Here is a 114516-nt window from a genome sequence, read left to right on the forward strand (position 1 = left end):
GGCTATCGACGGTGCGCGCGCTCGACCGGCTGATCGTGCTGGACAGGGGCCGGATTGTGGAGCAGGGCAAGCACCACGAGTTGATCCGGCGCGACGGCGGCGTCTACCGCAAGCTGTTCGAGCGGCAGGCGCTCGGACTCGCCAAGGGACTCGTTGGCCCCTCGGGGTAGCAGTTGATGCACCGTCGTCTTTGCGGTTCTGTCGCGATAACGAAGTTACGCCGAAGCGAAGCCAAGGGAGCGTTGGTTTTTACGCGGCCAATGCATAGAATTTCTCAGCAGGGGATGCACGGCGTCCCTTGGGGGGCAAGCATCTGCCCTTGCGAAGCATGTGCACGGCCTTGATGCCCCCCAGGACGATGCGGGCGCGGACGTAGGTGTCGGCGCACGTGCTCACGGCGATTCTCCGGGAATGGTTCGGATGCCTATGGTGTGGTCGCAATGTAACTGCAATTCAAGTCGCCCCAACTTCGCTTCACCCGCGAACCCGTTAACCGGGAAAATACACCAATCACATCCCGCAAGCGCCGCTTCTCCAGCAGGGCCTGCCGGAATCTCGGATGCGCGGAGGTCCTGCAATGTCACGTTCGCTGGAAGGTTGCTGTTTTACGTCAATATATATATGTATATATATAGAAAAGCCGCAAGAGCTATAACGCTGAGTGAGACGGACCTGCCTGCGAACCCTTGTCCGGGTCGGATAGCACCGACGATTCCATAACGTCGCAAGATAATTGCGGCACCTCGAAAGACAAAGAAAGGCCGATTTTTGTCTTTCGCTCGCTCGTCCTATGTTGCACGAAAGACAAATTTTCACGAAGGAATGTCCTACGAAAAACCGGATCTTCCGAAGCTTTCGTTTTCGCATTTCGCCCGCAGCGAATCGGCTTCTATGCGGCCAGTCGATGTTCGTAGTAGGGCCGCTCCCTGTCGTCAAGAATGGCCAATTGCGCCTCCAACTCGCTGGGCATGGGGTTGAGCCACGCGTCGACGTGCTCGGGCTTGATCGGAATAATGCAGCGATCGTGGTCCGTCGCGCAAACCTCGGGCGGCCGCGCGTCGGTGATGGCGGCAAACGAGAGCAGATCCGGTTGGCCAGCGCCCGTCCAGTGCGACCACCGGCATACCACCAGCATGCGGCCCCCGTGTTCGGTCGAAATTCGAGCACCACATTTTCGTCTTCCTCATCCGGCGCCAACGCCCGATGCTCCATGCGTGCCCGGCTCACCTTCTCGTAAAACGCGTCGACGATCATCACGCCATGCGTGAGCCCGAACTGGGCCTTCCAGAAGCCCTGGGAATTATCCCGTCTCGCGTTGTAGCTTTCCGGGAACCGGGTGTCGTAGTTGGCAGGCTTGCCGGCCGGTCGGCACTGATAGCGCATGGGCTTCATTACGCGACGGCCGTGCTTCATCACCATAACGGGCGCATAGCCACCGGGGAAGATGCGTGAATCGCGGTCTTTGAGCGCTGTGCGGCGCAGATTGTCAAGGCGACGCAACGTCAACGCGATCTTTGCCAATGCGATGCGCTGGCTCTCCAGGGCGGCCTTCGTGACTTTGCTGGGCAAGGTCCGTTCGGCGTCCGCCAGGCGAGTGCGCTGCCTGAACAATTCCTGCTCCAGAACCGCCCCTTGTGTGATCTCAAAGCTGCGAGTCGACTCGCGGAGTTCAGCGAACGCGGAATCCTCCGCCGCGCGCGCGAACGCCGCGTCGACGGTTTTGGGCACCCTGAGCTTTGCGTCGGTCGCACGGTGGGCGTATAGGTCGAAAAACGCGGGCAGGTCGTCTTGTGCCCCGAACGTTCGTTCGTACTGGCGAAAACTGGCCTCAATCTGGGCCGAATAACACATCGAACCCTCCTCATTGACCCTTCATGGCGCCCTCATGGCCCGGCAGCACCCTCGCTGCCGGCTACCTCGAGGCACCGGTTGTGAACCTCGTGGTTGCATGCCTATAATACTGCACAAATAAACAGTATTTTGCGCCATGCTTGTCGACGTGTTCAGGCTTCGCCGCGCCGGCGAAAAGCTCTCCGAGGCGGACTTCCTTGTCAGCCCGCCCGTGCGCGGCTACCTGTGCAGCTGGTCCTTCGCCGGCGGCTATCGCGCCGGTACGCCCCTACGCGTGCAGGCAGTGACGCTCACGGCGTGTGGACGGGCTTCGGGCGCAGCGCTGTTACCCCCACTGCACAACTTCCGTGTGGTTCGGTTCAACGGCGGTGGGCTGATTCTTGCCGGCGACGAAGAAGTAGAGGTCCGCCGGCGGCATAGCGAAGTCTACCGTCAGGCGTGGTTTTGCAGACCAGTCTCCCCGCGTGAATCCGGATGATCGAGGGTCCTGATTCCCGCTTTGCGGCACAGGTGGGCGCGGGCACCCGTGGAGCGGTAGCCCTATTTCAACGATGCATTATTTACCTACGGGAAGGAGAGTGCATGGATCTGCTGTTTGCCGCTGTTGCGGCCGTGAAGGAAACGGTACCGGCGGTCGTGTCGCGTCGCCGCACGGCCGGAGTATTGACCTGGGCGCTGCTGCGTCAGATCGAGTCGGAACTCCTCGCAGAGGTCGCGGCGAGCGGAGCACATCGTCCCAGGATCCTCGGTATGTTGCGTGCGCCAGCAGTACTCGGCTATCCGAAAGACGATCGGCCCGTGTCGTTTGACGGGCATGAATTTGTGCCACCGGTTCTCGGCGCCATTGTTGATGCCTGGCGACGCGTCAACTGACATCGCGGTGTACCGCTTCACGCGCGCGGGTGCGGCCGCCGCAGCCTGACAGGTGAGAATCCCGCGCGGAATCCCAAGCATCTTCCCTACGAGGTACGAGAGCCGGACCCCAGCCGGCTCTGGGGTAGCCCTGGGGCGCGACTCCGTTCTATGATAGGAACCGGTTCAGGGCGGCGCAGGCTGCGCGCCGTTTTTCCAACATCGGTGAATAGCGGCGTCGTGCGGATCGCCACCATGAGAGGACAGGCCGCCGACATGAAGTCCGCGCAAAGTGACGACTATGGCTTCGGTTCTGACTTTTCCCTACAAGGGCTTTCGGGTTTTGTGCACGGCTACGCCGACAACGCACGGCGGGTTTCGCGGGGCAGCGAAAATCCTGTGGCCCGCCCCGGGTTTATTCCAGGAGCAGCAGATAGGCCACGCGGGCGATACGATCCAACAGAAGGAGCAGGTGGCGCTTGAGTCGGCGGCGTCGCTGGCGCGCGATTGGATCGACCAACATCAGGTCGCGCTTCGGTAAATCACCATCGCACTCGGCCCGTCGTGCCCTCGAACCGTTACGCCGGCAGACGAAAGCCGCGTCGGCCTAACGTGGCGTGCGACTGAGGCTCGACTGCGCGACGGCCGGCCATCACAGCGAAGCGCCGGTACGAGTGAGCCAGCGGGACATTCGGAGGAACGATGACGGAACGCTCGAGTTTGGGCGGAAAGGCTCGGGCGAAGGCGCTTCGCCCGGAACAGCGCGCACAGATCTCCCGTGCGGGGGGCCTCGCGAGAATGGCGGGCATGTCGGCAGCAGAGCGCAGCGCCCTGGCTCGCCGGGCAGCCCAAAAACGGTGGGCCAAGCAGGGCTAGCCGTACCGCAAGCCCTAGGCCGGTTGCACACTGCCCTGCACCGCATGCTTGATGAAGCGAGGCACGAAAAAGGACGACGGCGAGCCAACGTCGCGGCCACCTCGACTCGTTCGGCACGCGCTTGCCCGGTGCTGCGAGCCAGATATGGCAACGCACCCCCTGGCGCGTCATCGGTCTTTAATTCTGGTGCCCATCGACCCACATTCTGGCCAGAGAAGAGGCCCCCTCGATCGCCGACGAAGCCTCACGGTACAGGCCACCGTGCACAGTGATTGCCTGATCTTCGTGCGAAACGCCGGCGGTGAGAGACGATACCCGCGCCGTGGCGCGAAAACCGCCCCCGGTGTCCGGAAGTGCCGTACACAAAACCCGAAATCCCCGGTAGGCGAAAGCGAAAACGACAGCCATTTGTAATTGCTCCCCCTCACTCGGCGAACGCGCCCCGACGAGCGGCATCATGTCTTCCGGCTGCAATTCACATGCCAACCATCGCACGGGTGCGTGGTGCGCGTCGCGTGGAAGCGGGTTACGCCGAAGACTCGAAGTTCCAAGGCGCTGCGCAAGCGACGTGTTGTACCGTTGGGGAGGTCGCTTGAAACAGATGTGGACGCCACGGTCGGTTGTTACGGTTCTCGCGAACGGCGATCAACGCGAGTGCTCCGTAATGACGCTCGACGAAGTCCCGGACGTCTCGCTACGGCGGCACGGTTGAAGGTCGGACCATCAAGGCGCGCTGAACGCGGCGCCCTCCCGCCAGCACGGCTTCCCTCACGGGGAAGTAGGCCGATGTGCGCCCTCTAAGTGAGCGTTCGAGACGTCGGCTCGGTGCCGATAACGCCTGAGTGGGCGAGATTCATCGAAACCCGAGACGCTGGCCTCGACGACACGCCATTCAGCTCTGAGCTTCTGATAACGCCCTTGCGGCTCAAACATCCCTTTCGGCATCGGTTGTGCGCCGACCTGAATGGATCGTCGCATCTCGGCTCGAGACACGTCCTTATCGTCCCTCACTCTGTTCGGCTGATCTGACGCCTACGGCCCGGATGCTTCCCTCCGGGCCTGCGCGCGTCGCTTGCACACGGTCGGCATACAGCACAGCCCTTTACCGTTAAGCCCTCTTTCCTGACTTCATTCCCTTGTCCGCGACTGTAGCGCACAGCCCGACGCCCTCAAGGCGCGCAGGGCCGTGTCCTCGGCTGCGCCTGCGGGCCGCACTCACCCTGCGCTGGTTTCCTTGACGGCCCCGGGCCGCGCACTCCTGACCGTCACGGGCGATGAACTCAGGAAAGACGGCGGCAACAGGCCATCCGGGCTCCTCGTGCCGACCGCACCGAAACCCCAAAAAGCGGGCTCCGAATCTTGGAATCCGGTAGCGGTGAATCCCACCCCTTTTTGATGGAGGCCGATATGCCATCGCGCTCACTGCATCACTGGATTGTGGTCCTGGGTTGCGCGTACATGGAATACACGTTCACGCCTTGGGATGGCCGCTACCACTACCGCCGCACCGTCGATTTTGGTCTCGTCGTGTGGTGCCGATCGGCAGCGCTCGACGTGCCGACCAAGCTCCGCATCTGCCCCACCGGCCATGCGCACCGTGCAGGGGATCGACAACGATTGCCTTAATCGTGCCTTGTGGGTGCTGCCTGATGGCCTGCGCCGGTTGAAGCCCTGATCGAAAGCCGGATTCGCTGTCTTCTTCAGGTGGCAGGGGTACCGCTTCTCTCGGTGCTGCCCTCGAAACCTCGAAACAGCTAGGAAATATCACCATGAACGCGCCCCCTGACCCAACACGACGCCGAAGCGCTCGCCATCGACGCCGCCGCACCGCTCGAAGCGGCGGATCCAACCCAGCACTTGATGCTGGTTCCGCTGCCCGAGTTGACGACGTTAGTGAGCAATACGAAGCCGTCGCGGGCGATCGCCGCTTGAGCGCCTTAAAACTGCTGGCGAAGAGAAAGCGCGTCCCCGTCGATCACGACGTGCCGTGCCTGCTCGTCGCCGATGCGTCCGTGAGTCTTGCTGAAAACGTACAACGCGCGTCGATGCCCCCGGCCGCTCAATTCCTCGCCTTTCCCCTGAGCGCTGGCGCGGGGAGGACGTTTCGCTCCGAATGGGGAATGGGCGCGTGCCGCCATGCCGATAGCCTTATGGTGACAGCACGCGCTTCTACTCGACGGCGCGCAATGCGCGCACGCCCATCGGCCGCCCAGCCAGCATCCGCCTACAGGAATGTCAGCCGATGCCCTCTAGCCAGTCTTTTTCCCGGTCCATAAAGTCTCTGCCACGCATGAGATTTACCTCTCGCTCAACCTTACTCATCCATAAGCTTCTAAACGAGGGAGTTCCCGTGAATCCATCGACCAAGCCCGCGCGTCACACCGTTGCAGCGCTGCGCACGCACATGCAACACCACTATCGGCCTGGCCGCACCTACGAAACCTTACAAACGCTCATCGACGAAGGCTTCGACGCGGTGCCTTACCCTGGCGCGGGCGCGACGTGCGCGCGGTGGCAAATGCTCGCTGAGGTTGCCGCCTTCGACCTTTGCCTCGCCAAGCTTTACGAGAGCCACATCGACGCACTTGCTATTCTGCATGAACTGAGGGGTCTCTCTGGCCCGCCGCAGGCCGGCATGCGCGCCGTGTGGTGTTCGGAGTCGGCCCAAGCGCGCGTCACGCTCACGCCACGTGGTGGCAACGATCGCGAAGTCATCCTGCACGGCACCAAAGCGTGGTGCTCGGGGGCTCACCACGTGCGTTCGGCGCTCGTGAGTGCGTGGGACGGCGACACGCCGTGTCTCGTGGAGGTCGAGCTGGCGCAGGCGGAAATTGACGTGTGCCCCGCTGACTGGCACGCCGTAGGCATGGCGGACACACATAGCTTCACGGTGAGCTATCGTGGGGCGCGCGCCCGGCGCGTCGGTGCACCGCGTGCCTATCTCTCGCGCGCCGGCTTCCACCATGGCGCGGCGGGCGTCGCGGCGTGCTGGTACGGGGCGGCGACCGGCATTGCCGAAGTGGTGCGCGAAACCTTGCTCCACAGACCCGGGGATCCACACGCTCTGGCGCACCTAGGCGCCATCGACGTCGCGCTGGCGCAAGCGGCGAGCGTACTGCGCGCCACGGCGCAGGCCATCGATGCGCACCCGGCGCGGCCGTGTCTGGAGGCAATGCGTCGCGCGAGACTGGCGGTCGAGGCGGTGGTGGAGAAGATACTATGGCATGCGCCGCGCGCAGTCGGCCCGAGCCCGATGTGCCGTAACGCCCGTTTCGCACGCCTGCTCGCGGACCTTCCCGTTTTCATTCGCCAGAGCCACGCGGAGCGCGATCTTGCCGCGCACGGCCGTGCCCTCCTCGAGCGTGACGGAGACGGCCTATGGGCGCTCTAAGCGCACGCCTGATTACCGGAGAAGGCACGGCCGAAGCGACATGGCAGCGGTGGTTCCGCGCGCACCCGTTGCCGCAGGTCACGGCACGCGAGCTCATCGCGCGAAGCGCGAGGTTGCACGTCGTGGCGCCGCACCCCGACGATGAGATTCTGGGGTGTGGGGGCACGCTGCGACAACTCGCACGGGCCGGCGTGGAGATCCATATCTGGGCCGTCACGGACGGTGAAGCCAGTCATCCGGGATCGTCACATTGGACACCGGCGCGGTTAGCCGAAGCACGGGTCAGTGAAAGCCTATGGGCGCAACAGCGCTTATCGATGCACTGCCGACGCCATCGTCTAGGCGTGCCGGATGGCCATGTCGTGCGGCATGAATCGCGGCTCTTCGACCTGTTGTGCCCGGCGCTCGCGCGCGGCGACACCGTCATAGCACCGTGGCAATTCGACGGCCATCCCGATCACGAAGCCGTTGCGCGCGCCTGCCGTCGCGCGGCGCAAGCGAGGGGCGCGCGTGGGATCGAGGTGCCGATTTGGGGTTGGCACTGGGCCGATCCGAGCGGCAATGAGCTGCCCTTTGAGCGTGCCGTGCGCGTGCACCTGTCATGCAGCGATCGGGCGGCGAAGATGCACGCCATTGACGCGTTCCGAAGCCAGCTCAGCCCCGATCCGAGCACTAGCGCGCCTCCTGTGTTGCCGGCGTACGCGCTTGCGCGATGGCAACGTTCTTTCGAAGTGTTCCTCCTATGACGGACTTCGACGCGATTTACCGCGCAAGCAAGGATCCATGGTCGGTCCACACGGCGTGGTACGAACAGCGCAAGCGCGACCTCGTACTCGCGTCGCTCGCGCAGCCGCGCTACACGGCCGCGCTTGAGCTGGGCTGCGGCATCGGACAGATCACCGCACCGTTGGCCTCGCGTTGCCATGTGGTGCACGCCGTGGACATGTCGCCGACGGCCATTCAGCGCTGCCGGGAGCGGCTGCACGCGCAAAGTATTGCCAATGTGGCGCTGCAAGTGATGACCGTGCCGCAGGCGTGGCCACTGCACCCGGGCGAATCGGTAGATCTCGTGATCGTCTCGGAGCTTGCTTACTATCTCCCGCCCGAGCCTTTTGAGCAGCTGCTCCAACAGTGCTTCCATTCGCTCAGTGCGGGCGGCCAGTGGGTGATGTGCCACTACACGCCCGACTTCGACGACCGACAGCAAGCAACGCTTGCGCTGCATGAGGCCGTGCACCGTCTCGACGGACTGGTGCGATGCGTAGCCCATGAAGACCGCCAGTTCCGTCTGGACGTCTGGCACAAGTCGAAGGAGCCTCGCTCATGATTGGTGTTTGCATCCCGGCGCATAATGAGGAGGATCACATTGATCGCTGTCTAGCAACGGTGTTGCGCGCAGCGCGACACGCGGGTCTCGCCGGCGAGCCCGTCAGGGTGGTGGTAGTGCTCGATGCGTGCACTGACGCCACCGCCGAGCAAGTGAAGGCATGGCCGGTAACGGCGCTGTCGGTGGATGCGCGAAACGTCGGCAAGGCGCGGGCGAGCGGCGCGCGCCATTTGATCGCCGCAGGCGCGCGCTGGCTGGCGTTTACCGATGCCGATACCATCGTTTCGCCCGCGTGGCTCGTCGATCAGCTCTCGCTGGGCGCTCAAGTGGTCTGCGGCACTGTGGGCGTGATGCACTGGCACGAGCATGGGGTGCACGCGCCGCATGCGCGCGCCGCTTTTCTCGCAAAATATCAGGATCGCGATGGCCACCGTCATGTGCATGGCGCGAACCTCGGCATCGATGCGTCGGTGTACGAACGCGTGGGCGGGTTTGATCCCTTGGCCTGCAGCGAGGACCGGGAGTTGGTGGAAAAGTCCGAGAAGGCCGGGGTAAGCATCGCGTGGAGCGCGCTGCCGCGCGTCACCACCTCGGCACGCCCCTTCTCGCGCGTGAGCGCGGGCTTCGCCGACACGCTGCGCCAAGCCTGGGAGGCGCTTGAATAGCCGTCGGCCAGGAATGGCCGTTAAAAACGGTGTTATCGCGACAACACTTGGCCCGTCATCAACTAAACGACCGAACAGCACGAGCGACGCACCGCTCTCACCGGTCGCGTATGCGCCCCCCAATGGTGGCCGAAAAGCTTGCCACAAACGCACCACTCAGTAGCGCCACAAACGCCCAGATCGAGAAAAGCGCCAAGCCTTTTCGCGCCTCGTCGGCAGCGTCCTTTGCCTTTTGCTCTGCCTGCGCAACTGCCTGACTGAACTGTGTCTGGATTTGCGTGAGCCGTTGCTGCGCGCTGGCCTCATCGACGCCAGCGCGCTGGGCGATGAGCTTGACCAGATAAGCGCGATCGGCGTCCAACACCTGCCCGTTAATCATACTGCGCGCCAATATCCTTGACACCTCCGGTCGCGCATCGCGCTGAGCCGGTGTGGTGGCGGGATCGGTCGGCCGCAGTAGCGCATCAGTGAAATAGTCGAGCAGCCCGCCCCGGCTCCCTGCCTGCACGCCTTGAGAGACGACGGCGGTTGCCGAGCCGGCGAGCGAGGCTCCCGCCCGGGCGCCTCCCGAGACCAAAGAAGTTGTCGTCGCACCGATGAGCACCAGACCGATGATCACGCTCACGGCCCACATCACAAAGCCATGCGCAGTATCGCGAAAATAGACTTCATCGGGGAGCGCATCGCTCCATTTGGTTCGCAGCCGGCCGGTGATAAACCCGCCAACGCCGTACGCGATGATCTGACTGACCAGCAACCAAACGATCGATCCTATGGCGAGTGCCGCGACTGGCGGCGCCGCGTTGCTCCATGGAGACATCGACAAAAAGCCCAGACCGCTGCCACCAGTGAGCAGCATGGCGGAGACGGCCGCTGCGATGACCGCCCCCGCGAAGACGGCACCCCATGAGACGGCCGAGCCGGGGGACTCAGTATGGGCAGGGGGAATAGGATTTTTGGCAACCAATTGCACATCCTGCATAACGGTTCCTTCTCCAGATTAACACCGGTTGTGGGCAAGCATCAATGGGCAAACAACGCGATCAAAATGACGATGGGGATCGGCACACCCAACAACAGTAAGAGAATGGATCGCACGGCATCTCCTTGTTGACACCCGTTACCTTAGCGAGCGCAAGGGCGCAAACATGCGGACGCCCCGAGTCATTTTCAGAATAGACCGCCGGATTCGGGCGACGGCACTATTAGATGCACTCTCGCGTTATCTCGCCGAGGGGCTGGCGCCGGCAGATAATAATTAGAGAAAAAAGAGCCGCGGAGAGCGCACATCTTTCTCACCGCAGGCGCGGCCATTCGGTCTGGCTTACCAGAGATTGTGCCGCTCGTTCCACGTATCGACTTCACGCTCGACGTCGGCCTTGGACCTCGCCTCGCCGTAACGCTCCTGAATCAAGCCGACGAACTTGTCACGATTACCTTCGACCTTGAGCAGGTCGTCGTCGGTTAGATCTCCCCACTGCTTCTTTACTTCGCCTTTGAGCTGATTCCACTTCCCCTTGATCGTATCTGAGTTCATGACGCCTATATGAACGCGTCCCGTTTGCAACAGTTTTCGCGTGTTTTGATAGACAGGATGGGCTGCAGCTCTATATCCGGCCTCGATGCAGTCGGTACAGTCGCTGCGGGCCCCTATGAAATTCGCTGACTCGCACCTCATTCTCCCGGCGAGCTCAAAGCTCGAGGCATCATTCAGGTTTAGCGAGTCCCGGTCCTACCTGGCTTGTCATCACACTCGATTGCTGCGCAACCTTTCGACGTTCACCCTGTGTTTAAACGTTAATCCTCTACGCAAGCGCTGCCCGTTTAGACGGGTTTCACGCTCACGTATCCCTTCTGGTACTGCCGGTCATGGGCAAGAACTGCCCAGATCGTTCGCGCCATCTTGTTGGCTAACGCGACGATTACGACATTTTTTGGCCGCCGCTTCTGGATTTGTTCGACCCACTCACCGGGCTCTTTCGCATGCGTCAGCACAGATCGTGCACCGTGAATCAGCAGGGTGCGCAGATATGTGTCGCCGCGCTTTGATATGCCATGCAAGTTCACCTTGCCGCCCGAACCCGTCTGCTTCGGCACGATCCCAACCCACGCGGCAAACTCTCGTCCCGAACTGAACGCTTTCGCATCTCCCATCATCGCGACAGCTGCTGTTGCCGTCAGTAATCCAACACCGGGAATCTCGCTGATGGCCTTGACCGCCTTATCCTCTTTCTTCCACTCGCGCATCCGACGCTCGATCTCAGCGATCTGCTCATCAAGCTTCTCCAGTCCGTTCCACTGCGCGCGAAACGTATCGATCAGCACGGCAGGCAAACGCTCCGCAATCCGTTCGAGCACAGCGGGTATTTCCTTATCGAGCTTCGCCCGACTCTTGCCCATCACTTCACCGTATTCCGTTAGCAGCCCTCGCAGAGCATTAATCTGCATCGTGCGAAATTTGATCAGTTGCTGTCTCATCCGGTGCAGCCCCAGCATGGCTTGCTGCATTTCGGTCTTTACTGCGACCGGCTTGCCCGGCTGCTGCACGGCCAGCCAGATCGCCTTCGCATCAGCCGCATCGCTCTTGTTCCTGATGTTGAAAGCCTTTACGAACTCCCCCGGCATCAGCTTCACCTCGTGGCCCAGCTTCGCGAGTTGCCGGGCCCAGTGGTGCGCACCACCGCACGCTTCCATCCCGATCAGGCACGGCGCTCGGTTCGCAAAATGCTCAAGGAACTTTGCCCGCTTGATCGGCTTGTTCACGATCTCGCCAGTTTCCTGATCGACGTAATGCACTTGGAACACACTTTTCGCGATGTCTACACCCACTGCCGTACAATTCACTCGGATCCTCCGGTTGCTTTGGAAAACTTCGTATTTTCCACTTTGGGCACATCGATGCCGTTGGCCCGTGAGGATCCACCTTCCTTTGCTCACTCGGTCACGGGGTGGGACGCGTTCATTTCATTCTCCTTAGCGTTGAATGGAATTCAGGCGCTTCTGCGGACATTACGCGCGTTGGCACACGCAGTGCCCTTCACGCTCTGACACCAGAATACGCGCCTGCCACGGCTGTGGCCGTGATTCCAGCATAGGAAGTCCGAAATGTTTGCGCTGTCAGGTGCAGCGACGGCGCCGCGTAAGCGCAATCCGGTAGTGCTGTAGGCGCATTCCGCCGAATGGGCGCGTGGAAGGAGAAGAGGAAGACAAGGGATAGGAACACGGAGAGTCTTTGGTGTCACTAGCCGCGAAAAAACAGCGCGGCACGCCAGCGGGGGATCGGCCGCCAATCACGTCGGCGCAATCGCCAACATGTGGGCCGAGTGCTGTCAGGTTGTTTGGTCGACCACCGACCAAGGCGCGATGGCTGGAGATGGCTCTGGTCATGCGCGCTTGCGATGGCGGCATGTGCTCGCTGTTTGCTTACCGTGTCTTTTGGCAACGACGCGCTCAAAGCGGTACCATAGCTCCACATCTGCACGGCTTCCCTCACGCTTTGCCCCCAGCATGAGGTGACGACTATGTCGCGCGCACCTAACCACAAGGAGAAGTTCATGACCGATATCAAATCCGTACTGGCCGACGCCGAGGACCTCCTCAAACAAGCCGCCAATACGAGCGGCGAGCGGGCTGCTGAGCTGAGCGCCAAGGCCCTGGCGCTGCTCGAACAAGCCAGGGAAAAAGCCTCGGACTTGCAAGTCGTGGTCGTCGAAAAGAGCAGGCAAGCCGCGCGTGCGACCGATGACTATGTGCATGACCATCCGTGGCAGGCCGCGGGCGTTGGTACCGGGATTGGTGTGGTGATCGGCCTACTGCTCAACCGCAAATAGGCCGCGCCGAGGTAAGTCATTTCCTCGCCAACTCTGTCCACGGCGGAGCCCGTCTGACCGGCCATGCGGGTCGGGCGGACCGCCCACCTCAGCTTATGACCCAGAATGATCGCACGACCCCGCCGCCCTCGCTGCGGCACCTCGCCGGTGCGTTGCTCGAGATTTTTCAGTCGCGCCTCGAGCTCATCGGCATCGAACTGACCCAAGAGAAAGAACGCCTGGTGGGCGTCGCCTTCCTCGGCCTTGCCGCGATGCTCTTCGGTGTCCTCGCACTCATGTCACTCACCGCGCTGATGATCGTGGTTTTCTGGGACACGTATCGCCTGCCGGCCATCTCCGGCATTGTCATCGTGTATTGCCTGCTCGCGGGCTGGTGCGCCACCCGTGCCCGCGATATTTTGCGTGAGGCCCCGTTGCCATTCGAAGCCACACTGACCGAATTCAAAAATGACCGCAACGCGCTGCGTGCGGATTGAAGGAGATCTGACCGTGCCACCGCAACAGCGTCCTTCACGCCGGACTTCGTCGCCACGACACCCGCGCCCTTCGCTTCTCACGCGTCATGCCCGCCTCGCCATGCGCAAGGAAATCGTGCTCACGCGCATCGCTGTCGAGCGCGCCGAACTGATTCAGGCCACGCACGTCGCGCGCGAGCGGCTGCGCAACCTTGGGTGGGTTCGCTATCTGCTCCCTGGCGGTTTTGCCAGGCTTTCGAGCCTGAGCAGCCGCGCAAACATGGCCAACGCCGACCTCACGCTCGCCGGTTTGCTGCAATGCGACCCGCTCAATCCGGTGGCCTCGCTGGCCCTCAGCGGCTTGTCGCATACGCGGGTCGGACGCGGTGTCCGCCGCATTCTCCAGTGGGGCGGCCTCGGCGTGCTTGTATGGCAAGGCATCAGGCGCTCACAGGACACGACGAAACTGTCGGATCCGCACACCGGTAGCGCGGCAAAGCTCGAAGCGTCGGCGACATCATCCACGCGGGCCCCGGTGGCCGGCCATCATGGCGCGCTGCCCCTGATGTAAGGCGCTGTTTGTGGCGATGCTTTTGGGTGAGGCGATAGCGCGATGGTCACCCATCTTTTAGCGGCCAATGCCTCAGTGCCAAGGCCTCAGAGGCCGGCCAGCCTGGCCCCGACGAATCCACCTACCGTCCCCGCGACGAGCGCGAAGCCGACGAGCAGCAGCACGAACCGCCGCGCCTTGCGCTCAAGCGCGAGGTTCACTGCGACGAGCTGCGCGGCACCATGATTGAGCTGGTTGCCAATCTGCGCCGCCGCGTGTCGGCCCGCCTCGGCCAGCTTCGCAGCGTTTTTGTCGACGATGGACTCCAAATTGAGCCGGGCGGCCAGAAACGCCTTACCGGTCGCGTCCGTGGTCGCCTGCTCCATCTTGGCGGCCAGCGCCTGCTCCGCCTGCTCGAAGCGACGCACGAGCGCGTCCGTCTCTTGCAGCAACTCGGCCATCAGCGCTTCGCGCGCGGTGGCGACATCAGTGGCCATGACACCTATATGAACGCGTCCCGTTTGCAACAGTTTTCGCGTGTTTTGATAGACAGGATGGGCTGCAGCTCTATATCCGGCCTCGATGCAGTCGGTACAGTCGCTGCGGGCCCCTATGAAATTCGCTGACTCGCACCTCATTCTCCCGGCGAGCTCAAAGCTCGAGGCATCATTCAGGTTTAGCGAGTCCCGGTCCTACCTGGCTTGTCATCACACTCGATTGCTGCGCAACCTTTCGACGTTCACCCTGTGTTTAAACGTTAATCCTCTACGCAAGCGCTGCCCGTTTAGACGGGTTTCACGCTCACGTATCCCTTCTGGTACTGCCGGTCATGGGCAAGAACTGCCCAGATCGTTCGCGCCATCTTGTTGGCTAACGCGACGATTACGACATTTTTTGGCCGCCGCTTCTGGATTTGTTCGACCCACTCACCGGGCTCTTTCGCATGCGTCAGCACAGATCGTGCACCGTGAATCAGCAGGGTGCGCAGATATGTGTCGCCGCGCTTTGATATGCCATGCAAGTTCACCTTGCCGCCCGAACCCGTCTGCTTCGGCACGATCCCAACCCACGCGGCAAACTCTCGTCCCGAACTGAACGCTTTCGCATCTCCCATCATCGCGACAGCTGCTGTTGCCGTCAGTAATCCAACACCGGGAATCTCGCTGATGGCCTTGACCGCCTTATCCTCTTTCTTCCACTCGCGCATCCGACGCTCGATCTCAGCGATCTGCTCATCAAGCTTCTCCAGTCCGTTCCACTGCGCGCGAAACGTATCGATCAGCACGGCAGGCAAACGCTCCGCAATCCGTTCGAGCACAGCGGGTATTTCCTTATCGAGCTTCGCCCGACTCTTGCCCATCACTTCACCGTATTCCGTTAGCAGCCCTCGCAGAGCATTAATCTGCATCGTGCGAAATTTGATCAGTTGCTGTCTCATCCGGTGCAGCCCCAGCATGGCTTGCTGCATTTCGGTCTTTACTGCGACCGGCTTGCCCGGCTGCTGCACGGCCAGCCAGATCGCCTTCGCATCAGCCGCATCGCTCTTGTTCCTGATGTTGAAAGCCTTTACGAACTCCCCCGGCATCAGCTTCACCTCGTGGCCCAGCTTCGCGAGTTGCCGGGCCCAGTGGTGCGCACCACCGCACGCTTCCATCCCGATCAGGCACGGCGCTCGGTTCGCAAAATGCTCAAGGAACTTTGCCCGCTTGATCGGCTTGTTCACGATCTCGCCAGTTTCCTGATCGACGTAATGCACTTGGAACACACTTTTCGCGATGTCTACACCCACTGCCGTACAATTCACTCGGATCCTCCGGTTGCTTTGGAAAACTTCGTATTTTCCACTTTGGGCACATCGATGCCGTTGGCCCGTGAGGATCCACCTTCCTTTGCTCACTCGGTCACGGGGTGGGACGCGTTCATTTCATTCTCCCGATCACCTGAACAACGCCCGGTAGACGTTATCGAGATTTTTGTGCGCGGATCTAGCGAGTCGCTGGGCGGAGATCATACTCACTGCGCGCGAGCGGGACGCGTCATCGCTCGCTTCGCGCAGCATGGCCCGATAGTCCGTGTCGTCCGCGATAACGTCGGCGACGGTCTTGTTCAGCCCCCGCAGCCGCTCGAAAATCTCGTTTTTGAACACCACGGCGTCTGCCCGCAGCGTGAAACTGCGGGTGTCTTCATGCAGGCCGAAGATCGTGCGAAACAGGCGTGGCACGTCGCTCGCGTCTTCGAGCTCGACCTTGTTGAACACCACGCGGATTTTCTGTGCCGGCACACCGAGGCCAACCAGTGTCTCAATCGTGTTCACGGTGTCAGTTTGTTGCTTTTTCTCGCTCACCGCAGGCACCACGAAGTAGTCAAACTCTTCGTGTGAACCTTCGAATTGGCCCATCTGTTTGATGAATTCCTCGACGTTGGACGCGCCCACGTCGACGATGGCCGAGTCGAGCGTCATCAGGCCCTCTTGCAGCCCGCCATAGTCGCGGCCCTTAAGGCGCAGCGCGCCGGTGTCGGCCGAGCCGGCATTGAGGGTCTCGATCTCGAATCTGAGCGCGTTCATGCGCGGCGCAAGCAGGTGATCGACCAGCGTGGTCTTACCCGGATTCCCGCTGAAATTTAAAACGGCGACTTTCATTTTCGGCTTATATGAACGCCTCCCGTTTGCGACGGTTTTTCGTGTGTTCCGACTGTGACAGGAGGGGTTGCAGCTTTATATCCGGGCTTGTTGCAGCCCGATACGCTGCGGCCCACCATGAAATCCGCGGACCCGCACCTCATTTCCTTAGCGAGCTCGAAGCTCATCCGAAAATTCAGGTTTAGCGAGTCCCGGTCCGACCTGTCTTGTCATTACATACGATTGCCAGCGCAACCTTTCGACGTGTCATCCTGTAAAAATTAATCGTCCTGCTACCCAGTGCTCATCGGTTAAACCGGCTTCACGCTCAGGTAACCCCGTTCGTACTGCCTGTCGTGCGCCAGGATCGCCCAGATCGTGCGGGCAATCCTGTTGGCCTGAGCCACGATTGCTACGTTTAGCGGTCGCCGCTTTTTGATTCCTTCGGCCCACGGCCCTGGCTCTTTCGCCAGACACAGCACGCTGCGCGCACCGTGGATCAACAGCTTGCGTAGATATATATCGCCTCGCTTACTGATTCCGTGCAGATGCACCTTGCCACCCGTACCCGTTTGCCTCGGAACCAATCCAATCCAAGCCGCGAACTCTCGCCCAGATTTGAACGTCTTCGCATCGCCTATCGTCGCAACAGCCGCCGTCGCCGTCAGCAGACCAACGCCCGGTATCGCCGCAATCGCTTTGCTCGCTTTGTCCTCTCTCATCCACGTCTGCAGACGTCGCTCGATGCTCGCAATCTGTTTATCTAGCTCCGCCAACCCGTTCCATTGCTCGCGCAACGTGTCGATCAGAATCGCCGGCAGACGATCGACCAGTCGCTCCAGTACACCGGGGATCGCCTTATCCAGCGCAGCCCGGCCTTTGCCCGTCACTTCGCCGTACTCGGCAAGCAGGCCGCGCAAGCCATTAATCTGCATTGTGCGGAACTTCACCAACTGTTCGCGCATCCGGTGCAGTCCCAGTACCGCCTGTTGTGTTTCCGTCTTTACCGCAACCGATTTGCCTGCATGCTGCACGGCTAGCCAGATGGCTTTCGCGTCGGCTGCGTCGTTTTTGTTGCCCATCACAAACGCCTTCACAAATTTCCCCGGCATCAGCTTCACCTCGTGGCCCATCGTCGTGAGCTTGCGGGCCCAGTGCTGTGAGCCACCGCACGCCTCCATCCCGACCAGGCACGGAGCCAGATTCGCGAAGTGTTCGAGAAACGCGCCCCGTCTCACCGGTTTGTTCACGATTTCGCCCGTCTCTGCGTCGATGTAATGGAGCTGCATCACGTTCTTTGCAATGTCCACACCCACTGTCGTATGCTTCATTTCGGAGCCTCCGGTTTGCTAGGAAAACCTCTATGGTCTTCCATCTGGGCACTCTGTTGCCGTTGGCCCGTGAGGCTCCGCCTTCGATTCCTTTCTGCTAGCTCCTACCGCTCACGGGTGGGAGGCGTTCATATCATTTCCTTTCTTTCTCTATCGCGAGTCGCTCATAGCGCGCGATCCGATCGGCCAGTTCCGCCGGATCGGGCTTCATCAGACGATCGAGCTCCTGCACCGAGGGCGGTTCTCGCGGCGCGGGAGGCCCGCCTTCTGTGGCAGGCGGGGCACTCTCCTGCGACACACACGCCTCGGGCCGGCGTGACGCGGGCACCCCGGCCGTCTGGGATCCGCCGGGCACCTCCGGCCGCTCCGTACTCTTGTTCTGATGCCTGGCACGGTATTGGTACAGGTAGTTTCTGAAGGTGGCTATCGTCAGTTCCAGCCCCCCCTTGCGCAACGTCTCGACAATCTCGGCCGCGCGCACGCCCTCGGCGAGCTTCGCCTCGATCGACGGCATCAATTGGCGCAGCCGGGCGGCTTTCGTCGAGTGCTTGAGCGCCTCGATTCGGGCTTTCAATTCAGTTTCGCTCATGGGGTCCTCGCGAGTGGCTTCCTTCGCTACCAAATCACTACTGAATCACTACCATTGCTCTACTGCCTACCTACTGCATTACTTCGACTACGCTCTCATGTCGGTGTGCAGTTGCTAGACTGTTGCTCGTTCTTTGCTATCACGTTGCTGTTCTTTCAGAACTATTTCCCTACGGCCTTCGGCCTATTTCGTGTGAACGCCCTTAACCCCCGGAGGTTTTGGTCCCTTAACGGGCCCGAAAACCTCAATACACATCACGCACCCCTCGGGTGCTTCAGCTACCGAAGTCGGCGACTTCGCTCATTGCCCGCTGGCAAATTCTCAGTCAAAGCGCCCGTACCCCGCTGGTTCCTTGCCGCTCGCCGGCGCCTTGCGCTGCGGCTCAAGCGACCCTAGCGGCTGCCGCGATAGCGCCGACTTGCCGTCGAGCGCGCCTTTGGGCGGTAGCCCTGCCGCGCGGCGCAGCCACTGTCGTTCGCGCTGGAGCGCCAGTGCCGTACTCCTGTCAAAGCGCCGGGCGATGGCGTCCGGCAGCTCGCCGAGCGAGTTCGTGTAGACGCGGGCCTCCTGCCGCGCCCGGCTGATGGCAACGTAATAGAGGTTCATCGACGTGGTGCGGCTTCTCGTATCGAGCGCAATCAGTGCGCGCTCACTGGTCAGGCCCTGCGCGCTGTGAACGGTCGAGGCGTAAGCGTGCTCGAGATGCAGTGGCCTCGTGGACGGCAGCTCAAGCGAGCGCACCGGCCGGCCTTCGCGTGGCTCGAGCGATTCGAGCGTGACGGCGCCGCCGCTCACCCCGGCGACCCGCATGCGATCGCCGTTGGTTAGGTCGCGCCCGGCATCGTTGCGATTGATCCGCACGGTATCGCCGACGGCAAGTTCGGCGCGCTCGAGCTGGTAGACGCTGAGCTGCGTCGCGCGGCGCGGGTTGAGGGTGGCCATAGTGCCGTCCGGGCGTTGCAGGACCAGCATATTGCCCGGCAACGCTTCCCGGACGCGGTAGGTTTTCCCCCGCATCAGACCGGCTCTGTGGTAGTCGCGCTCGGGCTGGATCACCATGCCCGGCTGATAGCTCGGGGCAAAGCGGCGCTGCGCCTGCGTCATGTCCACGCGCGTCAAGGTGTCGAACTCGCGCCCGTTCCCCGTGAGCGCCAGAGAGCCCCGCACCATGCGGTTGATCTCGCGGCGGGCATCGTTCGTGCCGGCGACGATCAGCGTGTCGCGGCGCTCGGCTTCGGTCAGTGCGATGTAGTCGGCGACGATGGCGCGATGCCGCTCGGTCGGCTCCCTGAATTCTTCCACGTGCTTGAGATGCGCAAGCGACTGCGTGACGCGGCCCTCGGCGGCGTGTTCGACCGCCGTTTTGAGCTCGCGGTCTTGCTGCCGCGTAATCTCGCGGATGCGCGTGGTGGGCATGCCGCCCTGCTGGAGTTGCGCGAACGGCTTGCCAGCCTCGATGGCCTCGGTCTGCTTGGTGTCGCCGATCATCACCATACGCGCGCCGGCCTGCTCGACGGCGCGCATGAGCTGTTCCATCTGGCGGGCGCCGACGACGCCCGCCTCGTCCAGCACGACGATCGTCCTGGCATCGATAGACTTGTCTTTGGCACGCAGAAAGCTTGCCAGCGTGTGTGCGTCGAGCCCCGCGTTCCTGAGCGCCGTGACCTGGTTGCCGTACGGCGCGAGCGCGACGGTGCGGTAACCGCCCTGACCGCGCTCACCGCCGCCCCCGCCACTCGACGCCTGCCGGATGAGCGCGACCGCCTGATTGACGGTGTAGGTTTTGCCGGTGCCGGCGTCGCCCTGGATGCCGACGAACCGGTGCGCCGTCGCGACGATAGCCTCCACGGCCGAGCGCTGGTCAGCGTTCAGTCGGGAACCTTCGAGCGCCGTTTTGACCGCTGCGGGCGTCAGGATCGGCGCGAGGGCGGCGCGGCCGCTGCGTTCGATGGCGAGTATCGCCTTCTCGCGCGCGAGCGCCTTGTGGGTCGTATAACGCGTCTCGGCCGGCACAAGAGAGCCGCGCTGGATGGCCTGAGCCACATAAGCGCGGGCCTCCTGCTGGGTCAAACCTTCGCGTTCACCCAAAAAGCTCGCCCAGCCGGCCGGCGAGAGCGCCGGTCCATCCCTGGATCCGGCCGCGCGGTAGGTTGACACCGCCTCGATCAGCGCCCCCTGTTCGACCAGCCGCCGGATCTCGGCACGCACCTCCTCCATGCCTGCCAGCCCGACTGCGCGGCGCAGGGCCGTCGCCGTGAGCGCGCTTTCCTGCACCACGGCTTCACGTTCGGTCAGATGGTTGATCGCGTATTGCACTACCGCCTGCGCTGGCGTGAGTCCGACTGGCAGGCTCAGTGCCGCAGCGCGATCGAGCGCGCTGCGTGGACCCTCGCTGTGGCCGTCGAGCGGCGAGCGGGCGCCGTAGTCGATGCCCAGTTCGCGGCTTTTCTCCAGCCAATATTGCTTGATGATCTGCTGGTCGGATTCGTCTTTGCGCGGCCGCGTCGCCAGCGAGATCACCTGTTTTTCCAGTGCGGTTGCCGACGCCCTCGTTTTCCCTTCGTCGGCAAGCGCTTGCTCGATCACGTAGCTACGTGCCGAAAACGCCTCGATCTGCTCGCGGCTGATATGCGCCAGCTCGAACTTGCCCTTGTCATCGACGAGTCGAATGGCATAGCCCAGTTTCTGTAGGCTGTGTGCAAGCTCGGCCTTGTACAGGGCATCGATCTCATGTTGTACACGGAAGATGTCCTCGTTCGACAGCGCACGCCACGCGCCGTCGGCGCGTCGTGTCATGTTCAGTACGACGGCGTGCGTGTGAAGTTGGGGGTCCTTGGCCCGGCTCATCTCGTGCCGGAACTTGCCGATGACCATATTTCCGGTACGCTCGTGACAGCTCTTGCCCTTGACCTTCTTGCGGGCCTCAGCGAGCCGCTCGGCCTGCTCAAGGGCCCGTGTAACGGCACGGTCGTGCGCTGCACTGACCTCACGGTCGCCGGCGACAAGCGCCTGCATCGACACCGATTTCGGGGCCGAAAACGTGAGGTCCAGCCCCATGCGTTTTTTGTGAGCGGTCGTATCGAACGTCGTCTGAATGCGCTCGCCGTTGGGCAGCCGGCCATCGAGCAGGCGCGAGAATTGGGCCTGCTCGATCGGCCCGGTGAGTCCAAGCAGCCGCGCCCCTTCCCCCTGCCACTCGCCGGGGTGGTCCTTGGCGTAGTAATCGTCGGCGGCTGCAAAATAGTGCGCCGCCGCATACTGGTTGTTGCCGCGAATCGGGGTCACGTTGAGCATGGCGCGCTCCTTACTTGACCTCGATCGCCGTTGCGCGATGGGGATAGTTCACATAGGGCAGCGTGATGCGGGCAATCGGAAAGTCCTCGGCAAACATGACGTAGCCGTGTAGGTCTCGCAGGTTCGAGATTTCCGAATCCATCACGACCGGCTCGGGTGGGCTCGCGAGCACATGGCGGCTGCGGCCGGCCCCACCCCGGCCGGCGTTGGAGGTGACCTGAACGCGCTCGACATGCTGCTTGCCGAGGATCTCACTGGCCTTGTCCGCATTCAGCGCGTTCGACGCGCCGAAGATGAGATAGTTACGAAAGCACGCGAGCAGCGTCTTGGCCGCCTCCGTGCCGTAAGCTTCGTCGAGTTGCGCCCAATCCTGGATCGTGCCGACCATGCGCAGGCCGTGCTTGCGCCCCTTGGTCGCGGCCGGGATAAACGACTCGAGCTTGCCGAGCGACTCGAGTTCGTCGAGAAACAGCCATAAACGGGCGCCGGTCATCGGCGCGTAGCTCAGGATCGTGGCGCAAATCGTGTCGATCCACGTGGCCACCAGCGGCCGTTGCGCCGTGCGCATGTCTTCCCGCCACGTGATGAACAGATTGCCAGCACAAGGATCGTGCACCCACGTGTGCAGCGAGAAGTCGCCCTGGCTCATGAAGCGCAGCGGCCGCACATACTTGTTCATCATGAACTGGATCGAGGCGATGGCCTTCTCGGCGTTCACGCGAAAGTAGCCTTGCGAATCGGTGTTCGAGAGGAACTCGCGGATCGCCTCGCCATCCTCTCGCACCAGCAGGTTCACGAGCCTGTCCTGATCGGGGTTGTCCGTCTCGACCAGTTTGCGCATGGTGTCGGCGAGCACGTCGCGCGCGTAGGCGCACCATTGCTCGTCGTTGGGATCGACCTGCGGCGGGATCACGCTCTTGGCCATGCGGTCAAAGTCGTGCACGCCCTTGATCTCGTTAAACAGCGTCCAGCCTGCCGTGCGGCGGTCGAACGGGTTGAGAATTGCGTCGCCGGGAAAGCCGAACTTGGAATAGAAAGTGCCGTTGGGATCGATCACCGCCATCTTGTCGCGGCGCTTGACCACCGAGGCGATCATGCTTTCCATCGCCACGGACTTGCCTGCGCCCACGGACGCGCAAATCAGCGTATTGCGGTTCTCAAGATGGATCGGCATCGGCATTGCGCCGATCATGATCGGGGCCAAGACTGGCGCGGTCGCCTCGTTCTTACGCCGACGCCGGTTCTCGCGACGGTTGGCCGCGTTGACCAGGCGCCTGACGCGATGCCAGTTCGCCATGCGGGCGCCGCGCATCCAACGGCGATACGGGGCGCCGCGGAAGCCATCGTCACCGTATTCGTGGACTAGATAGCTGCTCGCTGCGGCAAGGCCCAGGCCAAGCATAGCCCCGCCGGTGATGAGCGGATGGTGCGGCGTCAGGTGCAACGCGACGGTGAGCGCTTCCGGGAGCGGTCTAAGCGGGACACGGGCCGCCCACGCGCCGGCGAGCCAGCCGGTGATCGGCAGAATGACGCCAAAGAGCAGCGTGGCGTTCTCGACTTCATGTTTCTGCATCGTTCACTCCTCCCCGACGGCGGCTCCCAGCGGGGATCGCATCGCCGCCCGGGCGGGCCTCCGCTAGTAACTGGACTGGTACGGCTGGCCTTGCTCCCAGCGGCTTTGCCAATGCGCAAGATACTGAGCGGCCAGTGTGGGGTAATTCCACAGGACCAGCACATTTTCGCTGTTGCGCGTCGCTGCGGACGCCGTGTAGTTGAAACTGCCCGTCTCGACATGCAGGCCGTCGATGACGATGTATTTGTCGTGGTGGATCGCGTAGACGCTGACCGTGCGGGTCGGAATGCCGGCGTTGACCAGCAGGTTGAGCGCCTGCCGCGAAGTGGTCGAACGGGTGCCCTTGTCATCGACCACGACCGCCACATCGACGCCGCGCTGCTTCGCATCGAGCAGGGCGCGCACGACGGTCGGCGACGTGAAGCTGTAGCCGGCCAGCCGGATAGACGTGTTCGCGGCAGCAATCACCTTGAGCACCAGCGCCTCGGCCCCTGCCTCCGGCGAAAAACCCACTTCAACGACTTGAGTCGTGGGCGCACGCGCTGCGCGCCCCGGCTCGGCGGCCACCGCGTTGTGTGCTTCATCCAACAAGCTGACCGTGAAGCCCTCGGCCCCGGCCACGGTGGCGAGGGCCAACCAGGCGGCACAAACGATAAATCGACGCATCACTCCTCCTCTCTCTCTCTCTTTCTCGGTCACCAGCGCACGCGCTGTTGCCAAACGTTGTTAATGAAGACGTCAATGGCGCGCGGATTCTGTGCCGGCTGCCAGAGCACCTGCTCGAACACGTTGATCGTGACGCTATCGTCATAGCTGCCAACGGTATAGGTGCCGACCGGCTTACCGACGCAGGCCTGCGGACCTACCCCGCCGCCACTCTGGCCACTCTGCAACTCAGACACCTGCGGTTGACCGCTCAGCGTGTACCCCCCGCTGCCGACCCATTCATTCCCGCCGGTGCCGCCCCGGCCACTCCCGCCGCTGCCAACATTGCGCCGCCCCTGCACCACATAGGCGCCGCGTGTGGCCGGCTGCAACGGCGGAGGACATGGATCGTAGGGGTCGTAGACTTGGCGGGCATAGCTGCCACCGTCGTTGCCGTCCGCGAGGTCGCACGTTGGAAATGGCCGGCCCTTGTCCAGATCGTGGTAGAGCTGGTCGATCGGCGCCACGCATTCGGCGACCCCTTGGGGGCCACCGTTCGATGCCGGATTCGCCAGACACAACAGCACTTTGCACCCATAGTCGGAAGCGTGGGCGGAGGCGGCAGCGCCCACGACGAGCAGTGCGATAAGCCAATTCTTCATCGCGTTGTCTCCTGATTTCCACACGCGAACCAAGTGAGCTGTCTTTGGGCCACACGTCGCCCAATTCGCAAACTGTACGAAGGAGGCTTCCTTCTGAACGCCGTTCGCCGGCGCGCGCTTTGTCGCCACGGCTTGCGCCTTGCGCGTCGAGCCGATTTCTGGTCGGGCCGCGTCAGCAGCAGGCGTGTCTTCCGCGCCTTCAGAACCCTCCGCCCCTCGCGTCACCCGTCGGACTCGCACCGCATGGCTATCGGGCGTTCCGGCTGGCGAGGGCGTGGCCTGCTCTTCGTGCGTTGGTGCGTCCGCGAAGAAGACCCATTGCGGCGGCGCAACGGCAGGCTTGGCAGCCCCCACAGCCGACCCAGCAGCGCGGGCCGCCGGCCGAACCGGAATCGGCCCATCGGTGCTTTGCTGCACAACCGCCGGCACCACCGGAATCGGTGGGACCGCATCAGTGGCGTTTGCCACGACCTTCTGCACGTAGCTGGGCTGCCCCGCTTTGTCCGGTCGGAAGCCGCGTGCAAAATTGCCCGAGTAATAGCAGCTGAATGCGGCGCGCAAGGCGTGCTGCTCGTCGTGAATTAGCGCCCTCGCCCGCGCATAGCAATCCTTCAGAATGGCGCCGCCCGCCTTCAGGTTGCGGCATGGATCGAACACCGTTTCGTAGGTTTCGCCGTACCGGGCGAGGTTGCCGCGATTCACCTGCCCTAGCCCCATCGAGAAATTGAAGCCCTGCCGCGCCAACGCGCGGGCCGTGGCGACGGCTTCGGCCAGACTGCGCGGCTGGCGCACGAGGCGCGCGCCCACCACGCCGATGGCGTAAGGGTTGCCCGAGGATTCCGTGCTCACCACGCCCCGCAGCGTGGACGGGTGGACGTCCGGGGCGCACTGCGCAGCGAGGGTCTCGAATGGGGTCTCGAGCAACGTCGCCTGCGGCTGGGCCTGTGCCGGCGTCTGCGCACGGGCGGTGAGCGGCAGCAGGATAAGTAGCATAGGCAGCATAGGCATCACGGCCAACACCGCGACAACAGCGAAGACGGTGAGCCTGCCCGCCGCTATCGCCTTCCCGTTAAGCGCCTTCATAGAGGATCTCCGAGACGTAGCGGCGGCCATCCGCAGCGCGCTTAAACTGGACCACTACCTGAATCAGCGATTTCGCATACGCAATAATCTGGTCGCGGCTCATCGCCGCACCGAAGCGCATCACCATTTGCGAAAGGCGCTCGTACATCAGGCGTGGGCTGTCGGCATGAATCGTCGTGATTGAGCCGGAGTGCCCGGAGTTAAGCAGCTCGAGATAGGCATACGCTTCCGCACCGCGCAGCTCGCCCATGATGGGCCGGTCGGGTGTGAGGCGCAGCATCGCTTCGAGGAGCTCCACAGCCGTGACGCGAGCCACGCCCTGCCCGCCACGCGAATACAGCAGGTGCAGACAGTTGCGCTGGCGCGGCCGGATTTCGCGTGCGTCTTCAATCGTCACGATGCGCTCGTGCTGGGGAATCTCTTTGAGCAGGGCGTTAAGCAACGTGGTCTTGCCGGCGTTCGCACCGGCCGAGATCACAATGTTCTTGTGCGCTCGAACCGCGCCGCGCAAAAATGCTTCCCACTTGCGTCCCTGGTACAGTTCCCGCAGCCGTTCGTCCGAATCATCGCCGTCCTCGAGCGTCTCGTTCACGCAGTCGAACGCACCCTGCTCGCGGTATTGGTCCAGACCGATATCGAGCAGCGTAGGCTTGCGAATACACAGCGCGATGGTCTTTTCCTCGACAGCCGGCGGGCGCACGACCTGCACGCGGTAGCCGCCGCGCTCGGTGTCATCGACGCCCTCCGCCAGATTGATCGGCATCGTGGCCGCCAGCAGTGGGCGCTCCCGATCGGTTTCCTGATTGGTGTACGCGGCGGTCACCTCGGCCAGCGACTCGAGCAGCCGGTAGTTCAGCTCGGGCACATCGGCGTGCTGCATATAGCGTTGACCCTGCCGGCCGATCCACACTTCCCCGGGCCGATTGATGGCGATTTCGGTGATGCCCGGATCATCGAGATAGCCGGTGAGCAGCGAGAGCTTGGCGCGAAACGAAGCGATCTGTGACATGAGCCGGCCCTCACTGGATGAACGTCACGCCGCCATGCCTGGCGGCGGCGCGGGCGGCATCGATATCTGCCTGATAGACCGGCGTGAAATCGAGATCCTTGTTCACGTAAATGCGCACGCGCGAGCCGGCCGGCACGGTGATGGTGGGCGCAATGTTGATATACGGCTGGAGCACCGACTGCGAGGTTTGCGCAGCCGCCTGCTGCACGGACTGCCGATAGGCGGCCGCCGAGTTGTACTGATCGACAGGATTGACCCCGACGGTCGCCGCGCCCGCACCGATGATCGACAGCAGCGCGGACATGCCGAAGACCTCCGCAAAATGCGTGTCCACCCGGCCGCCCATTCCGGCTGTGCCGAGCTGGTCGGCACCGGCGCTATCGAGCGCCACCTCGACGCCATTGGGCCGGCGCACCGTGTTCCAGATCACGAACAGCCGGTCCTGCCCCTTGCGCACTTCGGCGCTATACACGCCGCACACGCGCGAACCCCAGGGAATCAGCCTGTGCCGGCCCTGCGTGCCGTACACGTCGCGCTGCACGGTCGCGCACACCATGCCGGGCAAATCGGAGATCGCGCGCGGCTCCAGCACGGCCTCGATGAGCTTGCCTTGCAAGATTTTATAGGGCAGGTTCTCGATCTGCTTTGCCTGACTGACGGCAACGCCATTGCCCGAGACCGCTCGCGCGAAGCGCGAATTCGGGTCTTGCGCGCCGCCACCGGTGCCAAGTGTGCCGGCATGCGTCTGCCCTGCGTCGCCGCGCACGCCCGCCGCCTGGTTGTTGGTGTTCGGCGCGATGATGGCCGACTTCATACGCGCTTCGAGCATGCGGCGTGCCTGTTCCTGCCGTTGCATTGCCATCTGTTCGCGCTGGGCGGCCATCGGGTCATCGCCTGGCGTCGCGCTCGCCGGCGTTGTGGCCACTGCGGCCGGCGCGGCGGGTGCGGATGGCGCCACCGGTACGCCCGCCACCTCCTGATCCTTGAGTTTCGGTACCGGCTTACGCTCGGCAATGCTCAGCTCGCTGTTACCCGCCGGCTTCGCCGGTTCGCTACTGACGTGCTTGATGTACCCGGCAGCACCGAGCACGGCCGCCGCGACTGCGACCATGGCGATGCCGCCCGCCTTCTTCTTGCGGCCATCGGCCACCAGCGAGTGATTGTGGTGCTGTTCCCACTCGCGCACGGCCGCCTCGCGGTCCTCCTCAGGTTGTCTGGCAGGGTCGCTCATGTCAGTTTCCCCCTCCAGGATGCGTTGGATCGCTTACCGGCCCACTGACCGTGCGCTGATACGGATTGGCGTTGTTCTGCACGCACAGATACGCGTCGCCATTGCGCAACGTGAAAAGGCTCGCCGTGCGCTCGACCACCAGGTACGCGCCCTCGCGCCGCGTGTTGACGATGGACTCGGTCCCGTCCGGCCCCACGGTGTACACCGTGGGGATCTCGGCGTTCGCGTCGAACAGGAAGTAAGTGAATTGGCCGTCATCGAAGGCGCGCGTCAGCCGGATGGCCGACTTATTGCCTGACGTGCCGTAGTCGAGATTGAGCTTCGCCGGGTCGAAGCCGTGGTTCGATCGGCCCGCCCCGCCCATCCCATCCACCCCACCCGCCAAGCCGGTGTTGGTATTCGGATAGATGAAGCGCACCAGGAAGGTCTGCGAAGCGCGGCTTTTTGCGCTCATGAGCTTGAAGTAATACGTGCGCTTGTCCGTGATCACGGTCAGGTTGGTGGCCGCATTGGGCTCGACCGCCTTTATGAAAAGGCGGTTCTGGTACGGCACCGTCTGCCAGGCGATCGAGTCGCCCACGGTCACGACCTTGACAGTCTCATCGTCGGCGAATTCGATCGAGGTCTGATAGCCATACGTGCCGACCAACTCATAGACCTGATTCGGATCGTAGGCCACCTGTTTCACGCGATCGTCGGTCACCAGCTGTTTCGGCTTCTTGGCCGCCCACGCCGGGGCCGGCGTCAGTGGTGCCAGCAGCGCCAGCGGCACGCAGACACTGGCCAGAAGAACAAGCGCGAGGGAAGCAGCGTTGGGTTTCATGGACGGTGTCCTTGCTGAATTCGATGACGGGTGCCGGTCGTTGACGTCGATAATTGGCGCCGATTACTGTCGGCTCAGTTCCTGATCCTTGCGATACGCCGTCGCGGCGAAGCCCAGCGCGTTTTCCCAGCGATCGCCCAGCGCGAGCGGTTTGAACGTGAAGGTGTAGCGCACCAGCGCGGTGTAGTACTCGGTCTTCGGCTCGGTGCCGGCTTTCTCGGTAATCGACTGGAACGACACCTGATACGCATCTTTGCCCAGCGAGGTGATGCCGGTGATCTTGGGGTAACGTCGGCCCCCCTGCCCGACCAGGTAGTAGGGGTTTTGCGGGTTCTCCGCAGCGGTTTCCGCGTCGTACTGGCGCGCCACGTCGGGCGTGGCGTGCAGCCGGCACAGATCGGCAAAGCGCTGACGCCATGCCGGATCGAAAGTGTTGCAGTCCATGATGAAGTCGTACACCTGGCTCTGAACGAAGCTCTCCTGTGCGGTGATCGTCTCCCGGTCCACCACCTGTTGTTTGAGTACATGACCGTTGGCATCCATCACCGACACGACGGGGATGACGGTGTGGATGCTGGCAAGCACCGTAATCGCGCTCGCCATGCCACCGACGACGAAGAGCAGCAGACCGATGAACAAATAGGCGCGGTTTCGCTCCTGCTTGAGCTTGTTCGAGCCGCCCAGTTGCAAATTTTGGGTATTGGCGTCGCCTTTGACCGTGCCACGTCCGAAATTCATCTGGCCGCCCCTTTCGAGAGCACCATGCGCATGATCATCATCAACACGCCAGTCGACGACGAAGCACCACCCGCAAGGGCCGACGCCCACCCGCGAACGCCCAGCATGAACAAGATCAAGACGCCTTCCACGAGGACGAGCTGAGCGGTTTGCTCACTGGTTGCCAAATTTTCAGACTGCGCGACCATTCCCGCCGTCGCGATGGCATCGCCAAAGGCTATAAAACCGAAGCGAACAATGGCGATGACCAGGATGTAGATGAAGCAGAAATTCAGCATCATGCTCAGCCAGTTCATGAACCACTGTCGCGTTTGCGGAAACATCAGAAAACCGATAAACAAGGGGCAAAGCACCATCGTGATCGCCAGCCCAAACTTGGCGATGGTCATATAGACGAGCGCGAGAACAAACAGAAGGGAGTTCAAGGCGAACAGAAAAATGCCGTCACAGATCATGGCGAATTGATAGAAGTCCAATGCACGAAGCCGTGTAGAAACGGCATCCACATTGCTATACAACGCATCAAGCATCGAGGCCGTGGGCTGCCCGGCCATAATCGTTGCCGCGGTGCTCTCCATGAACGACACGAAGGCGTTGTAGAGCTTCTGTGCCAGACCGCCCCAGCTGAGCGTGCCGAATACCGCCACCGTCATGACGCATTTCGCGAGGAAGTCTTTCCACTGGAAGCTGGCATATCCGGCATAAACCTGGTAGCCAAAGATCGCCCAATAGAGCACGGCAGCGAAGTAAAGCGGAGTCGAGATTGCATCTGCGATGGCCGGGTACGTTTGCGACAGAAACGATTGGGTGACCCCGTCCGCAGCCCCCACCAAGCCCTGTAAGGTCATATTGGCCATCCTATTTCGCTCCCATCACTTCTTGCCAATGCGCCTTGACCCGAGGATCAAGCACGTCGTTACGACTGATTGACGCGCCGGTATAGTGGGCAACACGGTTGCGTATTTCGCCAATGCAAAATGTGAAGTTTCGCGCCGTGGGATCGGCATTTTCGAAGAGAATTTCCCCGCAGCGGATGGGATAAAGCGGAACCCACCGGCCCAATTGCCCTCGACTAGCGGTCAGCAGCGGATTGTCAGCTGGCACGACAAGTACACGGCTGTCATTCGATGGTTGGGGCGGTACGCTGAAAGCGCCGGCGTCCGGTTCCGCTGACTGCCTCGGAAGGAGGTAGTACACCGCCCCGCCGATGGCCACAGCCATCGCAAAGCCAGATACGACCATCCAGACGCTACGCATGGGTCGTCCCTCCGAAGCTGCCCGTGTTGAGCCGGTTGAATTCGCAGGCACACGGCGACTTGTCGAACTTGTTCGATGTGCTCGCGCAGCCCGACAGGAGTGCTGCGAGAACCAGCATCATGAACAGACGCCAACTCTTCCTGACGAGCAGGATCATTGGCCACGTCAGCACGATCGCGGGCAGAAAAGCGAAAAATTTCATGATGGCGACCCCTTGTTGGCTGTTGTGTCTCACAGGCGAGGACGGCTTACTGTCCGGAGCGGCGGAAATACTTCTGCGTCGCGGCCGTCGCCTGGTTCTGCTGGTTCACCATGTTCGCTTGCAGGTTCATGTTCATCGCATTGAGCTTGGCCATCGCGCTCTGCAACATGCCGTTCTCGCTCGAAATGCGGTTTTGCAGATCCTGCGCGTCCTTGATGTTCGTGGTGACGTCGATCTGCTGGCTCAGGCTTGCCAGATTGTTCAGGTGCGTCTGGACTTCCGAATACAGCGTGTCGCCACCGGCGAGCGCGGCACGCACGGCATCGGTGCTCATCTTGTACGACGTGGCGTCCTGCGCCTGAGGATTGGCAAAAACATCCTGCGGCATCGTTTGGATGAGCTTCTCGTAATCGGCCTGCTTCGCGGCGAACGCACCGCTTTGCTGCTGCGCGACGACTTCCTGCCACGAGCCCGGCACCACCGACGCCGCATTCAGGGCATCGCTCAGGCCGATTTGCCCGCGGCCGTAGGTGCCCGTGATCGCCGCATACTGGCTCTTGAGCGTTTCGTATTGCTGCTCCAACTGTTTGAACTGCTGTTGCAACTGAAGCACCGTCGCCTCGTCGAACGTCGGAATGCCACCCGCGAGCGCGGGCGCGGAGATTCCGAGTGATGCCCCAGCAACCGCAACGGTGAATGCCACGAGAGCGTTTTTCATGCGCGTGCTCCTTTGCTCGTGAGGTTGTGCGTGTTGCGCGCCAGCGCGCGTTCCATAAACACCGGCCCCCAGACCTCGGGGTCTTCGGTGCCGAACTCACGCATAAGCTCGTGCATGAGCGCGACACCCTTATCGTTCGAGGAAAGCACCGGAATAAACTCCGGCAGGTCTGACAGATCGAACACCGCCCGGATCGACTCGTTGCCGCGCCGGATCAGGAACTTGTAGGCTTCCGGTGGTGTGTCCCGAATAAAGTCGTACTCGGCGGGCGTGAGCTCGAGCTCGTCGATCAGGTCCGCGCGACTCGCGTTGCCGTTGGGCAGGTAAAGCTTGGTCGCCGTCTGCTTCTTGATCGAATCGGTTTCGCTGTAAAGAAATTTGGCGTCGGGGGTGACGAAACCGAGAATGCCGTTCTTGCGGCGAATCTGCATGATGTAGCTGTCGATCTTTTCCCGCCAGTAGGCGTGCTTGACGAGATTCTGTCCTTCCTCGAGCACGATGATGAACGGCTCGCCGTTCATCGACTGCTCGATGCAATGAAACGGGTAGCTCAGCACCACGGGCAATTCCGGGCGGGCCACCCCATCCTTGATCAGTTGCCGCATCTCGTAGCAGTAATGCCGGCACGTACTCAAATCGATGTTGTCGGTCTCGTTATCGAAGACACCCGCATTCGCCCCCGCAACGCCGTTGGCGCCGTGCCACACGCGCATGTCTTTGGCGAGCTCGCCCTGGCCAAAGCACCAGACCACGTTGCGCAGACGGCGGTCTTCGACGGGCAGTTCGTAGTTCTCGGTCACCGCCGACTTGAAGCGGTCAATGTCGTCGGCGACCAGCTTGCCACCGTAGCAGGTGCGCATCAGCGTGAGCAGCTCGACCAGATAGGCACGGTTCTCGGGCGTGTCAGGCAGCCTGAACGGGTTCCATCCGGTTGTGCCCTGCACGGAGAGCGTCGTATGCCGCCCGCCCATCATGCACATGAACACCTTGGCGCCTTCTCGGTTGTCGAACCAGAACACGCGCGGCAACGCTTTGTCGGCCATGGTCACCAGCGCGGCCAGCAGCGTGGTCTTGCCCGCGCCGGTGTCTGCCGTGAGAGCGAAATGGCCAGCCACCATCCCCTCCATCTCGCGATGGAAATTGAAGTAGTAGGCCGTGCCACTTTCGGTCTCGAATGGCATGATGGCCGGCCCCCACAGGTTCCCGTCGATCTTGCCCACCGCAAAGTTGTGCAACGACGCAAAGCCGGCGAAGTTGCCCGACTTGATCTTGCCGCGCCGGCCCATGAAGTGTTGCGCCTGACCCGGCAGTTGCGCCCAGAAGAACGTTTCCAGGGCGAACCATTCGCGCACGGGCTTCACGCCGAGATTCACAAATGCCTTCTTGAGCAAGCCGACGGCGGCATCGAGCTCGGCTATCGTTTCACGTCGGTTATCAAGGGCATCGACGAGCTTCACGGTGGCCGGGACATGCACCAGCATGGTCAAATGATGCAGGCCGTTGACCGAGCGACCGCGCGTGAGGTCTTGTAGCCCCCGGGTGATCTCGTCCTTGTCTTCCTCGGCCACGCCCTCGTGATCGTTGACCGCCAGGCGCCGGCGCTCTTGGCGCATGTCGTGCTCCGCGCTGATGCGGTCGGTAAAGAAGAACGATTGCGTGATGATGTACTCGACCGGCTGCTGCAAAAATTCGTCGAGCATGCGCGAGGGCGTGCGCGCCGGCCACTCGGCCATGCTCAACATCGCAGCAGCGCGCGTGCCGCTGAGGTTCTCGATGGCCATCATGTTGCCGACCATCTTGAAATCGACCCACGAGACGGCCAGCGTGCGATCAAGCGGCAGCTCGGTCACGGGCACGCGCCCGTCTTCAAGGTTGATCAGGTAGTGCAGAAACGCCCCGATCTCGGTGTAGTCTTCCCCGAGATAGTCGAGCACTTCGTCACGGCCATAGGTCTCGCGCTGGCCGAGATCCGTCACGAACTTGTGCCAGTCGAGTTTGAACCGCTCGATCGCGACGCGCGCTTCGGCCGCACTCACGGTGTCACTCACCCACTGTGGCCGGCGCTGAACACGCAGCTTGTGCGCGCCATAGGCCGCCAGCGTCTGCACCACAAAGTTAGACGCCTCATGAACGTCCTTGGCCTGTTCCTCGAACGAGGCCAGATCGTCTTGCGTGAGCTTCTCGCCTGAGACCAGCGAGAACAGGCGATCGAGCACGCCGGGCGCACCGTGGCGAAAGCGATTGCGAACGATCGAGATGTAAATCTCGTTCACGTAGAACGAGCGCTGGCGATAGCGCTCGCGCCAGGCCGCATTGAACATGCGGGCGAACCAGGTCCCGCCCTCGCCTGCCGGATACTGGTTCACCTTGCGGCGAATCAGATGGACGTAGATGCCCCGGTCGCTGTTGGCGATCGAGCGCAGCACGGTATTACGTCGGGACTCGAACTGACGGATCTGCTCGGCGCTCAGCGACTCGAAGTACAGGCCGTCCACCTTGATGACCTGCACCAGACCGTCATCCTGGGTGATAACGGTCTCGTCATCGTAGTGCACGGTGTACGGGACCATGTCGCTCAGCGCCATTTCCCTCGCGTCGGCACTGGCCCCGGGCGGGACCGGCATCGACAGCGACATGTCGAACTTGGCTTTGAGCACGTCAGCGAGGCGCATAGCGTCGGCACCCCCAAAGCCTTTGGTTCGGACACGCTTTCAAATGGGTGGCGGCCGACAGAATGTCGAACAGGTACACATCTTTGAGGCAAACCAGATAGCTGATCAGCAACAAGACGGGAATCAATGCCGCCGCCCAGAGCGAGCGCGTGATCAACGCGGCCATGCCCGGGAAATAAAAACTCATCGCGAGGCTCGCCAGCGTGAGGCCGCCGACCATGGTGGGACGGGTCATCGCCGCGACAAGCGGCTCCCCTTCGTCGAGAAGCGGCGCGTCCTGGCTCATACCGAGCCCCCGGCACGGCTTTTAAGGTCGGACACGATGTTCGGCGCGAAGAACACGAGTCCGATGCCTAGGCCCCAGCCACCGAGCGTCATCATGTCGATGCGGCCTGTTTTCCAGCGGTAGCCCTGGATCGCGAGCGTGATGATGCCGATGTAGTAGCCCCACTCGTAGATGAGCAGTTGCGTAATCGACTTCAGGAATTGCGTGATGCCATCGAATGCGCCACCGCCGGCGCTTTGGGCGTTGGCCAACCCGGGAAGCAACACGAAGGCGACGACCAGGATGTTCACTGTCAGCGCGAGCGCCCTGTCGACTTTGTCAGTGGGGGTCGTATCGATTTCCCCCTGTTCCTGTTTCCGAGTTCCCTGCTCTTTCATAGCGTTCACCCAATTGTGAATTGCATCAGAAAAATGCTAGGTCAGCCGCTCCTCATTCGCTGTTGGCCCAGGTTTTTAATATGTACACCTATTTATATTGACTATCGTTGGAGCGCGCTTTTGATGCTCTTGCTATCTGTTGATCCTATCGTCGGGATATGGCTGAGCCGGTGATGGCGGTTCAGCAGCGGCCTGCATACGCGCCCTCAGTTCAACAACGAGTTGCGCATTTCTCGAACGCTGTTCGTCCTTGGCCCGCGTGACCAACCAGTCATGGAGCGCCCTCGGAATGCGATACTGCGAACGAATGACCTCCTCCATTCCGCCTCCATATTTTAGTCACTATCAAGTGACTTACAGTCACTATACGTCAGTGCCTCGGCAGTGTCAAATAGACGCATGGAAGATACCCACCGCTCTCAATACCGCCTGCCTTGGGCCCTCTATGAGGCGGTGAAAGCCGCGGCCGAAAAGAACCGCCGCCCTTTGAATGCCGAGTTGGTCGCCCGCCTGGAAACGACGTTTCCCCAACTCAGTGTTGGCGCGTCTGCCGAGACCCATCAGCTTTACGACACCGTCTCGAAAATGACATTGGCCGAGGTCATGACGCCCGCTGAGCTGACGACGCTTGCTGAGCGTATGGTGCAAATTGCCTCGGGGCGTGGCACTAAATAGCCACTTCCATGCATGACCCCACTGTCTCCCAACCAGCCTGGCGAACTCAAGCCCCTCACTTCGTCTTGTCAACGAGGTACTTTTGTACTAAAGGACGCTTCGTGGCGAGTTTTGGTCCCATCATCGCGAACCACATCGGTGGGATGAGCGCGAGGCAAAACATATGGAGATAGCCACCTGGGAGCGATGCCCCTCTCGCGCGCAGTTGGTTATACGGCGTCGTTGCCTTGAGATGGTGATGTTCATGTAGCCCGTTGTTGACGAGCAAGCGGTTCGACAGCCAATAGTCAACCTCCCACGCCACATGTTCCGCTGAGACTTCGGTGCTGAGGCCGTAGTGCTGGATGTAGCCGATCACCTCAACCACAAAGGCAGACACAACACCCTGCGTCGCGAAGAGAGCTCCGCTTTTCCACCCGCCATATAGCGAGAAGGCAACCAGCGCAGCGCCCCACACGATGCTGCGTGTGATCACCCTGTTTTGCAAAGCATGAGAGACACGCTGTTCCTCCGCTGCGGTAGCAGAGCGAAGCGCGGTAAGAAAAGAAGGCACCACATGCCGCCACACGGACACGCCGGCCGGCGCGGTCGACCCAAACCGAGCGTCGCCCACATGTGCGTGGTGGAGATGGTGGGCCATTTGATAGTGCGGGTATCCCGCGAGCACAAAAGTGACGTCAGCGAACGCTCTCGACACACGACTATGCCGGTGCATGGCCTCGTGAGCGTGCGCCATGGCAAACGCACTTAGCGCGCCCGTGCCGAGCGCCAATCCCGCCCAATTTGCCAGGTGCGCCGTGCTGGCACGCGCCACCGCCACCAGCAGCGTCATGCCCCACATGCAGATGAACATAACGGGAATTCCCGCGCTGACTTCGGCGAGCGGTGCGCCGCCGACGCGCTCAGTGCGGCCGATTAGCGCGTCAAACAGCGGGATCGCGACGACCACCATAAGCACGAATATCCAGGGGCGATCGCAAACAAACGAACTGAGCGCAATGGCTGGCACACTCAAGGCTAGCCAGAAGCCACCGCGAACGTCACGCAAACAAGCCATTTTCTTCTGCGAATCTCACCGCGGCAAAGATATTTGCAGCACCCGTTTTTCTGTTGATATGCGAAAAAAGCCGGTAGACGGTAGTCGCGGAAACGCTCAGCTCCCGGGCGATTTGCTCCGCGTTGAAACCGTCCTTGACATATGCGACGATCGAGAGCTCGCGTTCTGTTAAACCGCAGTCCATCAAAACCTCTTCCCGATAGCTCCGACAAGACCAGTCAAGAAGCTCTAACGCGAGGAGTCTGAAAAAGGCCCTTCCTTCCCTCAGCTTCGGTTCGCCAATACTGACGGCCTCGCTGGAGCCCAGATACAGCACCCCTATGCGTCCTTTATCGCTGGCATGGGCGGGAACAATATAGGCGCTACGGAAACCATAATCGGCCGCCACCTCGATCATCTTTCTCTGGCCAGCGGTATGCAATGGAAGATGGCTGCCTTGGACAGGTAGCGTATTGGACCGCGCGTAGTTGAGGCACGGATCTGTAAGATACCAGCGGTTCGCGTTGTACAGCTGGCACCATTCTGGGCGGCAGCCGATCAAAAACCGGTGCGTCGAGCGTTCAACGGATTGATCCACAGGGTGCAGCGAGGCAAAAACAAACCACTCCGCGTGCCGCGCAGCGGTCCCTTCCCTAATGAGTGGCAACAGGGCAACCTCATCCGCAGCACTCTGGATCCTTTCAAAGTAGTCGTCCATTCATCGGCCCACTACGCAAACCCGTATACGGCGATCTGTAACACGCCTCAATATGCTTAACCACTTCGTCATACAGCGGTTTTAAGACGGTATAGTAGCTATCGGCTTGGGCAAACTTGCGCAGTTCGCTTCGTGAGCTAATGGGAAATAGCTGCACCAACGTCATCGCGTCAGCCTGAACCAAGCGGCGCTCAAGAACAAAGTCGTCAATCACCTGGTATAGGCGCAGACACACCGCTTCGCCCTCTGTATGAACAGAACTCTCATAGATCAAGTTCTTCATCGTCTTCGTCCACAGACTTGAACCCGCACGTAGCGCATGCGAAAGCTGGAAAACCTCCTCCAGTCATCGACGTCGCCACGTCGTCACTCGCGCACTGGGGGCATTCACGCAGAAGCACCGTGAAGTTCGTTGCGCATTCGGGGCACAGCATTCCCTGCGCTTCACCTTCTTGAATGGCTTCCCAAAGATCGCGGATGACTGCGTTACACGCCGGGCACCCGATAGTCAGACAACTTTTCACGGTTATCGGCAGTTTGCGTCTCAGGTTCATCTGTCACACTCTAACGCTCCCGGCGCGGCAGATGTGACGACTTGGCAGATTTGATGGATCAGAAGCTGTCAGTAGCTAACATTAATTATCATAGGCATTTGCCCGAACACGCCGAAACCCACAGAAACCATCGAATGCGACGCCGCCCTGTTTGCCTCCCCCCAAATGCACGGGAAGGCTTCAAACGCGCCACAGCTGCAATGTATATATATCTATATATATGGATATGCTACTAAAATCACGCATTGCCCGGCCATCCTGACTTTGCATGGGTGAACTTGCTTCTGTTCTCGACATGGAACTTCAGCCCGACACTTACGCATCGGTCAGCGGTACAGCGCCAAGTTCCGGCGCCGTCGGTTTCGTGTTGCGCTCACCGTACCGGATCGCACGGCTGATCGTGCTTCGGCTGCAACCGATGGTCCGTTGTACGACAGACCACGAACTTCCGCTGGCCAGTAAGCGATTGATGACACCATACCGCGTGTGGTCCACCTGACGGCCGAGATACTTGCCAGCCATCTTGGCCTTGGCAATGCCTTGCGCCTGCCGTTCGCGGCGTTGCTCGTAGTCCCGGCGCGCAATGGCAGCGAGCATATCCATGAGCATGTCGTTGATCGCGCCGAACATCCGCGCATCAAATTCGTATTGGCTGGGTGCCAGGTGCTGCCATGTGGTCGGCACATTCACAGCCACCACGCGTACCTCGCGCTCACGGATCAGCCCTTTTAACTTTTCCCACTCCTGAGCGGGAAGACGCGAGAGCCGATCTACGTCTTCCACCAGCAGCACGTCATGTGGGCGGCAATCTGCCAGCAAGCGGAATAGCGCGGGTCGATCCAAGCGAGCGCCCGATTCATTCTCGGCGTAGTAGCCACATATCACCACGCCGCGTTCATGCGCAAAAGTGTCCAGCGTATGCTGGGCTCTGCGGGCATCCTGCTCGTTGGTGGAAGCGCGCAGGTAAGCGCGAACGAAGGTGGTCATGGTCCTGTTAGGGTCAAATGGGCGAACTGGTCTCATTAGGCTTTGCGCGATCACTCAAACAGTACCAAAGTTTGTCAGTTCGTTAAAGGCATACTCAAAGCGAACTGCCTAATAATTTTGAGTGACGTGTCCCCGGAAACTGGACAGTTTAAAACTGGAGAGGGGCTGCCCCTTTGGGTTGTACTGACCACTTTTGGACGAACTCGCTTGGGGTCAGATGGCCGAGCGAGCTGTGGGGACGATGATGGTTGTAGTCGTGCTGCCAAGCCGTCATTTTTTCTCGGAGGTCGTATAGCGTGACGAATTCATGCACGTTAAGGAATTCATCACGCAATCGACCATTGAAAGACTCGATCAGTCCATTATCGGTCGGCTTACCGGGGCGTGTGTAGTCGAGTTTCACCCCACGCCGGTATGCCCAGTCGTCTAGAGCGCGGGAGGTGAACTCTGTGCCGTTGTCCACGGTGATGGATTCGGGCCATCCACGAAGGAGCGCAGAACGATCCAGTGCTTGGCCAACCGCACGGCCGGTCTGTCGAAAGTTGGCCTCCAGACAGACACTCTCGCGACTCCATTGATCGATGACAGAATGCGAAAGCGGCGCCCATCAAGCATCTGATCATGAACGAAGTCCATGCTCCAGTGCTGATTCGGTCCGGTAGGCACCGGCGGCTTGCCTCGCAGCAGGGCGATGCGTTTGCGGCGCTTGACCTTCATCCGCAACTGCAACCCCTCCAGGCTGTAGAGCCGATAGATGCGCTTTTTGCCCACCTCCCAGCCCTCGCGATGCAACATCACCAGCACCCGCCGGTAGCCAAACCGCGGGCGACTTAAGGCGATGTCCCGGATGCGTTGGCGCAGCGCACTTTGATCTCGCGCATGACTCTTCGCGTACCAAGTCGAACGCTGTAGCAACGCCAGCGCGCAGGAACGTTGCACGCTGATCTGAAAGCGCTCTTGCATCCAAGCCGCCAGCTCGCGCCGTTTGGCGGCCTTCAGACTTTTTTTTCGCACCACCTCTTGCAGGATCTGCTTATCGAGCGTCAGGTCGGCGACGATACGCCGTAGGCGTGCGTTCTCATCTTCGAGCTGCTTGAGCTTGCGCATCTCGCTTACGCCGAAGTCGGCGTACTTCTTCTTCCATGTGTAGAAGGTTGCCTCCGACACACCAATTTGCCGACAGACGTCGACCACCGGCGTGCCGCTCTCGGCCAGTCGCAGTGCAAAGGCGATCTGCTCTTCGGTAAATCTCGAGCGTTTCATGGCGACTCCTCGCCCCGTTTGGGGCGCCGAGAAGCAACTTTACCTCTAGTTTTGACCTGTACCGATATTCCGGGGACACGTCAATCAGCCTTTCCTTGAATGTCCAGATCATCGTACGATCGGGCGCCTGCGAACTCTGGCGCAGCCTCACGAAGCGCTGAAAGCTCAGCCGATCGAGCAGCTGGAATTCCATCTGCTCGTCGCTGAGGTTGTAGAGTTGCTGAACGACCAGCACTCGCACCATCAGCTCGGTGGGAAATGGCGGACGGCCACCGCACTCGCGGCCCGGCCTCGGCGCCGCCTCGTCGATCTGCGCGGCGAGTGCCACAAAGTCCACGTGTTCGCTTAGCTTGCTCAGCGCATCCCCTATCCGGTCCAGCTTGCTCTCTCGTTCCTGCTCTGCAAACAGACTGATCTTGATCATCCCAACATCCTCGTGCCTTGCCCGTCCATTACAACATCATGCCTGCGTATCGGCGGTTTTTCGAGGTGCCCGATAGCCGGCGCGCCGACCGGCGGTGGGCAGTACTCGAAATACACGGCTGAGATCGATTCTTATTTAATGCGCAACATCGCGGCTGGATGGCCTACCGGCAAGGCAGTGGGAGCGGCCCGGGGCCACCCGTGTCCGGCGGCTCATCCCGTCGCGGTCGGAAATCAGTTGTTTTCCGTCACTTGGCGATGCCTAGAAACACCGCCAAACAGCGCTCGACCTCCACCAGCGCATCCGCGTCGATGTGGCCGAAAGCGGGCCCGACCTTTTCGCGCATCACCGTCATCGCCTTGTCTACCATCACTTGCGAAGGCTTCTGCAATCCGTTTTCGGCACCCGGTTGTATCGTGACACGAAGCAGCGGCGCGGCCGCCAGCGTGCTAGTGATGGGTAATACCGTAACGCTCGTGTGCTCGCCAAACTGGTTGGCTTGGATAACCAACGCGGGCCTTGGCTTGCCAAAGTCACCTTGCATGGCGATGGTCACGAAGTCGCCGCGCATCATTCCGTCCAGCCTTCCACGTCCGCCAAAGCTCCATCCATGAACTGCTGCATGGCTGTGTCGGTCGTGTCCGCCTGCGTCACTAGGCGGCACTGGCGCCGGCATTCCTCCGCGAAATCTGGGCGACGGGTGTCTGGCACCCAAATCTGAACCGGGCGGAGTCCTGCCATGCGAAGGGCATCGCGGTGCTTCCGAACTCGTGAATTGACGTGTGCCATGGTGGCCCTCCTTTTCGTTACATGCAACATACTACGCCCCTTGCTTGTCACATGCAACAATGCTCGTGGCAACTTCCCATGCGGCGGAAATTTTGGCGTTTCCGGCGTACATCTCATACCTGGTGAGCGATGGCTATCTGGCCGGCAATCCGCTCGCGCTGCGCCGCGAGCGTACGACTTCAGCCAGACGATCCCGCCGTGTCGAGCACTATCTCGATCACGCGCTGTAGGACCACGCGCTCGTAAGCGTCGAGCAGTGGCCGCGTCTGAGCGAATGCGACCAGCAGCACTACGAGCGCAGCCGCTGGCTGATCCGCCTGCTGTACCACACCGCGCTACGTGTCTCGGAAGCCGCCCACGCGAAGGCGGCGGACTTCTAGGCGGATTCAACCGGTCGTCGCAACATCGGATTGTTGAACAGTTTTTAGGTACTCGTCCAAGGCTTCCGCAGGCGTCTTCCAGCCAAGCGTTTTGCGGGGCCTGGAGTTCAACGTGTTCGCAACAGCCTGGATCTCTCGAGCACTCCAGCGAGACAGATCCGTGCCCTTTGGAAAGTATTGTCGTAGAAGGCCGTGTCAGCGTCGGATAGATACTCCTCATTTTCGTCGAAGTAATTTTCCCCAGTTTTTGTCTGGCGCCGCCGCGTAAGCGGCGGCGCCCTCCCGATCACCGACCATATCCCACTACGGATCCGTCGAGGGGGTGTCGGTGATCGAGCTGGGAGAGGTTATGACGATTCTGGAATTGCACCGGCAGGGGCTGAGCATCTCGGCCATCGCCGCTCGACTGGGTATGGACCGCAAGACCATTCGCAAATACATCAAAGGTGGTGTGCAGGCGCCGCGTTACGGTCCACGTGCACCGCGACCCTGCGTCATCGACCCGTTCGTTCACTATGTGACCGAGCGTGTGCGGGAGTACCCGGACCTGAGCATCGAGCGGCTGCTGCGGGAGATTCAGGCCATGGGTTACGCAGGCGGTCGAACAGCTCTGGGCGACCTGGTTCGGGAAGTCCGGCCACCGCGACAGCGTGGCTTCGAGGTGCGCTTTGAGACTCCAGCTGGCCACCAGGCGCAGGTAGACTTCGCACACTTCAATGTTGAGTTCGACGATGTACCGGGGCAGCGACGCTCAATCTGGTTGTTCTCGATTGTGCTCGGGCACAGCCGCTATCTGTGGGGGCGTTTCGTCGAACATCAGGACCTGCAGACCGTCCTGCGCTGCCACATGGAAGCGTTCGAGCACATTGGTGGTGTGCCACGCGAAGTGCTGTACGACCGCATGAAGGCAGCGGTGCTGGGCGAAGTCGAGAAGCACATCGTCTACAACGCGAAGCTGGTCGCGTTTGCACAGCACTATGGTTTCGCTCCGCGTGCGTGCAAGGCGTATCGCGCCAAGGCCAAGGGCAAGGTCGAACGCCCCTATCGCTATATCCGGCAGGACTTCTTCCTCGCGCGACGATTCCAGAATCTCGCCGATCTGAACCGCCAGTTGCGCAACCGGCTCGACACGGTGGCCAACTCACGAGTACACGGCACGACGCATCGCGTTGTCATGCAGCACTTCCGGGAGGAACGCCCCGCGCTCCAGGTGTTGCCGGCCGGCGCCTTCAATGGCGTCATCAGACTCGAGCGGCGCGTGAGCCACGAAGGTCTGGTCTCGGTCGGCGGCAACTACTATAGCGTGCCCGAGCGCACCCGCAGACGCACGCTCGACGTCCATAGTCTGGCTCACGAGATCCGCATCTACGAGGACGGCGAACTGCTCGCAGTGCACCCCGTGCTGGAAGGCCGGCGACGAACATCGTTGCTGCCTGGCCATCGGAGCGCGGGCCAGCGCAGGCAGCAGGCGGCGCGCGACGTATCGTCGGGCACGACTGGTGTCGGACGTCGGCCGCTGTCGTTTTACGATCAGGTGGCCAGGCGTCTGGCTGATGCCGGGAGGCGCGCATGAACAGCGTTCCAACCTCAACCGTCGAACGGATACAGCGTTACCTCGTTGGCTTGCGTATGCCGCGTGCGCTTGAAGCGCTGGATGCCACCTTGAAGCGTTTCGAACAGGGCGACAGCTCGATGCTCGAAGTACTGGAGACGTTGCTGGGCGAGGAGTTCACGACGCGCGAGACGCGGCGCATCCGCATGGCGCTGCAGACAGCGAGGCTGGGCACCGTCAAGACGCTCGCCGGATATGACTTCAGCTTCCAGCCGAGTCTCGATCGCGATCGCTTCATGACGCTTGCGCAACTTAAGTTCATTGAACGACGCCAGACGGTCCACTTCCTCGGGCCGCCAGGAACTGGCAAATCACACCTCTCCATTGCACTAGGTGTCGAAGCGGTGCGCGCCGGCAAGAGCGTGTACTTCGGCTCACTGGCAGAAATCGTCAATTCGATGGCGAAGGCCGAACGCGAAGGCAACCTCGCCCAGCGTGTGCGCTTTCTTGCACGCAACAGCCTGCTCATCGTTGACGAGATCGGCTATCTGCCGATCGGCTCCAACGGGGGCAACTTGTTCTTCCAGCTCGTCAACGCATGTTACGAGCGCTGCGCCATCGTCCTCACGTCCAATCGCAGCTTCGGCGAATGGGGTGAGGTCTTCGGTGACACAGTCGTCGCAGCGGCGCTGCTCGACAGGTTGCTGCATCACGCGATTGTTGTCCAGATTGAAGGTTCGTCGTACCGGCTGCGGGAGCATGCCGATCTCCTGCCTGACCACCTGCGCAACCGACCATCCGCCCTAAAGCCGGCACCGGTCGAACCTGCTAACCGACGCCCGGGTCGCCCCCGAAAGAGCTCACCTGATCCATTCAGCGGCTGATCACCGCAAATACACAGGGTGGGGAAATTTACTTCGACGAATTGGGGGTGCGGCTAAAATCTTGGACTGGGTTACGCCGCAGGGCCGAGGCTCTCTCGGTATTCGAGCGGACTGAGTGAGCCAAGAGAGACCTTGATCCGCTTTGCGTTATACCAGCGGATGTACGAGTCGACTACTTCGACGAACTCGTCGATGCTTGTGGCCCGCCAGTCCCGAGAATAGAACAGCTCCGTTTTCAGCCGGCCGAAGAAACCCTCGCACGCAGCATTGTCGGGCGAGCAACCTTTTCGCGACATCGAGCGAACCAGTCTGGCCTCGTGCATCCGCGACAGCCACCCGGGCCAGCGATAGTGGGCGCCTCGATCGGAGTGAAGGACAGGCTGGGCGTTAATATCCGCCACCGTCCCGATCGCCGCATCCAGCATGGTATTCACAAGCTCAGCGTCCGGACGCGTGCCGATCGACCAACTGACAACGAGCCCATCGAAGCAATCGATCACAGGCGATAGATACACCTTGCCGGCTGGAATCTGGAATTCTGTAATGTCGGTAAGCCACTTTTTATTCGGCGCCGCCGCTCGGAAGTCGCGATTGATGAGGTTCTCTGGCGCGGGGCCTATTTCTCCTTGATAGGAGCCGTAGCGACGCCGGCGGACAGTGCCAGCGGCCAAGCCTTCTTGCCTCATCAAACGCCGTACGACCTTCTCCGATATGACGACCTGCTGCTGACCCAGTGCCGCGCGTATCCGGCGATAGCCGTAGCAACGGTAATTGAGTTGGAAGATGTCTGTGATGACACGTCGCACGCCAGCATACTTGTCAGCGACGAGCAGCCGCGCGCGATGGTAAAAATAAGAACTGCGGGCAAGGCCCAATACGGCGAGCAGCTCCGGCAGCGCGTAGGTTTGTCTCAGGGCGTCAACCAGCGTCGTCTTCTCCCGATTGCTCAGGAGCCGCGGATGGACGCCCAGGCCTTTTTTTAACAGTTCATTGGCCTTCTTCAGGATGTCGTGTTCGAGTTGCAACTGCCGTATGTCCCGTCGAAGCGATTCGACCTGCCGCTCGAGCTCGGCCTGTTCAAGGACCGGTGTTGAATTCTTATCGCGTTTCATGGATGCCGGGGCCTCGCGGCCGAGTAATTTGTTTTTCCAGTTGTATAGCGTTGGCCTACTTACACCTATCTTCTCGGCGATCTCGCGCGCACCGCCGTTTCTGGTGCATAGCTCGATGACCGCTTCCTGCTTCAACACCGGGGACAACGGCGCCTTCGGAGCATTGCTGACAAGGCGTTTCCGAACATCGGGGCGCAGCTCGTCGACCCACGCGGCCAGCACGGTGTCACACGGATATCCCAGTGCTCGGGTGGTCCCAGCAAGGCTACGGCCATGACTCAAATAATGCTCGACCGCGATCTCTTTCTGTTCGGCCGAGTACCTTGGCTTGGAGCGGCGATAGGCCGCCGGCAGATCGCCCGCCTCAATGAACGCACGGTACCATCGCGCCAAGTTCTTGCGCGAAGGATATCCCAGTTCGCGGATGGTCGCCGCTGCGCTCCTACCGTATTTGATGTAAAGCTGAACCGCTCGAACGCGGTCTTCGTACGAGTACATGAACTACCTCCAGGTAGTCCAAGTTTTCCTCCGCACGCCCATTCTGAGGAAATTAAGTCCGACGTTGACAGGCCGTAAGTGTTTTCGTTCGTACCACGCTGCCATGGGCTGTGCGGGTCAGCGAAGAACACCTTCACGCCGGATTCGATGGTGAAACGTGCGTGCTCGGACAGCCCCTTGCCACGATCCCAAGTCAACGATCGCCACAAGTGGGCAGGCAGGTCCACCACGGTCTTCTTGAGGGTTCTGTCGCGATAACGAAGTTACGCCGAAGCGAAGCCAGGGGCAGGTTGGTTTTTACGCGGCCAACCCATAGAATTGCTCAGCAGGGGACGCACGGCGTCCCTTGGGGGCAAGCATTTGCCCCGTGCGAATCATGTGTATGGTCTCGATGCCGCCCAGGACAATGCGGGCACCACGGAAATTCTGGAAACCCAGCATCGGTCTGACGCGCCGTTTGATCGCGCGGTGGTCCTGCTCGACAAGGTTGTTCAGGTACTTGCTCTGGCGGATTTCGATGGGCGTCTCGCGCTGGGCGCCCAGCGCCTGCAGCGCGGCGCGGTTCGCCCCGCTTTTGTCAACGGTGACGGTCTTCGGCGTGCCCCGCCCGGCGGTGGCTTTTTCGAAGAACCGGCGCGCGGCGGCGGTATCGCGGCGCGCGCATAGCAGAAAGTCAATGGTGTGGCCCGCCTTGTCCACCGCCCGGTAGAGGTATTTCCACTGGCCTCTGACCCGAATATAGGTCTCGTCTATACGCCAGCTCTCACCGACTGGGCGCAGGCGGCGACGTATCGCTTTCTCGAAAACCGGCAGCCACTTGATCACCCAGCGATGGATCGTCGAGTGGTCCACCGCCACGCCTCGCTCGGCCATCATTTCCTCCAGATCTCGCGAGCTCAGCGAATAGGCTACGTACCAGCGCACGCACTGCAACATAACCTCCAACGGGTAGTGCAACCGCTTCAGGACCTTGGCGACGCCTGCGGGCAGGGCTTTTTCGGCGGTTTGGCTGCGCGCTTCATCGACTGGGTTCCCGGTGCTTGAAACTGTAGAATCTACCTGACTATCCATATTGCGACGGAACCCTTGACGTTGATGCACGGCGCACCGCTCTGCTCCCGACTGCGGCGCAGCAGCGCCCAGACACGGCGGTAGCCGTAGGTGGGAAGGTGCGCCACATGGGCCTGAATCTCCTCGACCAGCCTGGCATCGTTGGTTACGCGGGCACGGCGACCATCGCGCCAGTCGGACGAGCTCGCTTCACCGCCACGGCAGAGCGCGCCACGCCGAGAACTTCGCAGACCGTCTTCATCGGTCGTCCCCCGGCAGCAAGGGCGAGCGCGCAATCAGGTAATGGGATGGTTCGCTCCTCTCACCGGAGCATAATCGACGCTGACGCCGATCCTAACGCTTGGAGGTGTGTCATGAGTCAACGTAACACAAGTTCGGTCGCCCGCATGGGCATCGATATTGGCAAATCAGCGTTTCATGTCGTCGGTCTCGACGACAAGGGAACGCCCGCATTTAAGGGACGCTTCAACCGCGAGCGATTGCTGGAGTTCCTCGCTCGCGCGTCTCCGACAACTATTGGCATGGAGGCTTGCCCTGGGAGCAACTGGCTTGCGCGTAAGGCTCTCGGCTTTGGGCATCAGGTTCGTATCGTCCCTGCGCAATTCGTCAAACCGTTCGTCAAGTCCAATAAGACCGATATCGTCGACGCAGAAGCGATAGCCGAAGCAATTTCTCGACCGACTATGCGCTTTACACAACCAAAGACGGAAGCTCAACTCGACCTGCAAGCACTGCATCGAGTTCGCCAGCGCCTAGTGTCCAGCAAGACGGCCGTCATCAATCAGTCTCGCGCTTTCCTGCTTGAGTATGGCCTGACTATCGGCGTGGGACCTGCGTATTTTGTTCGAGATATGCCAAACATCCTGTCCGACGAGACCAATGGCTTGACGACTGCCATGCGTGGACTTTTACAAGAATTATGGCAAGAGTATCGGTCGATCGAAGCGCGCCTGCTGCAAATGCGGCGCCAGATCGAAGCTATCGCTTCGGCCGACGATGTTGCAACGCGGCTAACCTCCATTCCCGGCATCGCTCATCTGACAGCGACCGCTATTACAGCTTTCTCTGGCACCGGGACCCAATTCAAACCCGGTCGCAATTTTGCTTCATGGCTTGGGCTTGTTCCTCGTGAATTTTCTACAGGAGGGAAACAGAATCTGCTCGGCATTACGAAACGAGGCAACCCTTACCTTCGCAAGCTGTTGGTTCACGGTGCACGTGCATGTGTGCTGCATCTCGATCGGACCAAAGATCATCTAGGAATCTGGATCTCGGCAATCGAGGCAAAGGGGATACACCGGAACAAGGTCATTGTTGCGCTAGCGAACAAACTGGCACGTATCGCGTGGACCATTCTCACCCGAAAAGGAACGTTCTACCTACGGCAGCCAAGGGCCTTGTAGAAAGCCATACTCTCTTCAAGGTTTGCAGACGAGTAATTGATGACGAAACAGAGCAACGGCGTTTGGTAAGCCCGGTTCAAAAAAGCGGCCTTCGTGGCCGGTCCAGGCTATTGGGAACCGAACGCGCATATTCCATCATGGCCTTGCTGCCAAAAGCGGCTGATTCGCGAGAGGCCGGATACATTTACGCAAACTGTCTCGCCTAAAAAACTCGCTTGCAAAACCGGAGCGAACCATACATTTTTGACCGGCCCCATTCCACGGCTTCTTTCAGGATTTCGACCTCCAGCGTCTTCTTCCCGAGTAGCCGTTGCAGTTCCTTGATTTCCTTGATGGCGGCGGCCAGCTCAGATGCCGGCACAACGGTTTCGCCTGCCTTCACCGCGGCCAGACTGCCTTCCTGGTATTGCTTGCGCCAGCCGAACACCTGGTTGGCATTGACGCCGTGCCGACGTGCAACGGCTGACACCGACGCTCCCGGCTCCAATGTTTCCTGCACGATGGCGATTTTTTCTTGCGCCGTGCGCCGACGACGGCGCTCCGGTTCGGTCAGAATTTCGATGCTTTCCACGTAATGACTAGGCTTACTGATAGGCACAAGACTATCCGTTATTTTAAGAGAGTCCTTGTGTCCTCAGATACGTGGGGCCGCTCCAACGGCATCGTCGAGCGGCTGCACAAGACGATGCTCAACGAGCTCTACCGCATCGCCTTTCGTAAGAAAATCTACGACTGCATCGCCGCTTTGCAGGCCGACCTCGATACCTGGCTTGACGAGTACATGATCTTGCCTCGTTTTCACGTACAGCAACTCACGCCGCTTGTAGCATCGTTTCGTAATCACACGGCGTGCGGTACCCGATCGATGAATGGATGCGTTGACGATTGTAAAAGCCTTCGATCCAGTTCATCACATCCAGTCTTGCTTGGGCTCGTGTTTCGTAGCGGCATCGCGACGTCTGCTCGACTTTCAGCGTCTTGAAGAAGCTCTCCATCGGCGCATTATCCCAAGCATTGGCACGCCGGCTCATCGACATGACCATCCCGTACCCCTGAGCAAGCGCGCGGTGCGACCAACTCGCGTATTGCACGCCGCGATCGCTATGTACAATCAAGCCCCGAGGCGGCCGACGTTGCCCGTGCGCAGAGCGCAGCGCCGCACACACGAGCTTGGCATCGATGCGCTCGGACATCGACCACCCAACGATGCGCCGGCTTCCCAGGTCCAGAATGGCCGCCAAATACAACCAGCCTTCGTCCGTCGCTAGGTACGTGATATCCGCGACCCACGCCTGATTCGGCCCCCATCCATCGAAGCGTCGCGCCAGCAGGTTCGGCGCCACCGGCAAGCGGTGAGCCGAGTCTGTTGTCGTCTGCCATGCCCGCCGGTATGCCGGCCGCAAACCTTGACGTATCAAGCTGCGGCGCACGCGCTCTGCGCTCGTCTTCATGCCCTGGGCGGCCAGCGCCTTGACCAGTCTTGGACGGCCGTAGCAGCCGCGGTTCTGCGCGTGCAGACGGGCGACTTCGTCATCGAAGGCAGTCTGTCGCTGCCGCCGCTCGCTTGGCCGCCGTACCCGCCATTGGCAGTAGCCACTGCGCGAGACCCTCAGCACTCGGCACAGACGGCTTACGTCGTATTGGTCGCGGTGAGCGTCGATCCATGCATACTTCACCGCGACCCCTTCGCGAAGTATGCCATCGCTTTTGAGAGGATTTCCACATCGAGTTTCGCACTGGCTAATTCCTTGCGTAGCCGACTGACTTCCGCCTCCAGCTCCGATACGCCGGGCTTGGCGCGGCTCACAGAGGCTGCCGCGCCTGGCGTGGCCGCCCCGCCTTCGCGCTGCTTGTGCGCCCAGTTTCCGAGGGTCGCCATCGGCACCCCCAAACGGCGTGCCGCCTCATTGTGTCCCACCGAATTTGCCAGTCTTGCCGCCTCCACCCGGAACTCATCCGTGTAGCGACGATTCGGTACCCCTTTTTCGCCCATACCCACCTCCGTTCAACAGATTATCCAACTTCTCTGCTGTACGTCGTTTCGAGGCAAGGTCAACAACACGCGGCGAGAACATCAAGGTCGATGGTGCTATGGCAAGACGCCCATGCAGACTTTCCTCGATTCTCTCTCGCTCGCCAAGGAGAAACTCATTCCTCATTCAGCTGCCGTGACCGCTTAATCCTTCCGATTACCTGTCAGTTCAAGTCTCAGCTAATACACATTATCACCGGGTCTGGTGGGTAGCTGGTGATCGCTCTAGGGTTTGGCACGGGATTTGCCGACGCCGTCTGTCACGTGGATGCCGAGACTTGCCACCAGGGATCTTGCAGGCCAATTCACTTTCCGTTATGTGCAAACTGCCATGCAAAACTTTCCGCTTCATTACACTGTCGGTGTTTTCATCGACGGTGACGTCGGCAAAGGTCACCACCATGCCGTCGCCCTCGATCGCAACGGTCGTCGCCTCTACAACACGGCACTGCCTAACACGGAGGTGGCCCATAAGGCCTTTGCCTCGGCCGCCGATCTCGCCGCTGATGCGGGCCTCGCGCCGGTGACCCGGCGCTCGGGCTCCTCGATTCGCGGCGAACATCCCTCTCGGCGGGGCATCAAGGTGCTCAAGCGAGCCCTTTTTCTCTCGGCCTTTGCGGCGTTACGAGACCCGATCTCCGGGCTTACTACACCCGAAAAATCCAGCCGGGTAAGCGCCACAACCAAGCGCTGATTGCGCTGGCGCGCCGGCGCTGCGACGTGCTTTTTGCCATGCTGCGCGACGGCACTTTTTATCAACCCAAGACTGCCCCTAGCGCTTGACGAACTACATAGCCAGGGGGCTGTCCTCCCCGCCACGCACGCGCAAAGCGCCGACGCTTCGTCGCGCGGCCCTACTGAGGCGGGCCTTCGCGGCGGGGATGCACTTCAGGTGTTCGCCCGAGGGGGGGCGTCGACGTGGTAGCCGACAATGATCCCAAGACATTCACAGCGCAACACCGGCTTCACCTCAACCGCCACGACCGTTAACAGCCCGTCTTACCACGTGGAGAAACATCATGTCTGAGATCGAATTGGACGCCATCAAAAGTAAGTTCATCCCGCTCGAGGATATCGCGATGTCGTTCGCGACGAGCATCGTCGATGCATGTGCAGTATGGGGCGAGCGTGGTCGAACAAGTTCCGTATATCACGGCCCTCGGCATCGCCGGACGATCGGATGACGCCCGGGGAGCGATGAGCCCCCTGCCCAGCGTTCGCCGGCGCATAGCCCTGGCGCGGTTGCCGTGATGGACCGTACAACGGTCACGACGCGAGACCCACGTCGCGTCACCAGACCTCGCCTTTCCGCCCCTTGGAGGCGCCTCATGGAAGTCCTATTTTTCAACCTTATCGCGACCCTCAAGGATGCACTCCACACCCTCGCGAGCAACCTGCGCTAACATGCGCACGACACGACCATCACCCTAGATCGCAGACGGCCGGATGACATACGTGAGGCGGCGGGCATAGCCCTCGCTGTGCCACGTCGCGTACCACGGGCCGTGGCCGCGAGACGCTGACGGGCCAGCGAACCCTACGTCACGCTGACAGTACCGCCAGCACAGTCGACGCCGCACCGCAGCCGGTGGACGGTACGCGCCATCGCACACCGACGGGGCCACCGCCGCGTCGGCCCCAAGCCGGCCGCGGGGTAGCCCCTCACGCGTTCGCATGGCGAGCGCGCGAGGCTCATCGCTGCCCAACGCAGGGCGGCCATAGCGCGAAGGGCTCACCCTGCCGAGGCAGGTCCACACATCGTTAAACGAAGCCGACCCCGCATGCCCATCAAGCCTTCGACCCACAGCGCTATTGCCTTCATGACGCGTGTCGCCGTGCAGCAGACGACACAGCCCCGCGACGAGCGCCTGCCCTTGCGGGGCGACCGGTACGCGAACACCAACACCGCAGAATTTCGCCGTCACGTCCGCCTGAAGGGGCCCGCCTGTAAATTCTTTGCGACGTTTCCGTACGGGGCCGCGGTCGCCCCGCAGACGGAAGACGCGCTGGAGGATGCCGCGTCAAGGTGGTGGGATACGCCGAACGCTCACTGGGTGCCAATGGCCTTGGCCCCCAATCCTGACGATTTTGGTCACCTTTGCTGGCGCGAGGTCAAGCAACACGGGGGCGGCAAACCGAGTGAAATGGCCCAGTGGCTGGTGAGCGCGTATCTCGCCGCACGGACGACGCCCTCCGAGGCGTCCTTACCGACGTTCCCGGAGGTGCCCCTGACGCCACGCCTGAGCGGTGAGGAAAACGTCCCGCCGTCGGTGAGAGCGATGGGGCTCTGCTCGCTGCCGCGCTTCATCGAACCGGGACTTGCGGGTCTCGACGAGCATTGCCGACCCTATACGGAGCACATGTTTGACCCCGATCCGGACTATGTGGCGCGGTTAATCGCCGGCATCCACTACGTCGATTCCCCGGACTTTGATATCACCCAATTCGATTGCATTAAACGGCTATACGCCATCGTCGCGCACGGCACTCGGATGTGCATCGCGCCGCGCGCCTTCGTGGTGAGCCCGGTCGACCTGCCAGATCAGGCGGCACAGCAAGCCCACATGGCGCAGTGTGCGAACCACAGCCTATGCTTTGATCGCGTGCACCAACAGTTGCTGATCAAATCGCGGCAAGGGCAAGTGAGTGTGCATCCCTTCAAGACCGACGTCGACCCCGCCCGACAAAAGGCCTTCCTCAAGCGACTGGCCACCCGCCCGAATGACGCGCTAAAACTTGAAATCTTGGTGAACGTGTTTGACGGGGTCACGGCACTGTTGCGCGATCTCGCAACACCCCATCGCGTGGGAATCGCTGCCACGCATGGGCCCGGCTACTCCCAGGCATATTTCCCGGATCATCGATTGCCGCCGGATTTTGCCGAGCGCTCCGCCCCGCCCGAAGAGGACCCTCACCCCCTATGTACGACGTGGATCACCACTTACCGTGGCACGGCGGCGGTCGTCAGCACTGCTTTTAGAAGCGAAGCCCACATGCGAGCCCACTATGAATTTAAGCTAGAAAAATTTGGGATCCGCCACTTGGCGCTGTTCAAGTCGCGGATGCAAACCGCGCTGATCGCCGGGTTTGTGGCGGAAATGGTCAATGCGCATCCCTTTACCGACGGGAACAACCGCGTCTGGACACAAATCGTCTTGCCTCACTTGTTACATCGCTGCGGCAAGTCCGAGACAATTCTGGCGGTCCCCAACGGGTTTGGCGCCGCCGTGCGGTACGCGCTCAATCGTGCCATGGTGCGCAAGCCCGACGCCCCGAAGCCTGAAGACCCCAAATACAATCCCCACTTCCATCCCGACGACTACCTGCCGGTATCGCCCGGCTCCGACGAGTACATGGTGACCATGCAACCTTTTGCGCTGGCCATTGAGGATGGCCAGAACTACTACCAGGCCCTCTGCAAACTGTCCCCCCCGTCGGACGGCCCTATCACACCAGACCGCTGGCTGTGAGCCGCCGGCGGGTGGCGTCCCCAGGCACAGCGCCCACGGCACCGGCACCAGCGCGACGACGGAACGCATGAAGAAGCCCTTCACCCCCCGGTGCTCCGTCACGCACCGGCGCTCGACGCGCCCCGGTGACCATAACCTATCGGGTTCTGTCGCGATAACGAAGTTACGCGGAAGCGAAGCCAGGGGCGCGTTGGTTTTTACGCGGCCAGTGCATAGAATTGCTCAGCAGGGGACGCACGGCGTCCCTTGGGGGCAAGCATTTGCCCCTTGCGAATCAGGTGCATGGTCTCGATGCCGCCCAGGACAATGCGGGCACAACGGAAATTCTGAAAACCCAGCATCGGTCTGAGGCGCCGTTTGATCGCGCGGTGGTCCTGCTCGTCAAGGTTGTTCAGGTAGTTGTTCTGGCGGATTTCGATGGGCGTCTCGCGCTGGGCGCCCAGCGCCTGCAGCGCGGCGCGGTTCGCCCCGCTTTTGTCAACGGTGACGGTCTTGGGCGTGCTCCGCCCGGCGGTGGCTTTTTCGAAGAACCGGCGCGCGGCGGCGGTATCGCGGCGTGCGCATAGCAGAAAATCAATGGTGTGGCCCGCCTTGTCCACCGCCCGGTAGAGGTATTTCCACTGGCCTCTGACCCGTGTCCAGCGACAATTAGATTTGCCGGTTGAAGAGAGCCTGGCCGAGTCTGGTCTGGCTCTTATTTATCGTGCAGCCTCCGCAAGGAGGCCGCATGAAGCAAGACGGAGAAATCAGATTGTTGCTGGAAGAACGACGCAAAGGAACGAGCCAGAAGTTAGCGGCAGCCAGGACCGGCATGAGCGAGCGGACGGGACGCAAATACGAACGCGCCGGCAAGCTGCCGAGCCAGATGAAGACGCCGAGAACGCACCGTACCCGAACCAACCCTTTCCTGACGGATTGGCCGTGGGTCCAGGCGCAACTGCAGCGAGATCCGGCGTTGCAGGCCAAGACGCTGTTTGTCCTGCTCTGCGAGGCGTATCCAGGGCGGTATCGGGAAAACCAGTTACGCACCCTGCAGCGCCATGTGCAGGCGTGGCGTGCGCAAAGCGGTCCGGAGCGGGAGATTATGTTCCCGCAGGAGCATGTTCCGGGGCGGATGGCGCAGTCCGACTTTACTGAGATGAATTCACTCGGAGTGACGATAGCCGGCGCTCCGTTTGAGCATCTTGTGTATCACCTTGTCCTGACGTACTCGAATGTCGAAGCGATCCGCATTGGCTTCTCGGAGAGCTTTGAATCTTTAGCCGAAGGGTTGGAAGCTTGCCTGTGGCAAATCGGAGGTGTTCCGCAATGGCACCGGACCGACAACCTCACGGCTGCGGTGCGAGATCTGGATCGTGACGGCCGGCACGAGTTCACCGCCAATTACGGAGGCTTGCTGAATCACTACGGCATGCAGCCGTCAGCCAATACCGCAGGTTGCGCCAATCAGAACGGCGATGTCGAGCAGCCGCATTTCCGCTTCAAGACTGCGGTAGACCAGGCGCTGCGTGTGCGTGGCAGCCGAGAGTTCGACGATCGTACCGCGTACGAACGGTTTCTGAGCGATTTGGTACGAAGCCGCAACCTGACACGCACACTTCGCTTTGAAGCCGACCGTGCTGCCCTGCGGCCGTTGCCGGCGGCACCGTTGGACTTCACGCGCGAGCTGACAGTCAGGGTGTCGCGTTTTAGACTGATCCGGGTGCTCAACAACCATTACTCCGTGCCGTCGCGCCTGAACGGTGCAAGTCTGAAAGTGCGGGTTCGCTCGGAAACACTGGAGCTGCATCATGGTACTGCGCATGTGCTGACGCTGCCCAGGTTGATTGGCCGCAATCAGCGCCGTATCGACTACCGTCACCTGATCTGGTCTCTGGTACGCAAGCCTGGCGCTTTCGTCAATTATTGCTATCGGGAAGAGTTGTTCCCGACAACCGTCTTCCGGCGCGCTTATGACGCGCTGCTCGAAGGCAAACCTGCCGGGGCCGACAAGGAGTATCTGCGCCTGCTACATCTGGCAGCGAGCACGAGCGAAGCCGAAGTTGAGTGCGCGATCGGGTTGCTTGTGGACCAGCAGCAATTGCCGACGTTCGATGCGGTGCGCGAACTCATTGTAAAAACGACTCCGACCCAGGCACCGGCCATCGATAAGGGCGTCATCGATTTGTCGGGGTACGACCGTCTGATTCCGTCGAGGAGCCAACATGGCCAGTGCGCGCGATGAATTGTTGGCGCTGCTGCGCACCTTGAATCTCTCGGCCATGGGCGAGGCCGTCGAGGCGACGGCGTTGCGCGCGGCCAAGGAAGGATTGACGCATGAGGCGTTCCTGTTGGAGCTCGTGCGCATTGAGCAGGCGGCCAAGGTCGGGCGACGCATCGAACGTTTGCGAAAGCAGGCGGAACTTGCACCAGGCAAGACCTTCCGGGCACTCGACCTGAATTGCTTCGACCCTGCCACCAGGATGCAGATGGAGCGGCTGCAAGCGGCGCATTCCTCAAAGACGCAATCAACGTCGTGGCCGTCGGCCGCCCGGGCTCTGGCAAGAGCCATTTCGCCAGCGCCTTGGGACACACCCTGGTCGAACTTGGTTGCCCGGTACTGTTCTCTCCGACCGCAGACCGCAGCCCTCGTGCAGCGTCTGTTGGCCGCCAAACGCGATCTGCGCCTGCCGCAGGAACTGGCCAAACTCGATCGGTGCGAGTGTCTCATTCTCGATGACATCGCTTACGTCCAGCACGACCGCGACGAAATGGAAGTGCTGTTCACGCTACTGGCCGAGCGTTACGAGCGCCGCAGCGTGGTGATCACCACCAACCTGGTGTTCTCGGAGTGGGAGCGCATTTTTAAGGATCCGATGACGACCATGGCGGCAATTGATCGTGTCGTGCACCACCGCGTCGTGCTCGACCTCATGGACATGGAGAGCTACCGGGCCAACGTCGCTGCCACAAAGCAAGCGGGCTCCGACAAGACTGCGGAGCCGGCATAGGGCGGCAATTCTAGTTGTCGTTACCGGCAAATCTAATTGACGCCAGACAGCCATCAATCTACGCGAGAGCGCGAGCGGCGCATGCAGCGCTTTCGCGACCCAGCGCGCACGCAGGCCTTCCTGTCATGCTGCGGGCCAATCCGGCAGCACTTCGCACTCAAACGCCATTTGCTGCGCGCGACGCTCTTTCGCAAGCAGTTCGCGGTGCGCTTTGCTCAATGGTGGGAATTCACCCACGTGGCCCAAAATCCGTCCAATGTTTTTTGAGACGCGGTGGATTCATGCCTCGGCTTCGACTTACCTCCTTAAGTTGACAGCGCCTTAGGGGCACGTAGATTTATAGTATTTCTTACCATCCTCAACGGCGTCAATCGCAGGTTGCAACGCCTTGACATACTCCGGAGTTCCAGGCTTGGGATTGTCTTTTAGAAAATATCTGACAGCGGAGGCAAACCCATTGGGTACCGCAAGGATCGTATATTTCTGACCACACTCACGCAACAATCGATTCAAAATAATTTGGATCCAAACTCGATTGTTATCGTCAGAACAAATGTGCAAATGTTCCATCTCAGAGACGAATCCAACGATCAAGGATATCTGCACGTCAGGTGTAAAATTTTTCAATTCTGCAATTCGAAATTTTTTTAGATTTGCCTCAAACAATCGCTTGATTTGCTCTTCATTTTTATAACTTGTATTGAACAACGTATACATACCCCATTCGCTGTTTTTATAACTATAAGAAAAACCCTCCTTGCCAACGTCGTGCGGCAGGGAGTTTTGAGCAAAATAATCAGGGTACTTTTGGTTGGGAAAGTACAGTTCGGCGTATCCCGGACCATGTCTGACGGAAACTTTAAGTTTAATATTGTAATCGGGCAAATGATCATCGATTCCTTCAAACAACTCCAACAATTGCTCTCGTTTAAAATAAAATTTCGCGCCCTTTAGGGCGTCAATGAATTCCTTCTTTTTCAACTCAATAATATCTGATTTGAATCTGAACCCAGTATATTCCCAGCCGTTTTCTGGCTGAATAAAAAGCTGTCTAGTTTTAACATTGAAGAAAACGCTTTTTCCTTCAAGATCTTTCACGAAGATTTCCTTTGTCGCAAGGTCCACCAAGGTATCTTGCTCATTCAGCGAATCGTCGGCTGACATTTGCAAGACACGAATGACTGGCTCCGGCATGGACAATGTGGTGTCGTCGTCGAATTTTTTATAGATATTTTTTATGCACTCAAAATTTCTGATGTCAAATTCCTTGGAATCAGCAGCATTCATTGCGTTGCAAAATTTTTCAGCATAATTTTCTCCGAGTTTTTCATCAAATATTCTCTCATTATAAATTCTTTTTTTAATATCTTTATAATGCAGACATGGGTCAGCGAAACCCAGATATTTATATTCGTCTCGCATCGCGGCGAAAAAGTCAGGTAACTCGGTGACGGTCTTGAAAGCCTCACCTGTGCCCATCAGGTTTGACGCTATCGGCGGAAAAAATTGACTCGCTTCGCTAGCGAAGCCCATCTCTGCAAAATATGCTGGCGGGTTTCGTAGGGGATCGCCGTCGGCCGCTTGATTGTCAGTCGTGCCTTGGGTGCCCGTGGTGGCGGTTGTGGTGGTGGCGGTCAAACCTGCCGGTTTCAAATAGTTGTCGAGCATAGTTTATTTGGCAGTGTCGCAGGCACTGTCACGTTATCGGTAAGTTGGCATACGATGAAGCGATGAGAAAACCGAAATCGCTCTATCACGGCCACCGTTTCGCGGCGTTGGTCATCAGCCATGCTGTGCGTTGGTACTTCCGATTTCAGCTCAGCCTGCGCGACATCGAGGAGTTGCTATTCGAGCGCGGGGTGATAGTCAGCTACGAGACGATCCGCCGCTGGTGCGACAAGTTTGGCGCGGGCTTTGCTCACCGGGTCAAAGCGGCACGCCGCAAGCCCGGGAGCACGTGGCACCTCGACGAGATGTTTGTAAGCCTGCGCGGTGAGCCATACCTGCTGTGGCGCGCCGTCGACGAGCATCGCGCGGAACTCGACATCCTGCTGCAGAAGCGGCGCGACAAGGCGGCCGCCAAGCGCTTCTTTAAGCGCGTGCTGCGCTCGAACCCGGTGCCGCACAAGATCGTGACCGATCAACTGCGCAGCTATCCGGCGGCTAAGAAGCTCTAACAAAATGATTTCCTGAGATGGCGCCAGCAGATGATGCAACCAGCCATTTTCAGGAAGGCTTCGTGAATGATTGCGAGGCGCTCGAAGCGGACTCGCAATCGCTTGAAGTTGTGCAGCCACGCGATCGTTCGCTCGACAACCCAACGCGTCTTGCCAAGACCGCTGCCGTGAGGCTCGCCGCGGCGAGCAATCTCGGTGGCGATGCCGACGGCGTGCAGGGGCTTGCGGTACTTGTCGTGGTCGTAGCCGCGATCACCCTGAACGATGTGCGGTTTAGACAAGGGGCGACCGCGCTTGCCTCGGATCGGAGGAATCGCCTCGATCAGTGGCAGCAGTTGGGTAATGTCGTTGCGGTTGGCGCCCGTGAGTATCAGCGACAGTGGAATGCCTTGGGCGTCGGTCAGGACGTGATGCTTTGAACCTGGTCGCGCGCGATCTGTGGGGTTAGGTCCTGTTTTTGACCCGACCCCACTGCCCGGGTAGAAGAGGAATCGACGACTACACGAGACCAGTCGATGCGATCGGCCGCACGGAGCTTGGCCAGAAGTACCTCGTGCAGACGATCCCAGACGCCAGCCTTCTGCCAGGCATGTAGCCGTCGCCAGCAACTCATGCCTGAGCCGCAGCCCATTTCCTGCGGCAGCATTTCCCAAGGGATGCCGGATTGCAGAACGAACAGGATGCCCGTGAGCACGGCACGATCGTCCAGCGGCTTGCGCCCGGGATAGCGGGCGCGCCGAGGCTTCGGTGGCGGCAGCAGTGGCTGGATGATTGCCCACAGTTCGTCGTCGAGTATTGGTTTGGCCATGTCCTTTGCGCAGCGATGACTGCGCAAAGGTTAACAAAAATCACTTTGAGTTAACAGCCCCCGTAAACTCATTTTGTTAGAGATTCTAAAGCCGACATCCCGGCGCTGGTCAACGTCAAGCACGTGTTCGTCAAAGCGGCGGCCCGGGTCAACAACCGCGCGGAGAACAGCCATCAACCGATGCGGGAGCGCGAGCGGCTCATGCGTGGCTTTCGCGACCCAGCGCGCACGCGGGTCTTCCTGTCATGCTTCGGGCCAATCCGGCAGCACCTCGCACTCAAACGCCATTTGCTGCGCGCGACGCTCTTTCGCAAGCAGCTCGCGGTGCGCTTTGCTCAATGGTGGGAATTCATCCACGTGACCCAAAATCCGTCCAATGTTTTTTGAGACGCGGTGGATTCATGCCTCGGCTTCGACTTACCTCCTTAAGTTGACAGCGCCGTCATCGGGCCATTGCCGAACTGCTCAAGCAACTCGGCGGGAATTGCCGGCAGCTCTGCCAGCGAGGCTTTCGGTTTGCGAAGCATACATTCTCCTTGAGAGCATCATATGCCTTGAACACGAAATTACTGACAGGCCCCCCTGTCCGAACAAGTGGCGCCACCTCTGTTTGGCTGCGCGCTTCATCGACTGGGTTCCCGGCGCTCGAAACCTTGGAGTCTACCTGACTACCCCTATTGCGACGGAACCAAATATTTACTTAAAATACTTGGCGCTTGCTTGATGAAATATTCTTGATTTATCGTTCTGCTTACAGATTCAGAAACGCCAAAAGTTGTATTTTTTTCGATATAAAGATTGATTGGGTAGGTCGTGACATAATCAACATAATGATCATAAAGCATGGAAACCTCTACCCATGGATCGATCGCAATCTTATAGATGAAACCATTGATCCTGAGAGTCATGACGCAAAAAGCATGATCTCCATTGGATTTCGTCTCGTATACCTCGGCTTTTATTTCGGCGTTCGCGAAACCTCGTTCTGACAGAAACTGCTTTGCGTTCGACTGGGCGAGCGCGGCTGTCACTAATGCCATCTCAGTACAATCTCCAGTCGAAAATTTCAATGCATCCGTGAGGAGGGTCACGCAAGCAATAGATTTATATCGGGCGAACTCCAATTTTTTTCGAATACCATCTATGACCGTCCCATAAGACTCAGCTTGCGCCAACAATTCATCTCTTCTTTCTCCTTCCGCTTTGTTAGCTTCAACAAATTTTTTCGAGTATGAGTAAGGAAGCAAACGGCTAGCCATCGATTGGCAATACGCGCCGAAGGCGAGGGCGGCGTCGCGTTCTTGTGTACCCGAATGGGAAGCCTGAACCCGATGTGTGGCAACCTTTAGAAGATTTGGAGGCGGTTGCTGCACGGCATCTTGTGGATCTTGGGGACGGGTACGTTCCCAGAGTGCGTTATGGAGCGGACCGGGCGGATCAATATAAATCCCGGCCCAGCCCAATATCCTCGCGACCCCGTAGAGCAGGATATCGACAAGCGTTGTGCCGCGAAGCGTGAGCATAGTTTTGAGAGCAGCGTCAGGCGTCTCCAGACGACAACGCTGCACCTTGCCGCGCAATGCGAACTGCTTCACCCCATCGGCATTGGGAAACACCATGGGCGCTCCCGCTGCGCCACCTCCCGCCTGTTGTATGCGACGATCGGCGCGCTCAAGCCCAAAACCGGTTACAAAATCTATCTTGAGGACCGGCCGGCCCGCGCTTCCGAATTCGATGGTCTGACCGGTGTCATTGACATAGCCCGCCCAATGCGTTGTCTTGTGTACCAGCACTTCACCGTGTGGCTCCAGCGCAATGTGCGTTGCGCTGACTGGCTCCCCCCTCATCCGATTGCCGGTGGCGCCTTGGACGGCGGTCTGTTCCAGCGTCGCGAACTCCCGGTCGCCCAACTGCGCAACAATTTGCATTGCCGCATATTGCGCAGCCTGCGCATCGGCACCATTCCTTTGCAGCGCCGGCACGAGATGCTGGGCGATGTGCACCAGCACCGCCGGACCGAGCTCCTCGGGCGTGAGCTGCGCGTCGCGAATGATCTTGAAATCGATGATCGTGGGTGGGACTTCCCCGGCTCCCGAGATCGTCAAGGGTTCTAGCGGGCGATCTGTGCCGCCGAGAAAGCGATCGGCAAGATAGGCACAGACCTCGGGCAGATTTTTGAATTCTCCAAACTTCGGCTGAGCATTCAGTATTGTGTTGAACAGCGGAACTTGTGGCGCAGAAGAGGCGATGAACCGCATATTCGTCCTGAGGTGTGCAAGTCGACGGCGATAACCACTTCTACCCTACAAAGCGGCGTCTTTCTTTCGAAATTTGGCGGCAGATTGCAAAATCTGTCATCCCCAGGGTCGCTCAGAAAAGGCTCCACCGTTGGGGGCAACCCCCGAAGCCTAATGTCGGCATGCCACTCTACCCCGAACCTACTACTAACATTTTAGAAAGTAAAATCACTTTTGCGATATAGTGTCGAGATGAAATGCAAACGCTTATCCGACGGTCGCAAACTGGACCACCACACCCTCCAGGTCATGCGCCAGCAAGCCGTCAAAGCGGTGCGCGCAGGCGAAGCGGTAGCCAACGTGGCGGCTGCGTACGGCCTGAGTGTTCGCACGATTTTTAGCTGGCTCGCGAAGTTCGCTGACGGCGGGCAAAATGCATTGCTGGCCAAACCGATTTCCGGTCGCCCGCCAAAGATCAGCGCCGACGAAATGCGCTGGATTGCCCAAGCCGTTCGCGAGAACTCCCCGCAACAGTTCAAGTTCGAATTCGGTTTGTGGACATTGTCGCTGATCGGCGAGTTGATCAAACGGCAGTTCGGAAAAACCCTGGCGTTGGCCTCCGTCAGTCGCGTGATGAAACTGCTTGGGTTCTCGGTTCAAAAGCCGCTGTACCAAGCGTGGCAGCAAGATGCCAAGTTAGTCCAGCAGTGGGAAGCCGAAACCTATCCCGCGATCAAAGCCCAGGCCCGTGCCGAAGGTGCCACGATCTACTTCGCCGATGAAGCCGGCATTCGTTCCGATTACCACACCGGCACAACCTGGGCGCCGATTGGACAAACGCCTGTCGTTACCGTGACCGGACGCCGGTTCTCGTTGAATATGATCTCGGCAGTCAGCCCACGCGGCGACTTCCGGTTCATGATTCATGAAGGTTCCGTGAGCTCACGTACCTTCAAAGAATTCCTCACGCGCCTGATGATCGGCGCGACAAAACCCGTGTTCCTCATCGTCGATGGTCATCCCATCCATAAATCCAAGCTCGTCAAAGACTATGTCGCATCGCTCGATGGCCGGCTCAAGCTGTTCTACCTGCCGCCGTACGCACCGCAACTGAACCCGGACGAACAAGTGTGGGCGCATGTCAAACGCCAGGTCAGCCGACGCCTTGTGCAAAACAGCGATGACATGAAAAAACTCGCACTTGGCGCCCTGCGGCGAATCCAAAAACTGCCCGAACTCGTCAAATCGTTCTTCCAACAACCCGAGTGCCAATATGCGGCACAATGAATTTACTTTCTAAAAAGTTAGTAAGTAGTTCGTTTTGGGTATGCCTTTAACGAACTGACAAACTTTGGTACTGTTTGAGTGATCGCGCAGAGCGTAGTGAGACCAGTTCGCCAATTTGACCCTAACAGGACCATGACCCCCTTCGTTCGTGCTTACTGCGCGCTTCCACCAACGACTAGGATGCTCGTAGAGCCCAACATACGCTGGACACCTTGCTCGCGAACGCGGCGTGGTGATATGTGATCGGTGATCGCCCGGCGCTCGTCGATTACGATTTCCAGTTCGTGCTTTAGCGCCTCGATGCGGCCAGTGTCTCGGTTGCGGCCTCCAAGCGGGCCGTTTCGGCAATAGGCGACGGCAGGGTATTCATGGCTAGGCTCTCCATGTCCAAGGATTGATGACGGCCAAGCCGGCAGCGTCGAAAGGTGATGTGTCGCGTGTGGCTACGGCGAAGCCATGGGTCGCCGCTATGCCGGCGATGTAGCCGTCTGCTGGGGCGATGGCTTTTCCGGTCGAGCGCGCACGGGAGCGCAACGTTGCATAGGCTTCCGAGGCGGGAGCGTCGAATGACAAGATGCGACCAGCAAATAGCGGCAGGACACGCTGTTCAAGACGCTCATGAAGCGTGTCGCGGCGTTTACCCTCGGGCAGCACCGCGATGCCAAAGCGCAGCTCGGCAAGGCTGATTGTCGAGAGGTACAGCGTTTCAATCATCTGTGCATCGATCCACGCCAAGACGTTCATATCGCCAGGCGCTTTCAATGGTTCAGAGAGGACGTTAGTATCAAGCAGGATCATTCAAAGCTCACCGGCTCGGCCGGTGTCCTATCACGCTCGACCTCAAGCTCGACGCCGCCTACTTCGTAGCCAATTTCGGCCAGAAGAGAGCCGAGCTTGATTCGGCTCTCAGGGCGAACGGCACTTTCAAGGATTGCCCGAATTTCGGCCTCTGTGCTGCGGCCATGCGTAGCAGCGCGCACGCGCAAGGCACGGTGCGTCTCGTCAGTTAGATTACGAACAGTGACAGATGCCATTGATTTCACCCTCTTTTTCGCGTTGCAATGATATCATTATACTTTCGATGATATCATTTTGCAAGATGTCCGCAAAACGATCGTTAGCCGGCCAACCCGGACAATGTCCGGCAAAGGTTTGTACGACGGGTTTTCGGACATTAAGATAGACGGACGGAATGACGGACCTGAGGGGGTTCTGTCGCGATAACGAAGTTGCGCGGAAGCGAAGCCAGGGGCGCGTTGGTTTTTACGCGGCCAGTGCATAGAATTGCTCAGCAGGGGACGCACGGCGTCCCTTTGGGGCAAGCATCTGCCCCTTGCGAATCAGGTGCATGGCCTCGATGCCGCCCAGGACAATGCGGGCACCACGGAAATTCTGGAAACCCAGCATCGGTCTGACGCGCCGTTTGATCGCGCGGTGGTCCTGCTCGACAAGGTTGTTCAGGTACTTGTTCTGGCGGATTTCGATGGGCGTCTCGCGCTGGGCGCCCAGCGCCTGCAGCGCGGCGCGGTTCGCCCCGCTTTTGTCAACGGTGACGGTCGTCGGCGTGCCCCGCCCGGCGGTGGCTTTTTCGAAGAACCGGCGCGCGGCGGCGGTATCGCGGCGTCCGCATAGCAGAAAGTCGATGGTGTGGCCCGCCTTGTCCACCGCCCGGTAGAGGTATTTCCACTGGCCTCTGCCCTGAATATAGGTCTCGTCTATGCGCCAGCTCTCACCGACTGGGCGCAGGCGGCGACGTATCGCTTTCTCGAAAACCGGCAGCCACTTGATCACCCAGCGATGGATCGTCGAGTGGTCCACCGCCACGCCTCGCTCGGCCATCATTTCCTCCAGATCTCGCGAGCTCAGCGAATAGGCTACGTACCAGCGCACGCACTGCAACATAACCTCCAACGGGTAGTGCAACCACTTCAGGACCTTGGCGATGCCTGCGGGCAGGGCTTTTTCGGCGGTTTGGCTGCGCGCTTCATCGACTGGATTCCCGGCGCTCGAAACCTTGGAGTCTACCTGACTATCCCTATTGCGACGGAACCGCATCAGGGAGGCGAGCGCGCGCCCGACCCCCTCGGGATCCACGCCGTCAAAGGTCTCCGGGGAAAAGATCGTCAGCGCTGACGCCTGCAGACCCTCATGAGCGGCGGTGACCATTCCTTTACGACGGAAGTCAAGCGTAGCTAGTATGGTGCCAAGCGCCTCGGCGCACCCGCGCGGGACTTGGCCCAGGTACCCAGTGGCTCGGGTCGATCCCGCCGGGGGGAGCTGCGAAAAGTGCATCGGAAAGGCCTCGGACATATAGGAGCAAAACCCCTAGATACCATCGTCAGCCGCGCTGGGCTTGCGGATTCTGGCCAAAATATGGGGAAACGGACGAACGCGTTCGCGGGATCGGTGAAACCGGCATGGCGCTCATGCGCCCATACGGGCAGAAAGCTCCGGATATCCGGCATGCCGTAGCGCCCGCCGCGTAGCACCGCGTCGAACCGTGGCGGCAAGTAATGTAAATACCTATTTGAGAATTACTCTCATTTATGGACGGTGACACGGCCCGACGGCAGGCGGATCAGGCCAGGCAGGCCGACGCCGTGCCCTACACCTGCCCTTCTCTCTCGCCCCGCGCCCGGCGACGAGGGTTGCGCGTGCACACACGACAACGGCGATGCCCCGTGCGATGGGCAAGCGCCATGCGCGTGGAGAGTCTGCAGGATCGCCAGTTTGGCCTATGTCGGACGCGCTAAAAACGTTAAGATTGCCGTCAATTTGCCGGTTGCCGCGTCGTCGATGAGGAAGCGGCGAGTAATCGACCGCTTGCGCGGTGCCGACTGGTTTCCCATATGTCGGCCGCTCTATTCCCTGTCGGAGTCCGAAAGGAACTTGATAAAAGAGCGCGCTCAGGCCTGTTTAGCTACCGCGCGAGCCCCGCGGCGGGCCGGTCACCGCAAGCCGAAGCTGAACGAGCAGCAGGTGCGGGGGATCAGGGCGCGGTTACGCGCGCCGGACCTTCAGGTGGCCGAGGTGGCTCGCCGATATGGCGTGGCCCCCCTTTACAAACACGTTGGCGTGGTCGCGCCGCGCCAATGAGGATGAGATGGCATGCTCCAACAACTAGTGTGCTGTCCCAGAAATAACTTTGCATAAGCGGGCCACTTTCTGAAGTATGGAATCGGCTGTCGCGGTCCATACGAACGGCCGCTTGTGCTGGTTGTACTGATCGATATAGCGCTCGATGTCGGTAATGAGTTGGCGTACGTTTCTGAACGAGCCTCGGCGTATCGCCTGCTGCGTAATCAGACCAAACCAGCGTTCAACCTGATTGAGCCAACTCGAGTAGGTCGGCGTGAAGTGCATGTGGTAGCGCGTATGCTTGGCCAACCACGCTTTGATCTTTGGATGCTTGTGTGTCGCATAGTTGTCGACGATCAAATGCACATCGAGATCAGCCGGAACCGCTTGGTCGATATGTTTGAGGAACGCGAGGAATTCTTGGTGCCGGTGGCGCGGCTTGCATTGCGCGATGACTTCGCCCGTTGCTGCATTGAGCGCCGCGAACAAGGTCGTGGTGCCATGCCGAACGTAGTCATGCGTCACTCCTTCGAGATAGCCCAGCCCCATCGGCAACATCGGCTGCGTACGCTCGAGCGCCTGACATTGGCTCTTTTCGTCGACACACAGCACGAGGGCATTGGTCGGCGGACTCAGGTACAGACCCACAATATCGCGCACCTTCTCGACAAAGTACGGATCAGTAGAAAGCTTGAAGCTCTTCGAACGATGAGGCTGCACGCCAAACAACGACAGATACCGGGCCACCGAACTCTTCGAAATACCCGTTTGCGCGGCAGCGCAGCGCACACTCCAGTGCGTTGCGCCAGCCGGCTTCTCATGCAGAACCTTCGCCAACAACTCGGCCACTGCTTCGTCGTCATGTGCGCGCGGTCGGCCCGGGCGGGCTTCATCATGCAGACCGGCAAGGCCATGCGCGACAAACCGTTTCTTCCAGTGCGTGATCGCCGGTGACGTCACTTCGCACCGCATTGCGATTTCCTGGTTCGTATGACCGTCAGCGGCCATCAAGACGATCTTTGCCCGACGGACCAGGGAATGAGGCAGCGAACGAGAGCGGCTCATCGATAACAATTGTTCTCGCTCCAGTTCCGACATCACAATCTCGATTCCTTTGCGCCCCATGATCACCTCCAGTCCACCATAACTCGATCATAAGGCAAGGATATGTTACATAAAGTTATTTTTGGGACAGCGCACTAGATACCGCTGATCGCGTTCGCCGCGACGTGGCTCCGCGCATTGCCCAGAGGCGCAAATCTGCGCTGGGTCAGTTCATGACGCCTGCGAGTGTGGCGCGCTTTATGGCGAGCCTGTTTCCCCCCAGTACCCTGCAGACCTGTCGCTTGCTGGACCCAGGTGCGGGTGTCGGTGCCCTCTCCTGCGCCTTCCTCGATCGCTGGCTTGCCGGTGGCTTCGGATTCAAGGCCGTCGAAGCGACGGCTTATGAAGTGGACGCGACGCTGCGCGCACACCTTAGCCAGCACCTGAGGAGTTACAGTCAGGTCAAGGCCGAAGTTTTCGCCGAGGATTACATCGAACGGGCAAGCGCCGAGGGTGGGCTCGATAAGGGCTACACCCACGCGATCCTCAATCCGCCCTACAAGAAGATCAGCAGCCATTCACCCCACCGGCTGGCGCTGCGCTCGGTCGGTATTGAGACGGTGAACCTGTATTCGGCCTTCGTCGCGCTGGCCGTGGCCCAGGCCGCCCCGGGCGGCCAGATTGTGGCGATTCTCCCGCGCAGCTTTTGCGACGGGCCGTACTACCGCCCGTTCCGTCACTTCATTTTTGCGCGGGCCGCCATCTGCCACATACACCTCTTCGGGGCGCGCAACAAGGCATTCAAGGACGATGAGGTGTTGCAAGAGAACGTTATCATCCGCCTTGAACGAGGCGGCCAGCAGGGGCCCGTGACGATCACCACGTCGAGCGACGACAGTTTCACCGACCTTGTCACGCACGAGCACCCGTTCGAGCGAATCGTGTTGCCGGATGACCCCGAGCAGTTTATCCATGTCCTCACCACAACCGGCAAAAGCGCCATCGAGCGAGCGTCAGCGGTGCGCTATTCGCTGGCTGATCTGGGCCTTAAGGTGTCGACCGGGCCCGTGGTGGACTTTCGCGTCAAAGCCCACTTGCGCGACATGCCCGAAGCAGGCACAGCGCCGCTGATCTACCCCGGACATCTAAGCGGCGCCGTCACGCGGTGGCCCGTGCCGGGCTTGAAAAAGCCGAACGCGATCGTGCGCTGCGCCGAGACGGAAAAGTGGCTGTATCCCAACGGCTTCTATTGTGTAGTGCGCCGGTTCTCATCGAAAGAAGAGAAGCGCCGCGTGGTGGCGAGCGTGGTAGATCCTGCGGCCTTTGGCAAGCATACCCGGCTGGGCTTCGAGAACCATGTGAATCTCATTCACGAGGACAAGCGCGGCTTGCCGGAGTTGCTCGCCCGAGGGCTCGCCGTGTTCCTGAATAGCACCGCCGTGGACGAGAGCTTTCGCCGCTTTAACGGCCACACACAAGTCAACGCCACTGATCTGAAGCTGATGGAGTACCCAAGCCGTGAGGCGCTGATCGGGCTGGGGACGTGGGCCAAGCAGCACCGCGAAGTCTCCCAAGAAGTGATCGATGCGGAACTCGCGAAATTGACAGCATGACCGACAAGGAAAATGACCACATCGAGGCCGCCCACCAGATCATCATTTCCCTGGGCTTACCCCGGGCGCAGCAAAACGAGCGCTCAGCCCTCGCGCTGCTGGCGCTGCTGAACCTCACGCCAGACAAGACGTGGGCTGATGCAGGAAACCCACTTGTCGGCATCACCCCCCTCATGGATTGGGCCCGCGAGCACTACGGCAAGGGGTACGCGCCGAACACGCGCGAGACCTTCCGCCGCCAGACCTTGCACCAGTTCTGCGACGCTGGCGTGGCGCGCTACAACCCGGATAAACCCGACCGTGCGGTCAACAGCCCCAAGGCCGTCTATCAAATTGAACCCGCCGCGCTCAAGCTGCTGCGCAGCTTTGGCAGCGAACGGTGGCACGCCAACCTCACCGCCTATCTGGCCGGGCGCGAAACGCTGGTGGCCAAGTACGCGAAGATGCGCACGCAGACCCGCATCCCTGTTGAGGTTGCTCCAGGCAAGGCAATCACGCTCAGTCCTGGCGAACATAGCGAACTGATCCGAGCCATCATTGAGGACTTCGCGCCTCGCTTTGCGCCCGGTAGCGTGCTGGTCTATGCCGGGGACACCGGTCATAAATGGGGCTACTTCGACGCGGCGCTGCTCGCCGAGCTGGGCGTGACTGTGGACGCGCACGGCAAGATGCCCGATGTGGTGTTGCACTTCACCGAGAACAATTGGCTGCTCCTGGTGGAGTCCGTCACCAGTCACGGCCCGGTCGATGGCAAGCGCCACGCCGAACTCGCCAGACTCTTCGCGGATTCCAAGGCCGGGCTGGTGTTTGTGACGGCCTTCCCGAATCGCGCCGTCATGGGCCGATATCTCGGCGACATCGCATGGGAGACGGAGGTATGGGTGGCCGATGCGCCATCGCACCTGATTCACTTCAACGGTGTGCGCTTTCTCGGCCCCTACGCAAGCCAATAGCGTCCGGGGGCCAAGCGGTTTCCAGAATTTCCGTTGTGCCCGCATCGTCCTGGGCGGCATCGAGACCATGCACATGAGTCGCAAGGGGCAGATGCTTGCCTCCCCTGCTGAGCAATTCTATGCGTTGGTCGCGTAAAAACCAATGCGCCCCTGGCTTCGCTTCGGCGTAACTTCGTTATCGCGACTGAACTCCTTGGCGATGCCTGCGAGCAAGGGCTTAATTGGCGTAAGCGAGTCCCGAGCACCGTCTCGACGGTCGGAGGATAAATTGCCAGAGTAGAGCCCACCACTTCAAGTAGCGGGGACTACTTTGACCACAGAGGCACCGAAGAGAATCGGCCGCAAAGGCGTGCCGAATCATCCCATCGAATTCCGTCGGCAACTGGCAACGCTCGCCTGTGAGCCTGGCGTGTCGGTCGCACGCTTAGCGATGGAACACGGCCTGAACGCGAACCTGGTCTTCAAATGGCGCCGTTCGTTGCGCGCTGGCGAATATGATTCGATGAGCCTGCTGCCGGTCAAAGTGGAAACGCCAGCGACCGAGATCGCACTACCGGCGCCGACGCCAGTGCCGAGACCCGCGCCGACCGGCACCATCGAAATCAGCGTTGGCCATGCCCGCGTACGCATTGACGGCGTGCCCGATGAGAGCACGTTGACGCTGGTGCTTCGACTGTTGCGCGGCGGATCTGCATGATCGGCCTGCCCAGTCGCACGCGAGTCTGGCTGGCAGCAGGCGTGACCGACATGCGCTGCGGTTTCAACATGTTGGCGGCCAAGGTCCAGACCATATTGGAGCGAGATCCGTTCAGCGGTCACGTGTTTGTGTTCCGGGGCCGGCGCGGCGACCTGGTCAAGGTGCTGTGGTGGAGCGGCGATGGTATGTGCCTGCTGATGAAGCGGCTTGAGCGCGGTCGTTTCGTCTGGCCGCGCGCTGATGGCGGCGTGGTCTGCCTGAGCCAAGCCCAGCTGTCGATGCTGCTCGAAGGCATCGATTGGCGGCAGCCGGTCCGCACCACTGAACCGAGTTCAGCGTTGTAAACCATCCAGCGCCCGCGTAAACTGCGGGCATGACCACGGCGAACACCTATCCGGACGATATCGACGCGCTCAAAGCTTTGTTGCGTGAGCGCGATGCACATATCGGCCATCTGGAAGACCTGGTCGAATCGCACGAAGCTGTGGTGGCGACAGGCAAGGCCGAGATCGAACACCTGAAGCTGCTGATCGCGAAGCTGCGCCGCATGGCGTTCGGACGCAGTTCCGAGAAACTGGATCGCCAGATCGAACAGCTCGAATTAAAACTGGAAGATCTCGAGGCCGATGAAGGCGCCACACCCATCGAACTGCCGAAGACGCCGCGCACAGCGGCAGAGCAGATCCAGCGCAAGCCACTGCCGGACCATTTGCCGCGAGAAGTGCTGACGCATCTGCCTGAGTCAGGCAAAACCTGCACGGCCTGCGGTGCCACCATGAAGTTGCTCGGCGAAGACTTCTCCGAGCAACTCGAATACATCCCCGCCAGCTTCCGCGTGGTTCGTCATGTGCGGCCAAAGCTGGCTTGCGCATGCTGTGATCATATCGCCCAGGCACCCGCGCCGAGCCGCCCGATTGAACGTGGCCTGGCCGGCCCCGGCCTGCTGGCGCATGTGTTGGTGGCGAAGTTCGCAGACCACCTGCCGCTATATCGTCAATCCGTGATCTATGCACGCGAAGGCGTGGAACTGGATCGCTCGCTGCTGGCGAAATGGGTGGGCCACGGTGCGAACCTGCTGCAACCGTTGGTCGAGGCACTGCGCCGACACGTGATGGCGGCCACGAAATTGCATGCCGACGATACCCCGGTGCCGGTGCTCGCTCCCGGCAACGGCAAGACGAAGACGGGACGGTTGTGGGTCTATGTGCGCGATGACCGGAACTCGGGCGACATCACGGCGCCCGTAGTCTGGTTCACCTACACCCCGGACCGCAAGGGCGAGCATCCGCAGCAGCACCTGACCAAGTTCAAAGGCACGCTTCAGGCCGATGCCTATGGCGGCTACCAGAAGATTTACGAGCGCGGCGATGTCGTCGAAGCTGCGTGCTGGGCGCATGCGCGGCGCAAGTTCTACGACCTGCATGCCGCACGGCCGAATGCCCTGAATACCGAGGCGCTGGAGCGCATCGGCGCGCTGTACCGCATTGAAGACGAGATCCGGGGCCAACCGCTCGATGCCCGGCAGGTCCGTCGGCAAACGCATGCCAGACCACGGCTCGACGAACTCTACGCATGGCTAACCACCATGTCGGGAACGCTCTCGCGCAAATCCGACACGAGCCAGGCGATCCGGTATGCCCTGAACCGGTGGACGGCGTTGACGCGCTATTGCGATGACGGACACCTTGAAATCGACAATCTGCCTGCCGAGCGGGCGCTACGCGGTGTGGCTGTCGGCCGTCGCAACTACCTGTTTGCAGGCGCGGACTCGGGCGGCGAACGGGCCGCGGCGATCTACAGCCTGATTGGCTCGGCCAAGCTCAACGGCATCGACCCCGAGGCGTATCTGCGTCATGTGCTCGGGCGCATCGCGGATCACCCGATCAACCGGATCGAAGAATTACTGCCCTGGATGGTGACCATTCCCGTACAGTGAAGGGATAATGCCATCGACATTCCAGATACCGGAGATCAGATGGCCAAGTCGTTCCAGCGTTATACCCTGCACGTGCAATTGCTGCATATCGAGCCGCCCATCTGGCGTCGCGTCACGGTCGAGGGCCCCGACACCCTGCGCAAACTACATCACATCCTGCAAGCCGCCTTCGGCTGGGAAGACACCCATCTCCACGACTTCCTGATCGACGGCAAGACGTATGCCCAGCTCGATATAGACGCAGGACTGGAGTTCATGGACCTGACCAAGACGTTTGATGACCGGAAAGCCAAACTGAATAGAGTGCTCCGGCCTGACTCGCACATCATTTACCAATATGACTTCGGTGACGGTTGGTATCACCAGATCGTCGTCGAAGACATTGAAACGATTGAAGGCGAATCATGGGGCGAGTCCAGGGTTCTCGATGGCGCGCGTGCCTGCCCGCCCGAAGATGTCGGTGGTCCGCCCGGATATGAAGTGTTCCTGAGTACCTTGCGCGATAACCCGGACAGCGAGGAAGCCACACACTACCGCCAGTGGGTTGGTCCAGGGTTCGATTCAGAGCGACTCGATATACGTGCTGCCAATGCAGCATTGATGCGACTGGCGGCCAATCGATGGGGGAATCGATAGCCCGTCAAGACGGCTTGGGGGACACGCTTACTAATTGGCGGTGTGGCTGCGCGCTTCATCGACTGGGTGTCTAGCGTCAATTAGATTTGCCGGTGACGACACCTAGAATTGCCGCCCTATGCCGGCTCCGCAGCGTTGTCGGAGCCCGCTTGTTTTGTGGCAGCGACGTTAGCCCGGTAGCTCTCCACGTCCACGAGATCGAGCACGACGCGGTGGTGCACGACACGATCAATTGCCACCATGGTCGTCATCGGATCCTTAAAAATGCGCTCCCACTCCGAGAACACCAGGTTGGTGGTGATCACCACGCTGCGTCGCTCGTAGCGCTCGGCCAGTAGCGTGAACAGCACTTCCATTCCGTCGCGGTCGTGCTGGACGTAGCCGATGTCATCGAGAATGAGACACTCGAAGCGATCGAGCTTGGCCAGTTCCTGCGGCAGGCGCAGATCCCGTTTGGCGGCCAACAGGCGCTGCACGAGGGCTGCGGTCGGAGAGAACAGTACCGGGCAACCAAGTTCGACCAGGGTGTGTCCTAAGAGGCCAGTTCAAAAATCGTGAGAGGGGCTGTTAACTTTCGAGGCGACCTGTCAAGCTCAGGTATCCAGCCAACGGGGACTGAGGGAATGCAAGCGCCGATCATTGACGACGATTTGTGGCAACTGATCGAATCGTTACTGCCAGAGGTGAAGCCTCGCGCGAAAAGCGATCCTGGTCGCCCGCGCGTGCCCGATCGAGCAGCACTCGATGGCATCTTGTTCGTGCTCAAGACCGGCATTCGCTGGAACCATTTGCCGACCCGCCTGGGCTTCGGTTCAGGAGCCACTTGCTGGCGACGATTGAACGCCTGGCAGAAGGCCGGCGTATGGGAGCAGCTACACGAGTTACTGCTGGACAAACTGCGCGCAGCTGGCCAAATCGATCTCTCACATGCCGCCGTCGATTCGTCGTCGGTGCGTGCTGTTGGGGCGGGCGAAAAACTGGCCCGAACCCCACGGATAGGGCGCGACCCGGTTCCAAGCACCACCTCCTCGTAGACGCCAACGGTATCCCAATCGTCGCGATCCTCACCGGCGCGAACGCCGCCGACGTCACACAGCTGCTGCGCCTCGTTGACGAGATTGCACCGATTCGCGGTGTTCGCGGCCGCCCGCTTCAGAAGCCCGGTATCGTCCATGCCGATCGCGGCTACGATTCCACCCGGCACCGGCGCGCACTGCGCGAGCGAGGCATCAAACCTATGATCGCCAAGCGTCGGGCCGAACACGGCAGCGGGCTGGGCAAATATCGTTGGCTCGTTGAGCGCACCCACTCCTGGCTCCATCGTTTCCGGCGGCTTCGCATCCGCTTCGATGGGCGCGCCGATATTCACGAAGCATTCCTCAAACTCGGCTGTTCTCTCGTCTGCTGGAACATCCTCAGAAACACTCAACTGACTTTTTGAACTGGCCTCTAAGGGTCCGTGCGGGGGGCATCGCAACGCCCTTACGAAAAAATCTGTCGAACCCGGGAAATGAGGGAGGTAAAGAGGTTCGTGGGGGCGGCAATTGGCCTGACGTGTGGCACCACCGGCGCCGGCAGGCGCTCGGGGCCGGCTTGTCGGGCGCCAGCCCCTGCGCCCACAGAACCTGCGTCTACACGGGGTTCCGCCTTCGCTTCCGCGTCCGTCAGCAGATCATATGCGGATTGTCCGCGCAGCAGATCCCCCGGTCGCAGCGGGCGGCCCAGCACGATGTGGTTGGTGCCGAACTTGATCATGTTTTCGGCCGCCTCCACGGTCATGAGATCCCAGCTCGGTGGGTCCTCGTTGTTTTTGCGGATCAGGCACCACTCCACGTCCTGCTTCACGTCGAAGGTGACCAATGTCACGGGGCACGAGGACAGATTGAAGTAAATCCTGTGCTTACCAATTTTGAAGCCGGTCTCAGCAGACAAGTCGGACTCGTGCTCTGCGATTACATTGATGATAAGCCGATTCAGCGTTTCATCGGGCTTCTGGGCGTTAAAGGCGTCTCTGACGACCGGGTCCGCGCTCCGGACCGGCTTATAAGCCTCCGCCTGCGCCCGCCCCATCAACACCATGACGCGTTCACCCTCATCGGGCAGCCCGGCCCTCCTAAAGTATTCTGCGGCTTCCTCGTAGTGGTAGGCGGCACGCTCGTGATCGCCTGCCTCACTAGCGCGCCCGCCGTCGGACGCCTGCCGCGCCGCAGCCGTCTGATAGGCGACGGTGATCCTCTCAAGAACGGCGGTAGCCTGCACGTGCAGACCCGCCTTCTTCAAGGCATCCGCAGCGTCCTTGTACGCGATTTCGGCAATCTCCGGACTGCGAGAATGCTCGGCTCTGCGCACGTAGAGGTTTGCGGCCGTCAGATAGGCCGCGTTGGCCTGCTCGCGGGCGGCGTCGGCCTGCGCGTCCAAACCAAGCGCCGTATAGAGGTCCGCGGCCGCCGCATAGGCGTCTGCAATCCACCCATACTTGGTGGCGGACGGATCGGGGGCCGCCCTCTCCCTCTTCAGAACAGCGTCTGCATACGTTACCCACGCGTCTGCGGCCTGCCCGGGCTGATTTTCCGCCGCACATGCTTTTGCCACGGACCTTAAGGCGTTTGCGGCCAAGTCGGGCTCTTGCGCCAGCGCATAGACGCGTGCGGCATTGCGGAAGGCGTCGATGACCGCTGCCAGGCCCAGCGCCTTGTTATGGGCCACATTGTCGTAGACCTTTGCGGGCGACTTCAGGAGCTCGGTCGCCATTTCACTTTGCGGATTGATTTTGGAGTGGATCGCCGCAGCGTCTTCGAGGGCGCGTCCAGCCAGCAAATCCTGGCGCCTATTGAGATGCTCTTTTGCGAGTCGCACGTAGGAATCCACAATTTTCCCGTGAGCGTGTTTGGCCCAACTGCCCGACCCGGCCTTTTCGAAGGCGATCTTGGCGCTCTGGTAGGCATAGGTGGACTGCGCGTGGCGATTCGTCGTTTCGGCCGCCTCCCCGCGGAAATGCTCGGGCCACGCATACCTTGCGATCTCCGTGTAGGCGTGTCCAGCCAACTTGTAGGCCGCTTTGGCCTGGTCCTCCAGGCCAAGCCTCTGGCACGCCTCTGCATACGTCTCGTAGGCCTCTGCGGCCTGAGCGAAGCACCGTGCGACGTTCACGGACTCTTTCCGATTGATAGATACATAGCCGGCGATCAGAGCCCTGTCGTGTTCCGCGAGGAATTCCGAAAACTCGTTTATTCCCGAGCCGCCGGCCACGGTTTGCAGCAGATCCGTTTGCCCTGTGGCCGAGAGCGCGTTAATCAACGTCATCTGTGCCGATGCGCGTTCCAGCGGGATGAACTGCGTTGTCTTTTGCGCCTGGCCGGCGCGCGCGTACAGGGCCAGCGCCATGAAGGCGGCCACCTTCGCAGCTTTATTACCGCCCGTAAGCACCCGGTCGAGGAAGCGCTCCAGCGCTCCCATATGGGTCAACTCCGCAAACGCGTCCCTGACGGAGTCACGACTTTCGAAATCCACTCTGTCGAGCACGACCTCGCACTTATTGAGGTTTTTGTCGGCAACGAACGAGGAGCCATGCGTGTAGTGGCGGGTTTTGAGATTGTTATCGACAGGCATCAGAACGCTTCAGGAACGGGCATCAGCGACGCGGGTTATCACGACAAGGAACGACAGATGACCGCCCCTGGTGCGGGCGGCGACAAAATGACGGCGAAAGCAGACGAGCGCGCACACAGGATGCCCGGCATGAACGCGGCAGACGTTTGGCGGTGATTGTGAGGGTTGCAGGCGAAGCCGCTCTCAGGCGAACACCTGATATGGCGTTGCCATGATGCCGCACGCGCCGCCCTGCGCGTTCTGCGCGGACAAAAGCAGTGCCCCGGCTGCCAACAGACCTCGCACTCAAACAAAAATCTGACGGATGCGCATCAATGTTCCCCCATGCTGAGGCGCTAGCTTCAACCGGCGGTCGGGGGCGGCTTGTCGTGCGCCAGACGCTACGCCCTCAGCGCCTGTGTCCGCAGAGCCTGCGCCCACACTTTGTTGCGCCTGCCGCTTCGTCAGAAGATTCAGCACGGCTTGCCCACGCAGCAGGTCCCCTACCTGCAGGGTTCCGTCGCACTATGGATAGTCAGGTAGATTCTACAGTTTCAAGCACCGGGAACCCAGTCGATGAAGCGCGCAGCCAAACCGCCGAAAAAGCCCTGCCCACAGGCATCGCCAAGGTCCTGAAGCGGTTGCACTACCCGTTGGAGGTTATGTTGCAGTGCGTGCGCTGGTACGTAGCCGATTCGCTGAGCTCGCGAGATCTGGAGGAAATGATGGCCGAGCGAGGCGTGGCGCTGGACCACTCGACGATCCATCGCTGGGTGATCAAGTGGCTGCCGGTTTTCGAGAAAGCGATACGTCGCCGCCTGCGCCCAGTCGGTGAGAGCTGGCGCATAGACGAGACCTATATTCGGGTCAGAGGCCAGTGGAAATACCTCTACCGGGCGGTGGACAAGGCGGGCCACACCATTGACTTTCTGCTATGCCCACGCCGCGATACCGCCGCCGCGCGCCGGTTCTTCGAAAAAGCCACCGCCGGGCGGGGCACGCCGACGACCGTCACCGTTGACAAAAGCGGGGCGAACCGCGCCGCGCTGCAGGCGCTGGGCGCCCAGCGCGAGACGCCCATCGAAATCCGCCAGAACAACTACCTGAACAACCTTGACGAGCAGGACCACCGCGCGATCAAACGGCGCCTCAGACCGATGCTGGGTTTTCAGAATTTCCGTTGTGCCCGCATTGTCCTGGGCGGCATCGAGGCCATGCACATGATTCGTAAGGGGCAAATGCTTGCCCCCAAGGGACGCCGTGCGTCCTCTGCTGAGCAATTGACCTGCCTTGGAGTTTTCGGACCAGTTGAAACTTGAGAGAATGGCTTCCATGATCCGCTTGGGTTTTCTGTGCCAAATCCGGAGCGAGTTTTTCGGCGTATCGGGTCAAGTCGGCCCGGGTAAAAACACCAATTGTCGGGCGGATTCGGCCGGCGCCAGCTCTTTGAGAGCTGAGTGAGGCCGACTCTCGTTGTAGTCCCCGCGCCATGCCTCGATAGTCGCTTTCGCTTCGCCCAGCGTCTCGAACCAATGCAAGTTCAAACACTCATCACGGAATGATCCGTTAAATGTCTCAATGTGGCAATTGTCCGTGGGCTTTCCTGGGCGACTGAAATCGATTTTCGACTTGTTGTGATATGCCCACATGTCAAGCAATCGCCCGGAAAACTCACTGCCGTTGTCTACGAAAATATGCCGAGGAGCGCCGCGTCTGGCCGCGATACGATTGAGCGCCGACACCACATGCTCTCCCCTCAACCGTTGACCAACTTCGATGGCCAGAGCTTCTTTCGTGAATACATCGTAAGCCGTCATTAAAGGACGCCCTATCGCGGTAGCTCGACAGGGGTCAAGCTTGCGTCCGCAAAGACTTTTGCGGACGCAAACATGAATGAACTCAACGAAACCGACTGTTTCCCGCTGCGGGTCGTACGCATACGTTCGAACGGCAAACGTGACTACGACCCCATCGCCAAGCGGCGACTGGTCGAGCTATGCCGTCGGCCGGGCGTGTCGATTGCCCGGCTGGCGCTTAAGGCCCAAATCAACGCCAACCAACTGCGCAAGTGGATTCGTGAGCACAAACGGGGAGGTGCCGTTATGACGCCCGTCACCGAGCCTGTGACCTCGACATTCGTACCGATCGCCTGCACACCACCCGCTACTACGATTGAGTCCTCTGCACCTGAGCCGCAAATCATCGCCAGCGTGCATGTGCGTCTGCCCAATGGCGTGCAGCTCGATCTCGAGAAATCAGATCTGGCCCAGTTGACGGCGGTTATCGAGACGCTCGGGAGGTTGCCGTGTTCCGGTTCGACGAAGCGCTAAAAGTGTACCTGCACCGCGAACCCGTGGACTTCCGTCAGAGCATCAACGGTCTGTCGATACGGGTGGAGCAAGCCATGCGCCTGAATCCGATGGCCCCGGCGCTGTTCGTGTTTGGTAATCGGCGGCGAGACCGCATCAAGATTCTTGGCTGGGGCGGCAACGGCTTCTGGTTGCTGATGAAGCGACTCGAGGCCGACCGGTTCATCTGGCCCGGGGGCGATGACGTCGTGACGCTCAGTATCGAACAGCTGCACTGGTTGCTCGAAGGAATCGATCTGTCCGTGATTCAGAAACATCCTCAGCGCCATTACCTGCGCATGAGCTGAACGTCGCGCTTACCGCATGGTCAAACTGGCCATGCCAGAAAACACCATCATGCTCAGCGCCGCAGAATATCAGGCGCTGATCGCCGCCAGTGCCGAGCGCGACGCCTTACGAGGCGAGCTTCGGTTCGTGACGGCGCAGCGTGACCTCGCACAGGAGAAGCTTCGCGCCTACAAACACGAACTGTTCGGCGCATCGAGTGAAGCCCGTCATGCCGACCAACTCGGTCTATTCAACGAAGCCGAGTCGCTGGCCTCAAGCACTGGCTCCGCGCGCGAAGAATTGCCGGGCACAACCGTCACCGCCCACACGCGCAGCAAACGCGGGCGCAAACCGCTCGATCCAAACCTGCCGCGCGAAGTCGTTCGACACGAACTGCCCGCATCTGAGCAGTTCTGCTCGCACGATGGCCACGCCCTAGTGGTAATTGGCGTCGAGACGAGCGAACAACTGGATGTGATTCCCGAGCAGGTTCGTGTGATCCAGCATCCGCGCGTCAAATGTAAGCGGTCCGCGAAAAACGTCCCTCAGAGAAAAATCACGAGGAACGTGAGGTGTGACAACGCAGCGAGTCAGCGGAGATCGGCAGGCATTTTCCATGGCAGCAGGGCGTCGTAGTCGTCGACGCTCTGCGCCAGTGGCAGACGCTGGAACAGCCAGGTGAGATAGCGATACGGATCGATGTCGTTCGCTTTGCAGGTCTCGACGAGCGAATAGAGGTTGGCGCTGGCGTTCGCGCCATCCACGGTGTCAGAGAACAGCCACGAGCGACGGCCGACGCAGAACGGTCGAATCGAGTTCTCGCAGGGATTGTTCGAGATGGGCCAACTGCCATTCTCGACGTAGCGCACCAGCTTGGGCCACTGTGCACGCAGGTAGGTAAGCGCCTTGCCGAGCAAGCCCTGCGGCACAACACCGGGCGATTGCTCAAGCATCAGTGCGTGGATGACGTCGAGCACCCGAACGCTGTATCGTCGTCGCAATCGCTGTCGTCGCTCGGCCTCCCACATTTCAGTGCGCGCCTCGGCGGCAAACAGCTTGCCGATCAACTTGATGAAGCGCGTCGCAAGCAGTTCAGGAGTACGCGCGACTTTCGGTACGTTCTCCTCCGCCTTGACGAAGTAGCGTCTGGCATGAACCCAGCATCCGAGATGCACGAGTTGGTAACGCCGCGCGATATCGTTATAGGGCTCGTAGCCGTCTGTCATCAGCACTGCCCCCTGACGGATGTCAGTGAACAGCCTGTCAGCCAGTTTGGCGCCGCGTCCGGGCGTGTAGGTGAAACACCGGATCGGCGTTCCCGACCCCGTCATCTGCGACCAGAGATAGCTCTTCGATTGCGCTCGTCGGTTTTCTTCTTTGAGCACCTGGAACGTGGTCTCGTCACAATAAACGATCCCGGCCTCGAGCAGTGCATCACGCATCAGGTTGATCACCGGCTGCGTGGCGAGACCGACGCGGACCATACTCGCGGCAAGCGTGTTCGACGAGATGTCACCGCCGAAGCGGCGCAGCAGGCCAGCCTGGCGGTACAGGGGCATGCCGAACTGATACTTGCCGGTGGCAATCCACGCGAGCGCCGATTCGGTAAGCAGCCCACGCGCAATGATGCGCGGCGGTGCCGGAGTGACCTTGATGCCCAGATCGCAGCATGGGCATGCGTACTTGACGCGCTGGTGCTGGATCACACGAAGCTGCTCCGGGATCACGTCGAGTTGCTCGCTGACTTCGACGCCGAACTCGACGAGTGCATGGCCATCGTTCGCACAGAAACGTTCAGCTTCAGGCAATTCGTGCCGCACGACCTCGCGCGGTAGGCTCGGATCGAGCGGCTTGCGCTTGCCGCGCTTCTTGCGTGTGTGCGCAGCGACCGTCGACTCCGGAATATCTTCCCGCGCGGGGGCGCTGTTCTTGCCAAGCACTTCGGCTTCGTTGAACAAGCCGAGCTGATTGTCGCCCCGCGCCTCACTCTTTGCACCGAACAGCTCGCGGCGATAGGCCAGAAGCCGTTCTTCGGCGAGATCGCGCTCTGCCGTCACGAGCCGAAGAGCACTGCACAATGCCTCTTTTTCTTCTCGTAGCGCACGAGCGGAATCGCGCTCGGCAAGCAGCGCTTTCAGTTCATCGGCGGTGATCGTGACGTTGATCGGCATGCGCGATTAGACCGGAATGCCACTTGCCTGTTTCAGCTTACCCGCAGATATTCTTGCCGCGTATGACGCCGGATCGCGGTGATGTCGTCGCCGTCGAGCAGCGCGTGCAGCACATCGGTCGTCATCGTGACGACATCGGTCTTGTTGTCGGGCCAGATGAAGCTGCTAGCTTCCAGGCGTTTCATCAATAGCCAGAAACCGCTACCGTCCCATCCAAGAATCTTGATCCGGTCGCGACGCCGGTTGCCAAAGATGTAGAGCGAGCCGTCCATCGGGCCCAGTTGCATCGACTGCTCGACGAGGATCGACAGGCTGTTCATGCCATAGCGGAAGTCGACCGGATCGCGGTGCAGGTAGACCTTCAGGCCTTCGTCGAACCGGAACACGGCATCCTCCCCAGAATCTGGACCAGGGTGGTCAGCTCCTCGATCGACGCGATGGCGCGCCCCATCTCGAGCTCGACACCGTTGGCCAGGCGCACATGTAGTTCGAGTTGCATCGACACAGCCGACGGTGCTGGCACCGGCGCAGATGCGGCTGGCGTCGAAACGACCGGTACGAAAGCCGGAGACGCCGCGGTGGCTGGAGCGAGACTGCGCGAATCCGGCAAGTCGATGGTCACGCTCTCGATCTCGCTCGACAAAAGCCCGTCGTCATCTCCAGCGCGTTTCCTCGGCAAGATGCCTTGCTCACGCGCCATCAGGTACTTCGTGATCCATTTGCGCAGCAGGTTGGCATTGACCCCGTGCTCTTGTGCCAGCCTCGCCACCGATACGCCAGGTCGCAATGCCGCTTCGATCAGTGCCTGTTTGCTTTTCTCATCGTAACGGCGGCGGCCGTCGCGACTTTGTCGAACGACTCTCAACTCTGAGTCTTTGTCAGCCATAGGTGTCCACCTCAATAGTGAACTGAACCCCAGAAGTTGGACGGTGGTTGAACGAATTTCACGCGAAGCGAATCCGGTATTCGACGGGGCTTAGGCCTTTGAGCTTCAGCTTGATCCGATCGTGATTGTAGTACCGGATGTAGTGATCAATGCCTGCTTGCAGCTCCTCTACGCTGCGGAATGTCTCCAGGTAATAAAGCTCCGACTTTAACGTGCCGAAGAAGCTTTCCATCGCGGCATTATCAAGGCAATTACCTTTTCGCGACATGCTTTGCTTCGCCGCGTGTGCGTCAAGCAGCCGCCGATATTCGGGCATTTTGTATTGCCAGCCCTGGTCCGAATGCAGCATCGGCCGGTCATCAGCTTTCAACCTGCTAAAGGCTTTCTTGAGCATCCCGCCAACCATGCCGAAAAGTGGTCGAGAGGACATCTCGTACGAAACGATTTCGCCATTGAAGAGATCTAGCACGGGAGACAGGTACAGTTTCCGACCGCCCACGTTGAACTCGGTCACATCTGTCACCCACTTTTCATTTGGCCGATTGGCATAAAACTGACGCGCCAGGTCGTTTGGGGCAACGTGTCCGAGTTGACCTTTGTAGGAACGGTATTTCTTCACTCGTACCCGGCATCGCAACTGAAGCTGCACCATCAGTCGGCGAACCGTCTTGTGATTCACGAGGTCACCACCACGGCGGACAGCAGCCGTGATACGACGATAGCCATAACGCCCTTTGTGCCGGTCAGACAACTCCCGAATCTTCAACTTCAAGTCGGCATATTTGTCATTTCCCTGCAACGTCCTTTGCTGATAGTAGAACGTGCTGCGGGCAAGGCCGGCTAGCTGCAGCAGACCGGCAAGCGGGTAATGTTGCCTCAGCTCAAGCACGATCAGCGTCCGCTCTTTTGCGGTTGCCGAGCATTCGCCCGAACCAAGGCCTCGAGCTTTTTTAGATATGCATTCTCCATTCGGAGACTCTTGAGCTCGTCGATCAGATCCTGTCGACTGCGGTCATGGTCGGAATTCGGTTGCTTTGCTTGGTCAGAGGAGGCTTTTGACATCGTCTTGCGGCGCTCTCTGGGCACTCGCCCGAGAGCTTTCGGACCGCCTTGATTGAATTTATCTTCCCACTCGCCAATCACGTTGAAGCGGCGGATGTTGAACAGTGCTGCAGTTTGACGCTGCGACAAGCCTTCTTCGCGCATCCGCTTCAGCACCGAAAGTTTGAATTCAGCACTGAAATTCGTGGGAATCCGCTTCTTCGTTCGCACGCCTTCTTCACCATGAGCCCGATAGCCGGCAATCCATTGACGCAACGATGAAACATTGACGCTATGCCGTTGGGCAACCGCTTTTAGGCCGGCCTCGCCGCTGCAGTAATCTCTAACGGCCGCCAACTTGGCTTGATCCGTGTATTTTCCCATAAACTCTTCAGGTCGGAGTCCAACCTTCGGGGTTCAGTTCAATAGTAGGTGGACACCTATGCTCCTCCATCACCAGGACCTTGGGTAGACGTCGTTACCGGACCGCTTACAATACATCGACAATTGTCAGCGCGCGAAACTTCGAGCCATCTGCGAGTTGATCGGCGACGAAATCCATACTCCAGGCATCATTCGGTTTGCGCGGCATGATTTTCTGCACGCGCGTGACGACCGTCTTGCGGCGCTTGGGAAGTTTCGATCGTAATTGCAATTGCTCTTCGCAATACAGCCGATATGCTTGATCCCTGCCCAACTGCCAGCCTTCACGCCGCAGCAGTACATGCACGCGCCGATAGCCATAGCGCACCCGCGTATAGGCAATTTCGCGCATGCGGGCACGAAGCTCGGGCGAGGATCTTTCACGCTTTGGTAGTACTGCGTGCTGCGAGGTTGCTTCACCAAACGACAGGCCCGCCTCATTGTCAATCCATAGTGGCTTATCACGTAATCCACTACGTCTTTCCTCAGCGCGGGCCGGGCCACTTTTTTGAAGCAACATCCTGCAGAATGGCCTTGTCCAGGCTTAGCTCGGCCACTAGGGTCTGTTTACATTTGTTGAAATGTGTTTACATCTCGTCTTTTGCGCGAGCGAGACAAGATGATTCGAACGTTGTTGAGCGACGAGGTATGGGCGCGAATCAAATCGGTATTGCCGGGCAAGGAAGGCGATCCTGGGCGAACGGCGGTCGACAACCGCTGGTTTGTCGAAGCCGTCCTGTGGATCGGCCGAACCGGCTGCCCGTGGCGTGATTTGCCCAAGGCCTTCGGGCGGTGGCACACGGTGTACATGCGCTTCTCGCGCTGGCGGCGCAATGGTGTCTGGGAGCGCGTGGTGCACGCCCTAGCCGACGAAACGGAAATCAGATGTGTGCTGATCGACTCAACCATTGTGCGTGCGCACCAACATTCAGCCGGTGCTCGAAAAAAAGCGGCCCGCAAGCACTCGGCCGCTCCCGCGGAGGACTGACAACCAAGCTGCACCTGGCCGTCGATGAAGCCGGACGTCCTCTGCGAATGATCGTTACCGAGGGACAAGTTTCCGATATTTCGCGCGCGAATGAACTGGTTGAGCACTTGCGCACCGGTGCAGTCATCGCTGACAAGGGTTACGACTCGGATGCCTTCGTCAACACTATCCGGGCTACTCGTGCGAAGGCCGTTATCCCGCCGCGCTCAAATAGAAAGACCAAGCGTCGGTACAGCCGAAAGCTGTACCGAACTCGCAATATCGTCGAACGATTTTTCGGTCGTATCAAACATTTTCGTCGTGTCGCCACTCGCTATGACAAGCTCGCACAGAACTATCTCGCCTTCGCTTCCCTTGCCTGCGCGTTCGGGCCGCTGGTGAGAATGTGAACAGAACCTAGCTTCTCGAGCCGTGCGTTCTCGTCTTGCAACTGTTTGAGCTCGCGTACCTGATCTGACCGCATACCGGCGTATTGCTTCTTCCAGCGATAAAACGTCTGCTCCGAAATACCGACGTGACGGATGAAATCGGCCACCGGCATACCCAACTCGGCCTGCTTCAGTACCGCCACGATCTGCTCGACTGAAAAGCGCTTACGTTTCATAGCAAACTCCTCCTTTTTCCAAGGGGAAAGTTTGCCGAAAAACTAACGTCCTAGGTGGTCCAGATTTCTCATTGCAGATCATGGTCGGGGCCGGCTCTCGCCGGCTTTGCTCGGTGTGCCTTCGTCAAGCAGCATTCTCAGCTAAACGGCCACCACCTTCTCATATTCCCAACGATTCCACCGTACACCAGATTCGACAATAACTCTCATGCCAGCGTCTGGGTGGTTTTTCGAGGTGCCCGAGTGTGTAATGGAATGCCCTATATCTCCATCACACCGACGACATTCATGTCGGGGAAGATCAAGACGTCAGGCATTTCAATACGTGAATCGTCGTATATGCCTCGCATATCTCTATCCTTAATAAAATCAAGCTCGTTACTCACTACTTCCCTGCCGTTCTTATTTACAATTTCTTCCCAAGCTTGTTTGCAGCTAAATTCTTCCCCTTCCAGAACATCGTCAAATTTCGAATTGGAGTGCATTGTTAGTAGATCGGCATAAGTTAAATTACACTTAGCCAAAGTCACAATAAACTCCTTGAGGTCAGCCAAAGTTGACGGCTCCGTCCTCTCAAAACCTTGAAACATAAGCTGATGATCTGCCGCTGGATTTTTGCCGATGCAAATTAAATTATGAGAATTCATTGTGGCCGCAGGGTGAAACACGCGAGCATTTACGGCTTCAATATAAAGGATGTCACCTTTATTAATTTGATTAACGGATTTCACGGCAATTTTTAGGCCAATTTCTTCCAATAACTTATTGACGTTCGATGCGTCTAAGGAAAATTTTCCGCCAAGCTTGCTGGACAACAATTCGTTAAAACGCTCATCGCCAAGCTCATCCCTCAAAGATAAAGTCATGCACAGATTAACAAACAACGCGCAATCCAACACAAAAGGATCGTGAGCAATCAACTTATTCAAAGCCCCAGATAAATCCTTACCTTCATAGATATAAGCGATGCTTCCATCTTCTTCTATTTTCTGCCGCATCCCCTCAATCCCCTTACTTAAGACGTCCTGATATATTTTATATATTTTTCTATTTTCTTCGCAAAGATTTTTAAAGTTACCTGCTTTTCTATCGGCGCCATTTGAGCTAAGAAATTCGTCCTCGTATCTAAGGTTATTTTTTTTATTTAACTCGCCAACATAGTGAATCATTCTATTTCTAAATCGACTATTCTTCAATGATTCATAACTAGTTTTTTTGTCTACTGGCTTTATTTCTATATCGGTATCGGCAAATTTTTTAATTACAATTTCTTTGATCTCACTCGCCCTTGCCGGTGAGTCGTTATCAAAACTGTGAAATTTGACATTTACACACTTGCATTCAGGATTTTTTTTCAAAAAACTCTTAATATTGCCCTCTATTATTTCGGCTATTTTTGCAGTGGCAACGTCAGAGCCCACATTCAAAGAATAGAATCCTGGATTGTTTTTGCACGAGTCGGTCTTCTGAATTTTTTCTTCCGTTGAAGGATCTCCATCATGAAAATATAAGTGGGCCGTATTGGTGCACCCAATAGAAGAAGCCTCGTCATTCGGATCTTGTTTTTGGTATATGGATTTGTATCCGCCTATATTCATTGAAGTGAACATATGAAAACCCCTATTGAAAAATTAACTAGGAAACCAAAAGGCATTATTGATTAGAAACACATGAACTTTAATCAAGCGGCATAGCGAATTGGCTGGTATTGTCAGGTTGTTCGGATGGGCGAGGTGGGAGGATAGAATGGCGCCTCCATTTCCACAATGTGTAATAGCCTAGACTAAATCTGACAGCTGTCGGTTTCTCCCGGGGCGCAGCGTTGTTCGTCGCATCCAGTGACGGCAACGTTGCGGTCCCTGAACCGCAAGGAGTCCACCATGACGCAACCTCAGAAAGTCATTCGTGCCAAAGTCGGAATTCTCGAGCTAGCCCGCCAACTCGGTAATGTCAGTCAAGCGTGTGGCGTGATGGGCTATTCACGCGACAGTTTTTACCGATTCAAAGAACTGGACGAGACGGGCGGCGAAGCCGCCCTGCAGGAAATCTCTCGGCGGCGCCCGCAGCCCAAGAATCGCGCGGATCCGCAGGTCGAAGCCGCAGTGGTCGAGCTGGCCCTGGAGTTGCCCGCCTGCGGCCAGATCCGCATCGCCAATGAGGGGCTCAAGCGTCATGCGCTGCACGTCTCGCCTCAGGGCGTGCGCAGCATCCGGCTACGTCACGACCTCGAGACCATGAACAAACGCCTGACGGCGTTGGAGGCCAAATCTGCGCAGGAAGGGCTGGTGCTCACCGAGACCCAACTCGCCTCGCTCGAGCGGGCCAAGCTTGAGAAAGAAACGCACGGCGAATTCGCGTCAGAGTGTCCCGGCTACTGCGGCGCTCAGGACACCTTCTACGTCGGCACGCTCAAAGGGGTGGGCCGGGTCTACCAGCAGACGTTCGTCGATACCTACTCGAAGGTCGCATTCGCCAAGCTCTACGATCGCAAGACGCCACTGCCGGCGGCTGATCTGCTCAACGACCGCGTTCTGCCATTCTTCGATAGCCACGGCATCCCGCTTATGCGCATCCCGACCGATCGTGGCACCGAATATTGCGGTAACCCCGAGCATCACGAGTATGAGCTCTATCTGGCGGTGAAAAACATCGACCACACCCGTACTCGGGCCAGCTCGCCCCAGACCAACGGCATCGTCGAGCGGTTGCACAAGACGATGCTCAACGAGTTCTATCGCATCGCCTTTCGCAGAAAAATCTACGACTGCATCCCCGCACTGCAGGCCGACCTCGACCACTGGCTTGACGAGTACAACACGCGGCGAGAACATCAAGGTCGATGGTGCTATGGCAAGACGCCCATGCAGACTTTCCTCGATTCTCTCTCGCTCGCCAAGGAGAAACTCATTCCTCATTCAGCTGCCGTGGCCGCTTAATCCTTCCGACTACCTCTCAGATCAAGTCTCAGCTAATACACCTTAACGTGCATGAATTCGTCACGCTATACGACCTCCGAGAAAAAATGACGGCTTGGCAGCACGACTACAACCATCATCGTCCCCACAGCTCGCTCGGCCATCTGACCCCAAGCGAGTTCGTCCAAAAGTGGTCAGTACAACCCAAAGAGGCAGCCCCTCTCCAGTTTTAAACTGTCCAGTTTCCGCGGGCACTTCACTCAGCCCCTAACGGCATAACTTTCCCGTCCAACTTTACGGAGTCAGTGCAAGCTCACGTTGTTGTAGTGGTATTTTTCGAAATCGGCATCAATAAAATCAAATAGTTGTGCGTTTAACTGTCGAACTCAAGTGGCCCGGCGCTGTTTCACGGACGACCTGGTCTGCGTGGGCTGAATTTTCCCGCGCCAACGCAACTACGGCCGACTCATCGGGCAGACCCGCGCGCCGAAAAGCAGCTGCGGCCAGTGCGAACTGACCCGCTTGCATGTACTCGGCTGCGACCCGCGCGTAGGCGTCCTGCTCGGTCAGGCCAGCTTGCCGGTAGGCGTGTACGGCTTTCTCGGTCGACCCCGCAAGTACGTAGGCGTGTGCGGCTCGCTCGCGCCAACGCACAGCATCGTGCGGTTCAATCGCGCGCTCTCCCGCCTCCATATACTTGTCCCCGGCCCTCTCGAAGTCCTCTGCGGCGCGCTCGGGCCGCCTCAGCGCCAAGTAGGCTTTGGCGGCCTGCTCGTAGCTAAATGCGGCCATCGAGACAAGATCTTTGGCCGCGTAGGCTGCGACCTTCTGCCAGGCGTGCGCGGCCCGCAGGTACTGATGATCCTGCATGAACGCTCGTGCGACCCGCTCGTAGGCTTCAAGCTCGGTCAGGCCGGCCTCCCGGTAGGCATGTTCGGCCAGTTCAGGCCGACCCGCCCGCACGTAGAAGTATGCGGCCCGCTCGCGGCAACGCACCACCTCGTACCGACCAATGGCACGACTGCCCGCCTCCATCAGCTGGTCTCCGGCTAACTCGAGGGCTTCTTCGGCCTGATCGCCCCGCCCCCCCTCCATAGCGTAAGCGTAGGCGACATGTTCGTAGGCGTCGACGACATGTTCGTACGCGTCGGCGGCCTTCTCATGCCAATTTTGCTGCGAGTAAATTTGCGCGGCCTGCTCATAAAGTTTTGCGGCCCGCTCGTAAAGTTTTGCGGCATGCAGGTACATCCCCGACGCCATGTAACATGTTGCAGCGCTTGAACAGGCTCTTGCAGCGGCCCCGAACTCACCTGTTCCCTCGTAGAGTCCTGCGGCCCTCTCGAGGACTCGTGCAGCCTCCGCGTCCAACTCATTCCGCATAGAGACGGTTGCTTGGACCTCGAGGGAGGCCGCGCCAGCGTGCTGCAACTGATGACCCTGCCTGAAGGCTGTTTCGGCATTCGTGAACGCTATTTGGGCCGACACGCGCCGTTTCGCCTGCGTGTAGAAATATGCTGCCTCGTGCCAAGCGAGGGCAACCAAGTATTCCATAGGAGGAACACATCGCTGGTAGGCTTTCGCGCAGCTCTCAAGGGCACCTGCGCTCTGCACGTGCTTCCCCTGTTTCGCGTAGACACCTGCCAGCGACCTGTAGGCGATTGCGACCGAATGGTGGTCTCCCGCCTCCGAGTGAGCTTTTGCGGCCATCGAGTAAGCTTCTTCGGCATGCGTAAACTGACGCGTCTGGATGAAGATGAGTGCAGCAAAGGAGTAGGCTACTCCGGCCCGCTTATGCTGCCCCGCTTCCGAGAAGGCTTTCGCGGCACTCCAATAGGCTCGTGCGGCCATCCCCAACGCTTCGTCAGACCGTTCGAACAGCGCCGCGTGCTCATATGAAGTTGCGGCCTTCTTATAGCTTTTTCCTGCCTCATCGTGCCAATCGGCTCGCGCAAGGGCTTTGGCGCCCCTCGTGTAAAGGTCCGCGCACACGGCGAAGACGCGTGCTGCCTGCTCGTGCAGCTTCTGCTTCTCGTAGTCTTGCGCGGCCTTGCTCAAGGCCTTTGCGGCCTCATTAAAGATGGCTTCGGCCGGCTCGCGTAAACCTCTCTCCAGGTAGGCGCCTGCCACCGCCGCGGAGGTGTCTGCCACCGCTGCGTAGGCGCCCACGACGTTCTCGTGCAGTTGCTGGTCCGCATAGGCTTTCGCCGCATCCATCAAGAGGTCTACGGCCCGTTTATGGTGTTTGTCGGCCAGCTCGCGTTGATCCCCCTTCGCATAGGCTTGCGCTGCCGCCGTATAGAGGGCGGCGGCCCGCTCGCGCAGCCCCATGTTCTCGTAGACTCCTCCGGCCTTGCTCAAGGCCCTTGCGGCCTCCCTAAAGATTGCTTTCGCCGGCTCGCGCAGGCCCTCCTCGTGATGGGCGTCTGCGATCCCTTGGAGGTCCCGTGCGGCTGCCTCATTAGCTTTTGCAGCGGCCTCACCGGCTTTTGCGGCTGCCTCATTGGCTTTTGCGACCTGCGCAGGCTGATCAATTCGCAAATAGGCTGTCGCGGCCTTCAGGTAGCATGCTGCGCTCTTCGCGTAGGCCTCTGCCGCCTGCGCGAACAGCCCCGCCCGGTCGTAGGCGAGCGCGGCCGTCCGATAGGCAAGCGCGGCCTGCATGTAGGCGTCGGGAGCCGGTCCGTGGGCTTTTATTGCCAATGCGGTGCTTTCGACTTCCGTTTTGCCGCGGGCGCGAGCCCGGTCAAAGTGCAAATAATAATCATTTGCGTCACCTTCTTTGAGGTGCAGCTCGCCACCTAGCCAATTGATGTGGGCGGCCAGACAAAGCGTATCCCGATACGCGAGGGATTCTGAAAATTGGTTCGCTTCGGCGGGGTTGTCAAGGCTTTGCAGCGACGCCTCTAGCCCGGTGTGTGAGAGACCTTCGGCCAGCGTCGTGAGGGCCTTATCCCGGCTGCTTGGAATGAACATAGTGCTCGCCCCTTGCCCATCGGCGAACCTGCGAAGGGTTAGCGAGGCTAAGGCGGCCACGCAGTCAGGTTTGGCACCGCTTTTAAAGTGCGTATCGTTGATGCTGGCACCGATTTTCGTCTGCATTGCCTGATAGGCTGCTTCGACTTCAAGCGCACAAGTAAAGTCAACCGTAGCGAGGTTAACTTCAGGCGCAGCCGCGTTGGTTTCCTGAGCGCTTTGATAGGCTAGGCGGGCAGTACCTAAGCGCTGGGCGGAGAAGTTTTGCCCCATAAGACAGTACCTCAGACGAGCATGGGTGAAGCCGATTAGTACCACAGCCAACCCTATGCCGTGTTCGTATTTCGGCCAAAACCTACGGATCTCGGAAAAAGGCGTTGTCATGCATGGTGTCAGAAACGGGGGTGAAATGCCCCCCTTTTGAGGAAATTACGGCCGATATTGACAGTCGTGGTCATGTTCACCCGCATCGAGACCGAACAGGCTGATCTTGCCGCGCATAAGATCGGAGATACGCGGCTGAGTCACGCCGAATAGCCTGGCCGCTTGTGCCGGCCCCATGTCGTTGCGAAGGGGTGATGCTTCAGCGCCCTCAATTTCATATTTTCCGCTTCTTCCCAAGTATCCTCGATGGCCTCCCAGACGCTGGCAAATCGTTGGAGGCTCATTAGCGAGCCCTTCGACTTGTCAGGCGGTTCTGAGCTCGTGGAGCAGGTCGGGGTGCCGATCCAGCAGCTTGAACAGCTTGACCAAGGCCAGCGGGGGCTTCGTCTTGCCGTTCTCGTAACGCGAGAAGGCATTGATGCCGCCGCCGAAGATTTCGGCGGCCTCACGCTGTCCCAGGTCGAGCTTTTTGCGCACCTTGACGATGAAGGCGGGGTCAACGATAGCCGCGTTCACCTGTCTGTGGAACGCCCGCATTTCACGCATGACGCGCTCGGCTTCGGCCATGTCGGTGATGGACTCATCGCAGGCGGGGCAAAAGTCAGCCGTCAACGCAGGAATCATCGTGGTTTCGCCCTTGTAGGTGTAGGGCAGGTCGCGGGTGTCATGGATCAGTTCCGCCGCGCCGCAAACCGGACATTTCATGGTCATAGCTCCTTGAAGGACACGATCAACACGTCATCGATGACCGTCAGCTTCAGATACACGTCGCCCGCTTGCGTGCTGGGGCGGCACACGTCCTGCCATACCGTGTGGTCGGCATGGGTAGCCATGCTCTTGAAGAAGTCCGCTGGCGTGAGTGCCCTCACCACAGCCAGCATGTCGGAGAGCTCCAAACTCAAGGCAGCGGCCCCAAGCCTGGCCGAATGGGTTGCGCGGACTTTGCCGGCTGCTATGAAGGTTTTGCCTACAGGCAACTTGCAATGCGGGGTAGGCTTCTCCACGAACATAATCTGACCTAGTTGGTATTAGTTGGCAAGTTGGTTAGCCCGGAAACTCTGGTTTCGGCTCCTCCCCATAGGGGTCGTCTCAGAAAACGGAAAACAAAGCACGCTAAGGTGATTGTTGATACCAGCCCTTTGAGCGATTCACCATACGCACGACCAGGAGCATCACCGGCACTTCAACCAGGACACCGACCACGGCTGCCAGTGCCGCACCGGAGTGCAGGCCGAACAAGCTGATGCCAGCCGCCACGGCCAGCTCGAAGAAGTTGCTGGCACCGATCAAAGCTGATGGGCAGGCGACCGAGTGCTTCTCCCCCGTGCGCTTGTTGAGCCAGTATGCCAACCCGGAATTGAAGAACACTTGAATCAGGATCGGCACGGCCAACATGGCGATCACCAGCGGCTGCCGGATGATGGCCTCGCCCTGGAAGGCGAACAACAGAACCAACGTCAGCAGCAGCGCGGCCATCGACCACGGCCCGACCTTCTGCATGGCCCGCTCAAAGGTGGCCTGCCCTTGCTTGAGCAGATGCCACCGCCAGAGCTGCGCCAAGATCACCGGCACGACGATGTAAAGCACGACCGAAATCATCAGCGTGTCCCAGGGCACCGAGATCGAGGACATGCCTAGCGGCAGCCCGACGATGGGCGCGAAGGCCACGATCATAATGGCGTCGATCAAGGCCACCTGCGAGAGCGTGAAAAGCGGGTCGCCATTGGTGAGCCGGCTCCACACGAATACCACTGCCGTGCAGGGCGCGGCGGCCAACCAAGACCAAGCCTGCAATGTAGCTGTCCAGTTGATCGGCCGGCAGGAACGGGGCAAACACCTGCCGGATGAACAGCCACCCGAGCAGGGCCATCGAGAACGGCTTGACGGCCCAATTCACGAACAGCGTGACGCCGATGCCGCGCCAATGCTCTTTGACCTGATGCAGTGCCCCGAAGTCGACCTTGACCAGCATCGGAACGATCATCACCCAAATCAGCAGGCCTACCGGCAACTTGACCCGGGCCACTTCCATGCGGCCGATGGCCTGGAACACGGCCGGGAGGCCCTGGCCGAGCACAACGCCAGCGACGATGCACAAGGCCACCCACAGGGTTAGATTCCGCTCGAACCCGCTCATGGGCGCTCGAGCCGCGCCCTGGCTCTGCGCGGCCACGCTCATTCCGCCGCGTCGGTCTTGCCGATGTTCAGCAGCTCGCGCTTGATGGCCGTCTGATCGAGGATGCCAAAGGACAGGTTCACAAACAGCCGAACACGGTTCGTCATGAGCCGGAAAACCTTGTCGAAGGCCCGGCGCTTCTCGTCGTCGGTGCCTTCGACGGCGGCCGGGTCTTCAAATCCCCAATGCGCGGAAATGGGTTGTCCCGGCCACACGGGGCAAACCTCGCCGGCCGCGGTGTCGCAAACGGTGATGATGAAATCCATCTTCGGCGCGTCGGACGTGGCGAACTCGTCCCAATTTTTGCTGCGCAAGCTGTCGGTCGAATACTTGCTTGACTGCACCTTTTCGATGGCGAATGAATTGACCTTGCCAGTCGGATGACTGCCAGCGCTGTAGGCGCGGAAACGGCCCTGCCCCATCGTGTTGAGGAGGGCCTCGGCCATGATGCTGCGGACTGAATTGCAGGACGTTGTAGGTTCTCTCGGTCATAGCGTTTGGCCTTCGGGTGGCGGTTGGGCAGCAATGGCAATGGATGAAAGATCGGTGGCCCGGTCGACGACGCGGCCCGCCGCTTTCCGTTCGGAATAGCGGTCAGTCAGGGCTTCCCGGTGTGGACGCAGCAGCACCGTGAAACGCCCCAGTTCTTCCATCACATCGGCGATTCGGTCGTAGTAAGGCGAGGGCTTCATGCGGCCCGCCGCGTCGAACTCCTGGAACGCCTTGGCGACACTCGACTAGTTCGGGATGGTGAACATCCGCATCCAGCGGCCTAGCACGCGCAAGGTATTCACGGCGTTGAAGCTCTGCGAGCCGCCCGATACCTGCATCACGGCCAGCGTACAGCCTTGCGTTGGCCGAATGCCAGCTATTTCAAGGGGCAGATGGTCGATCTGCGCCTTCATGAGGCTGGTAATCTGGCCGTGGCGTTCCGGGCTGCATCAGACTTGCCCCTCCGACCACTCGGACAGGGCGCGCAGTTCCTTGACGGCGGGGTGATCGTCGCTTTGCACCTGATCGGGCAACGGAAAATCGGACGGGTCGAAGATGCGCGTTTCCGCGCCGAAGAATTGCAGCAGCCGGGCCGCTTCCTCGACAGCCCGCCGGGAGAACGAGCGGGCACGTAGCGAGCCATACAGCAGCAAGATACGAACCGGCGTGGCGTCGGGTGCCAGTCCGAGCGCTGGGCGCTCGATGGCAAAGGACTTGTCCAGCGCTGGCAGGAAATCACGGGCAGGCAGGTCTCGGGTTCTCATGCGGACACCCCTTCTCGGCATCCGTTGTGCAAGACAGGTCGCAATCGCGGCCGCCGCAACAGTTCTCGGTGAGAAATGTCACAAGGGCGGCGGAGATGCCACGTCCTCCCGGGCTTGCGGCGTGCCGCTTTGACCCGGTGAGCAAAGCCCGCGCCAAACTTGTCGCACCAGCGGCGGATCGTCTCGTAGCTGACTCCCACCCCGCGCTCGAATAGCAACGCTTCGATGTCGCGCAGGCTGAGCTGAAATCGGAAGTACCAACGCACAGCATGGCTGATGACCGACGCCGGGAATCGGTGGCCGTGATAGAGCGATTTCGGTTTTCTCATCGCTTCATCGTACGCGAACTTACCGATAACGTGATAGTGCCCTGGGTCAGCATTGGCGTGAAGCTTCCCAATTCCACGTGTTTTTTCCGAAATCTGAAAGTTGTGCGGGGCTCACTATGCCATCCTTCTCTCACTTAACCCCGAAACGCGTCTAAGGTGCTTTCTTATGTATCACGGTGTCTCTTCCACAAAGCCCCACCCGTCGACTGCCGGCACCACTGGGGCCTCGGCCAATCAGAACGTCGCCACCGACGCGATCACTGAGCTCACGCAGAACGTTGACTTCGCCAACCTGACACAGGTCGACGCGGTGTGTCATAGCCTCGCCGACGTGCAAGCTGTGAGGGACTTCTGCGCGACGGTCTTGGACGGCGACGAACAGGCCAAGAGCGAGGCCGCGGCCGCCACCCTGATCGCTTGCCAGTGCGCCGAGGCACGCGACCAGCGCATTGAGAAGTTTTCGGAACGGCGCGATGAGGCGCTGACGAGATTTGCCCGTCATCTCTCGGCCACCAGCAAAGCCACGCTGGCACAAACCGTTTCAGGCAATGCGCAGGAGAACGTTTATTCAAACTTCTTCAGCGTTCACGACCAGCAGTGTCTGGTCGGTCTTGTGTGCCTCGAGCAAGCGCGCACCATGAAAGGGCCGGATGAACTCCAGCAGGCTTCCGACAAACTCGCGGCGGCTGTAACAGCGTTCCAAAATGGGGGCCGGGATGATCTGGTCGGCAAGGCCATTCGGGACGCCGCCATGCTCTACAATGAGGCGCTTGGGATCGTGGCAGCGAAACCGTACTATGTGGACGCAGCAAAACACCTCGAGAAGGCCGCGGCAACCTTCGAGCAGAACGAGGAGTACGGTCCGGCCGCAAAATGCCGCGCGGAAGCGGCAATTACCTACATGAAGGGACAACTTCTGGACAAAGCGAGAGAAGCCCTTATTGCGGCCTCAACGAACTATGAGAAGGCGGGCCGCCCCGAAGCACAAGCGGCAGCATTGAAGGTGGTCGACAGCTATGATGCGGGGCGGCTCGTGGACGCGGAGGCAGAAATGAAGGTTATCGAGGGCTATTGTGCGGGGACCGACAACGCTTAAGCCCCCGCATGAACACGACAGCAAGGGCGATCCCTCGGCGCACCGAGCACCAGGCGGTAGCAGGCGATGCTGCGCTTCGCCCCCGCGCGACGGGACGACCGAGCGGAATCGAGCTCGGAATCCGGCGGATGCGGGGCCGGGATCGCGGCTGACGCCGAAACGAAACGGGGGGCGCCAGCCGGGGCGGCATACGGGATAGCGGTAGGAGAGAACGCGGCTGATCGTTGATGCCATCGCACAGCCGCACGGCCGGGGCGGGCTCGTCCTGCCCCGGGTTTCGACGGGGCACTGGGGACTGTCAGGAATTTTGTGTGTGAGGCTACCATTATGGAAATGGAGCCGCCATGCCACGCAAACCTAAGACACCACCACGCGAACTGCCGTCAATTCCTAAAGCGCTGATCGATCAATTGGCCTCAGGCCCGATGACAGCCGGCTCAATTGAGGACCTGTCTGCGGCCTTGAAGAAGGCGCTCATTGAGCGCGCTCTGGGCACAGAACTCGGTCGGCATCTGGGTTACGAGTTCGGGGCTGAGAAGCCAACCACCGCCACGAATCAGCGCAACGGGCATAGCACCAAGAAGGTGCTGACCTCCGACGGCCCCCTGCATTCGCAGATCCCACGAGACCGCGATTCCACCTTCGAGCCGATCCTGATCCCGAAGCACGAGCGCCGTTTCACGGGCTTCGACGACAAAGTTATCGCGATGTACGCACGCGGTATGACGGTGCGCGAGATCCAAGCGTTTTTGCAAGAGCAATACGGCACCGAGGTGTCACCGGAGTTCATTAGCTCGGTCACCGACGCCGTACGGGACGAGCTCCTTGCCTGGCAGAGCCGTCCGCTTGAACCGATGTATCCGGTGGTCTTCTTCGACGCGTTACGGGTAAAAATCCGCGCCGATGGCTTGGTACGCAACAAAGCGGTCTATCTGGCGCTGGGCGTACTGCCGGACGGGTCGCGCGATATTCTTGGCCTGTGGATTGAGAATACCGAGGGGGCCAAGTTCTGGATGAAGGTCTTCAACGACCTGAAAACGCGCGGCGTGCACGACATCCTGATCGCGGTCACGGACGGCCTGCAAGGCATGGAGCAAGCGCTGGGCGCCGTATTCCCGAAAACTACGTTACAGACCTGCATCGTACATCTGATTCGCAGCAGTCTGGATTACGCGAACTGGAAGGACCGCAAAGCACTCGCGCTGCGCTCAAGCCGGTGTACACCGCGCCAAGTGCCGAAGCCGCTGCTGGCGAACTTAATGCATTCGACGAAGGTGACTGGGGGCGTCGCTATCCGACGGTGGCCGCAGCATGGCGACGCGTATGGGAGCGTGTTATTCCCTTCTTTACGTTCCCGCCAGCAGTACGCAAGGTCATTTACACCACGGATGAAATACACAAGCCCCCCACGCCGTACTTCGCTCGTTCGCTATGTCCGCGCTTCCGGCCACCGTATCGGCGCGCTGTCTGATTTGGGGCGCGACTGCTTCCACCGGTTAAACAGTCTTTGATAGGTTCGCTCAGACTGCTCAGCCACGGCTCGCTCTTGCTGACGGACACTCTTCAGACTGTAGGCGGCAGCCGAGCCTTTTCGCGAGCCATGCTGCGCCGGCATTCCAGCCTGCAGTTCCAGCGCACGTAACTTGTGTGCGGTCAACGCGGGACGGTCCCACGCGAACGGCTCGTCGCGTGTCAGCACATACCATACGATCACTGCGAGTTTGCGAGCGGTCGCGACGACGGCGATTTGCTGGCCGCGGCGATCGCGCACGCGTAGGAAGAAGGCGCGCAGCGGCCCAGGCGCCTGCGTGGCGCCCCAGGCAGCCTCGACCAGCATCGCCCGTGCGTAAGAGCGCCCGCGCTTGGTGATGTGGCCGTGCCTGGCCGGTGTCGGGCCGGACTGATAGACCGACGGATTGAGCCCGAAGTAGCTCACCAGCTTCTCCGGATTCGGAAACCGCTCGATGTCGCCAATGGCAGATAGCAGCCCGATCGCTACCGTGGTGTTGACGCCGGTGATCGTCAGCATCACGCGCAATCGCGCGTCGTCGATGGTCGCTTGCGCGAGTGCTTGCTCCACCTCGCTCAGATCCTCACCGAGGCGGTCCAGTTCGCGCAGCCGCTGCTCAACACCGAGTCGCTCGTCCAACGGAAGCGGTTGAACGCCGAGCCAGGCACGCCCCTTCTTGCCAAACAGATCGGTGGCGGGGCATCGCTCGATCAGATGCGCGGCCAGAACCGCATGAATCTCGTTCTTCAGCCGCGTGCGCTGCCGCACCAGCTGTGAACGACGCGAGATCTGTCGACGCAACGCCAGCGTGTGCTCGTCCGGCATCCATACTTCCGGCAGAAAGCCGCTTGCATACAGCTGTGCCAGTACGGCTGCATCGATCTTGTCCGTCTTGACGCGAGCCTCCGCGATCAGCCGAACTTGCAGCGGATTGGCAATCGCCACGCGCGCGACGTGCCGACGAAGCACGTTGACGATGGCGGCAGTGTTGCCGGTTGCTTCGAGCACCACATGATCGGTGGCGCGCAGCTTCTCGGCAAAACGCTCCAGTTCGTCGCGTCGCAACCCGGTGCGGCCGCCTGCATGAAGCGTGCCATCCTCCAGGTACGCGATCTCGGCCACTGAGCGCGAGACATCAAACCCCACGATTCGCATAACCGTCTCCCGTATCAGATCACTGTTGGGAGCCGGTGGGACAGCACGACAACTACGGATTCGCGCTCACAGCGCAACCGGGCGGGTCGCAGGGGCGGCCAACTACTAACACGAGCTCGCGGCTCATCGTGTAACAACGGCCTGCCCACCCGAAGTGCTCCCCAGTGCCCCTGTCCCGGATGGTCACACCATACGCTCAAACCACTCGGCGCGGAAACGCGAGGCACCGGCTATATCATGCCGGTTACGAACGCTATCGAGAATATCAACTCGCAACTGCGCAAGATCATCAAGACGCGCGGTCACTTCCCGACCGATGACGCAGCGACCAAGCTGCTATGGCTGCTGCCGCGCAACATCACTGCAGGCTGGACGCGCGCCGCACCCGATTGGAAGGCCGCCATGAATCAATTCGCGATACTGTACGCGGAGCGCTTCACGCACCCTTACGACTGAGATATCCTCAAACCGCTGCCCGCTGAGAAGCGGGTTGCGTTAATCGCCTCGAACACAAAAAATCTGACAGTCCCCACTGTCACGTTATCGGTAAGTTCGCGTACGATGAAGCGATGAGAAAACCGAAATCGCTCTATCACGGCCACCGATTCCCGGCGTCGGTCATCGGCCATGCTGTGCGTTGGTACTTCCGATTTCAGCTCAGCCTGCGCGACATCGAAGAATTGCTATTCGAGCGCGGGGTGAGAGTCAGCTACGAGACGATCCGCCGCTGGTGCGACAAGTTTGGCGCGGGCTTTGCTCACCGGGTCAAAGCGGCACGCCGCAAGCCCGGGAGCACGTGGCACCTCGACGAGATGTTCGTGAGCCTGCGCGGTGAACCATACCTGCTGTGGCGCGCCGTCGACGAGCATCGCGCGGAACTCGACATCCTGCTGCGAAAACGGCGCGACACGGCGGCCGCCAAACGCTTCTTCAAGCGCGTGCTGCGCTCGAACCCGGTGCCACGCAAGATCGTGACCGATCAACTGCGCAGCTATCCAGCAGCCGAAGCCGACCTCCCGGCGCTGGCCACTGTGAAGCATGTGTTCGTCAAAGCGGCGGCCCGGGTCAACAACCGCGCGGAGAATAGCCATCAACCTACGCGGGAGCGCGAGCGACGCATGCGGGGCTTTCGCGACCCAGCGCGCACGCAAACCTTCCTGTCGAGCTTCGGGCCAATCCGGCAGCACTTCGCACTCAAACGCCATTTGCTGCGCGCGACGCTCTACCGCAATCAGCTCGCGGTGTGCTTTGCTGCATGGCGAGAATTCACCCACGTGACCCAAAATCCGTCCAATGTTTTTTGAGACGCGGTGGATTCATGCCTCGGCTTCGACTTACCTTCTTAAGTTGACAGCGCCGTCCTCCGTTCAACAGATTATCCAACTTCTCTGCTGTACGTCGTTTCGAGGCAAGGTCACCGCCGCTTGCATTGGTCTTTCGGAGGCCCCACGCGTGTTGTGAATTGCGGCATCGGGCGGATGGGGAGTCAGGCGTCGACAAACTCGATGACTGTACCGCGGTGCATGCCTTCGAAGAGCTTTGCGCAGTCGATCTTCGACGCACAAATCACGCCCGGACGCTCATCGGCGCGTGAGCCGTTGAACGTGATCACGACATGCCCGAGCGCGCTCACGTTGTTCCACGCGCCAGGCCCCACGGCCGTTACCGCGACGGAGAGCTCGCCGATCCGCAGCACCGATCCCACGCGCGGAGCGCGGGCGCCTACGTGCTCGACGCGGTGCAGAATTGAGACTTCGGCCAATTCGGCAGGTGCGCCATCTGCGAACAGAATCAGCACGCCTCCTTCGAGGAGCGCACTGACCTCGGCACCGATGCTGGCAATTGTCGTCCTGTAGTAATGCATATCGATCCCCGATATATCAAAGAGCGAAGCTGACGACCTAGGCGACAAGCACCGAAACGGGTCCCATCATTTGCCGACTGATCAGCACCGCCGGCACGTCAAAGCGTATCGTTTCGGGCTTCGCCTGGCCAAGTGCCAGGCCCACCGGTACGAAATCGCAGCCGACCTGCGTGTCATATGCGAACAATGCGGGTAGGGCCATGTGCGGCGCAAACGTGCCACTGGCGATAGCAGGACCGATGACCGCGGCGCCAATCACCTGGGCGAGCACGGCACCCGGTCCCAACACCGGCGACAGGGCCACGAGGCCGACGATATTGTCCACGAGCGGCGCGAGCAGTGGTGTGAGCGCCGTACCCACCCCTGTGGCGTGGATCACGCCGATGAGCATCGCCACAAACGCCATAAACGGCAGTGCGTTGCGGATGAGGGTGTCGATCAATTTCCGGCCACTGGCGTGCAGGACGTTGACAACACCGCCCATGCCGCAGGCCATGGTGGTGAGCATGTCAACGAACCCGCCGCCGCGTTGCTCGACCTACGCTTTTTGCGGCGCTTGCGCTGCGTTTGCACTTCCCGCCTCCAGGCGCGGGGACCGCGAACCGATGACCCCAGGTGGCATTGCTTCGTCAACGCGATGCAAACCATCGCCACGCACATCGGACACATAGATGTCTTCCGTGATGAACTGCGCGAGCGGGCCCGATGGGCCCACTGGACTTAAATTAATCGTCGGAATCCGCTTTCGCGGATAGACGCCGCAACGAGCCGTTCCTGCGCAATCGATGACAACGGCCGCCACTTCGGATTCGTGCGGCGGATTGCGAAAGCCATCCGCGAGCGTCGCGCCGGTCAATTCAGCCAGACGTTGAGCGACTTTCGGGATAGCGCCTGCGGTGACAACAACGATCTTGTTGCGCGCGCCTGTCGGCGTAATGACGAGCGGCCCTCCCCAGCCGTTCGGCCCTCGCCAGACCTCGACAGAGAAGTGAGCTCGCGCCTCGCCGTGGGTCTTCTCCGATCCGGCCGGCATAGGGTCGGATGTTCGACTCGGCGGACCTTCGCGCCTCATGATCATCCGCGTCAGCGCCTCGGCCACGACGCCTCTGAGCAAATTGACGAGCAGCCCGACACCCAGATAGTAAAGCGCGAGCTTCGGCAACTAAAACGAGACGGCGTGCGTTTACGCAAGCTTTGTGGCTCCGCTGGTCACCCCCAGCCAGACGAACAGCTCGCCCGCATTGCAGTGCGGAAACAAACCAGTGATCGGGTGACAAAGCGAAACCGTGGCGTCATAAAACGCCGGCTTATGACGTTCCTCCAGGAACACGCCGAAGGTATAAGCCATCGGGTTGGTCACGAAGAACATCGCGAGCAGTGGCAGCAACGAGTATCTCGTCACGATATTTTTCGAAAGAAAGCAGGCCAGCGACTGAACGCGTCGCTCGCCCGCGAGGGTGATGAGCGTATAGGTGGCCGTGAGCAGAACGATCAATGTCGGAACAATGCCAATCACGAACGCGACGAGCGTTTCCCCGCCGACACGGAAGACGCCGATAAATGCCCCCGGGTGCGTGAGTCAGAAAATCGAGCCAGACCAAATTTTTTCGTATGACCGTCTCCCGCTTGCGTAGGTCTTCCTGTGTTGCGACGACTTGTCATTCCACACGAAACGCCCGCGCAAGCTTTCGACGTGCCACTCCCGTAGACGTTGAACGTCGAGGCGGCGCTGCGCCCGCTCGCCCCAAGCTAAGATGAGCGCTTGTAGCAAAGCAGGGAAAGCGCGCCTACACTCAGAAAGAAAAACATATAGTGCGCCGGCATCATGGGGTCGCCGGTTTTTGCCGCCAGCCAGGTGAGAATGAAGGGAGTGAAGCCGCCGAGAAGCGACGCGGTGAGGTTGGAAGTCAATGACATCCCGGTCGCGCGCACGCCGGTCGGAAACAGGTTTGCGAGCGTGGCAGCAAACGGGCCCATGAGCGCGGCGATCAGCACAGCAAAGACAAACGCCAGGACAAGCAGGCTCGCGACGCCGGGGACGCGAGTCAGCCACATGAAGGCTGGATGCACCAGCGCGATAAAAATGATCAGCGCCGCTCCCATCACCCTGCGGGCCCCCACTTTGTCCGACAGATGCCCGAAGAGGGGAATTAACAGCAAGCGCACCGGCATTGTCACGGCGAGAATCACGAACGGGGTATTCAATGGTAGATGGAGCATCTGCACCGCGAATATTGGCAGGTAGCCGACCAGCACGTACACCGCGACGCTCACCGCCGCGCCAAGGGCGAGGGAGATGAACAGGGCTGTCGGATAATCGGAGAGCAGACAGCGAAATGGCATGAACTCATGCTTCGCCGCTGCCTCAAACGCGTCCGATTCATCAATATTGCGGCGAATCCAGTACCCTGCCGGACCAAGGATGAGGCCTGCGAGGAAGGGCAGGCGCCAGCCCCAGGATGCCAAGGCTTCGGGCGAGAATCCGCTCGTGATTGCGGCCGCGGCGAGCGTTGCCATGAACGCCCCCATGGACTGGGCGACCATCTGCCAACTGCCGTATAGTCCCGTTTTGTCCCGGGGGGCCAGTTCGACCAGAAGCGCGGTCGCGCAGCCAAATTCACCGCCTGCCGAAATGCCTTGAAGCACGCGGGACGTCACGACGATGGCTGGCGCCCATAACCCCGCCTGCGCATAGGTGGGCGCAAACGCCAGCATTGCCGTTGCAATGAACATCAAAAGGATCACGAACGACAGCGCAGCGCTGCGTCCGCGTCGGTCGGCGTACATGCCAATCCAAAGACCTGCAATGGGACGGAACACGAATCCGACGCCAAAAGTGGCCGTCGTCAGAAGCATCGAAGTGAGCGGTGCGTCACTGGGGAAAAACTGTTTTGCGATCAGTACTGACACGTAGCCGAAAATTAGGAAGTCATACCACTCAAGCGCATTGCCGATCGTGGTGCCGATGACAGTTTTCCATGGGAGTGGCACGCGTTTATTCATGGTTTGATCGTCGTCAGCGAGGTAGCTTGCCAGCGCGGTGGACGTGTTTTTTTTGCAAAAAAACTGCGTGACGGTAGTGCTACCGTGGGCCATGGCAGCTGCCAGGCGGCCCCCGCACAGGGACGGTGGATACCCATCGCCGGCGCTCGGGGCACCGGAGGCGACGCGCTCGCAGGCGACGCCGACATCCGGCGCCCGTCCGGTGTGCCGCTCACAGGGGCGGGCAAACGGCGGACCAGGGGCCGGAGGCCGCGGACTCGCCCGACAGTGGGGCGAGCCAGTGGCGTGGCGGCGGTGCGACGTGCTTCGGTTCAGCGCCATCTGGTTATCGCGACATAACCCCGACGGCATGGCGACACGATTTCAAGGGATTGCGAATCGGTTTCGAACACCTCGCAATCGTTCACGAAGGGTTCCTGAAAAGGGCTGCGTGAATCGTCTGCCGCCGCCATGTCAGGAGTTCCGTTGGGCGTTCCTGTCAGGTGCCATCGCTTCAGGACCTTCCCGATGCCAGCGGACCCGGGGCTTTCGCGGCGCTTTTCACGCTTTGGCGGCGTGCATGAGCCGACCTGCATGCGTGCAGGCCGCCGCGGGCAGCGCGCAGATTGCCGTGGCGCGCACGTAGGGCTCGGTGCGTGTCGGGCATGGTGTCGCGACCTGTTGCGGACACCAGCAGCCCGCAGGGGACGCTGCGAACGGGGGCCGTGCGACTGCCAGACATAGAAAGCTCCTGGGTAAGCATTCGCGATGTCTATGGATACCACGCTCGGCAGGCCCGCGCATCCCAATTTCGGAAAAAACATGCGTATTTGGCCGATTTCCCCGTCGCGGCGGTCGTCCCGCCACGCGCCGTTGCGCTCTTCGGGGGCGCTAAGCGCGTCCTCCACCGCGCGCGAGACGATATCGCGAGACTGGACGGCAGAGGTGACGCGAACTTGCCGTCCGCACACCAACGCTACACGAATGACCTCCCCCCAAAAACCGTAGCACCTGACACTAGTGACCCTGTCTCGTTTCCACGTACATCAAGTCATGCAGCCAAGCAGGCATTGTAGAAGTCGCGACCCGATCTGACAGTCACGCACCATCGGAATGGGTACCTGTCAGATCGGGTCGCGACTTCTACAATTGAAGGCTATTACAATCGACGACGCATGCACACCTCAACCGACTTTCGCTCCCCTGTCGACTACGAGGCTACGTTGGTCGCTGCATGACTCGCTGTACGTGAAAACGACGCAGGGACATGGCGTGCATTCACCAACGTTACCCAAACTCCATCTCATGCTTTTTGAGACCCGGTGGACTCATACATTGGCTTCGACGAACCGCGATAAGTTGACAACGCCAGCGTGTCCTACGTCACACTGGCTGCGACTGAGGTCGATTGTGGCTGTTTTGGCGGGTTACCTTTAAGTGCTGCACGGAACCGTACATAGTCCAGTTCAAAGCCTTCAGCCGAGACGCGCACCTGCGCCGAAGCTTCCACCTTCACGGTCTCCAGATTCTCCTCCTTGATGACCTCGACGCCGAGTCTCGCCGTGCCGCCTTTGCCGAGCGCCCCGTGGTACTGGGTGAACGTGATCAAGGCTGAATCATGAGCAACGCTCGCGTTTGTCCACCGTGTGGCGATGGAGACAACGTGTTCCTCGGCGGCTTGCGGGGCCGAGATCCAGGGGCCGCCACGGGCGTGGATGACGGCGTACGTGGCCGTCTCCACGTGCATAACCGCCGTAATCACTTGGTCTCGCGCGCGTTTGTTGGGAAACGCGTGCCCAATCGCCTGGATCACCGCGTCGAATAAGCGCGCCTTCACCGCCGCTATCTGCATCTCCAGCGGTAATTTCGATAGCCCGACCTCCGGCGCCAACTTATTGACGACACCCTGCCAATACGGCTTATGGTGCTCAGGCTCGGCCGGTGACGACAGATGTCTTAACGCCGAGGCGTACAGGCGCAATGCCTGGTGCGGAGCCAATATGTTCTCCTGGTCCAGAAGGAGGACAGGTTTCCCCGTGCCGCACCGCTCGAACAAGATATTCTCTAGCGCGGACCGTGCGTTGGCCTGCGTTGCCGCATTCGCGCTCGCGTTACGCAAATGCTCCGTGCCCAAGTCATGAAGGGAATTGCCCCCCCCGAAGTCCGAAAGCCGCACCTTGTCCCCGCGCATCAAAGTCTGGTGCGCCTCGACGGCGTGCTTGGACCTGAGTGCGAGTTCCGCCATCAGATCCGACGTCGCACCGGCGCTGGGCGCGGAGGCGCTTTCCTTCTTGATCCCGTGCGGCTTATCCGGTTTTTTTTTCTTAGCCTCTCGCTCACGCCGCGCCTGCTCCAGCGCCAGCTTTTCCTGATCGAGCGCAAGGTGCGCATCGTAATTCAAAGAGGAGAGCTCGGCCTTCTCGGCCGAGACCGTCCAACGCGAACGGATCGTCATCGTCGCGGTCTGCAGTGCTGCCTGCTCGACGCTTTTCTCTCCGAGGTATATCACACCGTCACCGAGCTTGTCGTGGCGCACGTTAAACTCGACGCGTACCGCTTCGCGGGGGATCGTTTCGTCTGATCTCCGAGTGCGGATGGCGATGGTGCGGCGCACAGCTTGCATGTTCGAGAACTGGGGCGCTCCAATGCCTTGCACGACGGGCATCGCGTCATCCGCGTGCAATAGCACCGAGAGCACTTGCTCTCGCGTGCGTTTGTCGGTAACCACGCCCTCAAGCCGTTGATCCACTATGTCAAGCAGGCGCTTCTCGACCTCCGCCCTCTGCACCCCCAGCGACCACTTCGCGGACAAGCGAAGCTTTTTCGCACAACCATTGACGGCGTCTCGCAACGCTGCCTCTCGCCTATAATGCTTCGTCATTAGCACGTCCAACCGCTCCTGCTTATCTGACGCAGACTCATCGAACCCCAACTTCGTTAGTTTCGTTGTCGTCGATTCCGTGTCCCACTCCTTTTTCGCTGAGGCGATGTATTGGTCCAGGGCCAATGTCGCGCGGGCGTACGCGCGTAAGTGCGGCAAGTCTCCTTCCGCCCCCCCCAATACGTCTTGCTCGTCCAGCTTGATCACAGGGAGCTCTGTCCCCAGCCTGGTCTGCCCGCACGCGTGGAATAGGCTCGCCCCCAGCCTGGTCCGCGCGTCGATGATTCGCCTTGACGTGTCCGGCTTGCTGGCGGCCGCGACGTATTCGGTGCCCAGGGCACACTTTGACGCCTCGACGCTGCCATTCTTGACCCGTAATGTGTGCGTTCTTTGCAAAACGTCGTAGAGCTCACCGCCGCGCCTCAAGCCGCTTGCGCGAAAGTCGCCAAGTTTTTCATGGGCAGCCTGCACCGACATGGCGTTGCGTTGCACCTCTGCATCCCGGGCCGGCTGAGCGCGAAGTTGCACTATGGCAGCCGTTGTTCGCTGGGTCAAACGTGGTGGCGCCCAGGCCTCCCACCCTGCGTCCGCAGGGGCAACTTCCGGTGCCCTTACGGCGAGAACCCGCGCCTTGGCAGCCGCCGTTAGATGCGTCAAGAAACGATGCGCGCCACTATCCTTATAGCGATGCCGCGCAGACACGCGCGCGGCCGGTTTGAAGTTCTGAAGGTCGTTGAGAAGGACGCGGTCCCCTTGGCGGGCGGCTTTCGCGGCTTCAAGCTCTGCTGGAGTGCTCACCACAAACTGAATGCCCCGCGTGCTAAAAAATGAGGCCAGCCACGCGAACCACATTCCTAAACGGGTCGTCGGCACCCCGAGGCGATCCATGCGCTCACGCACGGCCTCTGGCTCCAGCGCGTCGCTCAGCTCCACCGCGACGTCGGTCACCTTTGCCTCAAGCGTCCAACGACCATCCGCGCCCGAGCCAATAAACTTGCTCGAGAATTTCATCTCCAGTTCGACAACTTCCGTCACCACGGAATCCGCCTGCCCGACAAAAAACGACTCCGCCCGCGTGCCCCCTGCCGAATTTACGTCCAGGCCCTTTAAGCATGAACGATCCCCGGCCACATACGTCGTCGTTTTGCGAATGTAGATGTCTGCGCCGTCGATTTGTATGTCAATGGCCTGCTCATGAACCTTGTGCTTGTCGTCCGGTGGGTGCAGCGCGCGATCCGCGTCCAAGAACTCCTTGGATCCGAACAGGCTGGCGATGACTTCGGCATTTTGCGCCGCAACTTCCGACGGCATGTTAGAAGCATGCGCGGAGAAGGCATCTTCAAATCTCTTGTGCAGCAGGCCCAGGAGGACGTCGCCGCGCGCGTCCCCCGCGTCACGCTGCGCTGGGTCAAACGCTTCCAAAATCAACTTCCCATCCACGCGGAGCACGGTCACGGAGGACGCCTGCGATTTTTCGCTGCCCGACGAGAAATAGCGCGTGTTCATTTCCGCGCCAACCTCTTCGCGGTTGCTCACGTCAAAATTGAATTTCCAGTTCAGCGTGTCACGCATCGCCATTCCACGCGGGGTCGGACCGACGGTGGGTTTGAGCATGCTGCGAATCTCCTTCAAGATCAATTCAAAAGCCCGGTGAGACGGTAATGCCGTTCAGTTAAGACTGGACGGCATTTATGTTTTTTCAGTGAGTGTACCGGCTCCGGTTGTTTGGACCCGTTTTTGTAGCTCAGGCGGCCAGTTTCATCAGCCGTTCCTGAGGGGCTTCGAGGAGGGTAAAGCCCCGCTTTTCAAGACGCCAATCGCGATGGTATCGGTCCTTGAACGCGATGGCGGCAGCACGAACCTTCTCCAGGTTTTTGAAGATGCGCCCAAGAATCGTCTGTTCTTTCATTGTCCGGTTGCACCGCTGTGCGACGCCGTGGGTCTGGGGTTCAGCGACGAAGGCGTAGCTCGCGGTGATGCCCCAGCGCCGGATCTGGTCGCGAAAATCGTCCGAAGTGTATTACGTGTGCGATTCACAGACATCGTTTCACTTCTTGCTTCGCCGTTTCGTTGCTGCGTCAGAAGGTGGCGTCGCAGCTGACGCGGCCGCCTCTGATATGCGTCGGTGCTGCTCTGCAAGAATTTTGTCGACTCGCCATTCGCGGTGCCGAAACCGCTCTTTCCGTTTGTCGTAGGAGCGCGCGACGTCTTCTTTGAGGGAAGTAATTTCAGTCAGCTCGGTAATTCGATCAACGGGAGTTTTTCCGCCGAGAGAGCCGTGAGGCCGGCGCCAGTTGTAGTCGAATTGCCACTCCTCAATCATCTCGCCGATCCCGCATCCTTTCGGTTCATGGTGGAACCAGAATTCGTGGCGATCAGTGAGCTGCGAACGTTCGACCTTGCCATTGAGATGCGAGGCGAGCGCGGCGGAATCGGTCGAAATTTGATGCCGTCCTCCATCAATCGTCGCTGCACGGATTCGGCAAAAAATTCACCGCCGCGATCCGACTGGATACGCTGGATCGGAAATGGCATTTCTTCGATGACCCGATCCAGGAAAGCCAATATATTTCGGGCATTTCTACGCGGATAGACCGCCAGTACGCGGAAGCGAGAGCAATCGTCCACGGCCGTGTATTGGTAGACGCCTGGAGCAATTTTCATCGTGTCCATCTGGACTCGATCCCCTGGCACTGGCCTGCTGTAGCGCTTCGGCTGTAGGGGCCGCCTAGCGCGGATCAACGGCTTTACGGCGGCCCCGCACAGGATCTTGTGGATCGTCGCAAGGGACAGTTCGCGTTGCTCGTATAGCCGCAACTCGTTCTGAATTCGGCGTGCCCCATTGCGCTCGGCGCGTAGACGAAGAGTCGTTCCTCGATCAGCCTTAGAAATTTTCCGATTGGGGCTATGCAGGGGGCGGCGGCTTTGAGAACGAAGGCCTGCTTCACCGGCATCCTGATAGCGACGTAGCCACTTGCGCAGCGTTGGACTCGATATGCCGCAACGTACACAAACGAGACCGGCGTTGCCGACCTCCTCATACATCTTCACCCATCGTAATCGCATCGCAATTTCGCGGTCCATCGCTGCATTCTAGTTGAAACGATGTCTGTGAATCGCACATTTAATGTATAGCTGAACCGCCTTAATACGGGCTGCGTATGAACACATGAATTATCTCCGGGGTAGTCCGAGATTTTGACCGCCCCCCCTTGCTCTAACCCTCCGCTAAACGCTATGTGCTGATAAATTCACGCTTACCCATCAGCGCGGTCATGTCCGCCTCGCGATTGGCCACATCTACCCGTCGCGTCGCCGGCAGATTCGATGCGATGCGCGCCCCGCTCGTAACCTTCGATCCAGCGCAGGCTCTGCTTGAGGCCGCCGCGCTTGTCTTGCGCGTCCTGGACTCACGCGCCGACATCCACGCGTCAAGTACGCGCAGCGGCGCCCGCTGCGGCATCACCGCGGAGGTTGGACGCAAATACATCGCGCGCTGCGCTTCGTCAGATAGTGGCCCAAGGTCCGTTGCCCGCCGCGCGTTGAAGTCCAGCTCCGTCGTGTCTTGCAGGCATGGCGCGACCGACTGGGCTGCCATGCGTTGTTCGGTCTGCCGCCATGCCGCTCCAGAATCGCTGCCTACTCAAGCTCGTCGATATCGAAGAAGCAGCATGCCGCCCTCGTCTCGCCCCAGCTCGGCAGGGCTGGGGCACGCCGGCCGTGGGCTTGGACGCCAGTCATTCCCTCAATGTTCTCGCTCGCTTGTTCAGGCGCGCGTCGTCAAGATCGAAGTGGGCGAATTCGGTTTGCGTTCAGCGGGGTGCTTTCAGGGCGAAGGCGTTCACGCAAAAATGCACCCGCAAGCGCGTCGCACCGAAAGTTGACAAGCCCCGCGCTATCTCATGGATTTAAAACGCTTCGTTCCGCTCTACGGCGGCGTTGTTGCATAAATCCGGCTGCGTCGCAGTGACGCTTACGCGCAACGACCGGGGCGATGCCTCTGTTAACAATACGGTTTCCTGCGTAGATTCTCGATTTTTGCCGAGAAGATGCGTAGGGACACAAGCAAAACGCGTGAGCCGAAGGCGCGCTACCGCGTCAGGAACTGGGCAGCCTATAACACTGGTCTGATCAACCGAGGTAACGTGACAATGTGGATCGACGAAGCTGCCCTTGCGAGTACGCCCGCGGCCGATCCGACGCGTGGTCGTCCGCGTCTGTACAGCGATGCGCTGATTCAGGCGTTGCTGGGCCTGAAGAGCGTGTTCCGCTTGCCGCTGCGCGCCCTGCAAGGCTTCGTGCAAAGCCTGCGCGATTTGGCTTTCGCCACCTTGCCGGTACCGAACTACACGACGCTGTGCCGTCGCGCGCAAACGCTCGAAGTCCAACTGCCGATCATCCGCGACCGCGAGGTAATCCGTCCGGCGGTCGACAGCACGGGCGTGAAGGTCTACGGCGAAGGCGAATGGAAGGTGCGCCAGCACGGTTACTCGAAGCGTCGCACGTGGCGCAAGGTCCATCTCGCGCTCGACGCGAACACCGGCCAAGTGCGTGCCGCGCTGATGACGCATCAGGACGTTGCCGACGGTGACGTCCTTACCGAGTTGCTCGAACAGATCCCGGGCGACGAGCAGATCGATGTCATCGGTGGTGACGGGGCCTACGACACCAAACCGTGCCATGCGGCCATTGCCGCGCGCAGCGCAGTGCCCTCGATTCCGCCGCGTGAAGGCGCCGCTCATTGGCCCACGCACACACCGGGGGCGACGTGGCGCAACGAGGCTGTCGATTCGATTGCCCGAATCGGTCGTCGCGAATGGAAGAAAGGTGGCGGCTACCACCGGCGCTCGCTCGCGGAGAATGCGATGTATCGACTCAAGACGCTTACGGGCGACAGCCTGTGGGCACGCCGCACCGACTCGCAGGCGACCGAGGTCGCCATCCGCGTGGGCGTGCTCAATCGCATGGCGGACCTCGCACGTCCGCAGTCGGTTCGCGTTACCTGAGATCGTGAACATGACGGCTACCTCGTCCTCACATTCGATTTATGCAACGACGCCCTCTACGGCTGCAACGTGAAGACTTGTGTACAAAACGATGCCCTTGATCACGATCAATTTCCATGAATCGGGCATCACGACATAATTTCGAAAGTAATTTCCCGGGCCATGATTTAAAAAGCACCCTCCACGCCGATTGTTCGAGTAAGCCGATGGGTGACAGAAATTTCAATACGTTCGCCGGGGTTGCGTTCGCCGCGGGCGCGGTGTGCGTGATGGGCGGCGCACGTCGCCGAGAACATATTTCAGAAGCGGGGGACTGCTCGGCCGAGGGAAGCGGACCAGGATAGCTGCGCCTCATGTCGCCCAATGCGCGCGCGGCACGGCTCACCTCTGCCGCCGCTCCCGGGCGCCGCAGTCGATGTGAATACCAACGCGGATTGACTTTGCATTAAGCAATGCGGCGTGTCCGCGAGGGAGAGCTGAGCACGCACGGATATGGCTTACGTGCTCACCCGGAATGAATTTGGGTGGGCAGTCGGCGTAAAAAATGACTCGGAGACGAAATGCAACACATGCAACACATACCGAACGCCCGCTTAAGTTCGGGGCTCAAGCAGCGACATGTCACGATGATGTCCATTGGGGGTGTCATCGGGGCGGGCCTTTTTGTCGGGTCGGGAATCGCAATCTCGAACGCCGGGCCGGCAGCAATCATCGCTTACGCGCTGACTGGTGCATTGGTGGGCCTGGTGATGAGAATGCTCGGCGAGATGGCGGTGGCGATGCCGGACAGCGGCTCGTTTTCAACCTATGCGGACAAAGCGATCGGGCGTTGGGCGGGCTTCTCCATTGGCTGGCTTTACTGGTGGTTCTGGGTATTGGTGATTCCGATCGAAGCGACGGCGGCGGCATCCATCCTCAATGCATGGATGCAAGCCATTCCCACCTGGGTTTTTGCGCTGGGTATCACTTCGCTGTTGACCCTCAGCAATTTGCTATCGGTCAAGAATTACGGCGAGTTCGAATTCTGGTTGTGCATCGTCAAGGTGATAGCCATTGTTGCGTTCTTGTGTGTGGGCACAGCAGCGATCATGGGCTGGCTACCATTCTCATCTGTTTCCGGGGTGTCGAAACTGGTCTCGAATGGTGGATTCATGCCGCACGGCGTCGGCGCGATCTTTTCCGCCATGTTGGCGACGATGTTTTGTTTCGTAGGGACTGAAATCGTCACCATTGCGGCTGCAGAGTCTGACGACCCCAAGTCGCAGATCGTGAAGGCCACGAACTCTGTCATCTGGCGAATCCTGTTGTTTTACCTTGGCTCCGTGTTCATCATCTCGTCGCTTGTGGCCTGGGATGACCCATTGATTCGCTCGCAAGGTGCGTATCACCGTACGCTCGAGTTGATCGGAATCCCGAACGCGAGCCTCATTATCGATTTGCTGATTCTAGTCGCCGTTGCCAGTGCGCTAAATTCTGCCCTCTACACGGCTTCGCGGATGGTTTATTCGCTCGCCTCACGCGGTGACGCGCCGCGCCTTCTGACACGGATCGATGAGAGGGGCACGCCACGGTTGGCTGTTCTTGCATCGACGGCAGTCGGCTTCCTGACCGTTTTTGCCAACTACTTTCTCCCGGAGTACGTCTTTAACTTCTTGTTGTCGACGTCGGGGGGAATTGGCTTGCTTGTGTATTTGGTGATTGCGGTGTCCCAGCTTCGTATGCGCTCGAAGTTTCGGGCCATGGGCGTGGAGCTGCCTATTCGGATGTGGCTCTATCCTTGGTTGACCTGGGGCGTGATCGTGTTCATTTGCGCGATTCTGCTGACGATGGTTTGGCGCCTTGAACAGCGCTGCGAGATGCTCACCACCGGCGCGTTGGCCGTATGCGTGGTCGCAGCGTCGCTGATTCACAAGTGGCTGCGTGGGCGTAGGGCTAGGCAAGCGACGCGCAGCACTGCGCAAGCCGCTCTTGGGGCGTAACGTCGACCTGAGTGCGGCGTCATGCCAAGTTGTAGGCGATCACCGAGGCGGGCCAAGCCATTGCCGTGCGGCCCGCCGATAGGAGGGATATGCGCCTGGGTCTTTCGTGTGCGATGCCATGCCCCTGGCGGCCGAGGCCGGGGCCTCATCAGGCATCGGGCAATGACGTTGTTGTGACGCCCTACGGCTACCGAAACAGGTGATCATGCGGACCGAAATGCGTACCGGACGCGTCAAAAATCAGTGCCGACGTCCCATGGGGCAGTCGGCACGATTTGACGGTATCGGTCGCACGAGTCTTTGACGTCGCGCCCATGGGTGACGTGCGCGAGTGAATTCGCGGCCTTCCCAAGGGTGGCCAGCTCAGGAGTGAGACGACGATGGGTTTGGAAGTAGGCGCGAGTTCGAGCATATCGGCAGCGAATGTGACGGGAGTCCGTCTGGTGGACGGGTTGGGGCTAC

92 protein-coding genes and 35 pseudogenes (2 of these 127 only partly in view) are annotated in these 114516 nt (G+C 60.0%); 52 read left to right on the plus strand and 75 right to left on the minus strand.

The window, feature by feature from the left end; translation table 11 throughout:
• Positions 1–170: pseudogene (locus AB870_RS24070) on the plus strand (ABC transporter ATP-binding protein) (it extends 1623 nt beyond the left edge of the window).
• 719 nt (positions 171–889) lie between these two features.
• Here the strand turns inward: AB870_RS24070 and AB870_RS24075 are convergent.
• Positions 890–1851, minus strand: a pseudogene (locus AB870_RS24075) (SOS response-associated peptidase family protein).
• A 136-nt stretch (positions 1852–1987) separates the two neighbouring features.
• Between AB870_RS24075 and AB870_RS26650 the strand changes: the two are divergent.
• The 9 genes and pseudogenes from AB870_RS26650 (at position 1988) to AB870_RS24115 (ending at position 8962) form a co-directional block, all read left to right on the plus strand.
• Positions 1988–2329 (plus strand): hypothetical protein, encoded by a 342-nt coding sequence (locus AB870_RS26650; RefSeq protein ID WP_157112522.1) that lies wholly within the window; start codon positions 1988–1990, stop codon positions 2327–2329.
• 104 nt (positions 2330–2433) lie between these two features.
• Positions 2434–2724: a DUF2471 family protein gene (locus AB870_RS24080; protein ID WP_047909167.1), complete on the plus strand. Its 291-nt coding sequence runs from the start codon at positions 2434–2436 to the stop codon at positions 2722–2724.
• A gap of 280 nt (positions 2725–3004) precedes the next feature.
• Positions 3005–3244, plus strand: a complete 240-nt coding sequence (locus AB870_RS24085) for a hypothetical protein (RefSeq protein WP_047909168.1) — start codon at positions 3005–3007, stop codon at positions 3242–3244.
• Between the two features lie 1742 nt (positions 3245–4986).
• Positions 4987–5205 (plus strand): hypothetical protein, encoded by a 219-nt coding sequence (locus AB870_RS24095; RefSeq protein WP_157112523.1) that lies wholly within the window; start codon positions 4987–4989, stop codon positions 5203–5205.
• Positions 5206–5361: 156 nt separating this feature from the next.
• A pseudogene (locus tag AB870_RS27250) lies at positions 5362–5678 on the plus strand (ParB/Srx family N-terminal domain-containing protein); the annotation flags it as partial.
• A gap of 251 nt (positions 5679–5929) precedes the next feature.
• Entirely contained in the window at positions 5930–6970 is a 1041-nt protein-coding gene (locus tag AB870_RS24100) for an acyl-CoA dehydrogenase (protein ID WP_157112524.1), read from the plus strand.
• Complete coding sequence (locus tag AB870_RS24105; RefSeq protein ID WP_047909171.1) at positions 6958–7716, plus strand: PIG-L deacetylase family protein; 759 nt, start codon at positions 6958–6960, stop codon at positions 7714–7716. Before AB870_RS24100 ends, AB870_RS24105 begins: the two co-directional genes overlap by 13 nt.
• Positions 7713–8297 carry a class I SAM-dependent methyltransferase gene (locus AB870_RS24110; RefSeq protein ID WP_047909172.1) on the plus strand — a complete coding sequence of 195 codons (585 nt, stop codon included), beginning with the start codon at positions 7713–7715 and terminating at the stop codon, positions 8295–8297. The genes AB870_RS24105 and AB870_RS24110 overlap by 4 nt, the downstream gene beginning before the upstream one ends.
• A complete protein-coding gene (locus AB870_RS24115; RefSeq protein ID WP_047909173.1) occupies positions 8294–8962 on the plus strand; it encodes a glycosyltransferase family 2 protein in 669 nt (222 codons plus the stop codon). The genes AB870_RS24110 and AB870_RS24115 overlap by 4 nt, the downstream gene beginning before the upstream one ends.
• A gap of 97 nt (positions 8963–9059) precedes the next feature.
• Here AB870_RS24115 and AB870_RS24120 read toward each other — a convergent pair whose 3' ends face one another.
• The 3 genes from AB870_RS24120 to AB870_RS24130 form a co-directional block, all read right to left on the minus strand.
• Positions 9060–9944 (minus strand): hypothetical protein, encoded by an 885-nt coding sequence (locus AB870_RS24120; RefSeq protein ID WP_047909174.1) that lies wholly within the window; start codon positions 9942–9944, stop codon positions 9060–9062.
• 342 nt (positions 9945–10286) lie between these two features.
• A complete protein-coding gene (locus AB870_RS24125) occupies positions 10287–10499 on the minus strand; it encodes a CsbD family protein (RefSeq protein WP_047909175.1) in 213 nt (70 codons plus the stop codon).
• 287 nt (positions 10500–10786) lie between these two features.
• Positions 10787–11806, minus strand: a complete 1020-nt coding sequence (locus AB870_RS24130) for an IS110 family RNA-guided transposase (RefSeq protein ID WP_047905322.1) — start codon at positions 11804–11806, stop codon at positions 10787–10789.
• Between the two features lie 677 nt (positions 11807–12483).
• On the opposite strand from AB870_RS24130, the gene AB870_RS24135 reads away from it, so the two are divergent.
• The 3 genes from AB870_RS24135 to AB870_RS24145 all read left to right on the plus strand — a co-directional run bounded on the left by AB870_RS24135 (position 12484) and on the right by AB870_RS24145 (position 13818).
• Positions 12484–12792: an ElaB/YgaM/YqjD family protein gene (locus AB870_RS24135; protein ID WP_084664329.1), complete on the plus strand. Its 309-nt coding sequence runs from the start codon at positions 12484–12486 to the stop codon at positions 12790–12792.
• Positions 12793–12887: 95 nt separating this feature from the next.
• Positions 12888–13268 (plus strand): phage holin family protein, encoded by a 381-nt coding sequence (locus AB870_RS24140; RefSeq protein WP_047909176.1) that lies wholly within the window; start codon positions 12888–12890, stop codon positions 13266–13268.
• Positions 13269–13281: 13 nt separating this feature from the next.
• Complete coding sequence (locus AB870_RS24145; protein WP_157112525.1) at positions 13282–13818, plus strand: hypothetical protein; 537 nt, start codon at positions 13282–13284, stop codon at positions 13816–13818.
• Positions 13819–13904: 86 nt separating this feature from the next.
• Here AB870_RS24145 and AB870_RS24150 read toward each other — a convergent pair whose 3' ends face one another.
• The 21 genes and pseudogenes from AB870_RS24150 to AB870_RS24245 all read right to left on the minus strand — a co-directional run bounded on the left by AB870_RS24150 (position 13905) and on the right by AB870_RS24245 (position 34907).
• Positions 13905–14258: a hypothetical protein gene (locus tag AB870_RS24150; protein ID WP_047909387.1), complete on the minus strand. Its 354-nt coding sequence runs from the start codon at positions 14256–14258 to the stop codon at positions 13905–13907.
• A 323-nt stretch (positions 14259–14581) separates the two neighbouring features.
• The gene (locus tag AB870_RS24155) at positions 14582–15601 is read right to left on the minus strand and encodes an IS110 family RNA-guided transposase (RefSeq protein WP_047905322.1); all 1020 of its coding nucleotides are present in this window, start codon (positions 15599–15601) and stop codon (positions 14582–14584) included.
• Between the two features lie 132 nt (positions 15602–15733).
• Complete coding sequence (gene stbB, locus AB870_RS24160; protein WP_047909178.1) at positions 15734–16438, minus strand: StbB family protein; 705 nt, start codon at positions 16436–16438, stop codon at positions 15734–15736.
• Between the two features lie 290 nt (positions 16439–16728).
• Complete coding sequence (locus AB870_RS24165) at positions 16729–17748, minus strand: IS110 family RNA-guided transposase (protein WP_047909179.1); 1020 nt, start codon at positions 17746–17748, stop codon at positions 16729–16731.
• Between the two features lie 133 nt (positions 17749–17881).
• A complete protein-coding gene (locus AB870_RS24170) occupies positions 17882–18337 on the minus strand; it encodes a hypothetical protein (RefSeq protein WP_047909180.1) in 456 nt (151 codons plus the stop codon).
• A 321-nt stretch (positions 18338–18658) separates the two neighbouring features.
• Entirely contained in the window at positions 18659–21631 is a 2973-nt protein-coding gene (gene mobF / locus AB870_RS24175; RefSeq protein WP_047909181.1) for a MobF family relaxase, read from the minus strand.
• A gap of 10 nt (positions 21632–21641) precedes the next feature.
• Positions 21642–23204 carry a type IV secretion system DNA-binding domain-containing protein gene (locus tag AB870_RS24180; RefSeq protein ID WP_047909182.1) on the minus strand — a complete coding sequence of 521 codons (1563 nt, stop codon included), beginning with the start codon at positions 23202–23204 and terminating at the stop codon, positions 21642–21644.
• 63 nt (positions 23205–23267) lie between these two features.
• Positions 23268–23840: a phospholipase D family nuclease gene (locus AB870_RS24185; RefSeq protein ID WP_047909183.1), complete on the minus strand. Its 573-nt coding sequence runs from the start codon at positions 23838–23840 to the stop codon at positions 23268–23270.
• A gap of 59 nt (positions 23841–23899) precedes the next feature.
• Positions 23900–24511, minus strand: coding sequence for a hypothetical protein (locus AB870_RS25995; protein WP_084664378.1), 612 nt, complete (start codon positions 24509–24511; stop codon positions 23900–23902).
• A 63-nt stretch (positions 24512–24574) separates the two neighbouring features.
• Positions 24575–25519 (minus strand): annotated as a pseudogene (locus AB870_RS26000) (lytic transglycosylase domain-containing protein); the annotation flags it as partial.
• A 61-nt stretch (positions 25520–25580) separates the two neighbouring features.
• Positions 25581–26603, minus strand: coding sequence for a P-type DNA transfer ATPase VirB11 (virB11, locus tag AB870_RS24195; RefSeq protein WP_047909184.1), 1023 nt, complete (start codon positions 26601–26603; stop codon positions 25581–25583).
• Between the two features lie 10 nt (positions 26604–26613).
• On the minus strand, positions 26614–27834 hold the full coding sequence (locus tag AB870_RS24200; protein WP_047909185.1) for a TraB/TrbI/VirB10 family type IV secretion system protein: 1221 nt from the start codon (positions 27832–27834) through the stop codon (positions 26614–26616).
• 1 nt (position 27835) lies between these two features.
• Positions 27836–28657 (minus strand): P-type conjugative transfer protein VirB9, encoded by an 822-nt coding sequence (gene virB9, locus AB870_RS24205; RefSeq protein ID WP_047909186.1) that lies wholly within the window; start codon positions 28655–28657, stop codon positions 27836–27838.
• A 63-nt stretch (positions 28658–28720) separates the two neighbouring features.
• Positions 28721–29395, minus strand: coding sequence for a VirB8 family type IV secretion system protein (locus AB870_RS24210; RefSeq protein WP_047909187.1), 675 nt, complete (start codon positions 29393–29395; stop codon positions 28721–28723).
• Positions 29392–30252 carry a TrbL/VirB6 family protein gene (locus AB870_RS24215; protein WP_047909188.1) on the minus strand — a complete coding sequence of 287 codons (861 nt, stop codon included), beginning with the start codon at positions 30250–30252 and terminating at the stop codon, positions 29392–29394. The genes AB870_RS24210 and AB870_RS24215 overlap by 4 nt, the downstream gene beginning before the upstream one ends.
• Before the next feature lies 1 nt (position 30253).
• A complete protein-coding gene (locus tag AB870_RS24220) occupies positions 30254–30652 on the minus strand; it encodes a hypothetical protein (RefSeq protein ID WP_047909189.1) in 399 nt (132 codons plus the stop codon).
• Positions 30645–30854 (minus strand): hypothetical protein, encoded by a 210-nt coding sequence (locus AB870_RS24225; RefSeq protein ID WP_047909190.1) that lies wholly within the window; start codon positions 30852–30854, stop codon positions 30645–30647. The genes AB870_RS24220 and AB870_RS24225 overlap by 8 nt, the downstream gene beginning before the upstream one ends.
• A gap of 46 nt (positions 30855–30900) precedes the next feature.
• Positions 30901–31572 carry a TrbJ/VirB5 family protein gene (locus tag AB870_RS24230; protein ID WP_047909191.1) on the minus strand — a complete coding sequence of 224 codons (672 nt, stop codon included), beginning with the start codon at positions 31570–31572 and terminating at the stop codon, positions 30901–30903.
• On the minus strand, positions 31569–34208 hold the full coding sequence (locus AB870_RS24235) for a VirB4 family type IV secretion/conjugal transfer ATPase (protein WP_047909389.1): 2640 nt from the start codon (positions 34206–34208) through the stop codon (positions 31569–31571). Before AB870_RS24235 ends, AB870_RS24230 begins: the two co-directional genes overlap by 4 nt.
• A gap of 22 nt (positions 34209–34230) precedes the next feature.
• Positions 34231–34530 carry a VirB3 family type IV secretion system protein gene (locus AB870_RS24240; RefSeq protein WP_047909192.1) on the minus strand — a complete coding sequence of 100 codons (300 nt, stop codon included), beginning with the start codon at positions 34528–34530 and terminating at the stop codon, positions 34231–34233.
• Positions 34527–34907, minus strand: coding sequence for a TrbC/VirB2 family protein (locus tag AB870_RS24245; RefSeq protein ID WP_047909193.1), 381 nt, complete (start codon positions 34905–34907; stop codon positions 34527–34529). The genes AB870_RS24240 and AB870_RS24245 overlap by 4 nt, the downstream gene beginning before the upstream one ends.
• 399 nt (positions 34908–35306) lie before the next feature.
• Here AB870_RS24245 and AB870_RS24250 point away from each other — a divergent pair, with 399 nt between their 5' ends.
• A complete protein-coding gene (locus AB870_RS24250; protein ID WP_047909194.1) occupies positions 35307–35582 on the plus strand; it encodes an Arc family DNA-binding protein in 276 nt (91 codons plus the stop codon).
• A 55-nt stretch (positions 35583–35637) separates the two neighbouring features.
• On the opposite strand, the gene AB870_RS24255 is transcribed toward AB870_RS24250, so the two are convergent.
• From AB870_RS24255 to AB870_RS24285, 8 genes and pseudogenes are all read right to left on the minus strand, one after another.
• Positions 35638–36639, minus strand: a complete 1002-nt coding sequence (locus AB870_RS24255) for a fatty acid desaturase (protein ID WP_047909195.1) — start codon at positions 36637–36639, stop codon at positions 35638–35640.
• The gene (locus tag AB870_RS24260) at positions 36623–37336 is read right to left on the minus strand and encodes a helix-turn-helix transcriptional regulator (RefSeq protein ID WP_053059762.1); all 714 of its coding nucleotides are present in this window, start codon (positions 37334–37336) and stop codon (positions 36623–36625) included. The genes AB870_RS24255 and AB870_RS24260 overlap by 17 nt, the downstream gene beginning before the upstream one ends.
• A complete protein-coding gene (locus AB870_RS24265) occupies positions 37320–37619 on the minus strand; it encodes a hypothetical protein (protein ID WP_047909196.1) in 300 nt (99 codons plus the stop codon). The genes AB870_RS24260 and AB870_RS24265 overlap by 17 nt, the downstream gene beginning before the upstream one ends.
• A gap of 657 nt (positions 37620–38276) precedes the next feature.
• Positions 38277–38877, minus strand: a pseudogene (locus AB870_RS24270) (recombinase family protein); the annotation flags it as partial.
• Between the two features lie 148 nt (positions 38878–39025).
• Positions 39026–40140: pseudogene (locus tag AB870_RS26005) on the minus strand (IS3 family transposase).
• 82 nt (positions 40141–40222) lie between these two features.
• Positions 40223–40564 (minus strand): annotated as a pseudogene (locus tag AB870_RS26655) (transposase); the annotation flags it as partial.
• A 247-nt stretch (positions 40565–40811) separates the two neighbouring features.
• On the minus strand, positions 40812–41138 hold the full coding sequence (locus AB870_RS24280; RefSeq protein WP_174554748.1) for a type II toxin-antitoxin system PemK/MazF family toxin: 327 nt from the start codon (positions 41136–41138) through the stop codon (positions 40812–40814).
• Entirely contained in the window at positions 41135–41353 is a 219-nt protein-coding gene (locus AB870_RS24285; RefSeq protein ID WP_047909393.1) for an antitoxin MazE family protein, read from the minus strand. The genes AB870_RS24280 and AB870_RS24285 overlap by 4 nt, the downstream gene beginning before the upstream one ends.
• Before the next feature lie 110 nt (positions 41354–41463).
• Between AB870_RS24285 and AB870_RS26015 the strand changes: the two are divergent.
• Positions 41464–41730: pseudogene (locus AB870_RS26015) on the plus strand (site-specific integrase); the annotation flags it as partial.
• Between the two features lie 9 nt (positions 41731–41739).
• On the opposite strand, the pseudogene AB870_RS26020 reads toward AB870_RS26015, so the two are convergent.
• Positions 41740–41928, minus strand: a pseudogene (locus tag AB870_RS26020) (transposase); the annotation flags it as partial.
• 154 nt (positions 41929–42082) lie between these two features.
• Between AB870_RS26020 and istA (AB870_RS24290) the strand changes: the two are divergent.
• Together istA (AB870_RS24290) and istB are read left to right on the plus strand one after the other, a co-directional pair.
• Positions 42083–43306 (plus strand): IS21 family transposase, encoded by a 1224-nt coding sequence (istA, locus tag AB870_RS24290; RefSeq protein ID WP_047909197.1) that lies wholly within the window; start codon positions 42083–42085, stop codon positions 43304–43306.
• Positions 43303–44169 (plus strand): IS21-like element helper ATPase IstB, encoded by an 867-nt coding sequence (istB, locus tag AB870_RS24295; protein ID WP_047909198.1) that lies wholly within the window; start codon positions 43303–43305, stop codon positions 44167–44169. The genes istA (AB870_RS24290) and istB overlap by 4 nt, the downstream gene beginning before the upstream one ends.
• Positions 44170–44240: 71 nt before the next feature.
• On the opposite strand, the gene AB870_RS24300 is transcribed toward istB, so the two are convergent.
• From AB870_RS24300 to AB870_RS26025, 4 genes and pseudogenes are all read right to left on the minus strand, one after another.
• Positions 44241–45779: an IS3 family transposase gene (locus AB870_RS24300; RefSeq protein ID WP_047909199.1), complete on the minus strand. Its 1539-nt coding sequence runs from the start codon at positions 45777–45779 to the stop codon at positions 44241–44243.
• A gap of 68 nt (positions 45780–45847) precedes the next feature.
• Positions 45848–46006, minus strand: a pseudogene (locus AB870_RS27255) (transposase); the annotation flags it as partial.
• 70 nt (positions 46007–46076) lie between these two features.
• The gene (locus AB870_RS24305) at positions 46077–46850 is read right to left on the minus strand and encodes an IS6 family transposase (protein ID WP_047909200.1); all 774 of its coding nucleotides are present in this window, start codon (positions 46848–46850) and stop codon (positions 46077–46079) included.
• Between the two features lie 14 nt (positions 46851–46864).
• Positions 46865–47130: pseudogene (locus AB870_RS26025) on the minus strand (IS3 family transposase); the annotation flags it as partial.
• A 73-nt stretch (positions 47131–47203) separates the two neighbouring features.
• Between AB870_RS26025 and AB870_RS24310 the strand changes: the two are divergent.
• Entirely contained in the window at positions 47204–48253 is a 1050-nt protein-coding gene (locus AB870_RS24310) for an IS110 family RNA-guided transposase (RefSeq protein WP_047909201.1), read from the plus strand.
• 229 nt (positions 48254–48482) lie between these two features.
• Here AB870_RS24310 and AB870_RS24315 read toward each other — a convergent pair.
• Positions 48483–48851 (minus strand): annotated as a pseudogene (locus tag AB870_RS24315) (transposase); the annotation flags it as partial.
• Positions 48852–48902: 51 nt separating this feature from the next.
• On the opposite strand from AB870_RS24315, the pseudogene AB870_RS27260 reads away from it, so the two are divergent.
• Positions 48903–49034 (plus strand): annotated as a pseudogene (locus tag AB870_RS27260) (IS481 family transposase); the annotation flags it as partial.
• Between the two features lie 31 nt (positions 49035–49065).
• Here the strand turns inward: AB870_RS27260 and AB870_RS24320 are convergent.
• A protein-coding gene (locus tag AB870_RS24320) for an IS3 family transposase (RefSeq protein WP_157112526.1) occupies positions 49066–50246 on the minus strand; the annotation gives its coding sequence in 2 pieces (ribosomal slippage) (positions 49066–49964 and positions 49964–50246; 1182 coding nt in all).
• A 64-nt stretch (positions 50247–50310) separates the two neighbouring features.
• Here AB870_RS24320 and AB870_RS27610 point away from each other — a divergent pair.
• The 4 genes and pseudogenes from AB870_RS27610 to AB870_RS24335 all read left to right on the plus strand — a co-directional run.
• Positions 50311–50433, plus strand: a pseudogene (locus AB870_RS27610) (IS481 family transposase); the annotation flags it as partial.
• A 309-nt stretch (positions 50434–50742) separates the two neighbouring features.
• Positions 50743–51068, plus strand: a pseudogene (locus AB870_RS26030) (transposase); the annotation flags it as partial.
• Between the two features lie 236 nt (positions 51069–51304).
• On the plus strand, positions 51305–51469 hold the full coding sequence (locus AB870_RS26660; RefSeq protein WP_157112527.1) for a hypothetical protein: 165 nt from the start codon (positions 51305–51307) through the stop codon (positions 51467–51469).
• Between the two features lie 597 nt (positions 51470–52066).
• Positions 52067–53755, plus strand: coding sequence for a hypothetical protein (locus tag AB870_RS24335; RefSeq protein WP_047909205.1), 1689 nt, complete (start codon positions 52067–52069; stop codon positions 53753–53755).
• Between the two features lie 197 nt (positions 53756–53952).
• On the opposite strand, the pseudogene AB870_RS24340 reads toward AB870_RS24335, so the two are convergent.
• A pseudogene (locus AB870_RS24340) lies at positions 53953–54396 on the minus strand (IS6 family transposase); the annotation flags it as partial.
• A gap of 86 nt (positions 54397–54482) precedes the next feature.
• Between AB870_RS24340 and istA (AB870_RS24345) the strand changes: the two are divergent.
• The 3 genes and pseudogenes from istA (AB870_RS24345) to AB870_RS24355 all read left to right on the plus strand — a co-directional run.
• Positions 54483–55979: an IS21 family transposase gene (gene istA, locus AB870_RS24345; protein WP_047909206.1), complete on the plus strand. Its 1497-nt coding sequence runs from the start codon at positions 54483–54485 to the stop codon at positions 55977–55979.
• Positions 55960–56745 carry an ATP-binding protein gene (locus tag AB870_RS27700; RefSeq protein ID WP_472462568.1) on the plus strand — a complete coding sequence of 262 codons (786 nt, stop codon included), beginning with the start codon at positions 55960–55962 and terminating at the stop codon, positions 56743–56745. Before istA (AB870_RS24345) ends, AB870_RS27700 begins: the two co-directional genes overlap by 20 nt.
• A gap of 45 nt (positions 56746–56790) precedes the next feature.
• A pseudogene (locus AB870_RS24355) lies at positions 56791–57012 on the plus strand (IS6 family transposase); the annotation flags it as partial.
• Between the two features lie 54 nt (positions 57013–57066).
• Here the strand turns inward: AB870_RS24355 and AB870_RS24360 are convergent.
• On the minus strand, positions 57067–58413 hold the full coding sequence (locus AB870_RS24360; RefSeq protein WP_064674960.1) for a hypothetical protein: 1347 nt from the start codon (positions 58411–58413) through the stop codon (positions 57067–57069).
• A gap of 62 nt (positions 58414–58475) precedes the next feature.
• Here AB870_RS24360 and AB870_RS24365 point away from each other — a divergent pair.
• Positions 58476–58913: pseudogene (locus AB870_RS24365) on the plus strand (IS6 family transposase); the annotation flags it as partial.
• A gap of 5 nt (positions 58914–58918) precedes the next feature.
• On the opposite strand, the gene AB870_RS26035 reads toward AB870_RS24365, so the two are convergent.
• Positions 58919–59730, minus strand: a protein-coding gene (locus AB870_RS26035) for an IS5 family transposase (RefSeq protein ID WP_418303913.1) whose coding sequence is annotated in 2 segments (ribosomal slippage) — positions 58919–59403 and positions 59403–59730 — 813 coding nt in all. Because the reading frame shifts where the segments join, the coding sequence is not laid out codon by codon here.
• 84 nt (positions 59731–59814) lie between these two features.
• On the opposite strand from AB870_RS26035, the pseudogene AB870_RS24380 reads away from it, so the two are divergent.
• Positions 59815–60117: pseudogene (locus AB870_RS24380) on the plus strand (IS6 family transposase); the annotation flags it as partial.
• Between the two features lie 287 nt (positions 60118–60404).
• On the opposite strand, the gene AB870_RS24385 reads toward AB870_RS24380, so the two are convergent.
• A complete protein-coding gene (locus AB870_RS24385) occupies positions 60405–61988 on the minus strand; it encodes a hypothetical protein (protein ID WP_047909212.1) in 1584 nt (527 codons plus the stop codon).
• Positions 61989–62219: 231 nt separating this feature from the next.
• On the opposite strand from AB870_RS24385, the gene AB870_RS24390 reads away from it, so the two are divergent.
• Positions 62220–63254, plus strand: a complete 1035-nt coding sequence (locus AB870_RS24390; RefSeq protein ID WP_047906187.1) for an IS630 family transposase — start codon at positions 62220–62222, stop codon at positions 63252–63254.
• Between the two features lie 372 nt (positions 63255–63626).
• Here the strand turns inward: AB870_RS24390 and AB870_RS24395 are convergent, their stop codons facing one another.
• From AB870_RS24395 to AB870_RS24405, 3 genes are all read right to left on the minus strand, one after another.
• Entirely contained in the window at positions 63627–64052 is a 426-nt protein-coding gene (locus tag AB870_RS24395) for a type II toxin-antitoxin system VapC family toxin (RefSeq protein WP_047909213.1), read from the minus strand.
• Entirely contained in the window at positions 64049–64288 is a 240-nt protein-coding gene (locus AB870_RS24400; RefSeq protein ID WP_047909214.1) for a FitA-like ribbon-helix-helix domain-containing protein, read from the minus strand. The genes AB870_RS24395 and AB870_RS24400 overlap by 4 nt, the downstream gene beginning before the upstream one ends.
• Positions 64289–64517: 229 nt before the next feature.
• Complete coding sequence (locus tag AB870_RS24405; RefSeq protein WP_047909397.1) at positions 64518–65210, minus strand: IS6 family transposase; 693 nt, start codon at positions 65208–65210, stop codon at positions 64518–64520.
• 909 nt (positions 65211–66119) lie between these two features.
• Here AB870_RS24405 and AB870_RS27265 point away from each other — a divergent pair.
• Positions 66120–66350 (plus strand): annotated as a pseudogene (locus tag AB870_RS27265) (recombinase family protein); the annotation flags it as partial.
• 24 nt (positions 66351–66374) lie between these two features.
• Here AB870_RS27265 and AB870_RS24415 read toward each other — a convergent pair.
• Entirely contained in the window at positions 66375–67457 is a 1083-nt protein-coding gene (locus AB870_RS24415; protein WP_047906396.1) for an IS630 family transposase, read from the minus strand.
• A gap of 179 nt (positions 67458–67636) precedes the next feature.
• Here AB870_RS24415 and AB870_RS24420 point away from each other — a divergent pair, with 179 nt between their 5' ends.
• From AB870_RS24420 to AB870_RS24445, 7 genes and pseudogenes are all read left to right on the plus strand, one after another.
• Positions 67637–68989 carry an Eco57I restriction-modification methylase domain-containing protein gene (locus AB870_RS24420; protein WP_237170167.1) on the plus strand — a complete coding sequence of 451 codons (1353 nt, stop codon included), beginning with the start codon at positions 67637–67639 and terminating at the stop codon, positions 68987–68989.
• Positions 68986–69942, plus strand: a complete 957-nt coding sequence (locus AB870_RS24425) for a BsuBI/PstI family type II restriction endonuclease (protein WP_047909216.1) — start codon at positions 68986–68988, stop codon at positions 69940–69942. Before AB870_RS24420 ends, AB870_RS24425 begins: the two co-directional genes overlap by 4 nt.
• A gap of 16 nt (positions 69943–69958) precedes the next feature.
• Positions 69959–70078 (plus strand): annotated as a pseudogene (locus AB870_RS26920) (IS6 family transposase); the annotation flags it as partial.
• Between the two features lie 174 nt (positions 70079–70252).
• A complete protein-coding gene (gene tnpA / locus AB870_RS24430; RefSeq protein ID WP_047909217.1) occupies positions 70253–70639 on the plus strand; it encodes an IS66-like element accessory protein TnpA in 387 nt (128 codons plus the stop codon).
• On the plus strand, positions 70636–70983 hold the full coding sequence (gene tnpB, locus AB870_RS24435; protein WP_047909218.1) for an IS66 family insertion sequence element accessory protein TnpB: 348 nt from the start codon (positions 70636–70638) through the stop codon (positions 70981–70983). The genes tnpA (AB870_RS24430) and tnpB (AB870_RS24435) overlap by 4 nt, the downstream gene beginning before the upstream one ends.
• Positions 70984–71012: 29 nt before the next feature.
• Positions 71013–72575, plus strand: a complete 1563-nt coding sequence (gene tnpC / locus AB870_RS24440; RefSeq protein ID WP_047909219.1) for an IS66 family transposase — start codon at positions 71013–71015, stop codon at positions 72573–72575.
• A gap of 39 nt (positions 72576–72614) precedes the next feature.
• The gene (locus AB870_RS24445; protein WP_047909220.1) at positions 72615–73211 is read left to right on the plus strand and encodes a plasmid pRiA4b ORF-3 family protein; all 597 of its coding nucleotides are present in this window, start codon (positions 72615–72617) and stop codon (positions 73209–73211) included.
• A 116-nt stretch (positions 73212–73327) separates the two neighbouring features.
• Here the strand turns inward: AB870_RS24445 and AB870_RS24450 are convergent.
• Positions 73328–73747, minus strand: a pseudogene (locus AB870_RS24450) (ATP-binding protein); the annotation flags it as partial.
• Positions 73748–73834: 87 nt separating this feature from the next.
• Between AB870_RS24450 and AB870_RS26040 the strand changes: the two are divergent.
• Positions 73835–74652, plus strand: a protein-coding gene (locus tag AB870_RS26040) for an IS5 family transposase (protein ID WP_157112530.1) whose coding sequence is annotated in 2 segments (ribosomal slippage) — positions 73835–74183 and positions 74183–74652 — 819 coding nt in all. Because the reading frame shifts where the segments join, the coding sequence is not laid out codon by codon here.
• A gap of 41 nt (positions 74653–74693) precedes the next feature.
• On the opposite strand, the gene AB870_RS24465 is transcribed toward AB870_RS26040, so the two are convergent.
• Positions 74694–76820, minus strand: a complete 2127-nt coding sequence (locus AB870_RS24465; RefSeq protein WP_064674961.1) for a soluble NSF attachment family protein — start codon at positions 76818–76820, stop codon at positions 74694–74696.
• 506 nt (positions 76821–77326) lie between these two features.
• On the opposite strand from AB870_RS24465, the gene AB870_RS24475 reads away from it, so the two are divergent.
• Positions 77327–78118 (plus strand): IS6 family transposase, encoded by a 792-nt coding sequence (locus AB870_RS24475; RefSeq protein ID WP_047909224.1) that lies wholly within the window; start codon positions 77327–77329, stop codon positions 78116–78118.
• Positions 78119–78187: 69 nt separating this feature from the next.
• Here AB870_RS24475 and AB870_RS24480 read toward each other — a convergent pair.
• A pseudogene (locus AB870_RS24480) lies at positions 78188–78616 on the minus strand (integrase core domain-containing protein); the annotation flags it as partial.
• 72 nt (positions 78617–78688) lie between these two features.
• On the opposite strand from AB870_RS24480, the gene tnpA (AB870_RS24485) reads away from it, so the two are divergent.
• The 3 genes and pseudogenes from tnpA (AB870_RS24485) to AB870_RS24495 all read left to right on the plus strand — a co-directional run.
• Positions 78689–79129: an IS66-like element accessory protein TnpA gene (gene tnpA, locus AB870_RS24485; protein ID WP_047909226.1), complete on the plus strand. Its 441-nt coding sequence runs from the start codon at positions 78689–78691 to the stop codon at positions 79127–79129.
• Positions 79105–79455: an IS66 family insertion sequence element accessory protein TnpB gene (gene tnpB / locus AB870_RS24490; protein ID WP_047909134.1), complete on the plus strand. Its 351-nt coding sequence runs from the start codon at positions 79105–79107 to the stop codon at positions 79453–79455. Before tnpA (AB870_RS24485) ends, tnpB (AB870_RS24490) begins: the two co-directional genes overlap by 25 nt.
• 31 nt (positions 79456–79486) lie before the next feature.
• A pseudogene (locus AB870_RS24495) lies at positions 79487–79954 on the plus strand (IS66 family transposase); the annotation flags it as partial.
• A 71-nt stretch (positions 79955–80025) separates the two neighbouring features.
• Here the strand turns inward: AB870_RS24495 and tnpC (AB870_RS24500) are convergent.
• The 5 genes and pseudogenes from tnpC (AB870_RS24500) to AB870_RS24525 form a co-directional block, all read right to left on the minus strand.
• Positions 80026–81606 (minus strand): IS66 family transposase, encoded by a 1581-nt coding sequence (gene tnpC, locus AB870_RS24500; RefSeq protein WP_047909161.1) that lies wholly within the window; start codon positions 81604–81606, stop codon positions 80026–80028.
• 32 nt (positions 81607–81638) lie between these two features.
• Complete coding sequence (gene tnpB / locus AB870_RS24505) at positions 81639–81992, minus strand: IS66 family insertion sequence element accessory protein TnpB (RefSeq protein WP_047909160.1); 354 nt, start codon at positions 81990–81992, stop codon at positions 81639–81641.
• On the minus strand, positions 81968–82492 hold the full coding sequence (gene tnpA / locus AB870_RS24510) for an IS66-like element accessory protein TnpA (RefSeq protein WP_047909159.1): 525 nt from the start codon (positions 82490–82492) through the stop codon (positions 81968–81970). The genes tnpB (AB870_RS24505) and tnpA (AB870_RS24510) overlap by 25 nt, the downstream gene beginning before the upstream one ends.
• 58 nt (positions 82493–82550) lie before the next feature.
• A protein-coding gene (locus tag AB870_RS26045; protein ID WP_157112531.1) for an IS3 family transposase occupies positions 82551–83917 on the minus strand; the annotation gives its coding sequence in 2 pieces (ribosomal slippage) (positions 82551–83446 and positions 83446–83917; 1368 coding nt in all).
• A gap of 112 nt (positions 83918–84029) precedes the next feature.
• Positions 84030–84519 (minus strand): annotated as a pseudogene (locus tag AB870_RS24525) (IS3 family transposase); the annotation flags it as partial.
• Positions 84520–84575: 56 nt separating this feature from the next.
• On the opposite strand from AB870_RS24525, the gene AB870_RS26050 reads away from it, so the two are divergent.
• Positions 84576–85333, plus strand: a protein-coding gene (locus AB870_RS26050; protein ID WP_157112532.1) for an IS5 family transposase whose coding sequence is annotated in 2 segments (ribosomal slippage) — positions 84576–84897 and positions 84897–85333 — 759 coding nt in all. Because the reading frame shifts where the segments join, the coding sequence is not laid out codon by codon here.
• An 8-nt stretch (positions 85334–85341) separates the two neighbouring features.
• Here the strand turns inward: AB870_RS26050 and AB870_RS24535 are convergent.
• Positions 85342–85548, minus strand: a pseudogene (locus tag AB870_RS24535) (transposase); the annotation flags it as partial.
• A gap of 260 nt (positions 85549–85808) precedes the next feature.
• Positions 85809–87158 carry a hypothetical protein gene (locus AB870_RS24540; protein WP_157112533.1) on the minus strand — a complete coding sequence of 450 codons (1350 nt, stop codon included), beginning with the start codon at positions 87156–87158 and terminating at the stop codon, positions 85809–85811.
• 270 nt (positions 87159–87428) lie between these two features.
• Between AB870_RS24540 and AB870_RS24545 the strand changes: the two genes are divergently transcribed.
• Positions 87429–88484 carry an IS481 family transposase gene (locus AB870_RS24545; RefSeq protein WP_047909231.1) on the plus strand — a complete coding sequence of 352 codons (1056 nt, stop codon included), beginning with the start codon at positions 87429–87431 and terminating at the stop codon, positions 88482–88484.
• Entirely contained in the window at positions 88388–88696 is a 309-nt protein-coding gene (locus AB870_RS27615; protein ID WP_084664339.1) for an integrase core domain-containing protein, read from the plus strand. The genes AB870_RS24545 and AB870_RS27615 overlap by 97 nt, the downstream gene beginning before the upstream one ends.
• Positions 88697–88820: 124 nt before the next feature.
• Here AB870_RS27615 and AB870_RS24550 read toward each other — a convergent pair whose 3' ends face one another.
• The 8 genes and pseudogenes from AB870_RS24550 to AB870_RS26065 all read right to left on the minus strand — a co-directional run.
• Positions 88821–91820 (minus strand): hypothetical protein, encoded by a 3000-nt coding sequence (locus AB870_RS24550; protein ID WP_047909232.1) that lies wholly within the window; start codon positions 91818–91820, stop codon positions 88821–88823.
• 45 nt (positions 91821–91865) lie between these two features.
• Positions 91866–92104: pseudogene (locus AB870_RS27270) on the minus strand (helix-turn-helix domain-containing protein).
• A gap of 19 nt (positions 92105–92123) precedes the next feature.
• Entirely contained in the window at positions 92124–92525 is a 402-nt protein-coding gene (locus AB870_RS24555; RefSeq protein WP_047909400.1) for a type II toxin-antitoxin system MqsA family antitoxin, read from the minus strand.
• 2 nt (positions 92526–92527) lie between these two features.
• Positions 92528–92824: a type II toxin-antitoxin system MqsR family toxin gene (locus tag AB870_RS24560; protein ID WP_047909401.1), complete on the minus strand. Its 297-nt coding sequence runs from the start codon at positions 92822–92824 to the stop codon at positions 92528–92530.
• A gap of 109 nt (positions 92825–92933) precedes the next feature.
• A pseudogene (arsB, locus tag AB870_RS24565) lies at positions 92934–93999 on the minus strand (ACR3 family arsenite efflux transporter).
• A pseudogene (locus tag AB870_RS24570) lies at positions 93996–94488 on the minus strand (arsenate reductase ArsC). Before AB870_RS24570 ends, arsB begins: the two co-directional pseudogenes overlap by 4 nt.
• Positions 94485–95252, minus strand: a pseudogene (gene arsH, locus AB870_RS24575) (arsenical resistance protein ArsH). Before arsH ends, AB870_RS24570 begins: the two co-directional pseudogenes overlap by 4 nt.
• Before the next feature lie 92 nt (positions 95253–95344).
• Positions 95345–95581, minus strand: a pseudogene (locus tag AB870_RS26065) (IS6 family transposase); the annotation flags it as partial.
• 166 nt (positions 95582–95747) lie between these two features.
• Here AB870_RS26065 and AB870_RS24580 point away from each other — a divergent pair.
• The gene (locus tag AB870_RS24580) at positions 95748–96677 is read left to right on the plus strand and encodes a hypothetical protein (RefSeq protein WP_047909234.1); all 930 of its coding nucleotides are present in this window, start codon (positions 95748–95750) and stop codon (positions 96675–96677) included.
• A gap of 344 nt (positions 96678–97021) precedes the next feature.
• Positions 97022–98073: pseudogene (locus AB870_RS24585) on the plus strand (IS256 family transposase); the annotation flags it as partial.
• A gap of 33 nt (positions 98074–98106) precedes the next feature.
• On the opposite strand, the gene AB870_RS24590 reads toward AB870_RS24585, so the two are convergent.
• Positions 98107–99342, minus strand: a complete 1236-nt coding sequence (locus tag AB870_RS24590; RefSeq protein ID WP_047909156.1) for an IS110 family RNA-guided transposase — start codon at positions 99340–99342, stop codon at positions 98107–98109.
• 234 nt (positions 99343–99576) lie between these two features.
• Here AB870_RS24590 and AB870_RS24595 point away from each other — a divergent pair.
• Both AB870_RS24595 and AB870_RS24600 read left to right on the plus strand, forming a co-directional pair.
• Positions 99577–99798 (plus strand): annotated as a pseudogene (locus tag AB870_RS24595) (transposase); the annotation flags it as partial.
• Positions 99799–99911: 113 nt separating this feature from the next.
• Positions 99912–100646 carry an IS6 family transposase gene (locus AB870_RS24600; protein WP_047909236.1) on the plus strand — a complete coding sequence of 245 codons (735 nt, stop codon included), beginning with the start codon at positions 99912–99914 and terminating at the stop codon, positions 100644–100646.
• Positions 100647–100828: 182 nt separating this feature from the next.
• Here AB870_RS24600 and AB870_RS24605 read toward each other — a convergent pair whose 3' ends face one another.
• The 8 genes and pseudogenes from AB870_RS24605 to AB870_RS24635 all read right to left on the minus strand — a co-directional run bounded on the left by AB870_RS24605 (position 100829) and on the right by AB870_RS24635 (position 110667).
• Positions 100829–101206, minus strand: a complete 378-nt coding sequence (locus AB870_RS24605) for a PTS glucitol/sorbitol transporter subunit IIA (protein WP_047909237.1) — start codon at positions 101204–101206, stop codon at positions 100829–100831.
• 37 nt (positions 101207–101243) lie between these two features.
• Positions 101244–102239, minus strand: a pseudogene (locus AB870_RS24610) (PTS glucitol/sorbitol transporter subunit IIB).
• A gap of 150 nt (positions 102240–102389) precedes the next feature.
• Positions 102390–102722 carry a PTS glucitol/sorbitol transporter subunit IIC gene (locus AB870_RS24615; protein ID WP_064674962.1) on the minus strand — a complete coding sequence of 111 codons (333 nt, stop codon included), beginning with the start codon at positions 102720–102722 and terminating at the stop codon, positions 102390–102392.
• 233 nt (positions 102723–102955) lie between these two features.
• Positions 102956–104302, minus strand: coding sequence for an MFS transporter (locus AB870_RS24620; RefSeq protein ID WP_167362760.1), 1347 nt, complete (start codon positions 104300–104302; stop codon positions 102956–102958).
• 1264 nt (positions 104303–105566) lie between these two features.
• The gene (locus tag AB870_RS24625; RefSeq protein WP_071386928.1) at positions 105567–108683 is read right to left on the minus strand and encodes a hypothetical protein; all 3117 of its coding nucleotides are present in this window, start codon (positions 108681–108683) and stop codon (positions 105567–105569) included.
• 130 nt (positions 108684–108813) lie between these two features.
• Positions 108814–108978, minus strand: coding sequence for a hypothetical protein (locus AB870_RS26665; RefSeq protein WP_157112534.1), 165 nt, complete (start codon positions 108976–108978; stop codon positions 108814–108816).
• A 138-nt stretch (positions 108979–109116) separates the two neighbouring features.
• Positions 109117–110135: pseudogene (locus tag AB870_RS24630) on the minus strand (IS481 family transposase).
• Between the two features lie 169 nt (positions 110136–110304).
• Positions 110305–110667 (minus strand): hypothetical protein, encoded by a 363-nt coding sequence (locus tag AB870_RS24635; RefSeq protein ID WP_053059765.1) that lies wholly within the window; start codon positions 110665–110667, stop codon positions 110305–110307.
• 451 nt (positions 110668–111118) lie between these two features.
• Between AB870_RS24635 and AB870_RS24640 the strand changes: the two genes are divergently transcribed.
• The 3 genes from AB870_RS24640 to AB870_RS24650 form a co-directional block, all read left to right on the plus strand.
• On the plus strand, positions 111119–112075 hold the full coding sequence (locus AB870_RS24640; protein WP_047909239.1) for an IS5 family transposase: 957 nt from the start codon (positions 111119–111121) through the stop codon (positions 112073–112075).
• Positions 112076–112644: 569 nt separating this feature from the next.
• Positions 112645–114054, plus strand: a complete 1410-nt coding sequence (gene gabP / locus AB870_RS24645) for a GABA permease (protein WP_047909403.1) — start codon at positions 112645–112647, stop codon at positions 114052–114054.
• A 380-nt stretch (positions 114055–114434) separates the two neighbouring features.
• On the plus strand, positions 114435–114516 hold the beginning of the coding sequence (locus tag AB870_RS24650; RefSeq protein ID WP_047909240.1) for a hypothetical protein. The gene runs 971 nt beyond the window's last position; only the first 82 of its 1053 coding nucleotides appear in the window; the start codon lies at positions 114435–114437; its stop codon lies off the right edge, out of view.

Origin of the sequence: Pandoraea faecigallinarum (assembly GCF_001029105.3) — a bacterium.
Classification (GTDB): domain Bacteria; phylum Pseudomonadota; class Gammaproteobacteria; order Burkholderiales; family Burkholderiaceae; genus Pandoraea; species Pandoraea faecigallinarum.

Coding starts and splice junctions, on each gene's coding strand:
- istB (WP_047909198.1), top strand. CDS start 43,303: ATGAACAGCGTTCCAACCTCAACCGTCGAACGGATACAGCGTTACCTC.
- AB870_RS26665 (WP_157112534.1), bottom strand. CDS start 108,978: ATGAAAGAACAGACGATTCTTGGGCGCATCTTCAAAAACCTGGAGAAG.
- AB870_RS24445 (WP_047909220.1), top strand. CDS start 72,615: ATGGCCAAGTCGTTCCAGCGTTATACCCTGCACGTGCAATTGCTGCAT.
- AB870_RS24255 (WP_047909195.1), bottom strand. CDS start 36,639: ATGGCTTGTTTGCGTGACGTTCGCGGTGGCTTCTGGCTAGCCTTGAGT.
- tnpC (WP_047909219.1), top strand. CDS start 71,013: ATGACCACGGCGAACACCTATCCGGACGATATCGACGCGCTCAAAGCT.
- istA (WP_047909197.1), top strand. CDS start 42,083: ATGACGATTCTGGAATTGCACCGGCAGGGGCTGAGCATCTCGGCCATC.
- AB870_RS24335 (WP_047909205.1), top strand. CDS start 52,067: ATGCCCATCAAGCCTTCGACCCACAGCGCTATTGCCTTCATGACGCGT.
- AB870_RS24080 (WP_047909167.1), top strand. CDS start 2,434: ATGGATCTGCTGTTTGCCGCTGTTGCGGCCGTGAAGGAAACGGTACCG.
- AB870_RS24105 (WP_047909171.1), top strand. CDS start 6,958: ATGGGCGCTCTAAGCGCACGCCTGATTACCGGAGAAGGCACGGCCGAA.
- tnpA (WP_047909226.1), top strand. CDS start 78,689: ATGAATGAACTCAACGAAACCGACTGTTTCCCGCTGCGGGTCGTACGC.
- gabP (WP_047909403.1), top strand. CDS start 112,645: ATGCAACACATACCGAACGCCCGCTTAAGTTCGGGGCTCAAGCAGCGA.
- AB870_RS24305 (WP_047909200.1), bottom strand. CDS start 46,850: ATGGATAGTCAGGTAGATTCTACAGTTTCAAGCACCGGGAACCCAGTC.
- AB870_RS24555 (WP_047909400.1), bottom strand. CDS start 92,525: ATGAAATGTCCGGTTTGCGGCGCGGCGGAACTGATCCATGACACCCGC.
- AB870_RS24200 (WP_047909185.1), bottom strand. CDS start 27,834: ATGAGCGACCCTGCCAGACAACCTGAGGAGGACCGCGAGGCGGCCGTG.
- AB870_RS24550 (WP_047909232.1), bottom strand. CDS start 91,820: ATGACAACGCCTTTTTCCGAGATCCGTAGGTTTTGGCCGAAATACGAA.
- virB9 (WP_047909186.1), bottom strand. CDS start 28,657: ATGAAACCCAACGCTGCTTCCCTCGCGCTTGTTCTTCTGGCCAGTGTC.
- AB870_RS24245 (WP_047909193.1), bottom strand. CDS start 34,907: ATGAAAGAGCAGGGAACTCGGAAACAGGAACAGGGGGAAATCGATACG.
- AB870_RS24545 (WP_047909231.1), top strand. CDS start 87,429: ATGACGCAACCTCAGAAAGTCATTCGTGCCAAAGTCGGAATTCTCGAG.
- AB870_RS24360 (WP_064674960.1), bottom strand. CDS start 58,413: ATGCTCGACAACTATTTGAAACCGGCAGGTTTGACCGCCACCACCACA.
- AB870_RS24215 (WP_047909188.1), bottom strand. CDS start 30,252: ATGGCCAATATGACCTTACAGGGCTTGGTGGGGGCTGCGGACGGGGTC.
- AB870_RS24170 (WP_047909180.1), bottom strand. CDS start 18,337: ATGAGCGAAACTGAATTGAAAGCCCGAATCGAGGCGCTCAAGCACTCG.
- AB870_RS24635 (WP_053059765.1), bottom strand. CDS start 110,667: ATGGCAGCCCAGTCGGTCGCGCCATGCCTGCAAGACACGACGGAGCTG.
- AB870_RS24180 (WP_047909182.1), bottom strand. CDS start 23,204: ATGCAGAAACATGAAGTCGAGAACGCCACGCTGCTCTTTGGCGTCATT.
- AB870_RS24210 (WP_047909187.1), bottom strand. CDS start 29,395: ATGAATTTCGGACGTGGCACGGTCAAAGGCGACGCCAATACCCAAAAT.
- AB870_RS24280 (WP_174554748.1), bottom strand. CDS start 41,138: ATGATGCGCGGCGACTTCGTGACCATCGCCATGCAAGGTGACTTTGGC.
- AB870_RS24310 (WP_047909201.1), top strand. CDS start 47,204: ATGAGTCAACGTAACACAAGTTCGGTCGCCCGCATGGGCATCGATATT.
- AB870_RS24265 (WP_047909196.1), bottom strand. CDS start 37,619: ATGAAGAACTTGATCTATGAGAGTTCTGTTCATACAGAGGGCGAAGCG.
- AB870_RS24220 (WP_047909189.1), bottom strand. CDS start 30,652: ATGCGTAGCGTCTGGATGGTCGTATCTGGCTTTGCGATGGCTGTGGCC.
- AB870_RS24135 (WP_084664329.1), top strand. CDS start 12,484: ATGTCGCGCGCACCTAACCACAAGGAGAAGTTCATGACCGATATCAAA.
- tnpA (WP_047909159.1), bottom strand. CDS start 82,492: ATGGCTGACAAAGACTCAGAGTTGAGAGTCGTTCGACAAAGTCGCGAC.
- AB870_RS27700 (WP_472462568.1), top strand. CDS start 55,960: ATGGCCAGTGCGCGCGATGAATTGTTGGCGCTGCTGCGCACCTTGAAT.
- AB870_RS24120 (WP_047909174.1), bottom strand. CDS start 9,944: ATGCAGGATGTGCAATTGGTTGCCAAAAATCCTATTCCCCCTGCCCAT.
- AB870_RS27615 (WP_084664339.1), top strand. CDS start 88,388: ATGGTGCTATGGCAAGACGCCCATGCAGACTTTCCTCGATTCTCTCTC.
- AB870_RS24590 (WP_047909156.1), bottom strand. CDS start 99,342: ATGCGAATCGTGGGGTTTGATGTCTCGCGCTCAGTGGCCGAGATCGCG.
- AB870_RS24620 (WP_167362760.1), bottom strand. CDS start 104,302: ATGGCCCACGGTAGCACTACCGTCACGCAGTTTTTTTGCAAAAAAAAC.
- AB870_RS24125 (WP_047909175.1), bottom strand. CDS start 10,499: ATGAACTCAGATACGATCAAGGGGAAGTGGAATCAGCTCAAAGGCGAA.
- AB870_RS24465 (WP_064674961.1), bottom strand. CDS start 76,820: ATGCCTGTCGATAACAATCTCAAAACCCGCCACTACACGCATGGCTCC.
- AB870_RS24600 (WP_047909236.1), top strand. CDS start 99,912: ATGAGAAAACCGAAATCGCTCTATCACGGCCACCGATTCCCGGCGTCG.
- AB870_RS24640 (WP_047909239.1), top strand. CDS start 111,119: ATGCGTAGGGACACAAGCAAAACGCGTGAGCCGAAGGCGCGCTACCGC.
- AB870_RS24425 (WP_047909216.1), top strand. CDS start 68,986: ATGACCGACAAGGAAAATGACCACATCGAGGCCGCCCACCAGATCATC.
- AB870_RS24165 (WP_047909179.1), bottom strand. CDS start 17,748: ATGAAGCATACGACAGTGGGTGTGGACATTGCAAAGAACGTGATGCAG.
- AB870_RS24605 (WP_047909237.1), bottom strand. CDS start 101,206: ATGCATTACTACAGGACGACAATTGCCAGCATCGGTGCCGAGGTCAGT.
- AB870_RS24140 (WP_047909176.1), top strand. CDS start 12,888: ATGACCCAGAATGATCGCACGACCCCGCCGCCCTCGCTGCGGCACCTC.
- AB870_RS24230 (WP_047909191.1), bottom strand. CDS start 31,572: ATGAAAAACGCTCTCGTGGCATTCACCGTTGCGGTTGCTGGGGCATCA.
- mobF (WP_047909181.1), bottom strand. CDS start 21,631: ATGCTCAACGTGACCCCGATTCGCGGCAACAACCAGTATGCGGCGGCG.
- virB11 (WP_047909184.1), bottom strand. CDS start 26,603: ATGTCACAGATCGCTTCGTTTCGCGCCAAGCTCTCGCTGCTCACCGGC.
- istA (WP_047909206.1), top strand. CDS start 54,483: ATGAAGCAAGACGGAGAAATCAGATTGTTGCTGGAAGAACGACGCAAA.
- tnpB (WP_047909218.1), top strand. CDS start 70,636: ATGATCGGCCTGCCCAGTCGCACGCGAGTCTGGCTGGCAGCAGGCGTG.
- AB870_RS24420 (WP_237170167.1), top strand. CDS start 67,637: ATGGCGAGCCTGTTTCCCCCCAGTACCCTGCAGACCTGTCGCTTGCTG.
- AB870_RS24390 (WP_047906187.1), top strand. CDS start 62,220: ATGAAATGCAAACGCTTATCCGACGGTCGCAAACTGGACCACCACACC.
- AB870_RS24150 (WP_047909387.1), bottom strand. CDS start 14,258: ATGGCCGAGTTGCTGCAAGAGACGGACGCGCTCGTGCGTCGCTTCGAG.
- AB870_RS24235 (WP_047909389.1), bottom strand. CDS start 34,208: ATGTCGCTGTCGATGCCGGTCCCGCCCGGGGCCAGTGCCGACGCGAGG.
- AB870_RS24400 (WP_047909214.1), bottom strand. CDS start 64,288: ATGGCATCTGTCACTGTTCGTAATCTAACTGACGAGACGCACCGTGCC.
- AB870_RS24385 (WP_047909212.1), bottom strand. CDS start 61,988: ATGCGGTTCATCGCCTCTTCTGCGCCACAAGTTCCGCTGTTCAACACA.
- AB870_RS24110 (WP_047909172.1), top strand. CDS start 7,713: ATGACGGACTTCGACGCGATTTACCGCGCAAGCAAGGATCCATGGTCG.
- AB870_RS24540 (WP_157112533.1), bottom strand. CDS start 87,158: ATGTTCACTTCAATGAATATAGGCGGATACAAATCCATATACCAAAAA.
- AB870_RS24415 (WP_047906396.1), bottom strand. CDS start 67,457: ATGGGGCGCAAAGGAATCGAGATTGTGATGTCGGAACTGGAGCGAGAA.
- AB870_RS24625 (WP_071386928.1), bottom strand. CDS start 108,683: ATGCTCAAACCCACCGTCGGTCCGACCCCGCGTGGAATGGCGATGCGT.
- AB870_RS24260 (WP_053059762.1), bottom strand. CDS start 37,336: ATGGACGACTACTTTGAAAGGATCCAGAGTGCTGCGGATGAGGTTGCC.
- AB870_RS26660 (WP_157112527.1), top strand. CDS start 51,305: ATGTCTGAGATCGAATTGGACGCCATCAAAAGTAAGTTCATCCCGCTC.
- AB870_RS24240 (WP_047909192.1), bottom strand. CDS start 34,530: ATGAGCCAGGACGCGCCGCTTCTCGACGAAGGGGAGCCGCTTGTCGCG.
- stbB (WP_047909178.1), bottom strand. CDS start 16,438: ATGAAAGTCGCCGTTTTAAATTTCAGCGGGAATCCGGGTAAGACCACG.
- AB870_RS25995 (WP_084664378.1), bottom strand. CDS start 24,511: ATGAAGAATTGGCTTATCGCACTGCTCGTCGTGGGCGCTGCCGCCTCC.
- AB870_RS24225 (WP_047909190.1), bottom strand. CDS start 30,854: ATGAAATTTTTCGCTTTTCTGCCCGCGATCGTGCTGACGTGGCCAATG.
- AB870_RS24475 (WP_047909224.1), top strand. CDS start 77,327: ATGGATAGTCAGGTAGATTCTACAGTTTCAAGCACCGGGAACCCAGTC.
- tnpC (WP_047909161.1), bottom strand. CDS start 81,606: ATGCCGATCAACGTCACGATCACCGCCGATGAACTGAAAGCGCTGCTT.
- AB870_RS24250 (WP_047909194.1), top strand. CDS start 35,307: ATGGAAGATACCCACCGCTCTCAATACCGCCTGCCTTGGGCCCTCTAT.
- AB870_RS24395 (WP_047909213.1), bottom strand. CDS start 64,052: ATGATCCTGCTTGATACTAACGTCCTCTCTGAACCATTGAAAGCGCCT.
- AB870_RS24285 (WP_047909393.1), bottom strand. CDS start 41,353: ATGGCACACGTCAATTCACGAGTTCGGAAGCACCGCGATGCCCTTCGC.
- AB870_RS24095 (WP_157112523.1), top strand. CDS start 4,987: ATGCCATCGCGCTCACTGCATCACTGGATTGTGGTCCTGGGTTGCGCG.
- AB870_RS24580 (WP_047909234.1), top strand. CDS start 95,748: ATGTATCACGGTGTCTCTTCCACAAAGCCCCACCCGTCGACTGCCGGC.
- AB870_RS24085 (WP_047909168.1), top strand. CDS start 3,005: ATGGCTTCGGTTCTGACTTTTCCCTACAAGGGCTTTCGGGTTTTGTGC.
- AB870_RS26650 (WP_157112522.1), top strand. CDS start 1,988: ATGCTTGTCGACGTGTTCAGGCTTCGCCGCGCCGGCGAAAAGCTCTCC.
- AB870_RS24300 (WP_047909199.1), bottom strand. CDS start 45,779: ATGTACTCGTACGAAGACCGCGTTCGAGCGGTTCAGCTTTACATCAAA.
- AB870_RS24115 (WP_047909173.1), top strand. CDS start 8,294: ATGATTGGTGTTTGCATCCCGGCGCATAATGAGGAGGATCACATTGAT.